The organism is Nonomuraea sp. C10, assembly GCF_008017515.1.
Classification (GTDB): Bacteria; Actinomycetota; Actinomycetes; order Streptosporangiales; family Streptosporangiaceae; genus Nonomuraea; species Nonomuraea ferruginea.
This window is the reverse complement of record NZ_VPFF01000001.1, coordinates 3,512,335-3,622,953: the sequence shown is the minus strand read 5'-3', so window position 1 is coordinate 3,622,953 and position 110,619 is coordinate 3,512,335. Positions and strand designations below refer to the sequence as shown.

General features: G+C 70.8%; 110 protein-coding genes and 6 pseudogenes (2 of these 116 cut by a window edge). 64 read left to right on the top strand and 52 right to left on the bottom strand.

Annotation, left to right across the window (positions count from 1 at the left end):
• Positions 1–556, top strand: partial view of an RNA polymerase sigma factor gene (locus tag FR742_RS16540; protein WP_148031771.1) — the end only. Its footprint begins 590 nt before the window's first position; 556 of the gene's 1,146 nt are visible here — the last part of the coding sequence; its start codon lies off the left edge, out of view; its stop codon occupies positions 554–556.
• 15 nt (positions 557–571) lie between these two features.
• Here the strand turns inward: FR742_RS16540 and FR742_RS16535 are convergent, their stop codons facing one another.
• Together FR742_RS16535 and FR742_RS16530 are read right to left on the bottom strand one after the other, a co-directional pair.
• Positions 572–1,228, bottom strand: a complete 657-nt coding sequence (locus tag FR742_RS16535) for an alpha/beta fold hydrolase (protein ID WP_148031770.1) — start codon at positions 1,226–1,228, stop codon at positions 572–574.
• Between the two features lie 39 nt (positions 1,229–1,267).
• On the bottom strand, positions 1,268–1,846 hold the full coding sequence (locus FR742_RS16530; RefSeq protein WP_148031769.1) for a helix-turn-helix domain-containing protein: 579 nt from the start codon (positions 1,844–1,846) through the stop codon (positions 1,268–1,270).
• Between the two features lie 96 nt (positions 1,847–1,942).
• On the opposite strand from FR742_RS16530, the gene FR742_RS16525 reads away from it, so the two are divergent.
• The 4 genes from FR742_RS16525 (at position 1,943) to FR742_RS16510 (ending at position 4,556) form a co-directional block, all read left to right on the top strand.
• The gene (locus FR742_RS16525; RefSeq protein WP_148031768.1) at positions 1,943–2,413 is read left to right on the top strand and encodes a DinB family protein; all 471 of its coding nucleotides are present in this window, start codon (positions 1,943–1,945) and stop codon (positions 2,411–2,413) included.
• A gap of 194 nt (positions 2,414–2,607) precedes the next feature.
• Complete coding sequence (locus FR742_RS16520) at positions 2,608–3,006, top strand: VOC family protein (RefSeq protein ID WP_187281173.1); 399 nt, start codon at positions 2,608–2,610, stop codon at positions 3,004–3,006.
• 12 nt (positions 3,007–3,018) lie between these two features.
• The gene (locus tag FR742_RS16515; protein ID WP_187281172.1) at positions 3,019–3,357 is read left to right on the top strand and encodes a YciI family protein; all 339 of its coding nucleotides are present in this window, start codon (positions 3,019–3,021) and stop codon (positions 3,355–3,357) included.
• Complete coding sequence (locus FR742_RS16510) at positions 3,354–4,556, top strand: RNA polymerase sigma factor (RefSeq protein WP_148031766.1); 1,203 nt, start codon at positions 3,354–3,356, stop codon at positions 4,554–4,556. The genes FR742_RS16515 and FR742_RS16510 overlap by 4 nt, the downstream gene beginning before the upstream one ends.
• 2 nt (positions 4,557–4,558) lie before the next feature.
• Here the strand turns inward: FR742_RS16510 and FR742_RS16505 are convergent, their stop codons facing one another.
• Positions 4,559–5,227 carry a hypothetical protein gene (locus FR742_RS16505; RefSeq protein ID WP_148031765.1) on the bottom strand — a complete coding sequence of 223 codons (669 nt, stop codon included), beginning with the start codon at positions 5,225–5,227 and terminating at the stop codon, positions 4,559–4,561.
• Between the two features lie 68 nt (positions 5,228–5,295).
• A complete protein-coding gene (locus FR742_RS16500) occupies positions 5,296–5,781 on the bottom strand; it encodes a MerR family transcriptional regulator (RefSeq protein WP_148031764.1) in 486 nt (161 codons plus the stop codon).
• 396 nt (positions 5,782–6,177) lie between these two features.
• Here FR742_RS16500 and FR742_RS16495 point away from each other — a divergent pair, with 396 nt between their 5' ends.
• Positions 6,178–7,644: a SulP family inorganic anion transporter gene (locus tag FR742_RS16495; protein WP_148031763.1), complete on the top strand. Its 1,467-nt coding sequence runs from the start codon at positions 6,178–6,180 to the stop codon at positions 7,642–7,644.
• Positions 7,645–7,985: 341 nt separating this feature from the next.
• Here the strand turns inward: FR742_RS16495 and FR742_RS16490 are convergent, their stop codons facing one another.
• Complete coding sequence (locus tag FR742_RS16490; protein WP_148031762.1) at positions 7,986–8,702, bottom strand: TetR/AcrR family transcriptional regulator; 717 nt, start codon at positions 8,700–8,702, stop codon at positions 7,986–7,988.
• A 202-nt stretch (positions 8,703–8,904) separates the two neighbouring features.
• Between FR742_RS16490 and FR742_RS16485 the strand changes: the two genes are divergently transcribed.
• From FR742_RS16485 to FR742_RS16460, 6 genes are all read left to right on the top strand, one after another.
• On the top strand, positions 8,905–9,648 hold the full coding sequence (locus FR742_RS16485; RefSeq protein WP_148031761.1) for a siderophore-interacting protein: 744 nt from the start codon (positions 8,905–8,907) through the stop codon (positions 9,646–9,648).
• Positions 9,649–9,667: 19 nt separating this feature from the next.
• Entirely contained in the window at positions 9,668–10,771 is a 1,104-nt protein-coding gene (locus tag FR742_RS16480; protein WP_148031760.1) for an FAD-dependent monooxygenase, read from the top strand.
• Entirely contained in the window at positions 10,771–11,208 is a 438-nt protein-coding gene (locus tag FR742_RS16475; RefSeq protein WP_148031759.1) for a DUF6640 family protein, read from the top strand. Before FR742_RS16480 ends, FR742_RS16475 begins: the two co-directional genes overlap by 1 nt.
• A 258-nt stretch (positions 11,209–11,466) precedes the next feature.
• The gene (locus FR742_RS16470) at positions 11,467–12,480 is read left to right on the top strand and encodes a DUF418 domain-containing protein (protein ID WP_148031758.1); all 1,014 of its coding nucleotides are present in this window, start codon (positions 11,467–11,469) and stop codon (positions 12,478–12,480) included.
• Between the two features lie 38 nt (positions 12,481–12,518).
• Positions 12,519–13,745, top strand: coding sequence for a sensor histidine kinase (locus tag FR742_RS16465; RefSeq protein ID WP_187281171.1), 1,227 nt, complete (start codon positions 12,519–12,521; stop codon positions 13,743–13,745).
• Positions 13,742–14,404, top strand: coding sequence for a response regulator transcription factor (locus FR742_RS16460; protein ID WP_148031756.1), 663 nt, complete (start codon positions 13,742–13,744; stop codon positions 14,402–14,404). Before FR742_RS16465 ends, FR742_RS16460 begins: the two co-directional genes overlap by 4 nt.
• A 6-nt stretch (positions 14,405–14,410) precedes the next feature.
• On the opposite strand, the gene FR742_RS16455 is transcribed toward FR742_RS16460, so the two are convergent.
• Positions 14,411–15,313: a sigma-70 family RNA polymerase sigma factor gene (locus FR742_RS16455; RefSeq protein WP_148031755.1), complete on the bottom strand. Its 903-nt coding sequence runs from the start codon at positions 15,311–15,313 to the stop codon at positions 14,411–14,413.
• A gap of 89 nt (positions 15,314–15,402) precedes the next feature.
• Between FR742_RS16455 and FR742_RS16450 the strand changes: the two genes are divergently transcribed.
• From FR742_RS16450 to trpB, 3 genes are all read left to right on the top strand, one after another.
• Complete coding sequence (locus tag FR742_RS16450) at positions 15,403–15,699, top strand: hypothetical protein (protein ID WP_148031754.1); 297 nt, start codon at positions 15,403–15,405, stop codon at positions 15,697–15,699.
• Entirely contained in the window at positions 15,696–16,064 is a 369-nt protein-coding gene (locus tag FR742_RS16445; RefSeq protein WP_148031753.1) for a DoxX family protein, read from the top strand. The genes FR742_RS16450 and FR742_RS16445 overlap by 4 nt, the downstream gene beginning before the upstream one ends.
• Before the next feature lie 407 nt (positions 16,065–16,471).
• Positions 16,472–17,677 carry a tryptophan synthase subunit beta gene (trpB, locus tag FR742_RS16440; protein WP_261808573.1) on the top strand — a complete coding sequence of 402 codons (1,206 nt, stop codon included), beginning with the start codon at positions 16,472–16,474 and terminating at the stop codon, positions 17,675–17,677.
• 209 nt (positions 17,678–17,886) lie between these two features.
• Here trpB and FR742_RS46560 read toward each other — a convergent pair.
• Positions 17,887–17,973, bottom strand: a pseudogene (locus tag FR742_RS46560) (helix-turn-helix domain-containing protein); the annotation flags it as partial.
• A gap of 110 nt (positions 17,974–18,083) precedes the next feature.
• Here FR742_RS46560 and trpA point away from each other — a divergent pair.
• On the top strand, positions 18,084–18,896 hold the full coding sequence (gene trpA, locus FR742_RS16430; protein ID WP_148031752.1) for a tryptophan synthase subunit alpha: 813 nt from the start codon (positions 18,084–18,086) through the stop codon (positions 18,894–18,896).
• Positions 18,893–19,648: a GntR family transcriptional regulator gene (locus tag FR742_RS16425; RefSeq protein WP_148031751.1), complete on the top strand. Its 756-nt coding sequence runs from the start codon at positions 18,893–18,895 to the stop codon at positions 19,646–19,648. The genes trpA and FR742_RS16425 overlap by 4 nt, the downstream gene beginning before the upstream one ends.
• Positions 19,649–19,657: 9 nt before the next feature.
• Here the strand turns inward: FR742_RS16425 and FR742_RS45220 are convergent, their stop codons facing one another.
• The 3 genes from FR742_RS45220 to FR742_RS16410 form a co-directional block, all read right to left on the bottom strand.
• Positions 19,658–19,972 carry a transcriptional regulator gene (locus FR742_RS45220; RefSeq protein WP_222708954.1) on the bottom strand — a complete coding sequence of 105 codons (315 nt, stop codon included), beginning with the start codon at positions 19,970–19,972 and terminating at the stop codon, positions 19,658–19,660.
• Between the two features lie 203 nt (positions 19,973–20,175).
• Positions 20,176–21,048 (bottom strand): aldo/keto reductase family oxidoreductase, encoded by an 873-nt coding sequence (locus FR742_RS16415; protein ID WP_148031749.1) that lies wholly within the window; start codon positions 21,046–21,048, stop codon positions 20,176–20,178.
• A gap of 85 nt (positions 21,049–21,133) precedes the next feature.
• On the bottom strand, positions 21,134–24,418 hold the full coding sequence (locus FR742_RS16410) for a BTAD domain-containing putative transcriptional regulator (RefSeq protein ID WP_148031748.1): 3,285 nt from the start codon (positions 24,416–24,418) through the stop codon (positions 21,134–21,136).
• Between the two features lie 100 nt (positions 24,419–24,518).
• On the opposite strand from FR742_RS16410, the gene FR742_RS16405 reads away from it, so the two are divergent.
• Positions 24,519–24,920, top strand: a complete 402-nt coding sequence (locus FR742_RS16405; RefSeq protein WP_148031747.1) for a DUF4267 domain-containing protein — start codon at positions 24,519–24,521, stop codon at positions 24,918–24,920.
• 21 nt (positions 24,921–24,941) lie between these two features.
• Here FR742_RS16405 and FR742_RS16400 read toward each other — a convergent pair whose 3' ends face one another.
• The 5 genes from FR742_RS16400 to FR742_RS16380 all read right to left on the bottom strand — a co-directional run bounded on the left by FR742_RS16400 (position 24,942) and on the right by FR742_RS16380 (position 31,875).
• Positions 24,942–26,171, bottom strand: a complete 1,230-nt coding sequence (locus tag FR742_RS16400; protein WP_148031746.1) for an aminotransferase class III-fold pyridoxal phosphate-dependent enzyme — start codon at positions 26,169–26,171, stop codon at positions 24,942–24,944.
• 79 nt (positions 26,172–26,250) lie between these two features.
• Complete coding sequence (locus tag FR742_RS16395) at positions 26,251–28,743, bottom strand: ATP-binding cassette domain-containing protein (RefSeq protein WP_148031745.1); 2,493 nt, start codon at positions 28,741–28,743, stop codon at positions 26,251–26,253.
• Between the two features lie 69 nt (positions 28,744–28,812).
• Entirely contained in the window at positions 28,813–29,982 is a 1,170-nt protein-coding gene (locus tag FR742_RS16390) for a substrate-binding domain-containing protein (protein ID WP_148031744.1), read from the bottom strand.
• Between the two features lie 45 nt (positions 29,983–30,027).
• The gene (locus FR742_RS16385; protein ID WP_148031743.1) at positions 30,028–31,074 is read right to left on the bottom strand and encodes an ABC transporter permease; all 1,047 of its coding nucleotides are present in this window, start codon (positions 31,072–31,074) and stop codon (positions 30,028–30,030) included.
• A gap of 45 nt (positions 31,075–31,119) precedes the next feature.
• Positions 31,120–31,875: an SDR family NAD(P)-dependent oxidoreductase gene (locus FR742_RS16380; protein ID WP_148031742.1), complete on the bottom strand. Its 756-nt coding sequence runs from the start codon at positions 31,873–31,875 to the stop codon at positions 31,120–31,122.
• Positions 31,876–32,018: 143 nt separating this feature from the next.
• Here FR742_RS16380 and FR742_RS16375 point away from each other — a divergent pair, with 143 nt between their 5' ends.
• The 4 genes from FR742_RS16375 (at position 32,019) to FR742_RS16360 (ending at position 36,449) form a co-directional block, all read left to right on the top strand.
• Positions 32,019–32,882: a carbon-nitrogen hydrolase family protein gene (locus tag FR742_RS16375; RefSeq protein ID WP_222708953.1), complete on the top strand. Its 864-nt coding sequence runs from the start codon at positions 32,019–32,021 to the stop codon at positions 32,880–32,882.
• A 29-nt stretch (positions 32,883–32,911) separates the two neighbouring features.
• The gene (locus FR742_RS16370) at positions 32,912–33,886 is read left to right on the top strand and encodes a cyclase family protein (RefSeq protein WP_148031740.1); all 975 of its coding nucleotides are present in this window, start codon (positions 32,912–32,914) and stop codon (positions 33,884–33,886) included.
• Between the two features lie 48 nt (positions 33,887–33,934).
• On the top strand, positions 33,935–35,629 hold the full coding sequence (locus FR742_RS16365; protein WP_148031739.1) for a dihydroxy-acid dehydratase: 1,695 nt from the start codon (positions 33,935–33,937) through the stop codon (positions 35,627–35,629).
• Between the two features lie 109 nt (positions 35,630–35,738).
• Positions 35,739–36,449, top strand: coding sequence for a GntR family transcriptional regulator (locus FR742_RS16360; protein WP_148031738.1), 711 nt, complete (start codon positions 35,739–35,741; stop codon positions 36,447–36,449).
• Between the two features lie 8 nt (positions 36,450–36,457).
• On the opposite strand, the gene FR742_RS16355 is transcribed toward FR742_RS16360, so the two are convergent.
• From FR742_RS16355 to FR742_RS16330, 6 genes are all read right to left on the bottom strand, one after another.
• Positions 36,458–37,078, bottom strand: coding sequence for a response regulator transcription factor (locus tag FR742_RS16355; protein ID WP_148031737.1), 621 nt, complete (start codon positions 37,076–37,078; stop codon positions 36,458–36,460).
• Complete coding sequence (locus tag FR742_RS16350; protein ID WP_148031736.1) at positions 37,075–38,283, bottom strand: sensor histidine kinase; 1,209 nt, start codon at positions 38,281–38,283, stop codon at positions 37,075–37,077. The genes FR742_RS16355 and FR742_RS16350 overlap by 4 nt, the downstream gene beginning before the upstream one ends.
• Before the next feature lie 37 nt (positions 38,284–38,320).
• Entirely contained in the window at positions 38,321–40,141 is a 1,821-nt protein-coding gene (locus tag FR742_RS16345) for a hypothetical protein (RefSeq protein WP_148031735.1), read from the bottom strand.
• Positions 40,126–40,893: an ABC transporter ATP-binding protein gene (locus FR742_RS16340; RefSeq protein ID WP_148031734.1), complete on the bottom strand. Its 768-nt coding sequence runs from the start codon at positions 40,891–40,893 to the stop codon at positions 40,126–40,128. The genes FR742_RS16345 and FR742_RS16340 overlap by 16 nt, the downstream gene beginning before the upstream one ends.
• 102 nt (positions 40,894–40,995) lie before the next feature.
• Positions 40,996–41,313, bottom strand: a complete 318-nt coding sequence (locus FR742_RS16335; RefSeq protein WP_222708952.1) for a hypothetical protein — start codon at positions 41,311–41,313, stop codon at positions 40,996–40,998.
• On the bottom strand, positions 41,310–42,287 hold the full coding sequence (locus FR742_RS16330; protein ID WP_148031733.1) for an alpha/beta hydrolase: 978 nt from the start codon (positions 42,285–42,287) through the stop codon (positions 41,310–41,312). Before FR742_RS16330 ends, FR742_RS16335 begins: the two co-directional genes overlap by 4 nt.
• Before the next feature lie 72 nt (positions 42,288–42,359).
• On the opposite strand from FR742_RS16330, the gene FR742_RS16325 reads away from it, so the two are divergent.
• Both FR742_RS16325 and FR742_RS16320 read left to right on the top strand, forming a co-directional pair.
• Entirely contained in the window at positions 42,360–42,917 is a 558-nt protein-coding gene (locus FR742_RS16325; protein WP_222708951.1) for a TetR/AcrR family transcriptional regulator, read from the top strand.
• 151 nt (positions 42,918–43,068) lie between these two features.
• The gene (locus FR742_RS16320) at positions 43,069–44,034 is read left to right on the top strand and encodes an S-4TM family putative pore-forming effector (protein ID WP_148031732.1); all 966 of its coding nucleotides are present in this window, start codon (positions 43,069–43,071) and stop codon (positions 44,032–44,034) included.
• A gap of 22 nt (positions 44,035–44,056) precedes the next feature.
• Here FR742_RS16320 and FR742_RS16315 read toward each other — a convergent pair whose 3' ends face one another.
• Positions 44,057–44,965, bottom strand: a complete 909-nt coding sequence (locus FR742_RS16315; protein ID WP_148031731.1) for a hypothetical protein — start codon at positions 44,963–44,965, stop codon at positions 44,057–44,059.
• 408 nt (positions 44,966–45,373) lie between these two features.
• Here FR742_RS16315 and FR742_RS16310 point away from each other — a divergent pair, with 408 nt between their 5' ends.
• Both FR742_RS16310 and FR742_RS16305 read left to right on the top strand, forming a co-directional pair.
• A complete protein-coding gene (locus FR742_RS16310; RefSeq protein WP_261808572.1) occupies positions 45,374–51,616 on the top strand; it encodes a non-ribosomal peptide synthetase in 6,243 nt (2,080 codons plus the stop codon).
• On the top strand, positions 51,607–54,684 hold the full coding sequence (locus FR742_RS16305) for a non-ribosomal peptide synthetase (RefSeq protein WP_148031729.1): 3,078 nt from the start codon (positions 51,607–51,609) through the stop codon (positions 54,682–54,684). The genes FR742_RS16310 and FR742_RS16305 overlap by 10 nt, the downstream gene beginning before the upstream one ends.
• 12 nt (positions 54,685–54,696) lie before the next feature.
• On the opposite strand, the gene FR742_RS16300 is transcribed toward FR742_RS16305, so the two are convergent.
• Entirely contained in the window at positions 54,697–55,176 is a 480-nt protein-coding gene (locus FR742_RS16300) for a GbsR/MarR family transcriptional regulator (RefSeq protein WP_148031728.1), read from the bottom strand.
• Between the two features lie 107 nt (positions 55,177–55,283).
• Between FR742_RS16300 and FR742_RS16295 the strand changes: the two genes are divergently transcribed.
• Both FR742_RS16295 and FR742_RS44570 read left to right on the top strand, forming a co-directional pair.
• Entirely contained in the window at positions 55,284–56,204 is a 921-nt protein-coding gene (locus FR742_RS16295; RefSeq protein WP_148031727.1) for a class I SAM-dependent methyltransferase, read from the top strand.
• 149 nt (positions 56,205–56,353) lie between these two features.
• Entirely contained in the window at positions 56,354–56,893 is a 540-nt protein-coding gene (locus FR742_RS44570; protein ID WP_187281169.1) for a DUF305 domain-containing protein, read from the top strand.
• A 124-nt stretch (positions 56,894–57,017) separates the two neighbouring features.
• Here the strand turns inward: FR742_RS44570 and FR742_RS16285 are convergent, their stop codons facing one another.
• On the bottom strand, positions 57,018–57,617 hold the full coding sequence (locus FR742_RS16285) for a hypothetical protein (RefSeq protein WP_148031726.1): 600 nt from the start codon (positions 57,615–57,617) through the stop codon (positions 57,018–57,020).
• Between the two features lie 158 nt (positions 57,618–57,775).
• Entirely contained in the window at positions 57,776–58,453 is a 678-nt protein-coding gene (locus tag FR742_RS16280; RefSeq protein ID WP_148031725.1) for a TetR/AcrR family transcriptional regulator, read from the bottom strand.
• Positions 58,454–58,669: 216 nt separating this feature from the next.
• On the opposite strand from FR742_RS16280, the gene FR742_RS16275 reads away from it, so the two are divergent.
• The 3 genes from FR742_RS16275 to FR742_RS16265 all read left to right on the top strand — a co-directional run bounded on the left by FR742_RS16275 (position 58,670) and on the right by FR742_RS16265 (position 60,867).
• A complete protein-coding gene (locus tag FR742_RS16275; RefSeq protein WP_222708950.1) occupies positions 58,670–59,131 on the top strand; it encodes an SDR family NAD(P)-dependent oxidoreductase in 462 nt (153 codons plus the stop codon).
• Between the two features lie 107 nt (positions 59,132–59,238).
• Positions 59,239–60,189, top strand: a complete 951-nt coding sequence (locus tag FR742_RS16270; protein ID WP_148031724.1) for an alpha/beta fold hydrolase — start codon at positions 59,239–59,241, stop codon at positions 60,187–60,189.
• A 165-nt stretch (positions 60,190–60,354) separates the two neighbouring features.
• Complete coding sequence (locus FR742_RS16265) at positions 60,355–60,867, top strand: GNAT family N-acetyltransferase (RefSeq protein ID WP_148031723.1); 513 nt, start codon at positions 60,355–60,357, stop codon at positions 60,865–60,867.
• 227 nt (positions 60,868–61,094) lie between these two features.
• On the opposite strand, the gene FR742_RS16260 is transcribed toward FR742_RS16265, so the two are convergent.
• The gene (locus tag FR742_RS16260) at positions 61,095–61,703 is read right to left on the bottom strand and encodes a TetR/AcrR family transcriptional regulator (RefSeq protein ID WP_148031722.1); all 609 of its coding nucleotides are present in this window, start codon (positions 61,701–61,703) and stop codon (positions 61,095–61,097) included.
• Between the two features lie 57 nt (positions 61,704–61,760).
• Here FR742_RS16260 and FR742_RS16255 point away from each other — a divergent pair, with 57 nt between their 5' ends.
• Together FR742_RS16255 and FR742_RS16250 are read left to right on the top strand one after the other, a co-directional pair.
• Complete coding sequence (locus tag FR742_RS16255) at positions 61,761–62,510, top strand: SDR family oxidoreductase (protein ID WP_148031721.1); 750 nt, start codon at positions 61,761–61,763, stop codon at positions 62,508–62,510.
• Between the two features lie 45 nt (positions 62,511–62,555).
• The gene (locus FR742_RS16250; RefSeq protein ID WP_148031720.1) at positions 62,556–63,209 is read left to right on the top strand and encodes an NADPH-dependent F420 reductase; all 654 of its coding nucleotides are present in this window, start codon (positions 62,556–62,558) and stop codon (positions 63,207–63,209) included.
• On the opposite strand, the gene FR742_RS45215 is transcribed toward FR742_RS16250, so the two are convergent.
• Entirely contained in the window at positions 63,122–63,436 is a 315-nt protein-coding gene (locus FR742_RS45215; RefSeq protein WP_261808571.1) for a LuxR C-terminal-related transcriptional regulator, read from the bottom strand. The two genes, FR742_RS16250 and FR742_RS45215, sit on opposite strands and share 88 nt — an antisense overlap.
• Between FR742_RS45215 and FR742_RS45845 the strand changes: the two genes are divergently transcribed.
• The 3 genes from FR742_RS45845 (at position 63,380) to FR742_RS16230 (ending at position 65,761) form a co-directional block, all read left to right on the top strand.
• A complete protein-coding gene (locus tag FR742_RS45845; protein ID WP_261808895.1) occupies positions 63,380–63,907 on the top strand; it encodes a hypothetical protein in 528 nt (175 codons plus the stop codon). The two genes, FR742_RS45215 and FR742_RS45845, sit on opposite strands and share 57 nt — an antisense overlap.
• A 71-nt stretch (positions 63,908–63,978) precedes the next feature.
• Complete coding sequence (locus FR742_RS16235) at positions 63,979–64,566, top strand: helix-turn-helix domain-containing protein (RefSeq protein ID WP_315970647.1); 588 nt, start codon at positions 63,979–63,981, stop codon at positions 64,564–64,566.
• Between the two features lies 1 nt (position 64,567).
• Positions 64,568–65,761 carry an FAD-dependent oxidoreductase gene (locus FR742_RS16230; protein ID WP_148031718.1) on the top strand — a complete coding sequence of 398 codons (1,194 nt, stop codon included), beginning with the start codon at positions 64,568–64,570 and terminating at the stop codon, positions 65,759–65,761.
• 207 nt (positions 65,762–65,968) lie between these two features.
• Here FR742_RS16230 and FR742_RS45840 read toward each other — a convergent pair.
• Positions 65,969–66,316 (bottom strand): annotated as a pseudogene (locus FR742_RS45840) (cyclase family protein); the annotation flags it as partial.
• A 376-nt stretch (positions 66,317–66,692) separates the two neighbouring features.
• Here FR742_RS45840 and FR742_RS16220 point away from each other — a divergent pair.
• Positions 66,693–67,583 (top strand): aminoglycoside phosphotransferase family protein, encoded by an 891-nt coding sequence (locus FR742_RS16220; protein ID WP_148031717.1) that lies wholly within the window; start codon positions 66,693–66,695, stop codon positions 67,581–67,583.
• 12 nt (positions 67,584–67,595) lie between these two features.
• On the opposite strand, the gene FR742_RS45835 is transcribed toward FR742_RS16220, so the two are convergent.
• Positions 67,596–67,727 carry a hypothetical protein gene (locus FR742_RS45835; RefSeq protein WP_261808569.1) on the bottom strand — a complete coding sequence of 44 codons (132 nt, stop codon included), beginning with the start codon at positions 67,725–67,727 and terminating at the stop codon, positions 67,596–67,598.
• A gap of 12 nt (positions 67,728–67,739) precedes the next feature.
• On the opposite strand from FR742_RS45835, the gene FR742_RS16215 reads away from it, so the two are divergent.
• Genes FR742_RS16215 through FR742_RS16205 form a run of 3 tightly spaced genes read left to right on the top strand, consistent with a single transcriptional unit; the run spans position 67,740 to position 70,313 of the window.
• Positions 67,740–68,123 carry a hypothetical protein gene (locus FR742_RS16215; RefSeq protein ID WP_222708949.1) on the top strand — a complete coding sequence of 128 codons (384 nt, stop codon included), beginning with the start codon at positions 67,740–67,742 and terminating at the stop codon, positions 68,121–68,123.
• A gap of 54 nt (positions 68,124–68,177) precedes the next feature.
• On the top strand, positions 68,178–69,704 hold the full coding sequence (locus FR742_RS16210) for an MFS transporter (protein WP_148031716.1): 1,527 nt from the start codon (positions 68,178–68,180) through the stop codon (positions 69,702–69,704).
• Between the two features lie 42 nt (positions 69,705–69,746).
• On the top strand, positions 69,747–70,313 hold the full coding sequence (locus FR742_RS16205) for a TetR/AcrR family transcriptional regulator (RefSeq protein WP_148031715.1): 567 nt from the start codon (positions 69,747–69,749) through the stop codon (positions 70,311–70,313).
• 16 nt (positions 70,314–70,329) lie between these two features.
• Here the strand turns inward: FR742_RS16205 and FR742_RS16200 are convergent, their stop codons facing one another.
• Genes FR742_RS16200 through FR742_RS16190 form a run of 3 tightly spaced genes read right to left on the bottom strand, consistent with a single transcriptional unit; the run spans position 70,330 to position 71,489 of the window.
• Positions 70,330–70,713 carry a VOC family protein gene (locus FR742_RS16200; protein ID WP_148031714.1) on the bottom strand — a complete coding sequence of 128 codons (384 nt, stop codon included), beginning with the start codon at positions 70,711–70,713 and terminating at the stop codon, positions 70,330–70,332.
• Entirely contained in the window at positions 70,700–71,068 is a 369-nt protein-coding gene (locus FR742_RS16195) for a helix-turn-helix transcriptional regulator (RefSeq protein WP_148031713.1), read from the bottom strand. The genes FR742_RS16200 and FR742_RS16195 overlap by 14 nt, the downstream gene beginning before the upstream one ends.
• Positions 71,055–71,489: an SRPBCC domain-containing protein gene (locus FR742_RS16190; RefSeq protein WP_148031712.1), complete on the bottom strand. Its 435-nt coding sequence runs from the start codon at positions 71,487–71,489 to the stop codon at positions 71,055–71,057. Before FR742_RS16190 ends, FR742_RS16195 begins: the two co-directional genes overlap by 14 nt.
• Positions 71,490–71,900: 411 nt before the next feature.
• On the opposite strand from FR742_RS16190, the gene FR742_RS45830 reads away from it, so the two are divergent.
• On the top strand, positions 71,901–72,170 hold the full coding sequence (locus FR742_RS45830; RefSeq protein ID WP_261808568.1) for a hypothetical protein: 270 nt from the start codon (positions 71,901–71,903) through the stop codon (positions 72,168–72,170).
• 19 nt (positions 72,171–72,189) lie between these two features.
• Here FR742_RS45830 and FR742_RS16180 read toward each other — a convergent pair whose 3' ends face one another.
• Positions 72,190–73,023, bottom strand: a complete 834-nt coding sequence (locus FR742_RS16180) for a PaaX family transcriptional regulator C-terminal domain-containing protein (protein WP_261808567.1) — start codon at positions 73,021–73,023, stop codon at positions 72,190–72,192.
• 104 nt (positions 73,024–73,127) lie between these two features.
• Between FR742_RS16180 and FR742_RS16175 the strand changes: the two genes are divergently transcribed.
• The 13 genes and pseudogenes from FR742_RS16175 (at position 73,128) to FR742_RS16110 (ending at position 85,463) form a co-directional block, all read left to right on the top strand.
• Positions 73,128–74,054: an SDR family NAD(P)-dependent oxidoreductase gene (locus FR742_RS16175; protein WP_187281167.1), complete on the top strand. Its 927-nt coding sequence runs from the start codon at positions 73,128–73,130 to the stop codon at positions 74,052–74,054.
• Between the two features lies 1 nt (position 74,055).
• Entirely contained in the window at positions 74,056–74,949 is an 894-nt protein-coding gene (locus tag FR742_RS16170) for an amidohydrolase family protein (protein ID WP_315970616.1), read from the top strand.
• Entirely contained in the window at positions 74,946–75,404 is a 459-nt protein-coding gene (locus tag FR742_RS16165; protein ID WP_148031709.1) for a MaoC family dehydratase, read from the top strand. Before FR742_RS16170 ends, FR742_RS16165 begins: the two co-directional genes overlap by 4 nt.
• A gap of 157 nt (positions 75,405–75,561) precedes the next feature.
• Complete coding sequence (locus tag FR742_RS16160) at positions 75,562–76,902, top strand: MFS transporter (RefSeq protein ID WP_148031708.1); 1,341 nt, start codon at positions 75,562–75,564, stop codon at positions 76,900–76,902.
• Positions 76,903–76,914: 12 nt separating this feature from the next.
• Positions 76,915–78,495 carry a long-chain fatty acid--CoA ligase gene (locus tag FR742_RS16155; protein ID WP_148031707.1) on the top strand — a complete coding sequence of 527 codons (1,581 nt, stop codon included), beginning with the start codon at positions 76,915–76,917 and terminating at the stop codon, positions 78,493–78,495.
• Between the two features lie 466 nt (positions 78,496–78,961).
• Positions 78,962–79,276: a GNAT family N-acetyltransferase gene (locus FR742_RS16145; protein ID WP_187281166.1), complete on the top strand. Its 315-nt coding sequence runs from the start codon at positions 78,962–78,964 to the stop codon at positions 79,274–79,276.
• Between the two features lie 256 nt (positions 79,277–79,532).
• Positions 79,533–79,655 (top strand): hypothetical protein, encoded by a 123-nt coding sequence (locus FR742_RS45820; protein WP_261808566.1) that lies wholly within the window; start codon positions 79,533–79,535, stop codon positions 79,653–79,655.
• A 583-nt stretch (positions 79,656–80,238) separates the two neighbouring features.
• Positions 80,239–81,411 (top strand): MFS transporter, encoded by a 1,173-nt coding sequence (locus FR742_RS16135; RefSeq protein ID WP_187281165.1) that lies wholly within the window; start codon positions 80,239–80,241, stop codon positions 81,409–81,411.
• A gap of 137 nt (positions 81,412–81,548) precedes the next feature.
• Positions 81,549–81,887, top strand: a complete 339-nt coding sequence (locus FR742_RS16130; RefSeq protein ID WP_148031705.1) for a YciI family protein — start codon at positions 81,549–81,551, stop codon at positions 81,885–81,887.
• Positions 81,888–81,889: 2 nt separating this feature from the next.
• A complete protein-coding gene (locus FR742_RS16125; RefSeq protein ID WP_261808565.1) occupies positions 81,890–83,044 on the top strand; it encodes an RNA polymerase sigma factor in 1,155 nt (384 codons plus the stop codon).
• Positions 83,045–83,087: 43 nt separating this feature from the next.
• Positions 83,088–83,375 (top strand): annotated as a pseudogene (locus FR742_RS16120) (DoxX family protein); the annotation flags it as partial.
• 304 nt (positions 83,376–83,679) lie between these two features.
• Positions 83,680–84,162 carry a nuclear transport factor 2 family protein gene (locus tag FR742_RS16115; protein ID WP_148031702.1) on the top strand — a complete coding sequence of 161 codons (483 nt, stop codon included), beginning with the start codon at positions 83,680–83,682 and terminating at the stop codon, positions 84,160–84,162.
• A 737-nt stretch (positions 84,163–84,899) separates the two neighbouring features.
• Positions 84,900–85,463: a dihydrofolate reductase family protein gene (locus FR742_RS16110; protein ID WP_148034601.1), complete on the top strand. Its 564-nt coding sequence runs from the start codon at positions 84,900–84,902 to the stop codon at positions 85,461–85,463.
• 58 nt (positions 85,464–85,521) lie between these two features.
• Here FR742_RS16110 and FR742_RS16105 read toward each other — a convergent pair whose 3' ends face one another.
• Positions 85,522–86,529 (bottom strand): RNA polymerase subunit sigma-70, encoded by a 1,008-nt coding sequence (locus tag FR742_RS16105; RefSeq protein ID WP_148031701.1) that lies wholly within the window; start codon positions 86,527–86,529, stop codon positions 85,522–85,524.
• A 246-nt stretch (positions 86,530–86,775) separates the two neighbouring features.
• Here FR742_RS16105 and FR742_RS16100 point away from each other — a divergent pair, with 246 nt between their 5' ends.
• The 4 genes from FR742_RS16100 (at position 86,776) to FR742_RS16080 (ending at position 89,740) form a co-directional block, all read left to right on the top strand.
• Complete coding sequence (locus tag FR742_RS16100) at positions 86,776–87,675, top strand: hypothetical protein (protein ID WP_148031700.1); 900 nt, start codon at positions 86,776–86,778, stop codon at positions 87,673–87,675.
• Complete coding sequence (locus tag FR742_RS16095; protein ID WP_148031699.1) at positions 87,672–88,055, top strand: GntR family transcriptional regulator; 384 nt, start codon at positions 87,672–87,674, stop codon at positions 88,053–88,055. The genes FR742_RS16100 and FR742_RS16095 overlap by 4 nt, the downstream gene beginning before the upstream one ends.
• A 542-nt stretch (positions 88,056–88,597) precedes the next feature.
• Positions 88,598–89,023: a VOC family protein gene (locus tag FR742_RS16085; protein ID WP_261808564.1), complete on the top strand. Its 426-nt coding sequence runs from the start codon at positions 88,598–88,600 to the stop codon at positions 89,021–89,023.
• Positions 89,024–89,329: 306 nt separating this feature from the next.
• Positions 89,330–89,740 carry a hypothetical protein gene (locus FR742_RS16080; protein ID WP_148031697.1) on the top strand — a complete coding sequence of 137 codons (411 nt, stop codon included), beginning with the start codon at positions 89,330–89,332 and terminating at the stop codon, positions 89,738–89,740.
• 140 nt (positions 89,741–89,880) lie between these two features.
• On the opposite strand, the gene FR742_RS16075 is transcribed toward FR742_RS16080, so the two are convergent.
• Genes FR742_RS16075 through FR742_RS45815 form a run of 4 tightly spaced genes read right to left on the bottom strand, consistent with a single transcriptional unit; the run spans position 89,881 to position 93,245 of the window.
• Complete coding sequence (locus tag FR742_RS16075; RefSeq protein ID WP_148031696.1) at positions 89,881–91,476, bottom strand: hypothetical protein; 1,596 nt, start codon at positions 91,474–91,476, stop codon at positions 89,881–89,883.
• Positions 91,473–92,228 carry an ABC transporter ATP-binding protein gene (locus tag FR742_RS16070; RefSeq protein WP_396989223.1) on the bottom strand — a complete coding sequence of 252 codons (756 nt, stop codon included), beginning with the start codon at positions 92,226–92,228 and terminating at the stop codon, positions 91,473–91,475. Before FR742_RS16070 ends, FR742_RS16075 begins: the two co-directional genes overlap by 4 nt.
• Before the next feature lie 9 nt (positions 92,229–92,237).
• A complete protein-coding gene (locus FR742_RS16065; RefSeq protein ID WP_148031694.1) occupies positions 92,238–93,116 on the bottom strand; it encodes an alpha/beta fold hydrolase in 879 nt (292 codons plus the stop codon).
• A 3-nt stretch (positions 93,117–93,119) separates the two neighbouring features.
• Positions 93,120–93,245: a hypothetical protein gene (locus FR742_RS45815; RefSeq protein ID WP_261808563.1), complete on the bottom strand. Its 126-nt coding sequence runs from the start codon at positions 93,243–93,245 to the stop codon at positions 93,120–93,122.
• A gap of 47 nt (positions 93,246–93,292) precedes the next feature.
• On the opposite strand from FR742_RS45815, the pseudogene FR742_RS16060 reads away from it, so the two are divergent.
• A pseudogene (locus tag FR742_RS16060) lies at positions 93,293–93,438 on the top strand (IS5/IS1182 family transposase); the annotation flags it as partial.
• A 28-nt stretch (positions 93,439–93,466) separates the two neighbouring features.
• On the opposite strand, the gene FR742_RS16055 reads toward FR742_RS16060, so the two are convergent.
• The 4 genes from FR742_RS16055 to FR742_RS16040 are packed head-to-tail and all read right to left on the bottom strand — an operon-like array spanning position 93,467 to position 97,207.
• Entirely contained in the window at positions 93,467–94,240 is a 774-nt protein-coding gene (locus tag FR742_RS16055; protein WP_187281164.1) for an ABC transporter ATP-binding protein, read from the bottom strand.
• Positions 94,237–95,208: an iron ABC transporter permease gene (locus FR742_RS16050; protein ID WP_148031692.1), complete on the bottom strand. Its 972-nt coding sequence runs from the start codon at positions 95,206–95,208 to the stop codon at positions 94,237–94,239. The genes FR742_RS16055 and FR742_RS16050 overlap by 4 nt, the downstream gene beginning before the upstream one ends.
• Positions 95,205–96,191 (bottom strand): iron ABC transporter permease, encoded by a 987-nt coding sequence (locus FR742_RS16045; protein WP_222708948.1) that lies wholly within the window; start codon positions 96,189–96,191, stop codon positions 95,205–95,207. The genes FR742_RS16050 and FR742_RS16045 overlap by 4 nt, the downstream gene beginning before the upstream one ends.
• Positions 96,188–97,207 carry an ABC transporter substrate-binding protein gene (locus FR742_RS16040; RefSeq protein ID WP_148031691.1) on the bottom strand — a complete coding sequence of 340 codons (1,020 nt, stop codon included), beginning with the start codon at positions 97,205–97,207 and terminating at the stop codon, positions 96,188–96,190. Before FR742_RS16040 ends, FR742_RS16045 begins: the two co-directional genes overlap by 4 nt.
• Positions 97,208–97,324: 117 nt before the next feature.
• Here FR742_RS16040 and FR742_RS16035 point away from each other — a divergent pair, with 117 nt between their 5' ends.
• The 3 genes from FR742_RS16035 (at position 97,325) to FR742_RS45210 (ending at position 102,217) form a co-directional block, all read left to right on the top strand.
• Entirely contained in the window at positions 97,325–98,953 is a 1,629-nt protein-coding gene (locus FR742_RS16035) for an ABC transporter ATP-binding protein/permease (protein ID WP_148031690.1), read from the top strand.
• Positions 98,950–100,608, top strand: coding sequence for an ABC transporter ATP-binding protein (locus FR742_RS16030; RefSeq protein ID WP_148031689.1), 1,659 nt, complete (start codon positions 98,950–98,952; stop codon positions 100,606–100,608). The genes FR742_RS16035 and FR742_RS16030 overlap by 4 nt, the downstream gene beginning before the upstream one ends.
• A 694-nt stretch (positions 100,609–101,302) precedes the next feature.
• Positions 101,303–102,217, top strand: coding sequence for an Ig domain-containing protein (locus FR742_RS45210; RefSeq protein WP_222708947.1), 915 nt, complete (start codon positions 101,303–101,305; stop codon positions 102,215–102,217).
• Between the two features lie 133 nt (positions 102,218–102,350).
• Here FR742_RS45210 and FR742_RS16020 read toward each other — a convergent pair whose 3' ends face one another.
• The 9 genes and pseudogenes from FR742_RS16020 to FR742_RS15985 all read right to left on the bottom strand — a co-directional run bounded on the left by FR742_RS16020 (position 102,351) and on the right by FR742_RS15985 (position 108,984).
• Complete coding sequence (locus tag FR742_RS16020) at positions 102,351–102,686, bottom strand: hypothetical protein (RefSeq protein WP_148031688.1); 336 nt, start codon at positions 102,684–102,686, stop codon at positions 102,351–102,353.
• Between the two features lie 121 nt (positions 102,687–102,807).
• Complete coding sequence (locus tag FR742_RS16015) at positions 102,808–103,641, bottom strand: aldo/keto reductase (RefSeq protein WP_148031687.1); 834 nt, start codon at positions 103,639–103,641, stop codon at positions 102,808–102,810.
• A gap of 32 nt (positions 103,642–103,673) precedes the next feature.
• Positions 103,674–104,822 (bottom strand): glutathione-independent formaldehyde dehydrogenase, encoded by a 1,149-nt coding sequence (locus tag FR742_RS16010; protein ID WP_148031686.1) that lies wholly within the window; start codon positions 104,820–104,822, stop codon positions 103,674–103,676.
• A gap of 829 nt (positions 104,823–105,651) precedes the next feature.
• The gene (locus FR742_RS16000) at positions 105,652–106,077 is read right to left on the bottom strand and encodes a hypothetical protein (RefSeq protein ID WP_148031685.1); all 426 of its coding nucleotides are present in this window, start codon (positions 106,075–106,077) and stop codon (positions 105,652–105,654) included.
• Positions 106,074–106,211, bottom strand: a complete 138-nt coding sequence (locus FR742_RS45205) for a hypothetical protein (protein WP_222708946.1) — start codon at positions 106,209–106,211, stop codon at positions 106,074–106,076. The genes FR742_RS16000 and FR742_RS45205 overlap by 4 nt, the downstream gene beginning before the upstream one ends.
• Before the next feature lie 140 nt (positions 106,212–106,351).
• Complete coding sequence (locus FR742_RS46555; protein WP_396990184.1) at positions 106,352–106,639, bottom strand: group II intron maturase-specific domain-containing protein; 288 nt, start codon at positions 106,637–106,639, stop codon at positions 106,352–106,354.
• A gap of 139 nt (positions 106,640–106,778) precedes the next feature.
• Positions 106,779–107,024 (bottom strand): annotated as a pseudogene (locus FR742_RS46550) (reverse transcriptase domain-containing protein); the annotation flags it as partial.
• Entirely contained in the window at positions 107,024–107,800 is a 777-nt protein-coding gene (locus tag FR742_RS46545) for a reverse transcriptase domain-containing protein (protein WP_222708944.1), read from the bottom strand. The pseudogene FR742_RS46550 and the gene FR742_RS46545, both read right to left, overlap by 1 nt.
• Before the next feature lie 248 nt (positions 107,801–108,048).
• Entirely contained in the window at positions 108,049–108,984 is a 936-nt protein-coding gene (locus tag FR742_RS15985) for a tyrosine-type recombinase/integrase (RefSeq protein WP_148031684.1), read from the bottom strand.
• A gap of 265 nt (positions 108,985–109,249) precedes the next feature.
• Between FR742_RS15985 and FR742_RS15980 the strand changes: the two are divergent.
• Both FR742_RS15980 and FR742_RS15975 read left to right on the top strand, forming a co-directional pair.
• Positions 109,250–109,740 (top strand): annotated as a pseudogene (locus FR742_RS15980) (DUF4158 domain-containing protein).
• 144 nt (positions 109,741–109,884) lie between these two features.
• Positions 109,885–110,193 carry a hypothetical protein gene (locus FR742_RS15975; protein WP_026213767.1) on the top strand — a complete coding sequence of 103 codons (309 nt, stop codon included), beginning with the start codon at positions 109,885–109,887 and terminating at the stop codon, positions 110,191–110,193.
• Positions 110,194–110,235: 42 nt separating this feature from the next.
• On the opposite strand, the gene FR742_RS15970 is transcribed toward FR742_RS15975, so the two are convergent.
• Positions 110,236–110,619: the 3' portion of a winged helix DNA-binding domain-containing protein gene (locus tag FR742_RS15970; protein ID WP_261808562.1), read on the bottom strand. 606 nt of this gene lie beyond the right edge of the window; only the last 384 of its 990 coding nucleotides appear in the window; its start codon lies beyond the right edge, outside the window — the gene reads right to left on this strand; its stop codon occupies positions 110,236–110,238.

The following is a 110,619-nucleotide window of genomic DNA, read 5'->3' as shown; positions in this document are numbered from 1 at the left end:
CCGCGAGGAGGTCGCGGGCCTGCTCGCGCTCATGCTGCTGCACCACGCCCGGCGCCCGGCGCGGACCGGCTCGGACGGCAGGCTCGTGCCGCTCGCCGAGCAGGACCGCGGCCTGTGGGACACCCGCCTGATCGCCGAGGGCGTCGACGTGCTGCAGGCGGCACTCGCCCGCGACCGCCTGGGCGAGTTCCAGGCCCAGGCCGCCGTCGCCGCGCTCCACGCCGACGCCCAGACGGCCGAGGAGACCGACTGGGTGCAGATCGTCGAGTGGTACGACGAGCTGGTGCGCCTCACCGGCAGCCCGGTGGCCCGGCTCAACCGGGCCGTCGCCGTCGGCGAGGCCGACGGCCCGCGGGCCGGCCTGGCCGCCCTGGCGGAGCTCGACCCCGGCCTGCCCCGCCACACCGCCGTCGCGGCGTACCTGCACGAGCGTGACGGCGACCTGGTCACCGCGGCACGGCTCTACGCCGAGGCCGCCCGGTCGGCGTCCAGCCTCCCCGAACGCGACCACCTCACGCGACAGGCCGCACGGCTCAACGCGCGGCTGCGCGCCTGACCCGGCCCGGGGCCGTCACGGCAGGAGCCCCACCAGGTAGCCGGCCAGCTCGCCCGGCCGCGACAGCATCACCATGTGGCCGCCGGGCATCTCGTCGGGGACGATGCCGAGCCGCTCCTTCACGTGGCGGCGCACGAATCCGGGGGTGAAGCAGCGGTCGTCGCGGCAGAGCAGGTATCTCGTGGGCACGTCCGGCCAGGCGGCCAGCGGCCAGGGCTCGCGACCGGCCCGGTCCATGCTCACGTCCCCGGCGAGCGCGGCGTCGTGGGCCAGCACCCGCTCGGCCAGCTCACGGGGCACGTCCTGCAGGTAGAGCTCGTACTCGTCGTCGATGCCGGACGGGGGCCGGCCGCTCCGTTCCCACCAGTCGTCCGGCGTCTCGCCGGGGCTTGGGATCATGGCGGTGACCAGCACGAGCGCGGCGGCCTCCACCCGCGCGCAGACGAGCGGGCCCACGAAGCCGCCCCACGAATGCGCGACCACGACGAGGTCGCGGCGCTCGCCGACCGCCCGGACGACGGCGTCGGCGTAGTCCCACAGCCCCGCCCTCGGATCGGACATGGGCAGGTCCACCGCGACCGTGTCATGCCCGCGGCCGCGCAGCTCGGCTTCGAGCAGGTGCCAGTCGAAGGCGCTCCCGCCGCCGCCGTGGATGAGCGCGAAGGTCGTCATGACGGTGATGACCGCCGGCGGCGCGGAAACTCATCGGGGTCATGGCGTGGAGACCGAGAGGTGGGCGCGTTCTCCCTGGGCGCCGAAGAGCATGAGCAGCTCCGCGGGCTTGTCGGCGGTGTTGCCGATCCAGTGCGGCAGCCTGGTGTCGAACTCGGCCGCCTCGCCGGGGCCGAGCCGCAGGTCGCGGTCGCCGACGACGAGCCGGACGTGCCCGGACATGACGTAGAACCACTCGTAGCCTTCGTGCCCCCGCGGGCTCGGCGTGAGGTCGGCGCCGGCGGGCGGATGAATCACCTTGAACGCCCGGATGCCGCCGGCGCGCCGGGTCAGCGGTATGAACGTCAGCCCGTACCGATGCACGGGCGGCATGTGGACGCGAGGGTCGCCGGTGGGCGGCGCGTCGACCAGTTCGTCGAGGGTCACGCCGTGCGTCCGGGCCAGCGGGAGCAACTGCTCCAGGGTCGGGCGGAGCCGCCCGTTCTCCAGGCGCGAGAGCGTGCTCGGCGTCAGGCCGGTCAGCTCCGCCAGCTCGGCCAGGGTCGCCCCGCGCGCCCGGCGCAGCGCCTTCAGCCGCGGCCCGACACCGGCCGGCACGTCGCTCCGAGGTTCGGCCATGCCCCGATTTTGCGGATCCGCAACGTCCTTTGCAAATCCCGCATGGCCGCGCTGATCCTTGCTTGCTCCCGGACCTTTCCAGACAGAGGAGAACAGATGATGTCCGCCGCCGCCCTGCGCGCCCAACTGGACGCCTTCCTGGACGAGTACCGCTCCCGGTTGCACGACAGCCTCGAAGGGCTCACCGAGGACGAGGCCCAGAGGCGTCTCGTACCGTCGAGGACGACCCCGCTGGGGCTCGTCAAGCATGTCACCTACGTCGAAGGCGTCTGGTTCGACCAGGCGATCACCGGCCGTTCGTACGAGGAGATCGGGATCGCCTCCACGCCGGATCGTTCCTTCGTCCTGGAGCGGGACGACACGATCGCGTCCGTCCGGGCCGCCTACCGGGACATCTGTGAGACGTCCCGCAGGAACACGGCCTCCCTGGATCTTGACGCCGTCGTCACGGGACGCGGCGAGCGCTTCCTGTGGCAGATCCACCTGCACATGCTGCGCGAGCTCGCCCAGCACCTCGGCCATGCCGACATCCTCCGGGAACAGCTCCTCGCGGCTCGTCTCGGTTGAAAATCTACATTGTAAAGGCGTCCGGTCGATGAGGTGATCAAGCGGCACCTGTCGTATCGGAGCCTCACCCGATCGTCTGTGAGATAAGAGCCAGGCTGTCAGCGGGGATGTCGGCTCGCGGACACGTGACGCGAGCGTGGGGCATCGCGCGGACAGCCGGGAAACCTCGCCGACCCAGCCCGAAGGAGCGCATCATGAATCCCACGCTGAACACGATCGACATCGTGGTGTCCGACCTGGACGCCTCGATCGCCTTCTATGCCCGGCTCGGGCTGGAGTTCAAGGTGGACGAGCACTCGCCAGGACACGCCGGCTGCGACCTGCCGAACGGGCTGCATGTGATGCTGGACACCGAGGGTTTCCGCACGCCGTTCCTGCCCGGCTGGAGCGCGCCGACCGGCGGGCCGCGTACTCTGCTGTGTTTCGAGTTCGAGACCCCGGCCGGCGTGGACGCCAGGTACGCCGAGCTCGTCGAGGCGGGCCACCGGGGGATCGCCGAGCCGTTCGACGCGTTCTGGGGGATGCGCTACGCCACGGTGGCCGACCCGGACGGGAACGGTGTCGACCTGTACGCCGCCCTCCCGGCGAGCTGAAGGGGAGTCGTCATGAAGTACGTGCTGATGTTCATCGAGACCGAGGAGTTCGCCCACCAGCTGGAGGCGATGGGGGAGCTGGAGCGCGAAGCCGCCTACGCGGCGGTGGGGCAGTGGTTCGCCGACCACGCTGACAAGATCACTCACCATGCGCATCTGGCGCCGGTGCACACCGCCACCACGGTGCGCCTGGATCAGGGCGAGCCGGTCGTCACCGACGGGCCGTTCGTGGAGGGCAAGGAGGTGGTCAGCGGGTTCGCCGAGCTCGAGGTGGCCGACCTGGACGAGGCGTTGAAGGTCGCCCGCTCGTGGCCGGCCTGCCCGATCGTGGAGATCCGCCCCCTTTCATGAGCGGGCCGGTGCACGAGGAGGTGCTGGCCGGGGTGGTGCGCGAGCACGCGGGCCGGCTGGCCGCGTCCCTGGTGTCGTTGCTGGGCGACTTCTCCGCCGCCGAGGACCTGGTGCAGGACGCCGTCGAGACCGCGCTGCGGCGCTGGCCGGTCGAGGGGGTGCCGGAGCGGCCCGACGCGTGGTTGTTCACCGTGGCCCGGCGGCGCGGCCTGGACGTGCTGCGCAGGGAGTCGAACTACCGGGCCAAGCTCGCCGGGCTCACCAGGCCGGACCCCGCCCCGCGCGACGACCGGCTGCGGCTGGTCTTCACCTGCTGCCATCCGGCGCTGTCACGCGCCGCGCAGATCGCGCTCACGTTGCGGGCGGTGTGCGGGCTGTCGGTGGCGCAGATCGCCGCGGCCTTCGTCGTGCCGGAGGCCACTGTGGCGCAGCGGATCACCCGCGCCAAACGAAAGATCGGCGAGGCCGGCATCCCGTACCGCATCCCCGCCGAGGAGGAGCTGCCGCGGCGCGTCGGCGAGGTGCTGGCGGTCGTCTACCTGCTGTTCAACGAGGGCTACCTGTCGAGCACGGCCGAACGGGCGCAGGCGCGTGACCTGGTGGAGGAGGCCGAGTGGCTGGCCGCGCTGCTGGTGAACCTGATGCCGAAGGAGCCGGAGGCGGCCGGGCTGCTGGCGCTGATCCGGCTGCACCGGGCCCGGGGCGCGGCCCGCTTCGACCCGGCCGGGCGGCTGGTGCTGCTGGCCGACCAGGACCGCGGCCTCTGGGACCGGCAGGCCATCGAGCAGGCCACGGCGCTGCTGACGCGGACCGCCCGCGCCCACCGCCGGCCGGGGCCGTACCAGGTCCAGGCGGCGATCGTGGCCTGCCACGCGGAGGCCGGGACCTTCGCCGACACGGACTGGGCGCAGATCCTGGTCTTGTACGACATGCTGCTGCACCTGGCGCCCTCGCCCGTCACCCGGCTGCACCGGGCCGTCGCCCTGCGCCATGTCAAAGGCCCCGAGGCGGCGCTGGCCGAGCTGGAGCCACTCGGCCGGGTGCTGGAGCGTTACCCGCTCTTCCACGCCACCCGGGCTGAGTTGCTGCGTGAGCTGGACCGCCGTGGGCAGGCGCGGCAGGCCGACGAGCGGGCGCTGGAGCTGACCGCCAACCCGGCCCAGCAGGCCCTGCTGGCCGATCGGCTGAGGTGGACGTGACCTCATGCGGCTGTTCCCCCTGGGCGGCGTCTGCTTCCTTCCGGTGTGAACGTGAAGGTGTCCGCGAACGCTCCCCTTCCGAATCGGATGGCCAAGAGAACGGGTTCGTCGTGGATGGGATGCCAGGTCGTTTCCCTCGACCCGGAGGTCCCGTTCCAGAGGTTTAGGAAGATGATCGGTTCGGTCGCCTGTGCGGTCATGTAGGCGAGCGTCTTGCCGTAGAAGGGGTTGGTGCCGCCGAGAAGAACGGAAGGCGGGCCGAGCGCTTCCTGCACTTCGGTGAGTGTTCGGTCGTGAGCGGTCCAAGCGATGAGCTCCCGGCGCAGGGAGCCGTATTCTCCGGCGGTCAGGGTTCTGTCGGCCAGTAGCCATCCGCGATCGTGGGCCAGTTCGGCATAGACCGAGGCGACGCCGTCCTCGCCGGCATCAGGCAGGACGGTTCTGAACGCTCCCTTCACGCCGAGCGAGTTGAAGGCGCCCCGCGATTCCAGGGTCCGCATCGCTTGCGCCCACTCCTGTTCCCGGTGTTCCGCGTAGACCAGATGGTCGAACAGGAGGCGCAGGGCCGTCTCGCCGCCGAACATGCCGGGCCGGCGAAGCGCCTGGTTGAGCCGGTCTTTGAGGTAGGCGCGGATCTCCGTCGAAGAGCGCGGCCTGGGAGAGGTCGTCATGATGCTCCTTCGACGTCGCCTTCACCCGCGCACGCCACGGGCCTGATGCGTCGGGGCGATGCCACTGGTCAGGTGGGGCCGGCGGTCAGTCGGTCGGCGTGCCGCCGCAGGTCGGTGGCGAACTCCTCGGCTCGGCTCAGCTGGGTGCGGAGCGCCTCGCAGCGTTCGCGGGTGGCCTGCTCGAACCAGCTCAGTTTCGCCAGGAACTGCTCACGCTCGGCCGTCTCCAGCTCCGCCGCCGCACCGGGGTCGTCGAGCCGGTCGGTGATGGCCAGCAGTTCGCCCATCTCCGCCAGGGTGAAGCCGAGCGGCTTCATCCTGCGGATCACCATCAGACGGGCCACGTCGGCCTCGGTATAGAGGCGGAAGCCGCCCTGGCTGCGCGCCGAGGGCCGGACCAGGCCGACCTCGTCATAGTGCCGGATGGTCCGCAGTGACAGCTCCGTGCGCGCGGCCACCTGCCCGATGTGCAGGTGACCTGTGCTGTGATCTCCGCCACTGCCCGCCGGAGCCGGGGCCTCGCCCGCGGGGGTGGAAGGCGCTGATCTGTCCATCTTCTGTAGAACCTCACTGGTCAGCCGGTGGGGCGTCCGCATCGAGCCCTGGCGGATCTCTACCCTAACGTTAAGGTAGAGTTGCCGCTGGCCAGACCGCGTCGGGGCGTCGCCGTACCGACCGGACATCCCGCCACCCACGCACCGGGCCGCCGAGCGCCGCCCTCACCCGAGGTAAGGAACACCGACGCGCGCATGCCTTTGATCACCGCCGCCTGCTGCCCGCCGTGACCTGCCCGCGGTAGCGCCGTCCGGCCTGCCGCCTTTCCGCGCCCGCGAGCGTGCCCCTGCCTCCGGCCGGTGCGACGCTGCCCTCCGGGGCTGTTCCATCCTTAAGGACTCCTGTTGCCCAGCTCATCCGTGCCTGCCCGCCCGACTCTGACCCTGCCTGCTCGCATGCGGCCCGGCCGCCCCGAATGGCTGAAGCCCTCGGTGGCCCGTACCGAGATCCTGTCCGGCTTGGTCGTCGGGCTCGCCCTGATCCCTGAGGCGATCTCGTTCTCCATCATCGCCGGGGTCGATCCCAGCGTCGGTCTGTTCGCCTCCTTCACCATGGCCGTGGTCATCGCCATCGCCGGCGGCCGCCCCGCCATGATCTCCGCCGCGACCGGAGCCATCGCTCTGGTCGTCGCCCCGCTGGCCCGCGAGCACGGCCTCGGCTACCTGGTCGCGACCGTCATTCTCGGCGGCCTCATCCAGGTCGCGCTCGGCGCGCTCGGCGTGGCGAAGCTGATGCGCTTCGTGCCTCGCGGTGTCATGGTGGGCTTCGTCAACGCCCTGGCCATCTTGATCTTCATGGCGCAGGTGCCCGAGCTCGTGGACGTGCCCTGGGTCGTCTACCCGCTGGTCGGCAGCGCGCTGGCGCTGATGGTGTTCCTGCCCCGCCTGACCAAGGTGGTCCCGGCCCCGCTGATCTCCATCGCCGCGCTCACCGCCCTCACGATCGGCGCCGGCCTGGCGGTGCCCACGGTCGGCGATCGTGGCACGCTGCCGTCCTCGCTGCCCGTGCCCGGTCTGCCCGACGTGGCTTTCACGCTGGACACCCTCACCCTCATCGCACCGTACGCGGTCGGCTTCGCCCTCGTCGGGCTGATGGAGTCGCTGATGACCGCCAAGCTGGTCGACGACCTCACCGACACCCGCTCCTCCAAGACGCGCGAGTCCATCGGCCAGGGCGTCGCCAACATCGTCACCGGCTTCTTCGGCGGCATGGGCGGTTGCGCCATGATCGGCCAGACCATGATCAACGTCAAGAACGGCGCCCGCACCCGGCTGTCCACCTTCACCGCCGGTGTCCTGCTCATGGTCCTGTGCATCGTCTTCGGTCCGCTGGTCTCCCAGATTCCGATGGCCGCGCTGGTCGCCGTGATGATCCTGGTTTCGGTCGGCACCTTCGACTGGCACTCCATCGCCCCGGCCACGCTCAGGCGCATGCCCGCCGGTGAGATCGGCGTCATGGTCATCACGGTCGCGGTCGTGGTCGTCACGCACAACCTGGCCATCGGCGTCGTCGTCGGGTCGCTGACCGGGCTGGTCATCTTCGCCCGCCGGGTGGCGCACCTGGCCGAGGTCTCCGCGGTCATCGATCCCGACGGCGGCCAGGTGGTCTACGCCGTGACCGGCGAGCTGTTCTTCGCCTCCAGCGACGACCTGGTCTCCCAGTTCGACTATGCCGCCGACCCTGACGACGTGGTCATCGACCTGACCGACGCCCACATCTGGGACGCCTCATCCGTCGCCGCCCTGGACGCTGTCGAGGCCAAGTACGCCGCCCGCGGCAAGACCGTACGGATCATCGGGCTGAACCAGCCCAGCGCCCGCATGCACGCCACCTTGTCGGGGGAGCTGTCCGGCAGCCGGTGACGGCGGCCTGCGGGCGTGCGTGCGGACCTGAAGTGGGGGAGTGGCCCGTACTCGGTCGGCTCGGCATCCGGGAGAGGGGAGGACCGATCGTGGTCCGCGCAACCGAGAGGCCGGACTGGGTGAGGTCCGCCTGTCATCCCTGGTCCCAGATCTGGCCTCGACTGAACTAGTAATCTACATTGTAAAGGCGCTGGCTTGTTAAAGATCAATAACAACTGACAACCAACCCACTACAAGCAGCAAGGTACTGGTGGAGAACTATCGGTTCTCGATCACGGTGGTCAACGCGTTCCGCCAGCTCGCCCCATGACGGGAGTGAGATCAGCAGCCGGTGTCGGGCTTCATGCCGGCGTGTGGCTGTCGAGGCCGAGGGTGGCGGCCAGGTCGCGCAGACACTGTTCGTAGACGGGCTCCATGTCGGTGTAGGCGAAGTCCAGTTGGTGCAGGACTTCCATGCACAGAAGCCCGTACAGCCTGGTCCAGCACGACAGGAAGACGTGGGCGGCCTCGGGCGGGAGCCGTCCGTCGAGGGTGGCGGAGTAGGCGGTCAGTTGCTCGCGCAGGGACGCGGGCAGGTCGGCCAGGTCGGGCACCGGGAACGGTCGTGTCCGCCACAGCTCGACCATCAGGTCGAGGAGGACCTGCTCGAATCGCAGGGCGGCCTGGTGGCGCACCGAGTCCGGCCGCCGGTTGTGCGGGGTGATCGGGCTCGCGAATATCCAGCCGAACTCGGCCGGGTGGGCGGTGCTCCAGGCGCGCATGGCGCGGCAGACGGCCAGTATCCGCTCGCCGAGCGACGCGTCGGCGTGGCCGTCGCGGGCCTGTTCCATCGCGGCGGCCAGTTCGCGGAAGAAGTCGGCGGTCACTGCGCCGACCAGTTCGTCGTGGCTGGCGTAGTAGTGGTAGAGGGCCGGGCCGCTCATGCCGACCTGCCGGGCGACCGCGTTGATGGTGACCGCGGCCGATCCCTGCTCGACCAGCAGCTTGCGCGCGGCCGTGTGGATCTCCTCCAGGGTGGCCTGGCGCAACCTCTGCCGTCGGCTGGTGTGTGCGGACATCGTCACCTCTCGCGTCGTTTCCTCGGTCGGCGTTGACATCTTAGGGCAAGTATGTTTCCTTAGTGCCTCTAAGAAATCTAGAAGCACTAGGGAGTAGTTGTGGAGCTTCTGTGGATCCTTCTCGCGGCGCTGGTGTTCGTGGCGGCCGTGTGGTGGCGGATGTCCAGATCCGCCCACGTCCGGCGGCGCAAGGAGTCCTGACATGGCCCGGACGCTGCGCGACCGTTTGTTCGGCAAGTACGCCATGGAGGCGACCATCACCGTCGCCGAACAGGTCAACCCGGCCATGCGCCGGATCCGGCTGGAAACCGACCAGCCCGTCGCCTTCCCGTACACCCCCGGCCAGCACATCAGGATCGAGTTGAAGGATCCGCTGTCGGTGTCGGGCATCCTGCGTCCGTCCGAGACGCTGCGCACGTACACGATCTGGGGCCTCGACGCCGGCAGGACGGCGATCGAACTGCGCGTCCACCTGTATGCGGGCGACGGCATCGGCCTGAGGTGGGCGCGGGCGGCCCGGCCCGGAGAACGGGTGACCTTCTGGTGGCCGCAAGGCGACTTCTTCACCCGCGAGGCGGCCTATCACGTGTTCATCGGGGAGGAGACCGCCAGCGCCGCGTTCGGCCCGATGATCGGAGCGTTGGGAGCCTCGGCCGAGGTGTTCGGCGTCCTGGAGAGCGAGACCCCCGAGCACGACCTGCCCCTGCCCGGGACGCCGCCGCTGCGCCGTGTCCACCGGCACGGCACCTCCGCCGTCGCCTCCCGGGTGCTGCTCGCGGCCGTGGCCGAACTCGATCTGCCGGGCAACGCGGGAGCCGCTTATGTGGCCGGCGAGGCCAGAACCTGCCAGATGGTGCGCGACTTCCTGGTGCGTGAGCGCAACTGGGCACGGGCCTCGATCAAGACCAAGCCGTTCTGGGCCCCGGGCAAGCGTGGCCTGCACTGACCGTCAAGGAGATTCGGACATGAAAGTGATCATCGTGGGAGGCGGCATCGGCGGACTCGCCGCGGCCGTCGCCTTCCACCAGCGTGGCCTGCAGGTGGAGGTCTTCGAACGCGCTGCTGAGTTCACCGAGGTGGGCGCCGGGCTGACCATCCAGCCCAACGGTCTGCGCGCGCTGGACGCCCTCGGCCTGGGCGAGCGTCTGCGCGCCGGCGGGCTGGCCGACCCGCTCGCGGGGATCCGCAGCAGCCGGGGGGACTGGCTGGTCCGCAACGACGTCGACAGCCTCAAGCGTCGTTTCGGCCCGTGGGTGACCGTGCACCGAGCCGCACTGGTCGACCTGCTGAGAGCAGCCGTGCCGCCCGAGGCTCTGCGGCCCGGCATCGACGTACAGCACGTGCAGCCCGACGGCACGGTCCGCCATAGCGGCGGCACCTCCACCGCGGATCTCGTGGTGGGCGCCGACGGCGTGCACAGCGTGACCCGGCGCTCCCTCTGGCCTGGCCTCCCTGGGCCGCGCTACGTCGGCTATACCACCTGGCGCCTCATCGTCCCCCCTCAGCCCGTCGAGGGGAGCGCGGAAACGTGGGGCAGGGGCGAACGGTTCGGGCACGTGCCGATGCCCGACGGCCGCATCTACTGCTACGTCATGGCCAACGCCCCGGCGGGCTCCCACGTCGGCCTGGATGAGCTGCGCGAACGCTTCGCACGCTGGCACCGGCCCATCCCCGCGCTGCTCGACTCCGCGCAAGAGGAGGCGGTGCTGCAACACGACACGTACGAACTGTCGAGGCTGCCCACGTACGTTTCCGGAAACGTCGCCGTCCTCGGTGACGCGGCCCACGCCATGACCCCCAACCTGGGGCAGGGCGCCTGCCAGGCGCTCGAGGACGCGGTCACGCTCGCGCACGCGGTGGGCACCCTCGGCGTGCGCGCGGGCCTGGAAGCCTATGACCGCGCCCGCAGGCCGCGCACCCAGCTGATCGTCCGCCGTTCCCGCCAGGCCGGAGCCGCCGCGCACTGGACCTCCACGCCGATGACCACTCTGCGAGACGCCGTTCTTCCTCTCCTCCCGAACGTGCTCTTCGACCGCTCACTCACCCCCGCCTATACCTGGACGATCTGATGTCCCTCCCACGAATCCTGATCATTGCCGTCGCAGCGATCACAACGGTCGGCGCCGTGCTCGCCGACCTCGTCATCCCCGACCTGGCGGCACAGCACGCCTACAACCCGGCCTGGCCACCCCACGCCAAGTTCCACGACGCCCAGTACATGGTGATGACCGTGCTCCTCGGCCTCACCGCCCTGGCCCTCGCGCTACGGTCAGGGCGGAACACGCTGCTGCACGCCGCCGCCATCCTGGCCACCCCGTGGCTCGGCATGATCGGTGCGCTCCTGTTCCCGGGCACTGCCACCTACGACCCGGAGTTCGCCGATCGGACTGTCTTCGTCCTCGGCCTGCACGGGCAGGTCTTCATGGCGATCGTCCTGCTCCTGGCGCTGCTGGTCGCGACAGCGGCGACACTGCGCATGCCCGTGGACTCCACCACCCGGTGTTGAGCCCGGCCCTTGCTTGTTCAAGGCGCTATACCACCAAAGCCAAGTCCGGTGCCGCGAGCCTGAGTATCCAGGAACGCGCTCGCGGAAGGGGAAGCCCTCAGGCGGGACGGTGCTCCGGCACGGGAGGGCCGGCCCGCTGCGTCAGATGATCGCCGCTCCGCGGGGTCCTGAGGAGGAAGCGGGATCGGCCACGGGAACGAGAAGGAAATGGCCACGCGCCCGAAGCGGACGCGGTCCCCCGCTCGTCATCCTGGTCGCATGCTTCCACTTGGCCCGGATCGCCCGCTCAGGCGGATCGCCGCCCTCGACGCGCTGCGCGGCTTCGCCCTGTGCGGCATCATCTTCATCAACATTCCCCAGACCATGGAGATGTTCGCGTACGCGGGCGAGCTGCCCACCCCGCTCCTTCTGCTGTTCTACGGCCGCTTCTACCCCATCTTCTACCTGCTGTTCGGTGTGGGGTTCGGCATCTTCCTCGCCTCGGCCGCCAGACGCACGAGCCGTCCGAGGGTGTTGCTCGTGCGGAGGCTCGTCGCGCTGGGCGTCCTGGGTGGAGTGCTCCACCTTCTCCAACCCGGCGAGGTGCTGCTGCCGTTCGCCGTCACCGGTCTGCTGGTGCTCCTGCCACTCAGCCGCCTCCCGCGCCGGGCGCTCCTCGCCGTGGCCGTCACGCTGACCGCGGCGGGGATCTTGGCAGGGGTGGGCGGGCTGGGGATGCTGCCCGGGCTGTTCGCGCTCGGGTTCGCCGCGGCGGAGTGGCGAGTGCACGAGTCCCTCGGGGACCGTCCAGGCCGTCTGGTGGTCATGGGCGTCGCTGCCGTGGCCGTGTGGGGGCTGGGGGTCTGGCTCGTCACCCTGCCCTTGCCCGAGCTTGCGCAGATCCGGGTGGGGTTGACGGTGTCGCTGGCGACCGCTTGCTGCTACATCGCGGTGTTCCTGCTCCTGCTGCGTACGCCGGTGGGCGCCGTGCTGTCGTGGGTGCTGGCCCCGATGGGCAGGATGGCGCTGACGAACTACTTCAGCGCCGCTCTGATCTTCGTTCCTGTGGGCACGACGATGGGCCTGCCCGGTTCGGAGCGGTGGTCGGCCTCGGCGCTCCTCGGCGTCGGCATCCTGCTCGTCCAGGCCGTGGTGAGTAACCTGTGGTTGCGCCGCTTCGGTTACGGCCCGTTGGAGTGGGCGTGGCGGTGTGCGACGTACTGGCGGCGGCTGCCGATCCGTGGTGGCGCGAGCCGGGCTCGCGCTACGGGACAGGTCGGCGAAGCGGAATGACGGGAAGGGCCGGCGAAGCGAGGGTGAGCAGGAAGGGCATGGCGACGGAGCGGCCCGGGGCCGGTCTGCCCGAGGGCTGGGACGTCCTGGTGGCGGCGGTGCTGGCCGTCGTCGTCACGGCGCGGCTGGCGTTCGTCCTCGACGATGCCCGGATGGCCGGGCTGCCGGGCTGGGCGTTCGGTGTCAGTCATCTGCTGGCCCTCGCCGACCTCGCCACCATAGCCTTCCGGCGCAGCCATGCCGTGCCCGCTCTCGTGGCCGCCACCGTGATCCCGCTGGTGAGCATGCTGCTGCCGACCCGCTCCGCGCTGATCGGGGTAGGTGTGCTGATCTGCTCCTACACGGTGGCGAGCCGCCTGCCGCAGGTCAGGGCCACCGTCGTGGTCTCCGCCTGCGCGGCGGGCCACATGCTCGGCGGTCTGCTCCTGAGCGTCGCCGGCGCCGACCACGGCGGGCTGCTCACGTTCTGGGGAGTGGCGCGGGGCGACGTGCCGGGCATGGCCGCGGCCGTGACCGTGGCTTACCTGCTGCCGGCCACCTTGGGGTTCTCCGTTCGGTCCAGGCGCGCCGCGAAGGTCAGGGAGGCCGAGCGCATCGCGGGCGAGCAGGAGGAACGCGCGAGGGCCGCCGTCGCGGAGGAGCGCGCCAGAATCGCCAGGGAGCTGCACGATATCGCGGCCCACGATCTGTCGGCGATCGTCGTCCAGGCAGGTGCGGCCGACCGTCTGCTCGATCGCGACCCGGCCGCGGCCAGGGCCACGCTGCGCGCGATCAGGGCGCAGGGGCGTGACACGCTGGTGTCGATGCGTGCTCTGGTGGGGATCATGCGCGAGAGCGAGACCGGGACGGACCTCGACTCCGCCGGTGGCAGGGCGCCGACCTTGGCGGGTCTGGAGGAGACCGTCCGCCGTTCCCGTACCACAGGCATGGACGTCGAGTTGCGTGCCAAGGGCGAGCCTCGCCCGCTGCCCGTCACCGTCGATCTGGCCGCTTCGCGCCTCGTGCGCGAGGCGCTGGTCAACGCCAGGCGGCACTCCCCGGGAGCATCGGTCAGCGTGACCACGGCCTTCGGCGACGCCGAGTTCGTAGTCGCGGTACGCAACTCGAGCCCCGCCCGCACCCCGCCTCCCGCGGAGCCGAACGGCGGACACGGCCTGCTCGGCATGCGCGAGCGCGTGAACCACGCGGGTGGTGAGCTCACCATCGGACCACAACCCGACGGCGGCTGGCTGGTCAGCGCCACATTTCCCCTGGAGCGCCCATGACCGTCGACATCGTGATCGCCGACGACCAAGCGGTCGTGCGCACCGGCTTCCGCGCAATCCTGGAGTCGGAGCCCGATCTCCGGATCGTGGGGGAGGCCGCCGACGGGGAAGAGGCCGTCCGCCTCGCCAGGCGGCTGCGGCCTGACCTGGTGCTCATGGACGTCCGGATGCCCGTGCTCGATGGGCTGGCCGCCACCGAGCGACTTGCGGGGCCAGGGGTCGAGCAGCCCGTCGCCGTGCTCGTCGTGACGACGTTCGACCTCGACGAGTACGTCTTCGCCGCCTTGCGTGGCGGAGCGCGCGGCTTCCTGCTGAAGGATGTCGAACCCGACGACCTGGTGGAGGCGGTCCGGGTGGTCGCCTCGGGCCAGGGCCTGGTCGCGCCGGGTGTCACACGGCGGCTGATCGCGGAGTTCGCCCGTACCTCGAAACGGCCTCGGACCGTGGAGCCGCTGCCGGAGCTGACGGCGCGAGAGCGCGACACGCTGGAGCTCATCGCCAGAGGCCGGTCCAACATGGAGATCGCCGAAGCCTTGACGGTCAGCGTCTCGACGGTCAAGACCCATGTGGCCAACCTTCTGCCCAAGATCGGCTGCCGTGACCGTGTGCAGGCGGTCATCTACGCGTACGAGCACGGGGTCGTCGAGCCCGGCACATGACCGAAGTCATGCCGATGGTGATCGCGGCCCCGTACTGCTCTGGCCGGTAAGGACGGAATCTCGTGGCTGGTCGCGCAGCGACATCGTGCCGGTCGCGTACGGAGTGATCTCGATCTTCGTGATGAGACCGGCGTCGATGTGGAAGCGGATGAGCGCGTACGCGTGGCCGCCGGGCGCGATGACCGCGCCGGGCCGCCCTGCGATGAGGACCGGAGCCGCGACGGCGATGCGGTCGGCGAAGATCCTCGTCTCTTCCGCGACCGCCGCTGCCCCCCGGACTTCCGTTGCGGAGCCTGCCGGGAGCAGGGAAGGGTCAGCGGTACGGACAACGTCGGGAGCCATCAGGGTGACGAGTCGTGCGATGTCGCCGCCGTGTGCGGCTGCCAGGAACGCCTCGATGATCTCGTTTTCTTCCGCGTCGTGGCGACGTATGACAGGTCGTACGTCGCGCAGCCGTGCGCGCGCACGGCTGGCCAGCTTCTTCGCCGAGACCGCGTTCGTGCCGAGCGTCGCGGCGACCTGATCGAACGGGATGGCGAAGAGGTCGTGCATCACGTACGCCACCCGCTGCCTGGGCGAGAGTTCGTCGAGGAGCACCAGCAGGGCTCTGGACACTTCTTCACGGCGAAGGAACGTCTCGTCGGCGCCGATCCTTGCGCCGGCGATGTCATCGGAGTGCAGAGGGAGTTCGCCACGTCGCTCACGTGCCCGTAGCAGGTCCAGGCACAGACGCGCGGTCACCGTGGTGAACCAGCCGTCCAGGTTGGCGATGTCGGCCGCCCCGGCCGCCTGGACCCTCGTCCAGGCGGTCTGGACCGCGTCCTCGGCGTCGTGATATGAGCCCACGATCCGGTGGGCCAGCGACATCAGCCGGGGGCGAGACGCCTCGAAGTGTTCGACGAGTTTCATGGGTGAGGTCACCTTTCGAGTGTGCGCAACGTCAGGAGGGGTGAGAGAAACCGGCTACCTGACGAGCACACCTCGTTGAGGAGACACATATGAGCGTACAGATTGTCCGATTCAACACCACATCCGAGCAGGCTCCGGAAGCGGAAGCGGCCATCAAGACGTTGTTCGCCGCGATCGAGGAAGCAGCGCCGACCGGCCTTGACTACACAGCCGTGCGGGTGGCGGACGGCACGGAGTTCCTGCTGATCCTCCACCTTGCCGACGCGGACCTCAATCCGCTCCTGAACATTCAGGAGGCCCTCGCGTTCAGGGCCAAGGTCGCGGAGTGGGCCGGCGCGCCGGTACCTCCGCGACCAGTGACGCTGCTGGGGCGGTATGCCCGTTGACCGCGGCACTCGACGTCGGGCTGTTCATCGCGACTCTCGCCTGCATCCTGGCCAACGCCTTCGAGGTGATCGCGAAGGCGGTCTCGGCTCGGTTCGTGGTGCGTAACTCTGCCGAGGTCGGCCTCGATCCGCGGTGGATCCCCTACCTCGCGGTCGTTGAGGGCTCCGGGGTCGTAGGGCTCGTGCTCGGGCTGCTCGGCCGGCCTCTCTTCGGCCTGGCCGCTGCCTTGGGGCTCGTGCTGTTCTTCGTCGGAGCCGTCCTCGCCCATGTCCGTGCGCGCGTGTTTCACAACCTCGGTTTCCCGGTGGCCTTCCTCCTCCTGGCGGTGGCGGCCGGCGGGTACTTCGGTCGGTCGCTCGCCTGATCGCACGGGAAGGAGCTCTCGGGACAAAGGGGAGGATCAGGACTGATACGGGGGCTTTCGGAGTGCGGGCCGGTGACTGGGTCACGGTGCGTGCCGGGGATCGGTGGGCCCGGTTGCGGGTCGCTGTTGGTACGGGCCCGGTGGGGGTGGTCGCGCCGGAGACGCCGGCGACTCGGTGGTGGCGGCTGTCCTCGGCACGGTGATCGGTGTCGGGTTCGCCTGGGTGGGGCTGCGAGACGTTCGTGGAGCGGGCTCTCGGTGGCGCCGCCCGGGTGGCTCCGGTCGCGGGGCTGTCACTCGACTGATGCGGTCGGCTGTGCCCGGGGGTGGTGGCGTGTCCGTGCTGCCTGTGCCACACTCACTGTTATAGAACTCTCTGAAGAGTTATAGAACGATGGGAGGGTGGCATGCGAGACGTGCTGCCGTGGCGTGAGGCGGTCGCGCCGGACGGGACGATGGGCGAGCCCCGGGCGCGGGGCCGGTTCGGCGGGTACGGGGGGCGGTACGCGCCGGAGTCGCTGGTGGAGGCGTGCCGCGAGGTGGAGGAGGCGTTCCGGGAGGCGTGGGCGGATCCGGGGTTCCGCGGCGCGCTGGCGCGGCTGCTGGCCGTGCACGCCGGGCGGCCGACGCCGCTCACGCCGGCCCGCCGGTTGTCGGAGGCGCTGGGTGTGGAGCTGTATCTCAAGCGGGAGGATCTCACCCACACCGGATCCCACAAGATCAACAATGTGCTGGGCCAGGCTCTGCTGGCCATCCGGATGGGGCGGCGCAGGCTGATCGCCGAGACGGGGGCGGGCCAGCACGGGGTGGCCACCGCGACCGCCGCCGCGCTGCTCGGGCTGGAGGCCACCGTGTTCATGGGCGAGCGAGACATCGAGCGGCAGGCGCTGAACGTCTTCCGGATGCGCATGCTGGGCGCCGAGGTGGTCCCGGTGACCACGGGCAGCCGTACGCTCAAGGACGCGACCAGCGAGGCCATGCGGCACTGGGTGGGCGCGACCGGCGACTCCCACTACTGCGTCGGCTCGGTCGTCGGGCCGGATCCGTACCCGTGGATGGTGAGGGAGTTCCAGCGGGTGATCGGCGACGAGGCGCGCGGGCAGTGCGCCGCCGAGCTGCGGACGGGCGTCCCGGACCACGTGGTCGCGTGCGTCGGCGGCGGCTCGAACGCGGCCGGCACGTTCGCCGGGTTCGCCGACACCCCGGCGCGTCTGGTCGGTGTGGAGGCGGACGGCGGCGCGGGGGCGGCCCGCGGCCGGCTGGGTGTCCTGCACGGCTGCCGTTCGCTGTTCCTGCAGGACGACGACGGCCAGATCATCCAGGCGCACTCCATCGCGGCCGGGCTCGACTACCCGGGCGTCGGCCCGGAGCACGCCCATCTGCGCGACCTGGGCCGGGCCCGGTACGTCACGGTGACCGACGGCGAGGCGGTCGGCGCGGCGCTGCGGCTGGCGCGCACCGAGGGGATCGTCCCGGCGCTCGAGTCGGCGCACGCCCTCGCCTGGGTGATCCGCGCGGCGGGCGACGGCGACCTGCCCGCGGGGTCGACGGTGCTGATGACGTTGTCCGGCCGGGGCGACAAGGACGTCTCGACCCTGAAGGAGCTGCTTTGACATCCTCCCCGTGCTGAAGCACGGGGATTCCAACCGCAACTACCCCACGAGGAGGAGGTCGCGTTGAGGTTCGCGACTGCTGGACGATGATCGACCCCGCCCCGCAGCCACGCGAACTCCGCCCGCGCCTCGGTCAACTGACGGCACTGCTCGGCGAACCCCGGCGCGGACTTACGTCCCGGCTTCCAGCAAGCGTGCTGCTCAACCGCGAGATTCCACACATACCGGGCGTGCCCGCAATGCTCCAGCAACGCCTGCTCCTGGGCAGGCGAAGGCTGGAGCCGGTAACGGGACACGCCGATCAAACTACCGACCACCACCGACAAAACCGGGAGACCACAGTGTCCAGCCGTTCCGGCTTTCCTCCCCGCCCTGAAGGACGGGGCCTCCAGCCTGTAGGTATCCGGTGACGAACTCCCTGACCGCCGGCGCGGTCGAACGCCACCTGCGTGCCCGCCGGGACGCCGGCCGCGGCCTGCTCATGCCGTACGTGACCGGGGGGATCACGCCCGGCTGGACGGACTACCTGCGGGCGTTCGCCGCCGCCGGGGCGGACGCGATCGAGGTCGGGCTGCCCTTCTCCGATCCCACGCTGGACGGCGTCACCATCCAGCAGGCCAGTGACACGGCGCTGGCCCGGGGGGCGAGCACCCGCCGGATCCTCGCCGACCTGGCCGAGGTCGGTGACCTGGGCGTGCCGCTGGTCGTCAGCACCTACTACAACCTGGTGCTGAACGACGGCCCGGAGGCGTTCTGCGCCGCGCTGCGCCGGACCGGCGTGGGCGGCCTGATCGTGCCCGACCTGCCGGTGCACGAGGCGGACGAGCTGACGGACGCGGCCGAAGCCGCCGGGATCGAGCCGGCCCTGCTGGCCTCGCCGGCGACGCCGCAGCCGCGGCTGGCGGAGATCGCGGGCCGCAGCCGTGGGTTCGTGTACGCGGTGTCGCTGATGGGCACCACCGGCGAGCGGACCGCCCTCGCCGCTTCGGCGGCGGAACTCACCGGGAGGATCAGGCGCGTCACCGACCGGCCGGTCTTGCTAGGATTTGGCATTTCCACCCCGGACCAGGCACGCGAAGCCCGCCGGCACGCCGACGGCGTGGTGGTCGGCGCCGCGGTCATGCGGCGGGTGCTCGACGGGGCCGGGCCGGACGACCTGCGGGCCTTCCTGGCGACCCTGCGCCTGGCCCTCGACCAGGAGTGTGACCGACCACGATGACCTCCGACGCCGGGCACGAGGCGAGATACCGCGCCATCGCCGCCGACCTCGCCGCGAAGATCCGGTCGGGGCGCTACGCCCCCGGTGAGGCGCTGCCGCCGCAGCGGGAGCTGAGCGCCTCCTACGGGGTGACGCTCATGACGCTGCGCCAGGCGTTGCGGGAGCTCAGCGACGAGAGGCTGATCGTGCAGCGGCCCGGCAGGGGCACGTTCGTCGCCCCGCCGCACCTGGCGTACCAGCTCGACTCGCTCCGCAGCCTGGCCGACGACCTGCGTGAACAGGGCCACGACGTGCGGACCGCGGTGGCCGGGCGGGCGGTGCGCCGGGCCCCGGCGCGGATCGCCGCGGAGCTGCGGCTGCGTCCCGGCGACACCGCCCTGCGGCTGGAGCGGGTCCGTGAGTTCGCCGGGCGTCCCGCCGTGCACCAGGTGTCCTGGGTCCGGCGGCCGGTGGCCGACCAGATCCGCGACCGCGACTTCACCGCAGTCTCCCTCTACACGGCTCTGGCCGACGCGGGGGTGACGGTCTCCCGGGCGGCGGAGGTGGTCCGGCCCGGTCTGCTCGACGCCGCCGCCGCCCGTCACCTGCACGAGCCGCAGGGCAGCCCGGTGCTCGTCAGCTCCCGGATCACCTACGCGCTCGACGCCACGCCGGTGGTGTCCGACCATGCCACGATCCTCGGCAGCATGATGGAGATCCGCACCGAACGCGCCGCCACCGGCCTCTCCCTCACCTGGGGGGCCACCAGCTGAGCCGGTCCGTCACCGGTGCGTACGGTCGCCGTGGCGGCGGATGAGCTCCTGGAGTGCGGCGAGTTCGGCAGACAGGGCGGCCCGGCCTTCGCCGGTGATGACGACCCAGGTCTTCGGGCGCCGCCCGTCGTACCCCTTCTCCAGCACGATCAGGCCGGCTTCTTCCAGGACGGAGAGGTGCCGGTTGAGGTTTCCCCGGGGCAGTTCGAGCACCTGGTGGAGGTAGGTGAACTCCACCCTGGCCGCCTCGTCGGCGATGGCGAGGATGCCGAGGCGGTGGCGCTGGTGGACGACGTCGCTCAGGCGTCCGGTGGGGTGGGTCACGGACGGGTCCTTCGCAGGGCGCGCAGGCCGGCGTAGCGCCACACGGTCAGGCCCGTCCCGGCGATCAGCCCGGACATCCACGCCATGTCCGCGAACTCCCTCGGGAGCAGGTGGGCGAGGTCTCCTCCCGGCGGGAAACGCAGGGCGTGGTCGACGGTCTGGAGGACCGCCGAGCCCTTGATCCATACCGATCGCGGGCCTGCCTAGGGGCCGATCTTGTCCAGTTCGGCGAGGTCCTCGCCGGAGAGCGGCAGGCCGGCGCCGGCGGCGTTCTCGCGCAGGTGCGCCACCGACGAGGTGCCGGGAATGAGCAGGATGTTCGGCGACCGGCGCAGCAACCAGGCCAGGGCGACGGACATCGGCGTCGCCTCCAGCCGGGCGGCCACCGCCGAGAGCGCCGAGGACTGGAGCGGGCTGAAGCCGCCGAGCGGGAAGAAGGGCACGTAGGCGATGCCCTCCCGGGCGAGCTCGTCGATCAGTTCGTCGTCGTGCCGGTGGGCGAGGTTGTACATGTTCTGCACGCACACGATGGGCGCGATGGTCCGCGCCTCGGCGACCTGTTCCGGCGTCGCGTTGCTCACGCCGAGGTGCCGGATCAGCCCCTGCCGCTGGAGTTCGGCGAGAGCCTCGTACGGTTCGGCGAGTGAGCCGGGCCGAGGTCCGCTGGCGTCGCCGAGCCGGAGGTTGACCAGGTCGAGCACCTCGAGACCGAGGGCTTCGAGGTTGTCGTGGACGGCGCGGCGCACGTCTCCCGCCCGGCGCGCCGGGGGCCAGCCGCCCTGCTCGTCGCGGGTCGCGCCGACCTTGGTCACGATGTGCAGCGCTTCGGGGTACGGGTGCAGCGCCTCGCGGATCAGCTGGTTGGTGACGCGCGGTCCGTAGGCGTCGCTGGTGTCGATATGGGTGATCCCGAGGTCGGCGACCTCGCGGAGGACGGCGAGTGCGCTGTCGCGGTCGGCCGGCGGACCCATCACCCCGGGACCGGCGAGCTGCATGGCACCGTAGCCGAACCGGGTGACGGTCAGGTCGCCCAGGGTCCAGGTGCCGCCGGGAAGCGAAGCGGGGAACGTCGTCATGCCTCTGCCTTTCAAGGGTGAGCAAGAGTCTTTCGGAAACTTGCTCCAGTCTGGTGAGGTAACTCCCCATGGGGAAGCAGGCACTTCAAGGTGCGTAGGACACCCGCGGGTTCGCTTTCGTGGCGGCCATGTCCCGGCGTGACCGGGCCTCGGCGGCCCAGTGGGGCGCGTTCCACCGGTCGGCGATGACGGCGGCCCGGGCGAAGTGGGCGGCGGCCTCCTGATCGCGGCCGAGGAAGACGGCCAGCTCGCCGAGGGTGTGGGCGACCGGGCGCAGCGCCACCGCCAGGCTCGTGACGCCCGCCGGGGGGCCGTCGCGGTGAGGGAGCAGCGCCGCGTAGATCTCCTCGGCCGCGGCGCGGTCGTCCAGGGCGATGACGGCCATCGCGCGGGCGGTGGTGAGGAAGGTGAAGAAGTAGTCGGGCCGGATCGGGTCCGATGCGCGCACCCGGCGGGCCTCGGCGGTCAGGCCGTTGGCGTGCAGGGCGAGGGCCAGCAGGTCGGCGGCGATCGGGCCGGTCGCCTCGTGGAGGGCGCGCACGTCGTCCAGGTGCTCGCCGAGGGTGCCGTCGTTCACCCAGGTCGCGGCCAGCGCGAGGCCGAGGAAGCCGGGGGCGTGCAGCGATCCGGCGCGCCGCATGCCGCCGGCGGCCTCGGTGTAGAGCCGTTCCGCGTCGGCGAACCGGCCCTCGATGAGGGCCAGGGTCGCCAGCGTCACCTCGGCGACGCCGATCGCCTCGGGCATCCGGTAGGTACGCGCGAGGTCGAGGGCCTCGGCGGTCACCCGGCGCATGGTGGCCGGGTCGCCGGCCCCGGCGGCGACGGCGGCGTGGTTGAGCAGCCCGGTGACGCGGTAGACGGGCAGGTCGTGCTCGGTGCCGAGCGCCACCAGCTCGCGGCAGAGCTCGTCGCTGCCGATCGATCCGGTGTGGCCGCGGGTCAGGATCCGGAGCGCCGCCGCCCGCAGGCGGGGCCCGGTGGCCAGGCCGAGCGCCTCGCGGGCCGCCGCCGTGACGGTGGGGTCGTCCTCGCCGGCCAGCTCCTCGGCGTAGGAGACGAGGAGGCGGCCGCGTACCTCGGGAGTCAGGCCGGTGCGTGCGAGCAGGCGGCTCAGCCGGTCGACGACGGGCCGGTCCACCGTGCCGTACGGGCGGGACTGCCAGGGCGTCGGCTCGGTCCAGGCGGTGAAGGCGGCGATCATCAGGTCGTCGCGTCCCAGGGACTCCGCGTACTCGACGGCCTGCCGGCGGGTCGTCCGGGCGGCGGCCACGGCGCCGGCCCGGATCTGCGCGCGGAGCAGCCTGCCGTGCAGGGCGACGCGTTCCTCCGGACTGGTCGAGTTGGCGACGGCGTCGGCGAGGAGATCGGCCGCGACGTCGTGGGCGTAGCGGGCCTCGGCCAGTTCGGCGGCCCGGACGCAGTAGCCGACGGCCTTGGGGGATCCGGCACGGGCGTAGTGGTGTGCGAGCGCCGTGATGTCGCCGGTGGGTTCCAGGGCGGCGGCGACGCGGGCGTGCATGCGGGCCGCCCGCAGGCGGCTGACGTCGGCCAGGAGGGTGTCGCGGACGAGGGCGTGGACGAACCGGACCCGTCCGGGCGCGGGCTCGCTCAGCAGTCCGGCGATCACGCCCGCGTCCAGCGCGTCCAGCACGCTGCCGGCGTCGCTGTCGGCGGCGTCGACCAGCACGTCCACGGAGCTTTCCCGGCCCGCGACCGCGGCCAGCCGCAGCACGGCCACGCCCTGCCCGGGCAGCCGTGCCAGGCGGCGCCGCAGCACGTCCCGTACGCCCTGCGGGACCTCCGAGAGGGCGACCAGCGCGCCTTCTCCGTTCAGCAGCCGTGCGCTCTCGCGCACGTAGAACGGGTTGCCGCCGGTGCGCTCGGCGATTCCGGCGACGGTCTCGTCGTCGGCCTCGCACTCGTTCCGTACGAGCTGGGCCACGGCCACGTCGTCCAGGCCGGGCAGGGCGAGCCGCAGGGGTGCGGCGCGGGCGAGGGCGGCCAGCGTGTCGGTGAGGTGGCCGCTCTCCTCCGCCCGGTAGGCCGCGACGACCAGGATGGGGGCCCGCGTGCCGAGGCCGCCGCCGAGCAGCTCCAGCGTGGCGGCGTCCGCCCAGTGCAGGTCGTCCAGCACGACGGCGACCGGGCGGCTAGCGGCGACCGCCGCGAGCCATCGCCACACGGCCCGGCGCAGGCGGAACCGGCCGGCGGTGGCGTCGGCGTCCACCGGCGCGGTGTCGGTGAGCAGCGGCGCGAGGTCGTCCGCGTGCTCGCCCGGTGAGGTGGCCGCGGCGACGGCTCCCAGCGCCTCGGTCCAGGCCCACGCGGGCGGCGCGCCGGCGGCCTCGGGGCAGTGGCCGGCGGCGACCAGCCATCCGGTACGTTCCAGCCGCCTGCCGAGGTGTTCCAGGAGCGTCGACTTGCCGAGCCCGGCCTCACCAGTGACGAGGACGACGCGGGCTCCGTCGGCGGCGGCCTGTTCGGCGGCCGTGACCAGCGCTGACAGCTCCGCCTCACGCCCGACGAACGGCGCCTCGGCGACCGGGACCGTCCCGGGGAGGGTAACCGTCGGCGGAAGCGGAGGCGTCTGCTGTGGCAGGGGTACGGTCGCGCGGAGGACGTCGGTGCGTCCGGCGAGGATGGCCTCCTCCAGTGCCGTCAGGTCCGGGCCGGGGTCGAGTCCGAGCTCCTCGGCGAACAGGCCGCGGGCGCGGCGGAGGGTGGCCAGGGCGTCGGCCTGGCGGCCGCTGCTCCACAGGGCCAGGGCGTGCAGCCGCCAGCCCTCCTCGCGCAGGGGCTCGTCGCGGGTGAGCCGCTCGGCCTCGGGCACCACCGTCGCGGGGTCTCCGGTCCGCAGGCCCGCCGCGACGTGCAGTTCGGCGGCGACCAGGCGCAGCTCGTCCAGCCTGGCCGTCTCGGCGGCGGCCCACGGCTCGTCGGCGACCTCGGCGAACGCCGGTCCCCGCCACAGCTCCAGCGCTTCGGCGAGCCGTGCCCGGGCGGCGCGCGGGTCGGTGACCGTGCGGGCCTGGCCGAGCAGGTCCTCGAACCGCCACGCGTCCACCGAGTCCGGCGGCAGCCGCAGCGCGTAGCCGGGCGGCGCGCTCACCAGCAGCCGGGCCGGCGCGCGCGGCGGGCGCCCCGGCTCCAGCAGCCGGCGCAGGTTGGACACGTACGCCTGCAAGGACATCAGCGCCCGCGCGGGCGGCTCGCCGCGCCACAGGTCCTCGATCATCCGGTCGACCGGCACGACCTGCCCGCGCGCCGCCACCAGCAGCGCCAGCACGCCCCGCTGCCGCGGCCCGCCGGGGTGGACGGGCTCACCGTTCACCTCGGTCGCGAACTCGCCCAGCACCCGAATGAACACCATGATCCGTACATCGTACGAGGAGGCTTCCAAACCGGCTCCAAGCACCCTCCAAACACCCGGGAGCAGCCTGGACGCGTCGGCACGTCAAAGGAGAAGAACCATGTCGCTGAAGAACGTCAACACCGTCCTGGCCGCCGCCGGTGCCCTGTTCATCCTCTACATCGGGGTGTCCTACGTCCTGACCCCCGAGACGTCCGCCCCGACCTTCGGCCTGCCGGACTGGCCTTCGGGCGACGGCGGCGGCTTCCTGATCCTGAAGGGCATCCGCGACATCGGGTCGGGCCTGGTCCTGGGCGTCCTGCTGGTGACGGGCCAGCGCCGGGCCCTGGGCTGGGTCCTGCTGACGATGGCCGTCATCCCGTTCGGCGACATGGCCAACGTCCTGGCCCACCACGGCTCCGTGGCCGCCGCGTTCGGCATCCACGGCCTGACCTCGGCGCTGGTGGCCGTCACCGGCCTGCTGATGCTCCGCGAGACGGGCAAGGCGGGCCGGCCCGCCTGACGCCCGCGAGCCCCGGAGGGCTCACCCGTCGCCGAACCGGTCGCGGACCGCGCGGAAGGCGGCCTCGGTGCCGGAGAGCGCCCGGGCCACCATCTCGTCGGTGTGCGACACGCTGACGAACCAGTTGTGCCTCGGGTGGATGTAGACGCCGTTGTCAAGGGCGACGCGGGAGAAGTGCATCATCCGTTCGAAGTCCTGATCGGCCAGGAACCGGAAGTAGGGCATCTGCGCGGGCCCGGTGTAGGAGATGGCGAGGTCGTGGGCCTTGGCCTGCTCCACGATGCCGCTTCTGAGCAGTTCGCCCGCGCGTTCCATCCTGGCGATGCCGTCCTCGTCGCGGATGGCGTTGATCGTGGCGATGGCGGCGGCCATGGGCACCGCCGCGAACCAGTAGGTGCCCGTGCTGAAGATGCTGGTGGCGGCGTCGCGCAGGGTTTCGACGCCGAGGACCGCCGAGACGGTGTAGCCGTTGCTGACCGCCTTGCCCCAGGCGCTGAGGTCGGGGTGGATCCCCAGTGACTCCCAGCTGCCGCCGAAGTTCAGCCGGAATCCGCAGCGGACGTCGTCCAGGATGAGCACCGCGTTCCTGGAGTCGCACACCTGGCGGAGTTCGCGGGCGAACGCCGGGTCGGCCAGTTCCTGGTCTTCGCCGTCGTTGTGCTTGAAGGGGGTGACGATGATGCCGGCCAGGTCGTCGCCGGCCTCGGCCACGGCGGCCCGCAGGCTCGCGTGGTCGTTGTACTCGAAGTACCGCAGGGCGGCGCGGTCCGACGGGAGCACCCCGGCCAGTCCGGGGGTGCACCAGGGGGCGGCTCCGTGGTAGCTGCCCCGGGCGACCAGGATGACGGATCTGCCGGTGGCGGCCCGGGCGATGGTCAGGCAGGTGGTGGTCGCGTCGGTGCCGTTCTTGGCCAGGTAGGCCCAGTCGGCGTGGTCGACGACGTCCACCAGCAGTTCGGCCAGTTCCACCATTCTGGCCGAGGGGGCGTTCTGGCAGTCGGCCCGCCGCCGCTGGGCCGCGGCGGCGGCTTCGACCCCGGCGTGCTGGTAGCCCAGGACGATGGGCCCGTATCCGCAGAGCAGGTCGACGAACTCACGGCCGTCGACGTCGCGGATCAGGGCCCCTTCGCCGTGGGAGAGGTACTGCGGGAAGTTCTCCGGGAACAGGCCCGCCCGCTGATGTCCGTACATCCCGCCTGGGATGACCCGGCGCGCCCGTTCGCGGAGCGCGGCGTCCGAAGTCCCAGCCATGATCACACTCGTCCTTTCAGAGGTCACACGAGAAGCAGGTCAGCAAGCCCCCTGAAGGGGGAGAACGGGACGATCCTCCTTACGCCCGGGCGGCTCGGACCTGGGAGTAGATGGCCGTGGCGGCCAGCGCCATGAGGCCGAGCATCCAGTACTGCCATGCCTGCGACAGGCCGAGGAACACGGTGGTGTTCTGGATGACCTGCAGGAGTACGACGCCGAACAGGACGCCGATGAAGCTGCCCCGGCCGCCGAAGATGGAGGCTCCGCCGAGGACGACGGCGGTGATGCTGGCCATCGTGTAGCTGACGCCGGCGGTGGGGTCGCCCACGCCGATCTGCGCCATCAGCAGCAGGGCGCCGAGCATGGTGAGCAGCGCGCTGGCGACGTAGACGACGAGGTGGACGCGGGTCACCGGGATTCCCCGGTTGCGCGCGGCGTGCTCCGACGAGCCGGCGCCCCGCAGGCGCAGGCCCATCATCGAACGCCGGGACATCACTTCCAGCGCGATGAGGACGGCCGCGCCGACGATGACCGCGTAGGGGATCGGGCCGATGCGCGCGCCGAGCGCCTCGGTGACGGTGCTGGAGATCGATCCGCCGGGCGAGTCGCGCATGACCAGGGAGAATCCCTGGAGCGCGGTGTAGGTGACCAAGGTGGCGACCACCGGGGTCACCCGGGCGTATCTGACCATCATCCCGTTGCCCAGTCCCACGGCGGCCGCCGCGAGGAACATCAGCACGAATCCGAGGATCCACCACCCGGCTCCGTACCCGTCGAGGACGTAGAACGAGGCGATGACCACGAGGGTCCCGCTCAGGGGGCCGACCGACAGGTCGATTCCTCCGGTGAGCATGACGATGAGCTGCCCGGCGGCGAGGAAGAGCACGGGCGCCGCCAGGCCGAGCATGCTGGCGATGTTGAACTCGGACAGGAAGCGCTCGCTCCTGGTGGCGCTCACCAGGGCCAGCAGGACGATCGCGGCCGCCAGGAACAGGCTGGGCGCCTGCTCGCTGGAGAGCAGGCGGCGGAACCTGTCGAGCGGGCCCTTGCGCCGGGCCGGTCCGGCGGCCTCCTCGCTCTGGGCCGAGGTCGCCGCCGTGAGGGACGCCTCGGTGATGGCGTGCTCGGAGATCTCGTCGCCGGTCAGCTCGCGGACGACCCGCCCTCGGGAGAACACGAGCACGCGGTCGCACAGCCCGGCGAGTTCGACGTTGTCGGAGCTGAGCACGACGACCGGCGTCCCCGACTCGGCGGTGGAGCGGAGCCGGTGGTAGATGTCGGACCGTACGCCGACGTCGATCCCCTGGGTGGGTTCGTCGCACAGCAGCACTTTGGGGTCCGACAGCAGGGAGCGGCCGAGCACCACCTTCTGCTGGTTCCCGCCCGACAGGTGCTCCACGGCGGAGTCGGGCGAGGCCACCTTGATGCCGAGCTGGCGGATCTCCTCGGCCACCAGCGCGTTCTCGGCCGATCCCTTGACGACCCCGGCTGAGGCGGTCTGGTTCGTGGCGGCGACGCCGAGGTTCTCCTTGACCGACAGGACGGTCGCGACGCCTTCGACGTGCCGTTCCTGGGGCATGAGGACCACGCCGGCCCGGCGGGCGCGGCGGGGGCTGCCGAGCTCCACGGGCCGGCCGGCGACGGTGACGCGGCCGCCGGTGACGGGGTCGGCTCCGCCGAGCGCGCGGATGAACTCGCGCTGGCCGTTGCCTTCCACGCCGGCCAGGCCGAGGACCTCGTTGCGGGCGAGGGTGGTGGTGATCCCGCGGAGCCGGTCCGAGCGCAGATCGCGTACTTCCATGACGACGTCGCCGACGGAGGAGGGCCGCGGCGGGAACAGCGCGTCGATCTCCCGGCCCGCGATGCGGGTGATGATCTCCTCCTCGGTCACCTCCGAGGCGAGGAAGGTGCCGCGGATCTGGCCGTCGCGCAGCACGGTGAGACGGTCGGACAGGGCCATCACGTCGGGCAGCCGGTGGCTGATGTAGACGACGGCCATGCCGCCGGCGGCGGCCTTGCGCACCTGCTCGAACAGCCTGTCGATCTCGGCCACCATGAACGGCTCGGTGGGCTCGTCGAGGATCAGGACGCTGGGCTCGCAGGCCAGGGCCCCGCAGATCTCCAGCGCCTGCTTCTCGGCCAGGGTCAACCGGCCGGCCACGGCGGCCGGGTCGATGTCCATGCCCATGGGGAGCAGCCGTTCCCTGGCCCAGTCCTGGGCGTCGCCGAACGACGGCCGCAGCCGTTCGGGCACGCTCAGCAGGAGGTTCTCGGTGACGGTGAGGTCGGGGAGAAGCGCCGGGTGCTGGAAGGCGATGGCCAGGCCCTGCTCCCGGGCGGCGATCGGGGACAGGTGCCGCATCGGCTCGCCCGCGATCTCGATGGTGCCCGCGTCGGGTGCCAGCGCTCCGGACGCCACCGCCATGAGGGTGGACTTCCCGGCGCCGTTACCTCCCACCAGGGCGTGTATCTCGCCGGGGCGCACCTCGAAGTCGACCGCGTCGAGCGCGACGACGCCGGGGAAGCGTTTGGTCACCCCGCGGAGGACCAGTCCGGCTGTCGAATCGACCATGTGAAGGATCACTCCTCACTCGGCTCATCGCTTCCGCCGGGCGGGTGCCCGGCGGAAGGCGACAAGTGATCAGCTGTAGGCCTGCTTGAGCTGCTCCGGCGTGAGCTCGGAGGACAGGACAGCGCTGGCGGGAAGGTCGGGGTCACACTTCGGGGGCTTCGTCTCGTCGAGCGTGTCCTCGAAGATCGGGATGTTGATGATCTCCGGCTCGTCGTTCTCGATCCCCTGGTGCGCGGCGACGGCCTTGCGCAGCGCGAGACGGATGATCCAGGTACGCGCCGACACGGTCACGCTCTGGAAGGTCGGGTGCTTGTCGGCGTTCTCCTCCCAGGCGCAGGCGAAGCCGTTGTTGTCGTTGGCGGTCCACTTCGGCAGCGGCCGGCCGGCCTGGAGGAAGGCGCGGATGCCGCCCAGGGAGGCGTCGCCCGAGTCGGTGATCACGCCGTCGATGGTCGGGTACTTGGTGAGCAGCCCGGCCACGACCTTCTGCATCTGGGCGGGGTTCCAGTTGGTGTCGACCGGCTTGCCCGGCTCGTTCAGCAGCTTGACGTTCCCGCAGGCGGAGTTCTCCTTGAGCTCCTTCTCGATGCCGATCATCTCGGTGATGCTCTGCGTGTTGCCCGGGGTGCCGCCGAGGAAGACGACGTTGCCGCCCTTGTCGCCGAGCGCGTCGCACATCCAGCGGGTCCAGGTCACGCCGTCGTTGACCGTGTTGTGGCCGACGAACGTGGTGTAGTCCACGCCCGGCTTGCCGCCGGGGTTCGCCGTCCAGGGCACCACCTGCACGCCGGCCTTGTACGCCTCACGCAGGGTCGGCAGCAGCGCCTCGCCGGCGTCGGGGAAGACCACGAGGGCTTCGACGCCCTGGGCGACCAGGGCCTTGATGTCGCTGATCGCCTTCTGCGGGTTGTTCTGGCCGTCGGCGTAGGGCAGCACGGTGATGTTGGGGCACTTGGCGGCCTCGTCCTCGAACTCGGCGCGGGCCGTCTTGCGGAAGGCGTTGTCGCCGGTGCCGTCCGCGAGCGCGACCTTGACCGGCTTGGTGCCGCAGAAGTCGGACATGGGGCGCAGCAGGGAGACGTCGCCGATCTTGGCCGCGTTGTCGTAGACGGCCTCGACGCCGCCCTCGGTGGCGTTGTCCGAGGCGCCCGGCCCGCCGGCGCAGGCCGACACGCCGAGGGCGAGGGCCAGGACGGCGGCCGAGCCGCGGGCCCGGAAGCGGGCTCTGGTGGAGGTCATGGGGTTCTCCTGTCTGGGGGACACTGGTGAGGGGTGCCTGGTCGGCTAGCGCGATGGCAGCGTGGAGGCGGGGTCGGGGGCGCGGGTGGTCAGCCGCGCGCGGACGGCGCTCCACGGCACGCCGCGGGCCACCACGCTCAGCGCGAGTACGGCGGCCTGGACGAGGAGCTGGGTGGCGGTGGACGCGCCGGCGGCGAGCACCACCTGGTCCAGCTGGGTGAGGAAGAGCGCGGCGACGGCGGTGGCGGCCAGGTTGGTGATGCCGCCGGACAGCAGGCTTCCGCCGAGGACGACGGCCGCGATGGTGGGGAGCAGGTAGGTGTTGCCGAGCAGGATGTCCGGCGTGCGCAGGTAGCCGGCGAGCAGGACTCCGGCCAGCGAGTAGCAGATTCCCGCCGCCACGTACGCGCCCATCTCGTATGAGCCGGTGGGCAGGCCGAGCAGCCGGGCCGCGGGCCGTCCGGCGCCGACGGCGATGAAGCGCCGGCCGAGCACCGTGTGGCGGATGATCCAGTGCGCGAGCCCGACCACGACGACCGCGACCAGCAGCAGGTTCGGGATGCCGGCGACCGATCCGACGGCGAACGCGCTGAGGGCGGCGCTGGCGGAGGCGGGGAAGCCGCTGGAGACCTGCAGGACCACGCCGATGAGGATGGAGTTGACCGCCAGGGACGCCACGAACGCCGCGATGGACAGCCGGACCACGGCGAAACCGATGATCAGCCCGCCCAGTGCGCCCGCGACCAGGGCGAGCCCGACGGCCGCCCAGACGGGGACTCCGGACGCGGCGGGGAGTTTGGTGGCGAGCACCGCGGCCAGCGCCATCCCGCCGGGCACCGACAGGTCGATGCCGCCGTGGGCGACGACGAGGGTCTGCCCGAGCGCGGCGATCGCCATCACCGCCGCGAACGGCAGCATGGACAGCACCGCGGATCCGGACAGGCTGCCGGGTGAGATGAGCGGGCTGGCGGCGAAGAGCAGCAGCGTGATCAGCCAGATGGAGGAGAAGCGACCGGCCCTGAGGCGACGCAGATCGATCAGTCCACCAGGTCCGGCGCGCTTGGCCGGCGGCGAGGTCGTACGCCGAGACATTTACGAGTACCTCTCTGGAAATCTGCAGGGACCGCGGGTCCGTGCTCAGATGGCGGTGTAGCCGCCGTCTACGGCCACGTCCGCGCCGGTCACGAAGCTGGCGGCGGAGCTCAGCAGGAAGGTGACCACCTTGGCCACCTCGTGGGGGTCCGCCAGGCGGGCGATCGGGTGGCCGGCGATGAGCCGCTGCCGTGCGGAGTCGGGGTCGGGCTGGGAGCCGAGGTAGGTGGCCAGCTGCTCGGTGGCGACCGATCCGGGGCTGACGACGTTGCAGCGGATCCCGGCGGCGGCGTAGTCGACGGCGATCTGGCGCGACAGCTGCAGCACCGCTCCCTTGGAGGCGCAGTAGGCGGCCTGGCCGGGCAGGCCGACCGTGCCGGAGATCGAGGAGAGGTTGACGATCGACCCGGGGGTCCCCTGGGCGAGCATCGCGGCCACCGCGTGCCTGGACAGCAGGAAGGTGCCGGTCGCGTTGACCGTCATGACCCGGTTCCAGTCGTCGAGGGTGGTGTCGACCAGGGGTTTGGCCACGATCGTGGCGGCGCAGTTGACCATGCCGTCGAGGCGTCCCCACCGGTCGGTGGCGATCTTGACGGCTTCGGCGACCGCGTCCTCGTCGGTGACGTCCAGCCCGTGTGCCAGGGCGTCGTGTCCGCTGGAACGGAGTTCGGCGGCGAGCCGTTCCACGGGTTCGACGCGTTGATCCGTCAGGAGAACGGACGCGCCGGCCGCCGCGCACTCGCGCGCTGTGGCGGCGCCGATGCCGCCTCCGGCACCGCTGACGATCACTACTTCTGGCACAACTCAGCCCCTCTCCCGCGGAATGTCCGATTCGTCGGGTCACCATTGCATGCAGCGTGCAGCATGTCAACGACTTGACGTGCTGCATGCTGCATGCCACTCTGCCGGGTATTCACTCACCACCGGACCCGAGGGATGGCACGTTGACCGGCTCACCTACCGCAAGCGGCGTCCAGGTCGGGGTCGCCCAGATCAGCGTCGACCGGACAGACGTGGCCGCCAACGTCGAGCGGGTCATCGAGACCCTGCGGGCCGCCGCGGCGGGCGGGCACCAGCTCGTGGTCTTCCCCGAGTGCGTGCTCACCGGCTACCTGTTCGACTCCCGCGCCGAGACGCGCGCCGCCGCGATCGGCGCCGCCGACCCCAGGATCGCCCGCATCGTGCAGGCCTGCGCGGAGACCTCCGTGCACGCGGTGGTGGGCCTGCTGGAGGAGGCGGACGGGCGGGTCTACAACTCGGCCCTGGTGCTCGGACCCTCCGGGATCATCGGCCGCTACCGCAAGCAGCACCTGCCCTACCTCGGCGCGGACCGGTTCGTCGACCCGGGCGCCGACGCCGCGCCCCGGGTGGCCGACACCCCCTTCGGCCGGGTCGGCGTGATGATCTGCTTCGACCTGCGCTTCCCCGAATCGGCCCGCGAGCTCGCGCTCCAGGGCGCCGACCTCATCGCGATGCCCACCAACTGGCCCACGGGGTCGGACATGCTCGCCGACCACATGACGCGGGTGCGCGCGCTGGAGAACCTCGTCTATCTCGCGGTCGCCGACCGCGCCGACGCCGAGGCCGGCACCCGCTTCATGGGCAGAAGCCAGATCGTCGCCCCCTCCGGAGAGGTGCTGGCCGACGCGGGCCAGGACGAAGGGCTGTTCGGGGCGTCGATCGACGTCCGGGCCGCCCGTACGAAACGGCTGATCAAGAAGCCGGGCGAGTTCGAGCTGCCGGTGTTCGCCGGGCGCCGCCCCGAGATGTACGGCGAGCTCACCCGCCCGATGGCCGCGGGCCAGTAACCGGATCGAACAGGAAGGCCGACATCCCCATGTGTGGACCAGCGCTCATCAGCGAAGCGACCAGGAACAAGATCGCGGCGTACTGTGCGGAGTTCCGCGAGGTCACCCGCAGCCCTTTCGGTCCCGACGACGAGATCGGCATGCTCAACCTGATCACCCCCGAGGCGTCGCGTGAGGTGCTGAGCCGGGCGGACGGCGGCAGCGTCATCGACCTGTCGGTGGACTACTTCGTCGGGATGCCCTCGTGGACGAAGGCCGGCGACCCGAACTTCCAGCAGTGGATGACGCACACCCCCGCAGGCACGGTCCTCGACGACATCACCGGAGTGGGCCGCGAGCAGAACGAGCTGGTCTCCTACTCGGGCGACGCCATCTCGATGTACACCCACTGCGGGACGCACATCGACACCCTGAACCACTTCGGCTACAACGGCAAGATCTGGAACGGGTTCTCCGCCGAGGAGCACATCAGCTCCCGGCACTGGACCAAGTGCGGCGCGGAGAAGATCCCTCCGATCATCGCCCGCGGGGTGCTGTTCGACATCGCCGCCCTGTACGACACCGACATCCTGCCCGACAACCACGGGATCGGCGCGGACGACCTGCGCGAGGCCATGCGCCGGCAGGACGTCGAGTTCCGTCCGGGCGACGTGGCGCTGATCCGCACCGGCCGGATGCGCGCCTGGCCCGCGATCGACGCCTACATCGACAACAGCCCAGGCCTGAACCTGGAAGGGGCCGAGTTCCTCGCCCGGATGGGCGCCTCCGTCATCGGCGGCGACACCCTCGCCCTGGAGCAGATGCCCGGCGCGGACGAGGAGAACTGGCAGGTCGTCCACACCTATCTCCTGGGGGAGGCGGGCGTCCCCATCATGGAGGTCGTCGACTGCGAGCAGATCTCGGCCGAACGGCTCTACGAGTTCGCCTTCGTCGCCGCCGCCATGAAGCTGCGCGGCGCGACCGGCGCCCCGATGCGCCCGCTCGCCATGCCGCTGCGCCCGTGACCCTGCCGGCCCCCTTCTCCCGAACCTGCCAGACCCCCGGAGGTCCCCATGCCCGCCCGACCGACTGAGTCGGCCATCGACCGGAGCCGTACGTCCTACGGCGACGACGGTTTCAGCACCTATCTACGGCGTGCTTTCCTGGCCTCCAGCGGGTACGACGACGAGGCGCTCGACCGGCCGATCATCGGCATCGCGGTGACCAAGTCCGACTACAACACCTGCCATCGCGACATGCCGGCCCTGCTGGAGGCCGTCAGACGCGGCGTCCTGGAGGCCGGCGGCCTGCCCATGGACTTCCCGACCATCTCCCTCGGGGAGATCCTCACCTCCCCGACGACGATGCTGTTCCGCAACCTGCTCGCGATGGACACCGAGGAGATGATCCGCGCCCTGCCGATGGACGCCGCGGTCCTCCTCGGCGGGTGCGACAAGACGGTGCCGGCCCAGCTCATGGCCGCCGCCTCCTCCGACAAGCCGGTCCTGCTCGAAGTGGTCGGGCCGATGATGACCGGCAGCTGGCAGGGCGAGCGGCTCGGCGCCTGCACCGACTGCCGCCGCTTCTGGGGCCGGCACCGGGGCGGCGAGCTCGACGAGTCCGAGATCACCGGCGTCCGCAACGAGCTCGTGTCGACCGCGGGCACGTGCGCGGTCATGGGCACCGCGTCCACCATGGCCTGCCTCACCGAGACCCTCGGCATGATGCTGCCCGGCGGCGCCACCCCTCCGGCCGCCACCGGTGCCCGCCTGCGGCACGGCGCCGAGACCGGCCGCCGGGCCGTCGAACTGGCCCGGTCGGGAGGCCCCGTCCCCCGGGAGATCCTCACCCCGGCCGCCTTCCGCAACGCCGTCCGGGTGCTCTCGGCGATGAGCGGGTCGACGAACGCGCTGGTCCACCTGATCGCCGTGGCGCGGCGGGCCGGAGTGGACCTCACGCTCAAGGACTTCGACGTGATCGGCGCCGACGTGCCGTTCCTGGTCGACTGCAAGCCCGCCGGATCGGGATACCTGGAGGACTTCCACCGGTCGGGCGGCCTGCCGGCCCTGCTCAAGGTCCTCGAACCGCTGCTCGAACGGGAGACCGTCGGCGTCTCCGGCAAGCCGCTCGGCTCGCTGATCGACGAGAGCCCCGCGCGCGAGGACTGGCAGACGACGATCCGCCCGCTGGAGGACCCGCTCGGCGCGGCGGGCAGCCTGGCGGTGCTCCAGGGCACGCTCGCGCCGAGGGGAGCGGTCATCAAGTCGGCGGCCGCGAGCCCGCACCTGATGAACCACACCGGGCCGGCCCTGGTCATCGACTCGGCGCAGGACGCCCAGCGGATCCTGGACGACCCGGACCTGGACGTCACCCCGGACCACGTCCTGGTGCTGCGCAACGCGGGGCCGATCGCGGCGGGCATGCCCGAGGCGGGCGCCCTGCCCATCCCCGCCAAGCTGGCCCAGGCCGGGATCAGGGACATGGTGCGGGTCTCCGACGCGCGGATGAGCGGCACCTCCTACGGCACCGTGGTGCTGCACTGCGACCCGGAGAGCGCCGCCGGGGGACCGATCGCGCTCGTCCGCGACGGCGACCTCATCAGGCTGGACGTCGCGGCGCGGCGGCTCGACCTCCTCGTGGACGAGGACGAGCTGGAGCGCCGGCGCGCGGACTTCGTCCCGCCCGAGCTGCCCGCACGGGGGTGGCGCAGGCTGTACGCGCAGACGGTCCTGCCGGCCAGCGAGGGAGCGGACCTGTCGTTCCTCTGACCGGCGGCGTTGCATGCCGCATGCCACATCTTCGTCCTGAGTGATATCGTCTCGGCCGACCAAGGCGTTCTGGCGCTGCGCGGACCGACTGACCGGGAGCCATGTCCATATGGAGCAGATCTCGACGGACCAGACGTCGCTGGCGGCCCAGACCTTCGAAGCGGTCCGCCGGGCCATCGTCACGGGTGAGCTGGCACCTGGCACGCTGCACTCCGTCGTGGAGATCGCCGCCCAGCTGGGGGTCTCGCGGACGCCCGTCCGTGAGGCCCTGCTGCAGCTCGCCACGCACGGCGTGGTCCGGTTCGAGCGGAGCCGGGGGGTGCGGATCCTCCAGATAGACACGCGCGACATCGAAGAGATCTACACGCTGCGCTACCTGCTCGAAGTCCCCTCGGCCTACCGCGCCGCGACCATGATGACCGACGACCAGATGGCGTCCTTCTCCAAGGCGCTCGAGCGGATGCGGCAGGCCTGCGAGAGCGGGGACGAGCGGCTCTTCCAGGAAGAGGACGTGGCCTTCCACGAGATGATCCTGGAGGCCGCAGGCAACACGCGGGTGACCCAGTCCGTCGCGACGATGCGGGCGCAGATGGCCGCGCGCGGCCTGTCCACGACCAAGACGCGGACCCTGTGGGACATCTGGCGGGTCCACGAGCGCATTCTCGAGCGCATCCAGGACCGGGACGAGCAGGGGGCGGCCCAGGCCATGCGCGATCACCTCCTGGGGACGACGCGGCTGCTGCTGACCCAGTCGACCGGTGACCCGGAGGCCGGCGCCCGCTACGCCCCGCCCGTGCTTCCCGTCTTCACCGACGACTGAGCCCGCCGCTAACTGAGCAGACCTCGCCGGTACCCCTCGCCGACGGCGGCCGCGCGGTCGCGGACGCCGAGTTTGTCGTAGATGTGCAGCAGGTGGGTCTTGATGCTCGCCTCGCTGATGAAGAGCTTGGCGGCCGCCTGGCGATTGGAGGCGCCGTCGGCGACGAGGGCGAGGACCTGGAGTTCGCGGTCGGAAAGGGCGGCCTTGACCGGTCTGCGCACCTGGCCCATCAGACGGCCCGCGACGGAGGGCGACAGGACCGGCTCGCCGGCGGCCGTGGCGCGGACCGCGCGCAGGAGCTCGTCGGTGGGGGCGTCCTTGAGGAGATAGCCGGTGGCGCCGGCTTCGATGGCGGGCAGGACGTCGGAGTCGCCGTCGAACGTCGTCAGGACCAGGGTCTTGATGTGCGGGTGGGAACGGCGCAGGGCGGTGATGGCGGTGACGCCGTCCATCTCGGGCATGCGCAGGTCCATGAGGACGATGTCGACCCCGAGCGCGGCGGCGCGGTCGATGCCTTCGCGGCCGTTGGCGGCCTCGCCGGCCACCTCGATGTCGGGCTCGGCTTCGAAGGCGGCGCGCAGGCCGTCGCGGACGATGGGGTGGTCGTCGACGATGAGAAGGCGGATCACAGCACGTTTCCTTGGAGCGCGGGGACGGTGGCGCTGACGGCGGTGCCCTCGCCGGGCGTGCTCTCGATCTCGAGGGAGCCGCCGACGCCGCGCAGGCGCTGACGCATGCTGCTGAGACCGAATCCTCTGCTGCCGGGGTCGTGGATGCCGGTGCCGTCATCGCGGATGTCGAGCAGGACGACCGGGCCGGTGTAGGAGAGGGTGAGGCCGGCGCGGGTGGCGCCCGCGTGTTTGGCCACGTTGGCGAGGGCTTCCTGGGCGACGCGGAAGAGGGTGACCTCGATGGCGGGGCTGAGGGGGACGCGGTCGCCGGTCACCTCGACGTGCAGGTCGACGCCGGTGGTCTGGGTCCAGTTGCGGGCCAGGGTCGTCATGGCCTCGGGGAGGTGGGCTTCCTCCAGCTGGCGGGGCTGGAGGGCGGCGACGGAGCGGCGGGCTTCGGTGAGACTGTCCTGGGCGAGGTCGAGCGCGAGTTCGAGGTGGGTGTCGGAGTCCTTCACGCGCTGGGCGGCGCGCAGCTGGGTGATGATGCCGGTCAGTCCTTGGGCCAGGGTGTCGTGGATCTCGCGTGCCATGCGCTGGCGTTCGTCGAGGATGCCGGCCTGGTGGGCCTGGGTGAGGAGCTGGGCGTGCAGGTCGGCGTTCTCCTCCAGGGCGGTCTGAAGGTCGCTGACTGCTTTGCGGTATTTACGCTGCCGGTCCTCGATCCTGATGCCGAGGATGTGGCCGCCGCCGATGGCGACGGTCTGCACGGCGACGATCGCCACGTGGAAGGCGATGAGCTGGACGGTGGCCTGGGTCCAGTCGAGCGTCGAACCGTACAGGACGACGGAGGTGGCGGCGACGGCGGCGAAGGTCCACTTCGAGGGGGCGAAGTTGGCCGCCAGGAAGAAGCCGGAGATGCAGTAGATGACGAAGATCGGGTCGTGGAAGGCCAGCAGCGCGGCCGTGGACAGGACGCCGGCGAAGTGAACGGTGACGGCCACCCTCCGTCCGCGCACGGCGGCGGGAAGGAGGGTGCGGACGCCGAGAATCCAGGCGAGGGCCAGGGCGGTGAGCGCGAAGGTGCGGGGGATCCCGCCTTCGGGCTGGTCGGGTGAGGCCAGGCTGATGACGAGGGAAACGGCGAGGGTGACGTAGGGGATGACCTCGACGGCGCGCTCGAAGCGCCGCTCCCAGGTGGAGGGCGGGAAGGGGTCGTTCATCCGGGGCGATGCCCTCCTCTCGCGTACGGGGTGCGGCTCAGCCGCTGGTGGCCGACGAGGACGAGCTTAGGCGCAAGGGGATGAGGATGGCGTAGCCGTACATGAGCAGCCCCAGGGCGATCATGAAGATAATCACGGGCCATTGCCAGATCGGCGGGAGATGCAGCGCCAGGAACCATACGGGGTTGTCGATGCCGAAGATCTTCATGACCATCGGCACGAGTCCCTGGGGGAACAGGGGGAGCCAGCCGATGGTGTAGCAGATCATGACCCCGATGCGGTGCTGGATGGGGAGGTCCGCGGTGGTGGGTTTGTCGGCCTGGGGCGCCGGGCCGTGCTTCATGAGGTTGAGCAGGTCGATCCCATGGTTCTCAAGTCTGCGGTAGGCGATCCTGCCGAGTCCCCAGGCGCCGAGTGCTCCGGTCAGCACACCGGTGGCGACGCCGGCCCAGGGGTTGAGGAGGATGGCGCCGGCCGCGGGAAGGGCGGTCGCGGGGACCGCGCAGAGCACGAGCCAGGCGAGGCTGGTCTCGGCGGTCTCGTCGGCGCCGGTGCTGAGCGGGTTGCCGCCGCGCTTGTGCGGGTCGGTGCCGGGAACGAGCGAGGTGACGGCGAGCAGGACGATGATCCCGGCGCCGCCGCCGAGGAGGGCGGGAAGCAGGCCCAGCACCCACGGCCACGCCCACGTCTCGCCGCTGACGAGGGTTCCGGCCAGGGAGAGGGCGACGGCGGCCGGGCCGACGATGAGCAGCCAGGCCAGCTGGCGGCCGCGTACGTCGGCGCGTTCCGCGCCGGGGGTCATGAGGGTGAGCCACAGGGCCGTCCCGTCGGCGCCGTAGAGGTTGGCCGAGGACGCGGCCGCCATCACGATCGCGATGAGCCCCGCGAAGGGGACCATGACCCAGACGTCGATGGTGATGAGCAGGAGAGGGGTGACGATGGCGTAGGAGAAGGCGGTGGCGAGGAGCTGGATGCGGACGAGGTCGCGCCACCAGGCGCGCAGCTCCTTGGCGGCGACGGCACGGGCGCCGCTGGTGGCCGGGAAGGGGCGGGGCGTGCCGCGGCGGGGCGGCACACCGCCGCGTGCGGCCGAGACGACGCGCCGCGACAGCAGGCCCGCCCAGGCGGCCAGGAGGAGGGCGATCACGCCCGCGTTGGCGACCAGGATGGCGATGGCGAGGGGCCAGGAGGCCTCGATGGCGGCCACGCCCCATCCGGAGGGCAGGACGCGGACGAACACCTCGGACCAGGCGTCGGTGTCGGTGACGCCCATGGCTACGACGGGTGCCCAGCCGTTGCTGCACAGGGCGATGGCGGTGCCGGTCACGATGCCGACGGCGGCCGCGGTGGCACGGGATCTGACGAACAGGCCGATGAGCGCCACGACGACGCGGGAGATCATCACCATCGTGACGAGCGTGGTGACGGCCGCCACCAGGCCGACGAGCACTCCGGCCGGGCCGAAGCGCCACCCGTACACGGGCAGCGACAGCAGGGCGATGAGATTGACCGCGGGCACGGGGCCCGCGAAAGCGCCGGCGAGCAGGGCGGCGGCGATCCGGCCCGGCTTGGCCGGGAGCATGGAGAAGTACTCGGGGCGCAGGGCCTCGTTGCCGCCCCCGATGAGAATGGGGCCGAAGATCCAGCCGGAGAGCCACACGGCCAGGGCGAGGGGCAGGTAGGCGGGCCACAGCACGGCGACGGCGATCGTGCCGAGGGCCAGGAGCAGCCCGAACGAGACGCCGGCGTACAGGTTGGTGGCGTCGTCGCCGCGCAGGGAGTTGCGCATGAGCGCCAGCCGCATGCGGATCATGTGCTGCGCCATGGCGGCCGGGCCGGGGGTCAGGAGGTGAGCCATGCCAGCCCCTCCGTTCCTCCGGTGCGGGCGCCGACGAGGCCGACGAAGGCGTCTTCCAGGGTCGCGGCGCCGCGCACGTCGGCCAGCGGCCCGGCGGCGACGACCCGGCCGTCGGAGATGACGCCCACGTGGTCGCAGATCTGCTCGACGAGAGCCATCACGTGGCTGGAGATGATCACTGAGCCGCCGTTGCCCGCGAACCTGCGCAGAATGGTCCTGATCGTGGCCGCGGAGATGGGGTCGACGGCCTCGAAGGGCTCGTCCAGGACGAGCAGGCGGGGAGCGTGCAGCAGGGCCACGGCCAGGCCGATCTTCTTGCGCATGCCGGTCGAGTACTCGATGATCAGCGTCCGCTCGGCGGAGTCGAGTTCGAGGACCTGGAGGAGTTCGTCGGTGCGCTCGGCGACCACGGCGGGGGGCAGGCCGCGCAGCAGGCCGAGGTAGGTGAGGGCTTCGCGGCCGGTGAGCCGTTCCGGCATGGCGTTCCCGTCGGGCAGCACGCCGATCAGCGCCTTGGCCTGGACGGTGTCACGCCACACGTCCACGCCGAAGATCTCGGCGCTGCCGGCGTCGGGACGGAGCAGGCCGACGGCCATGGCCAGGGTGGTGGTCTTGCCCGCGCCGTTGGGGCCGACCAGGCCGTAGAAGGAGCCGGCCGGGACGGTGAGGTCGATGTCGTCGACCGCCACGTGGTCGCCGAAGACTTTGCGGAGTCCGGCGGTGCGGAGTGCGGGCTCCTGGTGTGTTGGCATGCATCGAGAATCGCGCGGCGGCCGGGGCGACGGATCGTCCGGGCGGGAAGCGAGATGGTGGATTCCGGCATCAACCGATCGGTTGATGCCGGGACCCCCGTCCTACGTCGCCGTCCGCTCCGAGGGTGTCGGTTCGGTGTGGCACGCACCGGAGGCTCGGAAGGGTTCGGCGAACTGGCCGGAGGCGAAGCGGCGGGCGGGGTCGTAGGAGAAGGTGCCGAGCAAGTGGTCCCAGACCAGGGTGAACAGCCCCAAATTGACGTCGCCGACACCGGCCCCTTTGAGGTGGTGGAAGCGGTGGCCCTCGTTGAGGGCGAGTTGGAGGGCGGCGTGCGCGTGCGGTTCGGTGGTTCCGACGTCGCCGGTGAAGGCCAGCCGGCCCGGCTCCAGCGTGGCCGTCCTCTGCCAAGTGCCGGTCATCGGACGAGGGAGTCCCGGAGGAACCCGGCGATCTCCGCCCGTGCGGCCTTGGCCTGCGGCACCACGCCCGGCATGCTGAGGAACGCGTGTGTCGCCCCGGGATGTTCGGTGAGCCGCACGGGTGTCCCAGCGGCTCGCAGTCTTTCGGCGTAAGCGCGGCCGTGATCGGCCAGTGGGTCAAGGGTCGGCACCACCACGAGCGCTGGGGCCAGTCCGCCCAGATCATCGGCGTACAGCGGCGACAGCGCACGAGGATCGGTTCCCGGCGGAACGGCGAACCGGTGGAGCAACCGCAGTTGCGGCAGGCTGAGGGTCGGGCTGTGGGCATGCCGGGTGATCGAGGCGTGGTCGAACATGGTCGAGGTCAGGTCGACAGCGGGGTTGACCAGCACTTGCGCCCTCAGGACGAGCCCGGACTCCCGGGCCCGGATCGCGCCCAGGGCGGCGACCATCGCGCCGGTGCTCTCCCCGAAGACGGCGGTCCGCGCCGGGTCGACCCCCCATCGGGCGGCGTGCTCCAGCACGTGCCGGAGCACGTCCCAGCCGTCGTCGACGGCTGCCGACAGCGGTGTCCGCGGGTCGAGAAGGCGGTGCTCGACCGAGACGACGATCGCGGGCAGGCGCGCGGCAAGGTGGCTGTTCACCCAGTCGCACTGCGCCGCCGTGCCCACGAACCCGCCTCCGTGCACGTGGAGCGCCAGGGGCAGGTCGGCCCGGTCGGCGCCCACCGGCCGGTAGATCCGGACCGGGACGTCACGACCGGGCAGCGCCACCTCCTGCCACCGGATGCCGGCACCACGGTCGGGAAAGCCGGTGATCACCCGTGCCAGGCGGGATGCCCGCTTGCGGTTCTCCGCCTCGCGGTAGGCGACCAGTTCCTCGTCCGTGATGGCCGGCCAGTCCGGCTCCCTCCCCAGCGCACGCAGCAACCGGATGCCCAGCGGCGGCCGCTCCGTATCGGTGATCTCGCTCAATGTCAGCTCCTTGGCGTTTCGCTACCTGAAGTATCGATACTAACAGTAGCGCAAATGGCTATCCTGGGAGCCATGACCGCCAGACCGCCCGGTCGCCCACGCTCCGGCGTCCACGCCGTGGTCTTCGCCGCCACGCTGAGCACCGTCCACGAACTCGGCTACGCGCGGGCCACCGTCGACCGCATCGCCGCCGCGGCCGGAATCGCCAAGACGACCATCTACCGTCGCTGGCCGACCAAGGGCGCGCTGATCGTGGACTGCCTCCTTGACGCGTTCGGCCCGATTCCACTGGAAGGCGCCGGTCGCGCCGAGCTCATGTCCTCGGCCATCCGCTGGATCGCTGCGAAGATCGCCGAACCCGGCGTGGGCGACGCGTTCGCCGGCGTCTTCAGCGACGCTGTCAGCGATCCGGCCCTGCGCGCAATCCTGTCCACCCGACTGCAGGACCCCTACAGGATCGCCCTCCAAGAGGCGCTCGGCGAGCCGGAGAACCGGGTCCTTTTCTTCATCGACGTCGTCGTCGGAACCCTGCTCCACAGGATGGGCATGACCGGCGAGCCGATGGCCGACGACGACGTCACCACACTGACCGAGCTGGTCCTGCCGCACTTCACCGGATCGCCTCCCTGAGCGATGGACGGGGCGACGCCACGGGCGGCCGGAACGGCTGCGCACCGACGAGAGCGGCCATGCCCTCGTCACTTGGAAGCGTCTCGCCGGTTGCCGACAATGGGCGCATGCCTGCTCCACACCGCGGCGGCTCCGGCGATCGGACGATCGAATGACGCGCTCTTCCGCCAGCCCCCAGAACCCGCCGCGGGGAGTGCCTGCGCGGGCGATCGACCAGCGCCAGCTCGACCAGGACATGTTGCGCCTACAGCGCGCGGCCGCGGCCAGCCACCAGCGCGGGCAGTTGGCTGAGGCGCTGCGCGCGGTGATGGCGGCCGCCATGGCGGCCGGAGGGGTGGTCACCACGCTGACGGGGATCGGCCGTACCCCTGTGGCGATCGTCGGATTCCTGTGGTTTCTCATTTCCGTCATCCCGCTGCGGCTGGTGGTGGCCTCGCTTGCCAACCAGGGGGCGTTGCTGCAGGAGATGTTCGACACCGCCCTGTTCCACCTGCCCTGGCGCGGCGCGGTCGCCGGCGAGCCGATCGCGGATCCCGACGTCTCGCGCCTGGCCCGCAAGCTCAAACCGGGCAGCACGAAGGATCGGCGGGTCACCGATGGCTGGTACGACCCCACGGATCGCGTGCACCATCCGTATGACGTGTTGATCGCCCAGGAGCAGAACCTCGCCTGGGACGCGCGGCTGCGCCGCCGCTACGGCCGCCTCGTGCTCGCGGCGGCGATCGTGTGGTGCGTCATCGGCGTCCTGGCCGGGATCGTCGCCGGGGTCACGATGACGGACGTGGTCGTCAGCTATTTCGTCCCCTCCCTGGCCGCTTACCAACTGGTCCTGGAAACCTGGTACAGCCAGGAACGCCTGGCCACCGAGCGCGAGCGGCTGCTCAAGCTCGTCACCGCGGAACTGCGGAAAGCACGTCCCGGGAAGATCGACGAGGCCGAATGGCGGAGGCTGCGTGAACTGGCCCGCGACATCCAGGACGGGATCCTGCGCACCCGGCAGGACATCAGCCGCGTCCCCGAGTGGTTCTACCGGCACTACCGCGGCAACGACGAACGGGACTTCGCGGATACGGCCGAAGGACATCGGCGCCGCCTGGCCGAACCGGCGAGCCCTTAGCGGGGGATCATCGGCGTGACGCTCACCCGGAACGACCGGGCTCGTCCCCGGAAGCGGAGACGCCACCCTGCCGGAGCAGTTCTCTCCATGCGGACAGCGCGGCCGCCTGGTCGCCACGGTCTGCCGCGGCACGCGCCCGGTGCGCCAGCGTGGCGGCGGCCTCGAACGATTCCGCCGCGCTCACCGCGTGGGTCGCGTCGCAGGCTTCGACGGTCCCTTCCCGCTCCGGGGTGGTCAGGTCGATCATCCGCAGCTGACGGCCCTGCGCGGCCGCACGGCCCAACTGGCCGGCGAGCGCGGACAGCAGCGCCGGGATGTCGTCGATCAGGTGGCCCACCGGAAGTCTGGTGTGCCAGCCGAGGTCGGCCTGCTCGACGATCTGGCTGACGCTCTCGGCGTCGAACGCGTGCGATCCTTCCAGCCACCTCAGCGCGAACAGCTCAAGGAAGTAGGACAGGACGGGGATCGACCGCCGGTACTTGATCAGCTTGATGATGCGGATGGCCTCCCTGCAGGTGTAGTCGACGCCGCCGGGACTGGCGTCGAGTGTGCGCTCGTGCAGTGCCGGTGAGGTGCCCAGCCAGCGATCCTCCGTGGCCGGGAACGCCACCTCGACCAGGCCGGAGCTGGGCGCGGTCACCGGAGAGTCCCACAGGAAGTCGGCCTCGCAACCAGGGACCAGTTCCATGGACGGCTCAGCGGTGAGCGAAGGGAAGTGGACCGCGGGGAAGGCGCGTCTCAGCGGGCCGAAGCCGGACATCGGGCCCATGGCCTCCAGGCGGTCGGCGAACAGGTCGTAGGCTTTCCGCGGCCTGATGGGCCCTGGCGGCGGCCGGTCCGCCGCCATGGCCTCCAGGAGCTGTTCGATCGAGTACGGCAGGACCGTGTCGGCCGCGCCGTGACGGATCGGATCAGCGAAGACGGCGAGCATGTCGACGTCGCTGAAGCCCGCGACGCTGGTCGCGCAACTGGCCGAGCCGACAGGCGCCCACCTCGACGTGCCGAGAGCCTTCAGCTGACGCTGAGCCGCCGCGAGCAACCGCTCCCCGCATGGCCCTGGGCGGGGCGGATCGGACACGGCCTCATCGACGTCTCGGAGAAAGGCTCGCACGGCCATGCGGCTCCCGGCAGCACCCATGGCCGGGATTCTGCCAACCGGACGACGCGGCGGCGACCTTTCTGGCGTCGTACAGCTCATGGCGTCACCCGCTTGACCTCACCGGCGCGGTGTGAGCAAATCCCGTTAATGTGACGTTCACCACTGAAAGTGAGGCGGTCGTTGGCGACCTCGACGGAGCCGGCCTCAGGCGGAGCCCACCTCTCAGACACCAAGCGAGCTTTGCTGGAGCAACGCCTGCGCCGCAGGTCGAACGGCAAGCCGACCGCGATCCCACGCCGCCCCGCCGGCGCGGACATCCCCCTGACCCACGCCCAGGAGGGCCTGTGGTTCATGGAGCAGTTCGCCCCCGGCACGGCCGCCTACACCATCCCCCTCGTGGTGCGCCTGCGCGGGGACCTCGACGCCGCACGGCTGCGCCGAGCACTCGAAGCGGTCGTGGACCGGCACGAGATCCTGCGTACCCGATTCTGCGCCGACCCCGACGGCCGCCCTCGCGTCGAGGTGGCCGGCACCGGGCAGGTGGAGCTGCGCCGCGTGAGCGCCCCGGACGAGGCGGCGGCCCGTGAGCTCCTGAGCGCCGAGCTGGCCAGGCCCTTCGATCTCGCCGCAGAACCGCCCGTGCGCGCCCTGCTCGTGCGGCTGGCCGGCGACGACCACGTCCTGCTGGTGGCCCTGCACCACATCGCCGGTGACGGCTGGTCGCTGGAGATCCTGGCGGGGGAGCTCCGTGCTCTGTACGCGGGGGAGGAGCCGCCCGCGCTCGCCCTGCAGTACGGCGACTTCGCCGTGTGGCAGCGCGGCCGCCCGGCGGACGAGGCGGACCTGGCCTACTGGCGCGAGCGGCTGGCCGGAGTGCCGCCCATCGAGCTGCCCCTGGACGGCAGGCGCGGCGCGGTGGCCACCTTCGAGGGCGACTCCCACACCTTCAGGCTCGGCCCCGACGTGCTGGCCGCGGCCAGCAGGCTGGCCCGCGAGCACGACGCGACGCTCTTCATGGTCGTCCTCGCCGTCTACCAGGTGCTGCTCGCCCGCCACAGCGGCCGGTCCGACTTCGCGATCGGCACGCCGGTGGGCGGGCGCCCGCGCAGCGAGCTCGAACCGCTCATCGGCATGTTCGTCAACATGCTGGCCATGCGCGCCGACCTGGAGGGCGACCCCACCTTCGCCGAACTGCTCGCCCGGGTCAGGCGGAGCACGCTGGACGCCTTCGCGCACCAGCGGCTGCCCTTCGAGCAGCTCGTCGGCGAACTCGGCCTGGCCAGGGACGTCTCGCGTACCGCGGTGTTCCAGGTCGCGCTGGCGCTGCGCAGCTACGAGGAGGACACCGCCGCCTGGCCGGGCCTCACGGCGGAGCCGTACCCGCTGACGGCCGGGGCCGCCCCCTTCGAGCTGGAGCTGTTCCTGACCGAACGCGGCGGCGGGCTCGACGGGCTGTTCGTCTACAACCGGAACCTGCTGGCCAAGGCCACGGTCGAGGAGCTCGGCGCCCGGTTCGGGACGCTCCTGCGCGCCGCGCTCGCCGGGCCGGACCGGCGGGTGTCGGACCTGGAACTGCTGACCGGTCCGGAGCGCGAGCGCGTGCTGGCCCTCTCGGCCGGGCCGAGCGTGCCGTACCCGGCGGACCGGACGCTGGGAGAGCTGTTCGAGGAGCAGGCCGCCCGCACGCCCGGCGCCGTCGCCCTGGAGTTCGGCGGGCGGCGGCTCACCTACGCCGAGCTGGAGCGGCGCTCCGGCGAGCTGGCCCGGCGATTACGCGACCTGGGCGCGCGGCCGGGCGTCAGGGTCGCGGTCGCCATGGAGCGCTCCCTCGACCTGGTCGTGAGCCTGCTGGCGGTGGTCCGGTCCGGCGCCGCGTACGTGCCGCTCGACCCCGACTATCCGCGCGAACGCCTGGACTTCATGCTGCGGGACGCGCGAGCCGCGATCCTGCTGCCCGAGGAGACCGTACTCCAGCGCGAGGACGTGCCGGACACGCCGCTGACCCCCGCCTGTCCCGCGTACATGATCTACACCTCCGGCTCGACCGGACGCCCGAAGGGCGTGCCGAACTCCCACGCCGCCATCGTCAACCGCCTGGACTGGATGCAGCGCCGCTTCGGCCTGACCGGCGCCGACGCGGTGATGCAGAAGACGCCCGCCGGGTTCGACGTGTCGGTCTGGGAGTTCTTCTGGCCCATCATCACCGGCGCCCGCCTGGTCGTCGCCGCGCCCGGCGGCCACCGCGACACCGCCTACCTGCGCGACCTGATCGTCTCCTCCGGCGTGACGACCATGCACTTCGTGCCGTCGATGCTCGCCGCCTTCCTGGAAGAAGAGGACGTCGAGCGCTGCGTGTCGCTGAAGAGGGTGGTCTGCAGCGGGGAGGAGCTGCCGGTCGCCGTCGCCGCCCGGTTCTTCGAACGGCTGCCGGAGGTGGAGCTGCACAACCTCTACGGGCCGACCGAGGCCGCCGTCGACGTGACGGCCTGGCGCTGCGTGCCGGGCGCGAGCCGGATCCCGATCGGCCATCCGGTGCAGAACACCCGCGTCCACGTCCTCGACGCGCGGCTGCGGCCGGTGCCGCCCGGCGTGACCGGCGAGCTGTACATCGGCGGCGTCCAGGTCGCCCTGGGCTACCACGACCGGCCCGGCCTGACCGCCGAACGTTTCCTGGCCGACCCGTACGGGCCCGCGGGTTCACGTCTTTACCGCACCGGCGACCTGGCGCGGACGCACCGCGACGGCGCCGTGGAGTTCCTCGGCCGGGCCGACGACCAGATCAAGATCCGCGGCCAGCGGGTCGAGCCGGGCGAGGTCGAGGCCGTGCTCCGCGAGCAACCGGGCGTGCGTGACGCGCTGGTCGTGGCGGACGCGGACGGCCTGGTGGCCTACGTCGTCACCGATGCCGAAGCGGCCGGGTTGCGCGCCCGGCTCAAGGAACTGCTGCCCGACCACATGGTCCCCACCGCCTACGTGCGGCTGGACGCCATGCCCCTCAGCCCCAACGGCAAGGTGGACCGGTCCGCGCTGCCCGCCCCCACCCGGTCGAGCGGCGACGGGGCCCTGCCGGTCACCCCCGCCGAGATCGCCGTCGCCGGCATCTGGAGCGAGCTGCTGGGCGTGCCCGGCATCCGGGCCGACGACGACTTCTTCGACCTCGGCGGGCACTCGCTGGTCGCCATCCAGGTGGTGGCCCGGATCCGCAAGCTGCTGGCCCCGGCAGAAGGCCGCTCGGTGGGCGTCATGGACCTGTTCCAGCACCCCACGGTGCGCGGCCTGGCCCAGCTCATCGAAGGGCCGGCCCCGGCCGAGGACAGGCCGCGCGCGCTGCTGCACCGCCTCACCCGCTCACGCGTCACCCCCGCGCTCACCCTCGTCTGCTTCCCGTACGGCGGCGGCAACGCCCTGGTCTACCAGCCGCTGGCCGACGCCCTGCCCGAGGAGTGCGCGCTGTACTCGATGGCCTTCCCCGGCCACGACCCCGGCCGCCCCGACGAGCCGGTGATGCCGCTGGAGGAGGTCATCGAGCAGGCCGTACGCGAGATCCTCGACGGCATCGACGGCCCCATCGCCCTGTACGGTCACTGCGGCATCGGCGGCGCCGTCACCGCAGAGGTCGCCCGCCGGCTGGAGGCCCGGGGCCGCGAACCGGCCGCGGTCTACATCGGCGCGATCTTCCCGTTCGCCCGTCCGGAAGGGCGGATCGCCGGGCCGCTGGGCAGGCTGCTGCGCACCGACCGCCTGCGGGGCGACCGCTCGTACGAGAACCGCATGAAGGCCATGGGCAACGACATCTCCGGCCTGGACGAGGAGCAGGTCAAGTTCATGGTCCGCAACCAGCGGCGGGACACGCTGATCGCGGAGGAGGCCTTCACCCGCATGCTGGCGGAGCGGGCCGAGCCCTTGCGCGCCCCGGTCATCGCGGTCGTGGGGGAGCAGGATCCGGCCACCGACTACTACCGCGAGCGCTACCGGGAGTGGCACTTCCTGTCCGAGACCACGGCGCTGGTCGTCCTCGACGAGGCCGGCCACTACTACCTGAAGTACCGCGCCGACGACCTGGCCCAGGTCCTCACCAACACGCACATCGCCATGGAGTACGGCTCGGCCGCCGAGCTGAGCCGCCAGGCCCGCGGCCCCGCCGCCGGATGGTGGGTCGAGGAGACGTCGGCCCCGGACGGTCAGGAGGCTCCGCAGGCCAGGAAGCGGGCGCCCGAGCCCGGCATGCGCCGGTTCCTCGCCGTCTCGGCGTTCCAGCTCCTGTCCATGGTCGGCACCGCGGTGACCGACTTCGCCATCCCGATCTGGGTCTACACCACCACCGGCTCCCTGCTGAACTTCGCCCTGCTGGTCGCGCTCGCGATCATGCCGGGCGTGCTGGCCGCCCCGCTGATCGGCGCGCTCGTCGACCGGCACGGCAAGAGAGCCATGATGGCGCTGGGCAACTGCCTGGCAGGCGGCGTGCAGCTGGTGTTCGGCGTGCTGCTGTGGACCGGCGACCTGGCCACCTGGCACATCTATCCGCTGGTCACCCTGCTCTCGATCACGCTGGTCTTCCAGCGGCTCGCCTACACCGCGGCGCTGCCGCAACTGGTGCCGAAGCGGTATCTGGGGCACGCCGCCGGCGTGGTGCAACTGCTCGCCGGCACCTCCCAGTTCGTCGCCCCGCTGCTGGCCGTCGCGCTGCTGGCCGGGATCGGCCTCGGCGGCATCCTGGTGATCGACGTGATCAGCTTCGCCGTGGTGCTGGCCGCGCTGGCGCTCATCCGCTTCCCCGCCACGATGGCGCTGGAGCGGCGCGAGACGCTGGCCGCCGAGCTGGCCGGCGGGTTCCGCATGTCGCTGGGCAACCGCCACCTGCGGGCCGCGCTGCTCTACTTCGCGGTGCTGAACGTCATGCTGGCCGCGGTGCTGATGTCGATCTCGCCGCTGGTGCTGTCGTTCGCCGACCTGGACACCGCCGGCCGCATCTCGTTCGTCGGGGGCCTGGGCGCCACGTTCGGCGGCGTGATCGTCGCGCTGTGGGGCGGGCCGCGCCGCCGCCGGATGCGCGCCGTGCTGCTCGGCACCCTGCTGCTCAGCCTCTTCGCCGTCGTCACCGGGGCGTACGCCTCGCCGCTGACCGTGGGCCTGGGCGCTTTCGGGCTGTGGTGCAGCCTGTCCGTGGTCAACGGCGTCTTCATGACGATCATCCACGTGAAGGTGCCGCAGCGGTTCCACGGCCGGGTGATGGCGTTCAACCAGATGATCTCCTGGTCGACGCTGCCGGTCGGCATGGCCGTGGTCGCCCCGCTCGGGGAACGCCTGCTGGAGCCGCTGCTCCTGCCCGGCGGCGCGCTGGCCGACACCGTCGGCGTGGTGATCGGCGTGGGCCAGGGGCGCGGCATCGCGTTCATGTACGTCCTGCTGGGCCTGGGCATCGCCGTCCTGGCGCTGGTGGCCATGCGGATCCCGGTGCTGGCCGGGTTCGACGAGGCGGTGCCGGAGGCGGACCCGGACGACCTGGTCGGCGCGCGGGCGCTGCGGGACCGGGCGGGCAACGTCGTCAGCCTCGCCTGGAGTGCTCCCGCCTTCGCCAAGGCGCTCACCATGCCGCTCAGCGCGGCCAAGGCGGCTGAGCTGCTCGGGGAGCCGGTCGAGAAGGTGCTGCTGCGCACCGGCGGCGAGATCAGCGCCGTCTACGAGGTCAGGACCCGCGACCGTGAGCTGATCTTCAAGCTCTACCCGGGGTTGTTCACCGAACGCATGCGCAAGGAGCTGCACGTCTACGAACTGCTCGGCCGAACCGGCGCGGCCGCGCCCACCGTGATCCGGGCCGACGACTCCAGGCGCGACCTGCCCCAGGCGTACCTGGTCATGACCAAGGTGGCGGGCCGGCCGCTGTCCCAGGTCTCCGCCGGAATGGACCGGACGACCGTCGAGCGGCTCTACCGCGACATGGGCCGCCTGCTGCGCACCGTGCACGGCGTCACGGTGCCCGCCTTCGGCCCGCTCGACGGCGTACAGGAACCCACCAACGACGCCTACGTAGGCGGCCAGTTCGAGCTCAAGGCCGCCCACTTCGCCGAGTTCGGCGGCGACCCCGGCCTGCACGCGGCGCTGCTCGCCCGCCTGCGCGCCGACCGCCACCTGCTGGCCCGCCGCACCACGCCGGTGCTGCTGCACCACGACTTCCACGAACGCAACGTCATGGTCGCCGAACGCGCCGGCCGGTGGGAGCTGACCGGCCTCATCGACGTCGAGAACGCGCTCGGCGGCGACCCGCTCATGGACCTGGCCCGCACCGACTACTTCGCCGTCCGCGACGACCCGCTCCGCCGCCGCGCCCTCTACGAGGGGTACGGCGACCTGCCCGCCGACTGGGCCGAGCGGCTGGCGTTCTACCGGCTCTACCACGCCCTCGACCAGTGGCACTGGCTGGCCACGATCGGCGAGGTCAGCACGCTGGAGCCGATCACCCGGGAGATACGCGCATGCCTGTGACCGAAGACGCCTTCGCCGCCTCGTACGCGCAGGAACGCGTCTGGTTCCTCACCAGCCTGCTGCCTGACGTGCCGCTCTACAACATCGCCGGCGTCTCCCGGCTGGAACGGCTCGGCGAGGTCGAGCCCGGCCTGGTCGAGCGGGCGCTGCGGATGCTGGCCGAACGGCACGAGCCGCTGCGGACCCGCCTGGAGCCGCGCGGCGAGGAGGTCGTGCAGCTGATCGCCCCCGAGGCGACGGTGCGGCTGGCCTGTACCGACCTGTCCGGCCGCCCCGAGCGGGACCGTCCCGGTGACCTCGCCGCCCTGGCGGCGGCCGACGCCGCCGAGCTGTTCGCCCTCGACGACGCGCCCCTGTGGCGGGCCCGGCTGGTGCGGCTCGGCGGCGGGCAGTGGCGGCTCGTGCTCGTCGCCCACCACGCCGTCTTCGACGCCTGGTCGATGCGGATCTTCACCGAGGACCTCGCCGAGGCGTACCACGCGCTGCGCGAGAACCGGGCGCCCCGGTACGCCGAGCTGGCCGTGCAGTACGCCGACTACGCCGTCTGGCAGCGCGAGCAGGGCTTCGAGGCGTCCCTGGCCTACTGGCGCGAGCGCCTGGCCGGATCGGTGCCGCTGGAACTGCCCACCGACCGGCCGCGGCCGGTCGAGCTCGGCTACGCGGGCGCCAACCACCCGTTCACCGTCCCCGCCGCGCTGACCGAGCGGGTGACCGCCCTGGCCAGAAGCACCGGCAGCACCTCCTTCATGGTGCTGCTCACCGCGTTCGCCGCCCTGCTCGCCCGCTGGAGCGGTCAGACCGACGTGGTGATCGGCTCGCCCGTCGCCGGACGCGACCAGCCCGAGCTCGGCCCGCTCATCGGCATGTTCGTCAACACCCTCCCGCTCCGCACCGACCTGAGCGGCGACCCGTCCTTCGCCGAGGCGCTGGAACGGGTGCGGACCACCGTCGTGGACGCCCTCGACCACCAGGACGTCCCCTTCGCCCGCATCGTCAGCGAACTCAACCCACCCCGCGACCCCTCCCGCACCCCGCTCTACCAGGTCGCCTTCAACCAACTGCCGTACGACGTGCGCGGCCAGATCGGCACCGGCACCACCAAGACCGACCTGACCTTGGAGATCCAGAACGCCGAGGGCGATCTGAGCGGCTGGCTGGAGTACGCCACCGACCTGTACGACCCCGCCACGATCGCGCGGCTGGCCGAGGGGTTCCTCGCCCTGCTCGACGCCGCGACCGGAGACCCCGCCCTCCCGCTGTCGCGGCTGCCGCTGATGCCCGCCTGGAGGCGGGAGGAGACGGTGACCCCCTGGCACGGGCCGCGGCTGCCGTACCCCTCCATGCCGTTGCACGAGCTCGTGGCCGGGCACGCGGCCGCCACGCCGGGCGCGCCCGCCGTCGTCGTCCCGCACGAGGGCCGCACGCTCACCTACGGCGAGCTCGACGAGCGGGCCGCGGCGCTGGCCCGGGTGCTCGTCGCGCGCGGCGTCCGGGTGGAGTCGCCGGTGGCGGTCTGCCTTCCGCCCGGCGGCGACCTGGTGGTCGCGCTGCTCGCGGTGCTCAAGGCGGGCGCCTGCTACGTGCCGCTCGACCCGCGCTACCCCGCCGAGCGGCTGCGCTTCATGCTGGCGGACTCGGGGGCCGCGCTCGTACTGACCACGCCGGAGCTGGCCGGACGGCTGCCCGGCGTGCCCGCGCTCACCGACCTGGCCCAGAGCCCGCCGGACGACCGGCCGCTGCCCCGGGTCTCGCCCGGCCATCTGGCGTACGTCATCTACACCTCCGGCTCCACCGGGGTGCCCAAGGGCGTCATGGTGCCGCATCGGGGCGTGGTCAACCTGGTCACGAGCCTGGCCTTCACCGCGGCCGAACGCATGCTCCTGCTCACCCCCATGTCCTTCGACATCGCCGCGCTCGAACTCTTCGGACCGCTGCTGTCGGGCGGCACCGTGGTGGTGGCGCCGCCCGACAGCAAACTGGGCGCGGTCCTGGCCGAGGCGGACGTGCGCACCGTGCAGGCGCCGCCGTCCGTGCTGGAGGAGCTCGCCGAGGAGCTGCCGGTCGGCCTGCCCCGGGTGCTGAGCGGCGGCGAACCGCTCGGCCCCGCGTTCGCCCGGCGGCTGCGTGAGGTGGCCGGCGAGGTGCACAACATGTACGGCCCGACGGAGACCACCATCTGGTCGCTCACCCACCTGACACGGCCGGGGGAGCAGACCGTCCCCATCGGCCGCCCGGTCGCCAACACCACCGCACACGTGCTGAGCGAGGCCCTGGAGCCGGTGCCGCCCGGCGTGGTGGGAGAGCTCTGGCTCGGCGGCGACGGGCTGGCCCGCGGCTACCACCGGCGGCCGTCCCTGACCGCCGAACGGTTCGTCCCCGACCCCTTCGGCCCGCCCGGTGCCCGCCTCTACCGGACCGGCGACCTGGTGCGGCGCCTGGCCGACGGCGCCGTGGAGTTCGTCGGCCGGGTGGACGACCAGGTGAAGGTGCGCGGCGTGCGCCTGGAGCTCGGCGAGGTCGAGGCCGCCCTGACCGCGCATCCGGGGGTCACCCGCGCCGTCGCCGCCGTCCGCGACGACGCGCCGGGCGGCCGCGCCCTGGTGGCGTACGTGGACGAGCACGCGCCCGTGGCCGAGCTGCGCGCCTACCTGCAGGACCGGCTGCCCTCCACCATGGTCCCCAGCCTCTACCTGGCCGTCGGCTCCTTCCCCAGGCTGCCCAACGGCAAGCTCGACCGCTCCGCCCTGCCCGCCCCCGTCCCCGCGCCCGCCACCGAAGCCCTCCCGCCGCGGACGGCCGCGGAGGAGCTGGTGTACGAGATCTGGAGCGAGGTGCTGCACCTTGACGGGTTCGGCGTGGAGGAGGACTTCTTCGACCTGGGCGGGCACTCCATGCTCGGCACCCGGGTCGTCGCCAGGATCTGCTCGGAGGTGGAGATCGAGCTGCCGCTCAACATCCTCTTCCTGACCCGTACCGTCCGTAGGCTGGCGGCGGCGGTGGAGGAGCGGCTGGCGGCCGAGATCGACGCGCTGTCGGACGAGGAGGCCGCGGCCCTGATGGAGACCTGACGCCGGGGCCGTTCAGCCGTCCTCGGGCTCGCCTGTCTGCCGCCGCCACTTGGCCATCGACCGCTCGATCTCCTCGCGCATGAACGCGAAGAACCGGCGGGTCTCGTCCAGCCGCTGCCCGGCCGTGGAGTCGAGGCCCAGCAGCGTGGCGCCCTGCTCGGCGCCGGTCTGCACCTGGACCAGCACCGGGACGGACTGGCTGATGAAGTGGCTCCAGGTGTGCTCGTGGACGCGGCAGAAGTCGTGCCGGCTGCCGGGCTCGCGCCCACGCTCGACCAGCCGCACCCGCACCAGGTACTTGACCGCCCCGGAGATCGCCGAGGCGCCGACGCCCAGCTGCCCGGCCAGCTCGGCCGCCGACAGCTTGCCGGAGTCGGTGACCAGCAGCGCGGCGTACACGCGTGCGGCCATCCGCGGCATGCCGGACTCGACCAGGATCTGCGCGAACCGTTCCCGGAAGTCCGCGATGGCGCCCTCGCCTGCTCGCGTCACCGCAGCAGCTCCTTCCTCCGTCGTGACGTTACCGTCGTCGTGTCGTCATATTTTAGTACATTTCAGAAACTTCACGAATTTTGTGGAACAAGAGTAGCGTTGTCGTCGTGACGGACACCGGACTCCTCGGAGTGCAGAAGACCCTCACTCCTGTTCTCAAGGCCAAGGCACTGGACAACCTGCTGCCGGCCCCGATCCTCGGCGACGCCTACGCCGAGCGGGTGATGCGCCGCCTCGACCCCGGCTATGACCGGCGCGGATTCGGCAGGAGCCAGATGGGCCTGGCCGCCGTGGTCCGCTCCCTCGCCCACGACGACTGGGCCCGGAGCTTCCTCTCCGATCATCCCGACACGGTGGTCCTGCACCTGGGCTGCGGCCTCGACGCCCGGGTCCACCGGATCGACCCGCCCGCCACCGTCGACTGGTACGACGTGGACTACCCCGCCGTCATCGAGCTGCGGCGGCGATTCCTGCCGCCGCGCGACCACTGCACGCTCGTCGGCGCCGACGTCACCGACCTGACCTGGCTGGACCGCGTCCCTCGCGGCAGGCCGGTGCTGATGATCGCCGAGGGGCTGGTGCCGTACCTGACCGAGAAGGACGTCCACCGGCTGCTGACGGGCGTCGTCGACGCCTTCCCCACAGGGCAGATCCAGATCGACACGGTGCCGGTCTGGGCCTGGCGCACCTCGAAGTGGGACCCGACGCTGCGCAAGTACGACGCTCGGTTCCACTGCGGCTTCGACGTCCCCGCCGCGCTGGCCGCGTGGCACCCACGACTGGAGTACGTCGACGAGGCGCCGATGTACGACGCGCCGATCCTGAGGGCCAAGGCCCCCGCGCGCATCCGCTGTCTGTACCGCGTGATGAACCTGGTGCCGGGCATGAAACGGTCCACCCGCATCGTCCGCTTCCGCTTCCGGGAGACGCCGGCCCGACCCCGGCCGCGAACACCGGCGGAGCGCCATGGTCAGGGCGGTGACGTTACAGTGGGTGGAGGTGTCGAATCGGCGTGGGGGGACGCATGAAGCGACGCGCTGTGAGGACCGCTGCCGCCGCCGGGGCACTCCTGGCCGCCGTCACCACGGGTTTCGGGACCGCCGCTGCGGCCGTACCGACAGCGCCCCCGAGTCCTTCTCCTGCGGATCCGCGGCCGACGTGCCCGGGTCTGGGGCCGATGTACCCCATCACCAGCGAATACGACTACCTGGCGCAGATGGTGCCCCACCACGAGGAGGCCGTCACCGCTGCGCGGCAACTGCAGCGGTCCGAGCGGCCCGACATGCGGCGGCTCGGGCAGTCGATCGTCACGACGCAGACTGCCGAGATCGGCAGGATGAGAGGGTGGCTGGAGCAGTGGTACCCGCGGAGTCCGGCGCCGAGCCCCAGCGTGACCACGATGCCCGACCTGTCGGGGCTTTCGGGAGATCAGCTCGACAGGACGTTCCTGCAGTACATGATCCCGCACCACATGATGGCGATCATGATGTCGCAGCAGGTGCTCATGCACGGTGAGGCTGAGCATGCCGAGGTCGCCGGCTTCGCCCGAACGGTACGCGACGACCAGTGGGCCGAGGTGCGCCTGATGCGGCGATACCTGGTCCAGTGGTTCGGACAGCAGGGCACGCCCTGCTTCCCGGAAGCGCCCGGCATGCCCGGCATGCCGCCAGGGCGGCATCCGGGAGCACCCGGCCAGCCGACGGCCGAGCCCTCATAGCTGCCCCGGATGAAGAGCATCGGCGCGATCGAGCTGTACAGCCCCGAGGCCGCCCAGACCGCTTGGCGGGCAAGATTCTCGAAGCGCCCGATCACTGGGGGAGGGGTGCTGTTCCGTTCGTGCGCTATTCCTCGGTTCGGAGGGTCGCTCGCGGTGGCTCCGTGAGCAGCGCGGCCGTCCAGAGAAATACCTTGGGATCGCCGAGGCCTGAGTCGGTGAGCCATTGAGCGGCCCGACGCGCGTCTTGCTCGTCCTGGATCAGCCCATTGAGGTCCGGCTGGATGCCGGTGGCTTGGTGAACGTCGGTGACGAGGTCCCCCATGCAGGTCCAGGTATGCCAGTTTCCGATGTCGAAGCCGACCAGTTCGAAACCCAGCCGCCGCTCGCCGGGGCCAGGGAACTGCTCATGCCGGATCAGTCGCTCCTGGAGGCTGCCGTCGCAGCCATCGTCGGCCATATCAGCCTGCAGCCCCCGAACATCGGCGGCAGCGAATCCGACTCCGAGCACGTGCAACCCCGAGTCTCCGGCCTGATTCCGAGCGATCTCAGCCTCCTGGGGACTGGCGAACCAGTGATCCCAACCACTGGAATCCACTGGCACCAAGTCCACCACGCAGTCGCTCAGCGACAGCAGACTAGGGCCAGGCAGGCCGGCCTCCTGCCAATCTTGCCGATCAGTGCGTGTAGCCACCCGATAGCCGGCAAGGACGTAATCCAGTTCCATGGCACTTCCCTCTCACTTGTCGCTGCATCACTCGAGGTGCGGCACACCAGTCGGCGTGTACGGCAGGCTGCAGTGCTGAGGCGCCCGACAAGCGATCTGATTGATCGGCCCACGCTCAGGCCGCCAGGGTCGGGGGCCATGGCAGGCGCGGCCCTGGTTCAGGGAGCCGCGGCTTCTTCCTGGCGGGCCAGCACCCCGGAGATGGTCACCTTCACCGTGCGGCGCATCACGTCGGTGAAGTCGAGGCGCATGGCGGCCAGCTCCGGGTCGGAGGCGTAGGCGGCCAGCATGGCCTCCGAGGGCCGGTCGCAGGGCCAGGCCGCGGTGGCCATCAGCAGGGTGACCTCCACCACCCGGGCCGCGCCCTGGTCGCCGAGTTCGGGCACATGCCGCAGCACCAGCCGGACCAGGGTCTGCATGGAGTGCTTGGCGGCGTGCTTGTGCCGGACGGCGACCTCGGTGGAGATGTTGTGCTCCAGCACGGCGGTCTGGGCGCTGAGCAGGTCGCACAGTACCGGCCGCCGCGTCAGTGAGGTGGCCAGGATCTCCGCCAGCCGGTCGCCGCGCTGCCGGAGTGTGCCCTCACCGGGCCGGTGGGAGTGTTCCAGGCCGGCGAGCCAGTCCTGGATCTCGGTGTCCAGCAGGTCGAGCAGGACGGCCTCGCGGGAGTCGAAATAGCGCAGCACGTTGGACTTGGCCAGGCCGATGCGGCGACTCAGCTCGTTGAGGCTGAGCTTGGCGACCGGCATCTCGGTGAGCATCGCGGCCGCGGTCCGCAAGATCTGGCGTCGTCGTTCGGTCCGCTGCTCCTCGGTGCGGGCGCGCTTGAAGTCCATGTTCCCATAATACGTACCGTCGGTCTCTTATTAAGAGCCCCTCGGTCTTTTACGGTTGGAGGGGTTGCAGACCAGCAGTCTTTTAGGGAGATCCGTCATGTACCAAGTACCCGACCAGAGCGGCAAGCTCGCCGTGGTGACCGGCGCGAACAGCGGCACCGGCCAGGCTGCCGCGACCAAGCTCGCCGCCTCCGGCGCACGGGGGTGATCCTGGCGGTGCGCACCGTCGCCAAGAGCGAGCAGGCGCGGGCGGAGATCCTCAGGGCCCATCCGGCGCCGCTGGTGGAGGTACGGCGGATCGACCTGGCCGACCTGGCCTCGGTCCAGGAGTTCGCCGACGCACTCATCGCCGGCGGGCGGCCGCTCGACATGCTGCTCAACAACGCCGGGGTGATGTTCCCGCCGGTGCGGCACGAGACCGTCGACGGGTTCGAGCTGCAGCTGGGCGGCAACTTCCTCGGCCCGTTCGCGCTGACCGTGCGGCTGCTGCCGCTGCCGCTGCAGGCGCCCGCCGCGCGTGTGGTGACCATGAGCAGCGGCATGGCCGCCCGCGGCACGATCGACTTCGACGACCTGAACTGGCAGCGCGGTTATGACCCGACCGGTGCGTACGGCCGGTCGAAGCTGGCGGACCTGCTGCTGAGCCGGTCGACGAAGAGGCCCCGGCGAGCGAGGTGATCGTCTCGGCGTCGGCGAGTTGCCGACCCGGCAACGAATCTTGGGCCGCCGGAAGCCGCCGACCTATGGTCGACGCGATCACGAGGTCGCAGGTCGGGGAGGGCGCGATGACGGTCCAGCACAGGATCCTGGAAGCGGGCGCGGTACGCATCCACACGGTGGAGCAGGGCAGCGGGCCGCTGGTGCTGCTGGTGCACGGGTTCCCCGAGTCCTGGTATTCGTGGCGGCGGCAGATGCCCGTCCTGGCACAGGCGGGCTACCGGGCCGTCGCACTTGACGTGCGGGGATACGGACGCTCGTCCAAGCCGCGGGACCCGGCCGCCTACCGGATGCTCGACCTGGTCCAGGACAACGTCGCCGTCGTGCGGGCGCTCGGGGAGACCTCGGCGGCGATCGTCGGCCACGACTGGGGGGCGACGATCGCCGCGCACTCCGCGCTGGTCGCGCCCGAGGTGTTCCACGCGGTCGGCATCTTGAGCGTGCCCTACACGCCGCCGGGCGGACCCCGGCCGAGCGAGGTGTTCGCGCAGATGGGCGGGGAGGAGGAGTTCTACGTGTCCTACTTCCAGGAGCCCGGACGGGCCGAATCCGAGATCGAGCCCGACGTGCGCGGCTGGCTCGCCGGCTTCTACCGCGCTCTGTCCGGCGACACCATGGCCGGACCCGACCCGCACTTCGTCACCCGCGACGGCGGCACCCTGCGCGAGCGGTTCCCCGCCGGGGCCCTGCCGTCCTGGCTGACGGAGGAGGAGCTCGGCTTCTACGCCGCGGAGTTCGAGCGGACCGGCCTGACCGGAGCGCTCAACCGCTACCGCAACATGGACCGCGACTGGGAAGACCTGGCCTCCTACGCCGGGGCCCCGATCAAGCAGCCGTCCCTGTTCATCGGCGGCAGGCGCGACGCCTCCACCATGTGGCTGTCCGACGCCGTCGACGCCTACCCCCACACCCTCCCCGGCCTGACCGGCAGCCACCTTCTGGACTGCGGTCACTGGATCCAGCAGGAACGCCCCGACGACGTCAACCGACTCCTCCTGGAATTCCTCGGCAGCCTCTGACACCGTGCCCATTCGGCCTGGTGCCGGCCACGTCCGCCGCGCCGCACCCACCAACGGGGCCGCTGCGCTGTCGTCACCGAATGCGCGAGGCGGTCGCCGCTACCCTGCAAGAGATCACCATGCGCCGCCGGCCACCCGCGAAAGGACGAGGAGACGCACCCGACCATGACCCCTTCCTGGACCACCCGTCCCGAGAGCGCCGGCGACGTCGCCGCCATCCGCGACGTCAACCTTGCCGCCTTCCCCACTCCGCACGAGGCCGACCTCGTCGAGGCGCTGCGGGCCGATGCGCAGGCGTGGCTGCCCGGCCTGTCCTGGCTGGCCGAGGCGCCCGGCGGCGATCTCATCGGATACGCCCTGCTCACCCGCTGTCACGTCGGCGACTCACCCGCACTCGCCCTGGGCCCGTGCGCCGTCAAGCCCGGACACCAGCGGCGGGGCGCCGGTTCCGCCGCGATCCGCGCCGCCCTGCGCGCCGCCCGCGAGCAGGGCGAGAACCTGGTGGTCGTGCTCGGTCACGCCGAGTACTACCCGCGCTTCGGCTTCACCCCGGCCTCCGGGTACGGCATCCGCCCGCCCTTCGACGTCGAGGACAAGTACATGATGGCGCTCGCCCTCGCCCCTGAACGACCGGTCCCCAGCGGCGTCATCCGCTACCCGGCGGCGTTCGGCGTCTGACCTGCTTCGGCCCCGCCGGCAGCGGGCGGGCGCGGATCACCAGATCCGTGCCTTACTTGGGCGTGACCCGGCCGTCGCGGTCCCCCTCGGCAACCTCGCGGCCGTGGGGCGCGGACGACCAGGTGATCAGGCCGGCCGTCCGCGCGGATCCCTGCGGCGGGTCTCTTCGACGAGTTCCGAGGGGACGGAAGCCCCAGGGCCGCGTGGACGAGGGATGAGCGCGGTTCTCAGGGGAGCGGCCAGTTGCGCAGGGCGGCGTCGGCCATCTCCTGGAGTTCGTCGCGGCCGACGCCGCTCGCGGCCTGCACCGTGATGCCGAAGGCCAAGGTGGTGACATAGCGGGCCAGTAGCCCCGGATCGGCGTCCGGAGGCAGGTCGCCGTCGTCGACGGCTCGCTGGAATCGCTCTCGTACGCGGGAGCAGCCGTCGTTGCGCCAGGCGGCGAGAAGGTCGCGGACGCCACGCCCGGAGTCGCTGGCGGCCAGGGCGCCCTGGACGCCCAGGCACCCGTGGGGGTGGGCCGGGCGGGTGGTGGTCCGTACGGTGCCGGCCAGGATCGCGGTGGCGACGCCGAGGGCGGTCGGCTCCTCCAGGGCCCGGGCCAGGTATGCGCTGGGGCCTTCGGTGTAGCGCTCCAGGGCCTTGCGGAACAGCTCCTCCTTGTTGCCGAACGCCGCGTACATGCTGGTGGTGGAGATGCCCATCGCATCGGTCAGGCCGGCCAGGCTGGCTCCCTCGTAGCCGTGCTCCCAGAAGACCAGCATGGCGCGCTCGAGAGCTTCGTCGGGGTCGAATCCTCGCGGCCGGCCGATGGGGCCGCTCTGTTTGGTCCGCACGTCCGCAGCCTACCTCTTCCGCATCGATCGATACAGAAATCTGAGGAGGTTGTCCCCATGGGGCTACTCGAAGGCAAGACCGCTCTCGTCACCGGCGGCAGCACCGGAATCGGCCTGGCCAGTGCCGTACGACTGGCGGCCGAGGGCGCGCACGTGTTCATCACCGGCCGGCGCAGGACCGAACTCGACGCGGCCGTCGGAGCGATCGGTTCAGCGGCCACCGCGGTGATCGGCGACATCTCGAACCTGGCCGACCTGGACAGGCTCTACGAGACGATCCGCAGCAGGGGACAGGGTCTGGACGTACTGTTCGCGAACGCCTCGGTCGCCGAGTTCGTGCCGCTTGAGCAGATCTCCGAGGAGCACTTCGACACCCTCTTCGGCATCAACGTCCGGGGCACGCTGTTCACCGTGCAGAAGGCGCTGCCCCTGCTCAACGACGGTGCCTCGGTGATCCTGAACGGCTCCACCAACGCGGACGCCGGCGATGGGGCGTTCGGCGTGTACGCGGCGACGAAGGCCGCCACCCGATCGTTCGCGCGGACCTGGGCCAACGAACTCAAGGGACGCGGCATCCGGGTCAACACCATCACGCCCGGCCCGACCGACACCCCCGGTCTGTCAGGGCTCGCTCCCGACCAGGAGCAGGCCGCCGGCTTCAGGCGGCAACTGGCCGCGCACGTGCCGCTGGGCCGGCTCGGACGCCCGGAGGAGATCGCCGCCGCCGTGGCCTTCCTCGCCTCCGGGCAGAGCAGCTTCATCACCGGTTCGAGCCTGTACGTCGACGGCGGCCTGAACCAGATCTGAGTGCGAAACCCCCGGCAGTCTTACTAGAGGTTGAGGTCAAAGACCATGACAGTAATCGGCATCATCGGCGCGGGCGAGGTCGGCAGCCAGATCGCGCGTGCGGCGATCGCGAACGGCTACGACGTCGTCATCGCCAACTCACGAGGACCCGAGACCTTGCGGGACCTCATCGACGAGCTCGGCCCGTCGGCGCGTGCCGCGACCGCCGCCGGTGCCGCCGCCGCCGGTGACTTCGCGGTCGTGGCGGTCCCTCTCAAGGTGGTCAACGACATGCGCGAGGAGGAACTGGCAGGCAAGATCGTGCTCGACACGAACAACTACATGGTCTGGCGCGACGGCCATATCCCGGTGGTCGACTCGGGTGAGAAGACCGTTCACGAGCTGCGCCAGGAGCACCTTCCGCGATCCAAGGTCGTCAAGGCCTTCACCCACATCCAGGCCCCCCGCATCACCACCGCGGGCACGGCGGCGGGCACTCCCGGCCGTCTGGCGCTGTCGGCCTCGAGCGACTTTCCCGAAGCCGTGGAACTCGTGACGCGACTGTACGACCAGTTCGGGTTCGACACCGTGGACAACAGCCCGCTCAGCGAGTCGTGGCGCAGTGGTCCCGGTCAACCCGCGTGGGCCGCGCACGAGCACCAGACCCGTGCCCAACTGATCGCCAACCTCGCCGGGGCGCGACGGATCGTCTTGAGGTGATTCTGCCCCTGGCGGCGACGCCGCGGCGTGCGAACCCGGGCAGGGTGCACGACCGGCCACTGATGGTGGCGCCTACGGCCGGCAGGGTCCGGCGAACAGGTGCGCGACGAGCTCACCGCGGCTGGAGACCCCGCCTTGCCGAAGACGGCCTTGAGGTGACCGCGAACGGTGTGGGGAGAGATGAACAGGGCCGTGGCGATCTCGGCGGTGGACAGGCCCCGTGCCACGAACTGGGCGACCTCGAACTCCCGGGGCGTCAGCCCGTACGCCTGGGCGACGATGACCGCCAGGTCGCCGGTCTGGCTTCGCCCATGGTGCCGGTGAACGCCGCCGCGCTGCTGCGGCTGTTCGAGGCCGGGCAGCTCACCATGGTGGCAGGCGTACGCAAGATCGAGGCGGCGGAGGGCGGGTTCCGGGTCCGGGGCGACGGCGGCGACCTGAACGCCGACGTCGTCGTCAACGCCGTGAACCCGCCGCCCCAGGCGGTGCCCCGCGCCGCCGAGCCGCTGGTCACGTCCCTGCTCACCGACGGGCTGGCCGTGCTGCACCCGTCGGGCGGGCTGGTCCCCGCCGATCCGCGCCTGCATGTGGTGGGCGACCTGGCCGGCGGCGGTTCGTTCATCACCTCGGGTATCCCCGGGGTCGCCGCGGCGGCCGCCCGTTCCACCCGCGGACTGCTGGCCACGCTTACGGGCTGATCAGTCGCGGGGGGCCGCGCCCGAGATGGTGACCTCGTTCAGCACCGTGCAACCTGGACCATGTGCGTGCTATGTTGAATAAACATTTACTCAACGAGGTGGGTATGTCCAGGACGCGAAGTGCGCAGGCGGCATGGCGCCGGGAGCAACTACTGGACGCGGCCTTGCGCGTGTTCGCCGACAAGGGCGTGGACGGGGCCACGGTCAAGGACGTGGCTCAGGCCGCCGAGGTGACCCCCGGCCTGCTGTATCGCTACTTCGAAAGCAAGGAGGCGATGGTGGAGACGCTCCTGTCGGAGCGGGGCTTCCTTCCCCGCCTGCGGGAGCTACGGACACAGCACCACGACACCCGGCCGGCTGCCGTGGTGCTGACCGAGTTGCTGGAGGCGTTCGACCGGCTGTTGGCCGACAACGCCGAACTGATGGCCGTGTTCTTCAGCGCCGCCCAGGCCCGCGTGCCGCTGGCGACCCTGGCGGGTGAGGGCCGGCGACTCATCGGCGACTTCCTGCTCGAACGCATCGATGCCGGCGAGCTGCGCCCGCACGACACGGTCACGGCCGCGAGGACCCTGTTCGCCACTGTCGCCGTCAACCGGCGGCTGGGCACCCCGATTGACATCGCAGCCCTGGTCGGGCTGCTGTTTCCGGAAGAAGGATGAGATGCGCGCACAGTGCTGTGTCGTCGGGGGCGGCCCCGCGGGCATGATGGCCGGGCTGCTCCTGGCCCGTCAGGGCGTGGAGGTGATCGTGCTGGAGAAACACGCGGACTTCCTGCGCGACTTCCGCGGCGACACCGTCCACCCCTCCACCCTGCAACTGATCGCCGAACTGGGCTGGATCGAAGAGTTCCTGGATCTTCCGCACACCAAGATGCCGCAGGTGACGGTCAACATGGGCGGCCGGGACGTCACCTTCGCCGACTTCAGCCGGTTGAACGTGCGTTGCCCCTACATCGCGTTCATGCCGCAATGGGACGTGCTGGACTTCCTGGCCGGCAAGGCCGCGGCCTACCCCTCCTTCCGCCTCCTGCGTCGCGCCCAGGTCACGCAACTGCTCACCGATCAGGGACGGGTGACCGGCGTCCTGGCCGACACCGCCGACGGCCCCGTGGAGGTGCGGGCCGACCTGGTGATCGGCGCCGACGGCCGCCACTCCACCGTACGGGCCCGCGCCGGCCTCGCCCCGGTGAGCACCTCGCCCCCCATGGACGTGCTGTGGTTCCGCCTGCCCCGCCGCCCGCAGGACCAGGTGCCCTTCTTCCAGGGCGGCAAGGGGGCACTGATCTCCATCGACCGCGGGGACTTCTGGCAGATCGCCTACACCATCCCGGCGGCCGCTTTCGAGGAGCTCAAGACCGCCGGGCTGCCGGCGTTCCGGGACCGGGTGGCGCACCTGGCGCCCGCGCTGCGCGACCGCGTGGAGGAGATCCACGACTGGGAGGCGGTGCACCATCTGAGCGTCCGGGTGGACCGGCTGCCACGCTGGCACCGGTCAGGACTGCTGTGCATCGGTGACGCCGCCCACGCCATGTCGCCCGCGGGCGGCGTGGGCATCAACCTGGCCGTGCAGGACGCAGTGGCCACCGCCAACCTGGTGGGCCCGCTTCTCGCCAGAGGCGGCACACCACAAGACGCCGACCTGGACCGGGTGCAGTCACGCAGAGACCGCGCCGCGAGGATCACCCAGGCCTTCCAGCTCCGCATCCTGCGCGACCTCTATCCCAAGGACCTGGGCGACGACACGACCCGGCACGTGCCCCCGATCTTCACAGCGTTCCGTACGCTGCCGCCGCTGCGCCACCTCCTGGGTCGTTTCATCGGCATGGGCGTCCGTCCAGAGCACATCGCCGCATGACCGACCATCCCCTTCCGGCGCCGTGCGGGACACCACCGCCCGGCAGGGGTGGAAGTCCCACTGGCCGAGCTCGGCAGCCGTCGTCGCGCACGCCTCCAGGTCGCAGTTGTCGAGCATCCACAGACCCATCGCGACGAGGCTCACGGCGTGGACCGGCATCAGCACGCCTTCGTACCCCGATGGCAGAACGTCCTGCGGGGTGTCGGCGCCGATCAGCGCGACCTCCCGTTCGTGCAGCCACGGCAGGCAGGAGGCGTGCCACCCGGCCTGGGTGAAACCGCTGACCGCACCGGTCTCGTGGCGGACGCGGCCGTAGCCGGTCCGCAGGAGCACCGCATCGCCGGATCGCACCCGCACACCCTGGCGACGCTCGGCCTCCTCCAGATCGTCGGGGAACACCCCCTGCCCCGGTTCCAGCCACGGCACATCCCGCGCGCTCGCGACGTCCAGCAGGACACCGCGCGTGACGATCCCGTTCGCCGCCGCCGTGACGGCCGCCCACGCCGAGCCCGTCGCGGCGTCGGCGCACGGGCAGGTCGTCGTCGACCGCTCCATGTCCTCCGGTACGGCGACCTCCCATGCGCATGACACGCTCCTGCCGTGGCGCACGGCCCGCGCCGCCGCCAGCCGGACGTCGTCGGTGATGTGGTTCAGCGTGCCGAGCTCGTCGTCGCCCCACCGTCCCCAGTTCGACAGCGTGTCGAAGTATCCGAGCACGTCGTCCTGCGTGGGCACCGGTCGCCCTGCCGTCATCCCGGCATCGACTCCTCCGGTCACGCGGTCGAGGCACCGAAGGCAAGGTATCGCGCCCTCTCCTTCGACATGCCAAGGTCCGCTTAGCCGGCGTGCTACCTGGGTCGGCCGCAGTGCTCCGGCCTTCAGGCCGGGGTGGAGAGCCGCTCCGCCCCACGCCTCAGTACCGTGACTTCGCATGACCGAGATCGAGATCACCGCAGACCTGGTACGCGACCTGCTGCAGGAGCAACATCCGGACCTTGCGGGGCTGGCGGTCCGCGAGGTGGCGGGCGGCTGGGGCAACCAGATGTGGCGCCTCGGGGACGAGCTGGCCGTGCGCATGCAGCGCATGGACCCCACCCCGGAGCTCCAGCTCAAGGAGCGGCGGTGGCTCCCTGTGCTGGCTCCGCGCCTGCCGCTTCCGGTGCCGACCCCGGTGCGGTCCGGCGAACCGTCCGAGCGCTTCCCCAAGCACTGGACCGTGATGACGTGGGTTCCCGGCGAGCCGCTGGACCACGGCTCGATCAGCCGCGGCGCCCACGCGGCCGACACGCTGGCGGGCTTCCTCAGGGCGCTGCATGTGGAGGCGCCCGCCGAGGCCCCGGCCAGTTCGGACCTCGGCGCTCACCCCAAGGGGTGCACGGGCGGCTTCGAGCAGTTCTTGCAGGCCGTCGACGCCGTCGGCGATGTCCGCGCCGTCCGGGCCGTCTGGGACGACGCCGTCGCGGCTCCCGAGTGGGAGGGCCCGCCGGTGTGGGTGCACGGCGACCTCCATCCCGCGAATGTCGTCGTCACGGACGGGACGATCTCGGGCGTCATCGATTTCGGTGCCTTGTTCGCCGGCGATCCCGCGTGGGACCTCGCCGCCGCGTGGGTGCTGCTCCCCACGGGCACCGCCGCACGGTTCTTCGACACGTACGGGCATGCGGACGAGGCGACGATCCGGCGCGCCCGCGGGCTGGCCGCCATGAAGAGCCTCTTCCTGATGCTCATGGGCCAGAACGGAGACCGGGGCCTTCCCGGCGGCAAGCCGAACTGGGGACCGGCGGGCCGGGCCGCACTTGATCGCGTTCTGAAGGGCTCTTAATCGTCCCGGTTCTCAATTCTGATCACCAAGGGAACCGGCGGCGATGCCGTCGACGGTCAGGTCCGTCAGCGCCGCGATGGCCGCGGCGGCGGTGGCACGCCCCCGGTTCAGCTCCGCGGCGATCGCCTCGGCCGCGCCCAGCACGCCGTCGCGGAGGTGGAGGTCACCGGCGTCGACGGCGCCGTGCTGCCCGGCCGGATCGTCCCCATCCTCGACGTGCCGAGCCTGGCCCTCGCGACGGGCGCGCCCAACGTCCGCTTCGCGTTCGCGATCAGCGAATCGGCGGGCAGGCGGCGCGGCGGGCCCCCGTCCGCGGAGGTCAGGATCGACCTCGAAGGCGTGGACCGCGCGGGCGCGCCGCTCAGGACGAGCCGCTACCTCTTCCACCCGGAGGGGCAGCGCCCGCTGACGGCGCTCGGTGTCGCCCTCGGCGTCGAGCGACTGCTCGGCCTGCGTGGCGCCCCCGTGCCGCCCGGCCTCCACACCCCCGAGGCGCTGATCGGCCCCGGCTACGCGTCACGCCCGATCCTATTATCTTGAACGATCGTACTAATTGTACTAACGTTCAAACATGATGAGAGCGAAAGGGACGTGATGACGCGCCAACAGTTCACGCGGGCAGGGGCGCGCCAGTGGGCGGGCCTGGGCCTGCTGGCCATGCCGACGGTGCTGCTGGGACTGGACGTGACCGTCCTGTACCTGGTGGCGCCGAGCATGGCGGCCGACCTGTCCCCGTCGGCCACCCAGCTGCTGTGGATCATGGACGCGTACGGGTTCCTCGTCGCCGGGTTCCTCGTGACCATGGGCACGCTGGGCGACCGGATCGGGCGGCGCAGGTTGCTGGAGATCGGGATGATCGCCTTCGCGGCGGCCTCGGTGTTCGCCGCGTTCGCCCCCACGGCCGAGCTGTTGATCCTCGCGCGAGCCCTGCTGGGAGTGGCCGGGGCGACGCTCATGCCCTCCACGCTGTCGCTGATCTCGAACATGTTCCCCGACGCGCGTCAGCGCGCGGTCGCCATCGGGGTCTGGGCCACGATGTTCGCGCTCGGGATGGCCGCCGGGCCGATCGTGGGCGGAGCCATGGTGGACTCCTTCTGGTGGGGAGCGCCGTTCCTGACGGCGGTGCCCATCGCCCTCGCCGTCCTGGCCGGGGCACGCGCACTGCTTCCGGAGTACGCGGCCCCGTCCACCGGCCGGCTGGACCTGATCAGCGTGGGCCTGTCCCTGGCGGCGATCCTCCCGGTCGTCTACGCCGTCAAGCGCATCGCCTCCGACGGCCCCGGCGGCGCAACCCTCGTCTACGCCCTGGCGGGCGTTCTGGCCGGGATCGTGTTCGTACGCCGCCAACGCCGCCTCCCCGACCCGCTGCTGGACGTGACGCTGTTCGGCGACCGGGCCTTCACCGTGGCCTTGAGCGTGCTGCTCATCGGCCTGGTCGGAGTCGGGGGTTCGATGTACCTGGTCACGCAGTACCTCCAGCTCGTCCAAGGGCTCACGCCCTTCGACGCGGGGCTCTGGATGGGACCACCGGCGCTGGCGATGTTCGCCGCCGCCATCGGCGCTCCTCTGGTCGCCCGGCGTTTCCGCCCCGGCTCGGTCATGGGCGCCGCACTCGGGGCGTCCCTCGCCGGCTACGCGCTGCTCGCCACTGCGGGACTCGACGACGAGGTCCCCGTGGCTGTCGGCTTCACGTTCGTCTATCTCGGGCTGGGCGCCCTCGCCGCCCTGGGCACCGACATGGTGGTGGGCGCGGTGCCGGCAGCGCGATCCGGGTCGGCGGCGTCGATCTCCGAGACGGTCCAGGAACTCGGCATCGCCGTCGGCGTCGCCCTGCTCGGCAGTCTCACCACCGCCGTCTACCGCACTCGGGTGACGGTGCCCGGAGATCTGACGTCCGAGACCTCCGGCGCCCTCACCGACAGCCTGAACGCGACCCTGGCGATCAGCGACAGCCTTCCGCCCGGGACCGTCGAGGCGGCCCAGCAGGCCTTCACCAGCGGACTCAACGTCGCTTCCCTGGTCGCGGGGATCGCCATCGCCGTTGCCGCGGTGCTGTGCCTGGGGATGCTGCGTCACGTGCCCACACTCGGGGAGGCGCGGAGCCGCGACACCGACGTTTGAACGATGGTCCGACTATCCTTTCGGGTCGGACCGAGGAGCGGCATGGGCGACACCACCGACGACAGCGAGCACATCGACGGCCGCCGCGCGCGTGGCGAGAGACGACGCGCGGAGATCATCGAGGCCACCCTCGCCGTGGTCACGCGCGACGGCGCGGCAGGCGTCACCCATCGCACGGTCGCCAAGCAGGCCGGCACCACGACGTCCCTGAGCACCTACTACTTCGCGACCCTCGACGACCTGCTCGTCGCCGCCCTCACGAGTGTCGCCGACGCCTACACCGCCCGCATCCGCGACATCATCGACAGCCCCGGCGACAAGCTCACCGGCCTGGCCCACCTCATCGCCGAGTCCGGCGGTCCCGGACGTGAACGCGCCCTGGCCGAACGCGAGCTGGCGACCCTGGCCGCCCGCCGCCCCGCACTACGACCCGTGGCACGACGCTGGCGGGAGAACATCGCCGAACTCGCCACCACGCTGACCGACGACCCTGCGGCGATCGCCGCCCTCGTCGCGGCCTCCGACGGACTGTGCACCGCGATCCTCCTCGACAACGCCCCCGCCGACCCTGATCACATCCAGGCCGTCCTGCGACGAGCCGTCCGGTGACGGTACGGCCGCGGGATCAGCGGGACTCCGCGAGCAGGTGCACGACACCGGCCGGGTTCTTGATCCAGTGGGTCCTGGAGTCGAGGCCCTCCAGGGGCTCGACCTCGTCACACGGGTGGATGCCACTGCCGGCCAGTCTGGCCGCTGCCGCGTCCAGGTCATCGGTGTGCAACTGCAGCCACAGGTCGGGCCGGCTGTAGTTGTCGACGCAGTCGAGCCACAGCGTATTGGGGCCGAACCGTACCGAATGAGTTCTCGAGACGGTCGGAGCGTACGAGACGTCATCCTCTTTGACCTCGAAGCCCAGGGTGTCGCGGTAGAAGGCCACGGTGGCCTCGTACTGCGCCTTGGGGATCTTCATGGCGATGTTCAGGCCGGCGGTGAATTCAGGCTTGTTCATTGTCGCTCGACTCCTTCGTGTCGGTGGCGTCCAGTGCGAGCTCCAGCGCGGTCAGCCGGTCGTCCCACCTGTTGGCGAGCATGGCCAGCCACACCTGCGCCGTGCGAATGGGGGCTGATTCCAGCCGGTAGGGATGGCGACGGCCGGCCGGTTCTCCTGGGCTGATCAGGCCCGCTTCGGCGAGCTGGCCGAGGTGCTTGGCGATCGCCTGGCGGCTGATCGGCAGCCGTCGCGCCAGGTCCGTGACGGTCGCGGGCCCGGCGCGGGCGAGCTCCTCCAGCAGTGCGCGCCGCGTCGGATCGGTGAGCGCCGCGAACACCGCGACGGCCTGCCGTTCCGCATCAGGCGGCCGCATCGAGGTAGGTCTCCAGGTCGGCGAGCTCGGCGTCCCATCCCTGACTGTTGGCCTGGTGGGCGGAGCGGGCCACGTCGACGGCGGCCTGGGCGAACCCGCTCTCCACCAGGCGCAACCGGGTGCCGTCCGGTATCGGTTCCAGGGTGAAGTCCACAAGCGTCCGGGGTGTGTCGTCCTCCGGCAGGCCCTCGATCGCCCACCTGAACGCGAAACGGCGTGGTGGGTCGACCACCACGATGGTGGCGACGGATTCGTCGCCGAGATCGTCCCAGCGGAAGAACGCGCGCCCACCGGGCCGCAGATCTATCTCCGCCACCGAGCCGAACCACCGCGAGAGCCCTTCCGCGGTGGTCAGCGCGGCCCACACCCGCTCGACGGGGTGCCGCAGCACCACCACACGTTCGATCGCGTCCGAATCCATGCCACCCTGTTTCGCAACTTGTAGGTTGCCATCAATGGCAACCTACAAGTTGCGATCGTCACCTACAAGCCCCGGCGCGGAGGGCGACTTACTGTGCACCCACCTGCGATAGACAGGCTCCACATGGAATTCTTCCGTTACCACCGTGACCGGCCCGGCTCCGCAGCGCTGCGTGAGAAGCCCGCCGAGGAGCACTGGTCCTACGTGACTCCTCCACTTCCTGAAGGAAGCGGCTTCTCGCTTTCCCCCTGCTGAGGTAGGCGACGGACAAGCCCTGCCCGTTTCGAACAAAGAAACCATAACAGGGAAGCGATTCCCCTGCCGGGTGAACCCGGCAGTCCCCTCGCTAGATCTGATGGACCGCTACGATGCGCTGCTGATCGCCCGCGGCCCCACCTCCTGGGCCGCACCATGTGGGACTTCCCCGGTGGCCGCGAAGGCGGCAGCCGCTATCTCGTTCTCGGCCTCGGCACGGGCCAGGCCGCCGACCTCCTTCCACCGCCCGACCGGCAGGACGACCTGATCGCCTACGGGTCGCTGCTGTCCGACGACGGCGCCACCTGGCTGGGCACGGCGGCCTTGATCCGGGCGGGGGATCGGGACACGGCCCGTACCGTCCTGACCTCGGACCGCTATGCCGACATCGAAGTCCACCACTGGGAGTTCGGCGGACGACGATGATCGACGGCGGTGCCGGCCGTCACACGGGAAGCTCGTCCAGGATGGCGGCGGCCTGCTCGGCAGCGCGTCTTTCGTACTCCCGCGCGAGCACCTGGAAGAGCTGTTCGGCCCGGATGGCCGGCCAGTCCGGGGGCAGGTGCTCGGCCGGCAGGTGGGGATCCTGGCGGACGAGTTGCAGCCAGTCGGTGTGCAGCAGCAACTGGCGGGCGAGGTCGTCCGGCGCGCCGGGGAGCGGCCGGGGGACGTCCCACTGGGTGAGAAACGCTCGGTAGCGTCCGGCGATCCGCTCGATGTCGAAGGCCTTCCTGACGAGGTCGGCGGCCTCGGTCGGGTTGAAGGCGCGGGCGGTCAGCACGGTGACGTGGTCGCCCAGCTCCAGCGAGGCGATGATGTCCGTGACGTCCTTCTCGCCCGGCGCTATCCACAGCCCGTTCTGCAGCAGGCCGAAGCCGTTCCAGATCAGCTGAGAACGCAGGTCGTTCCGGGTGCTGCGCCGGCTGTCCGGTAGTGAGAACCCGACGACCGTCCAGGTGCCGTCCCAGTCGCGGTTCACCGCGCCGGTCTCCCACACCCGTCTGCGCCCATCCTTCAGCACCTCCGCGGCGTGCGGGGCGAGCCCGAAGTACACCTTTCGTCCCCGTCGGTGCCGGATCAGCAGGTTGCGCTTGACCATGCGCGCGAGCGTCGACCGTACGGCCTCCTCGGAGACGTTGAGGCGGGCGAACACGTCTATGACGCTGCCGGAGTAGACGGCCACGCCGCGGTCCAGCACGTAGATGCCGAGAAAGCTGAACATCAGGGACTGCGGGCGCCGGAACTGCGCTGTCAGGTCGTCTTCGCCACCGAAGGTCACAGCCAAAGGGTAGACGGTTCTCAACGTCAGGCAAATCTTTGACGGCAGTCACATAAGTGCCATAGATTCGGCGATGTCAGGCTTCCCGGCGAAAGGTGAGGTGCATGGATCTGTCGGGCAAGGTGGCCGTCGTCACGGGCGCGGGTCGTGGCCTCGGGCGGGCCTACGCCGAGGCGCTGGCGGCGGCCGGGGCGGCGGTCATCGTGAACGACCTGGACGGCGACTCGGCGGCCGGAGTCGCCGGCGGGATCATCGCGGCGGGGGGCAGGGCCGCGGCCGTCGTCGCCCCGGTCGGCTCCGCCGAGGCCGCCGAGCGGCTGGTCGCCACGGCCGTCAAGGAGTTCGGCCGGCTGGACGTGATGGTCACGAACGCGGGCATTCTGCGGGACCGGGTCCTGTGGAAGATGTCCGACGAGGACTTCGACGCGGTGATCGACGTGCACCTGCGGGGCACGTTCACCTGCGCCCGGGCGGCGGCGGTGCGGATGCGCGAGCAGGGGACGGGCGGACGGCTGATCCTCGTCTCGTCGCCCGCCGGTCAGCGCGGGAACTTCGGCCAGACCAACTACGCCGCCGCCAAGGCGGGCATCGTCGCCATGGCCCGGACCTGGGCGATGGAGCTGGCCAGGGCGAACATCACGGTGAACGCGATCGTCCCGGTCGCGGCGACGGAGATGACCAAGACGATCCCGGCCTTCGCCCCGGTCATCGAGGAGTCGGAGCGGACCGGGCGGCCGTTCCCGGAATGGCTGCGCAGGGGCGAGGGCCTGGGCGCGGTCGGGGACGTCGCCCCGCTCGTCGTCTTCCTCGCGTCCGACGCCTCCGCGGAGGTGACGGGCCAGGCCATCGGCATCGGCGGCGACCGGCTGGCGCTCTGGTCCCACCCCGGCGAGAAGGCGGTGGCCTACGCCGACGGCGGCTGGACGGCCGACGCGATCGCCGCCTCATGGCGGACGGGCGTCGGCGCCGATCCCGAGACGTACGGCGTGCCCGCGCCCAAGGTCCCCGAACAGAAGACGGCGGAGAGCTGAGATGTCGCGGATGAACGTCGGCGAACTGGTCGCGATCGACGTGCACACGCACGCCGAGGTCTCCGCCGGCGGGCACGTCTCGCTGAGCGCGGAGCTGTTCGGCGCCTCGGAGAAGTACTTCAAGGAGCACCCCAGGCCGACCATCCCCGAGATGGCCGCCTACTACCGAGAGCGCAAGATGGCCGCGGTGGTGTTCACCGTCGACGCGGAGCACGCCACCGGCCACCCTCGCATCTCGAACGAGGAGGTCGCCGAGAGCTGTGCCGAGCATGCCGACGTGCTGATCCCGTTCGCCAGTGTCGATCCGTGGAAGGGCCGGGCGGGCGTCCGAGAGGCGCGCCGGCTAGTCGAGGAGCACGGCGTGCGCGGTTTCAAGTTTCACCCCAGCATCCAGGGCTTCGCGCCCGACGACCGCATGGCCTATCCCCTCTACGAGGTGATCCAGGAGTCCGGCGCGATCGCCCTGTTCCACACGGGCCAGACGGGTATCGGCGCGGGCGTGCCGGGCGGGGGCGGGATCCGGTTGAAGTACTCCAACCCCATGCTGGTGGACGACGTCGCCGTGGACTTCCCCGACCTGAAGATCGTGCTGGCCCATCCGTCGTTCCCCTGGCAGGACGAGGCGCTGGCCGTCGCCACGCACAAGCCCCAGGTCTACATCGACCTGTCCGGGTGGTCGCCCAAGTACTTCCCGCCGCAGCTCGTCCGGTACGCGAACACGCTGCTGAAGGACAAGGTGCTCTTCGGATCCGACTATCCGGTGATCACCCCGGACCGCTGGCTCGCCGACTTCGGCAAGCTCGAGATCAAGCCGGAGGTCCGCTCCCGCATCCTCAAGGACAATGCCGCGCGCCTGCTCGGGCTGGGTGCGCAGGAAGGGACGACACGGTCATGACCACGACGGTGCACGGACTCGGCGAGATCAAGGCGCTCGCCGGGGCGGACCTCGGCCACAGCGAATGGCTGGAGATCACCCAGGAGCGGGTGAACACCTTCGCCGACGCCACCGACGACCACCAGTGGATCCACGTCGATCCCGAGCGGGCGAAGGAGGGGCCGTTCGGCGGTCCGATCGCCCACGGCTATCTGACCCTGTCCCTGGTCATCCCGCTTTTCACCGAGTTGCTCGACATCCGGGGCGTGACGATGAGCGTCAACTACGGACTGGAGAAGGCCCGCTTCCCCAGTCCCGTCAAGGTCGGTGCCAAGATCCGCCTCGCCGCCGCCGTGGCGTCGGTGGACGACGTCCCCGGTGACGGCGTCCAGATGCTCCTCGACTTCACCGTAGAGATCGACGGCTCCGCCAAGCCCGCCTGCGTCGCGCGCGTGATCTACCGTCACTACGCCTGACCGGGCGAAACGTACGGCCCGCGCCCGGCGCGGCGAGCGCGGCGCACCCCACCCCCCGCCCATATTGGGCAAAGTATTGACGTCCGTTACGGATCTGCCTAACCTCCGGGACAAGCAAGCGAGAGTCTTAGCTCGCTCCCGGACGAGGAGCTCGGTCATGCCGAACCTGCCAGTCACATCCCCCAACCGGATCCAACTCCGACGCGCGGTCGCCTCAAGCTTCCTGGGCAGCGTCATCGAGTACTACGACTTCCTGCTGTACGCCACCGCCTCGGCCGTGGTCTTCAGCAAGGTCTTCTTCTCCTCTCTCGACCCGCTCACGGCGACGGTCGCCAGCTTCGGCACCTTCGCCACGGGCTACCTCGCCAGGCCGCTCGGCGGAGCGATCTTCGGCCACTTCGGCGACCGGCTGGGCCGCAAGCGCATGCTGGTGCTGAGCATGACCCTGATGGGCGTCGCCAGCTTCCTCATCGGCCTGCTCCCCACCTACGCGCAGATCGGCGTCCTCGCGCCCATCGCACTCGTCGTACTCCGGATCCTGCAGGGCGTCGCGGTCGGCGGTGAATGGGGCGGAGCCGTGCTGATGTCCGCCGAGCACGCGACCAGCCGTCGCGGACTGTGGGCGAGCTTCACCAACGCCGGAGCCCCCTTCGGCATGGTGCTGTCCACCGCGGCGCTCGGCGGCACGGCCGCCGTCCTGGGCGAGGAGGAGTTCCTCAGCTGGGGCTGGCGGGTGCCGTTCCTGATCAGCGTCGTCCTGCTGGCGGTCGGCCTGTTCGTCCGGCTGCGGGTCGAGGAGACCCCGGTGTTCAAGGCCGCCGCGGACCATGGCTCCCGAGCGCCGCTGCTGGACGTGCTCCGCCATCACCCGAGGACTCTCCTGCTCGGTGTGGGCGTCGGTCTGTCCGCCTTCGTGGCCCAGGGCACGCTGACCACCTATCTCATCGCCTACGGCGTGCGGGCCGGCTTCCCCCGGCCGGACGTGCTGAACGGGCTCACGCTCTCCTCGGCGCTGGCCGTCCTGAGCATCATCGGGTGGTCGGCGCTGTCGGACAGGGTGGGACGCCGCCCGGTCGTGCTGGCCGGCGCACTGCTCATGGCCGTGTTCGGCTTCGTCCTCTTCCCGATGGTGGACGCCGGCAGCGTCGCCGTCCTCACCGTCGCGCTCGTGCTGGGCCAGGCGGTCATCCACCCGATGATGTACGGCCCGCTCGCGGCGCTGTACACCGAAGTCTTCGCCACCAGGAGCCGCTACACCGGAGCCTCGATGGGCTACCAGCTCGCCGGGCTCGGCGCCGGCCTGGCCCCGCTGCTGTTCGCCCAGCTCGACGCGTCCACCGGCGGGGGAGGGACGATGATGATCTCGGTGATCATCGCCGCCTCCTGCCTGCTGACGGTGGTCTGCCTCCTGGCCCTGGGCGAGACCAGCCGCCGCGACCTGACCGCCGTCGCCCCGGCGGCGCGCGCGACCGACCCGGCCGAACCGTCCTCCACCTGACAGGAGTCGCCGATGCGTAACGCCGGACTGGGCGGCTGGCCGGCCCGCCGGGCGCGGATGAGTCCGAACCGCACCGCCTTCGTCTTCGACGGCCGGGCGCTCACCTACGCCTGGGTGCACGAGCGGACGACAAGGCTCGCATCGAGTCTGCGCGGCGCCGGGGTTCGGACCGGGGACCGGGTCGCCTACCTCGGCCCCAACCACGTCGCCTTCGCCGAGACCATGTTCGCCACGCACCTGCTCGGAGGGATCTTCGTCCCGCTGAACTTCCGGCTGACCGCATCGGAGATCGCCTACATGGTGGAGGACTCCGGCGCCTCCGTCCTCGTCTACGCGCCGGAGTGCGCCACGGTCGTACGCGATCTTCCGGGACTCCCGGGACTGCGCACGGCCGTGGCGCTGGAGTCGCCGGCACCGGGGGAGCGGGAGTACGAGACCTTTCTGTCGGGAGGCGATGCCACGCCGATCGACACCCCGGTCGCACTCGACGACATCGCTCTCATCCTCTACACCTCGGGCACGACCGGGCGTCCCAAGGGGGCGATGCTCAGTCACGCCAACCTGGTGTGGAACTGCTTCAACATCATGGTCGGGGTCGACGTGGCGAGCACCGAGGTGACGCTGATCAGTGCGCCGCTCTTCCACGTCGCGGCGCTGAACCAGACGTTGCTGCCGACCTTCCTCAAGGGCGGCACCTCGCTGATCATGCCGTTCTGGGACGTGGACTCCTGCTACGACCTCGTCGAGAAGCACCGCGTCACCTGGATGTTCGGGGTCACCGCGATGTTCGCCGCCCTCGCGCGGTCGCCGCGGTGGGCCGACGCCGACCTGTCCTCGCTGCGGACCCTGATGTCAGGGGGAGCGGCGATCCCGGTCGCGTTGATCCGCACATACCAGCAGCGGGGCTTGGTCTTCTGCCAGGGCTACGGACTGACGGAGACCTCGCCGGGCGCCACCTTCCTTGAGGCGGGTGAAAGCGTGCGCAAGGTGGGGTCGGCCGGCGTGCCGGTGTTCTTCGCCAACATACGCGTGGTCCGGCCCGACGGCACGGAGGCCGAGGCCGGCGAGGCGGGCGAAGTGCGCATCCAGGGGCCCAACGTCACCCCCGGCTACTGGCGGAACCCGGAGGCGACCGCCGCCGCGCTGACCGAAGGAGGCTGGTTCCGCTCCGGGGACATCGCCACCCTCGACGACGAGGGGCACCTTCACATCGTCGACCGGCTGAAGGACATGTACATCTCCGGCGGGGAGAATGTCTATCCGGCCGAGGTGGAGGGTGTGCTCTTCGGGCATCCGGCCGTGGCGGAGGCCGCCGTGGTGGGGGTGCCCGACGAGAAATGGGGCGAGGTCGGCCGGGCCTTCGTCGTCCCCCGTGACGGCGCCGCCCTCACCGCGGCAGAGCTGGCGGACTTCCTCCGTTCCCGGCTCGCAAAGTACAAGATCCCCGTCTATTTCGACATCGTGGACACACTGCCGAGAACCGGCTCAGGCAAGATCCTCAAACCGGAGCTTCGAACACGGCTCCTGCCGCCCGGCGCGGCACCGCCCCGATCGCCGGCCTCCGCGTCCCCCGACCGCCAGGAGCACAGGTGATCAGAGGCGGCTATCCGCCCGAGGGCAGCGCGCCGCCCGCGAGTTGCGCGCCACCGGTGAGCATCCCCGCAGACGGACCGCCCGGCCGACCGACTCCCTGACCGCCCACGAGCCGCACATCGCACGGCTGGTGGCCACCGCAGCGACCTCCCGGGAGGTCGCTGCGCACCTGTTCCTCAGCCCACGCACGGTTGAAGCCCGCCTCCGCTGGGCATCGCCTCCCGCCGGCAGCTCAGAGAACTGCCGCTTCCCTGACCAGACAGGCAGACCACGGTCAGGCACCGGGTTCGGGTCGACCGGGTTAGGCAATTCTCCCTGATGCGAAGTAGCGTCTGCTGCGCGAATCCGACCTTCCACGCGGCGAGCGGGGAGCGCTACCGATCTGATTCGTCTGGCCGCCGGTCAACCCCCGGTGGACCCGAGATGACGACCTGTCACAGCACCGAAACAGGAGGCTCAACGAACAATGTCCATCGACGTCAACGTGACCAGGAATCCGGACCGGCGGCGCTACGAAGCCTCCGTCGGCGAGACGACGGTCGCCGGGTTCATCGACTACCAGGAGACCAGCGAGATGATCGTCCTGGCTCACACCGAGGTCGACCCGACCTTCGAGGGTCGAGGAATCGGCGGCGCCCTGGCCCGCGCCGCGCTCGACGACATCCGCGGACGAGGACTGAAAGCGCTGGTGATCTGCCCCTTCATCCTCAGTTGGCTGCGCAATCACCCCGAGTACCGCGACCTGCTCTACAACTCGGCACCGTCCAGGGCCGGCGACTAGGTGGCATGACCGACCTGACCCTCGACCCGGTGACCGTGCCGCCGGGATTCGACGGCCGGCAGCGAAGCTCCTCGATCGTGCCGGCGTCAACCCCCGTCTCGTCGTGAGTACGACCGGGAGTTCGTACGCCGCGGCCGCACGGGCGATGGTGCAGTCCAGGCCGCGATCGCGTCGTCGCAGGCCCGCGGGTGGATCGACTGACCACAGTTCGCCGAGCTGTACCGGCGGCCGGCCGGCCTCGCTGGCTTGCCGGCGGTTGAGCTGCACCGCCGTGGCGGTCGTCCAGGCTTGCGACCCCGGCGCGGCGCTACGCGTCGTGGACCACCTCGACCTGGACGGTTACCTCTACTTCCCCGCCTCCCGCGGCGGCGGTTCCTGACCCACTGGCTCGAACAGCTCTGAATTCCCTGAGGTCCGAGGTGTCCCCCGGGAGGCCGCCTGTTCGTCGCCTGGATATGAGCGACAACTACTCCGGCCTTCCGCGCGGCATCGACGTCGGTCTCCAGATCGACAGCCGAGGGTGAGGCACCCAGGGCACATCCGCCGCAAGGAGCCGTCCGGGCTGCTGGTCACCGTCATCCTCTTCGCGCTCGCCGCGCTCGTCGCCTGGGGCCGGTTCGGCCCCTACGCCGGGTGACCGCCCTCGGCAGGCATGGGCGTCCGGTACTTGGGTGACCGCTCCAACGCGCGCGGACGTACGAGCCGGGATCTGTGCCTTCCGTAACCGGCGGACGGCGTCCTGTCCTGAAAGGAGGTGCGGCCGATGCGACGCGACCCCATCTGGACCTGACGAGGTGATCCCGCAGTGGAGTGGTGATGTCTGCGACGAAACAGGCGGGTCACCACCCACCGCGGTGAGCCGGCGCCTGCCCGCGCGGTTGCCGGAACATGGCAGGACCTGCCGCAGTGCTGGTTCGTCGAGGACAGCCGAGGAGGACCGGACGGAATCGTCGTACGCCAAAGTGCTCGCGATAGGCGAGTTTCGCGGTTTATGGCTGGGCGGGTTACTGTCGCGAGCGGGCAGCCAGCTGGCGCGCGTCGCGCTGGCCGTCCTCACCTACGAGCGCAGCGGCTCGGCCGCCGTCACCACGCTCGTCTACGCGATGACGTTCGTGCCCGCGCTGATCGGAGGGCCCGCGCTGGGCTGGCTGGCCGACCGCTACCCGCGACGCGGGGTCGTGATCGCCTGCGATGCGATCAGGACCGTCCTCATCGGATTCATCGCACTGCCCGGCCTCCCGCTGCCCGCGTTGTGCGCCCTGGTCTTCGCCTCCCAACTGCTCGACTCGCCGAGCAGGGCGGCACGCGTCTCGCTGACGCCCGAAGTGGTGCCCCGCGAGCTCTACCAGACCGGAGTGGCGGTCCACCAGCTCAGCGACCAGGTCGTGACGCTGCTCGGCTTCGCCGGCGGCGGCATCGTGGTGGCGCTGGTCGGCGCGGAAACGGCCATCCTCGTCAACGCGGCCACGTTCGCCGCCGCCGCGTCACTCACTCTGGCCACAGTGCGCCGGCGCCCGGCGGCCGCGGGAAAGCAGCCGGTCTCCCTCCTCGGCGGGCTGCGGCTGGTGGCCGGGCATCGCGCGTTGCGCAGCCTGCTCGGCCTGGCCATGTTGTCGGGCTTCCACGTCATCCCCGAGGCGATCGCGGTGCCGTACGCCGCCTCGTTGGGCCTGGGCACCACGCAAGCCGGGCTCCTCATGGCCGCCCTGTCCGCGGGCAACGTCATCGGCGTGTTCGTGCTGTCCCGATTCCTCACCGAATCGCGGCGGATGGCGCTGATGGCCCCCATGGCGGTGCTGGCCGGCGTGCCGCTGGTGGCCAGCGCGGCGGACCCCGGCTACGTGCCCCTGCTGCTCCTGTGGACGGTGTGCGGGGTGCTCACCGGCTACCACGTGGCGGCCAACGCGGAGTACGTGAGGATCGCTCCGCCGGAGAGCAGGGGACAGGCGGTCGGCCTGGCCTCCTCCGGCATGGTCGCCGCCCAGGGGCTGGGCATCCTGCTCGGCGGCCTTCTCGTCGAAACGGCCGGACCGCAGTACGGCCTTGCGATAGCCGGCGCCGCTGGACTGATCGCGGGAGTGCCGGTACTGCTGGCCTGGAACAGGGCCGTCAGGGCCTCGCCCCCGTCCACCTGATCACGATGCTGGGGCCGCAAGCGCGACCGAGTCAGGGGGCGGGCGGGAAATCGTTACCTTGGCAAAATACGGGTGGTGTCCCCTGCGCGGCCGCTCGTTCGTCGTACTGATGAGAGCCCACTGCCTTGGAGGTCGCGATGCAGTACGCCCTGCTGATCTATGCCGAGCCCGGCTACCTGGAGACGTCGTCGGATGAGGAGCGTGAGGCGGCCTACGCCGAGTATTTCGCGATGGCCGGCGACGACCGCTACGTCAGTGCCGCGCAGTTGCAGCCCGCGGAGACGGCGACCTGCGTGCGGCTGTCCGGCGGCCGGACGCTGATGACCGACGGCCCGTTCGCCGACACCAAGGAGGTGCTGGGTGGCTTCTGCCTGATAGAGGCCGCCGACCTGGACGAAGCGCTCGAATGGGCGGCGCGCGTCCCGGCCTTACGGTTCGGCGGCACCGTGGAGGTCAGGCCGGTGGTGCGGCTCTGAGCGTGCTGGAGGAGGTGTTCCGCGAGCAGTGGGGCCGGGTGCTGGCCTCGCTGGTCGGGTTCCTCGGTGACTTCGACCGGGCTGAGGAGGCGGCGCAGGAGGCCTTCGCCATCGCGGCGGAGCGCTGGCCGGCTTCAGGCGTGCCGGCCGCTCCGGGCGCGTGGCTGGTGACGACGGCCAGGAACCGGGCGATCGACCGGATCCGCCGGGAGCGCACCCTGGCCCAGAAGATCCTGCTGGCGGCGCCGGAGGCCATCATGGACGAATTCGACGACACGCTGATCAAGGACGAGCGGCTTGAGCTGATCTTCACCTGCTGTCATCCGGCGCTGCCGCTGGAGGGGCAGGTGGCGCTCACGCTGCGTGCACTCGGCGGCCTACAGACCGCGGAGATCGCCCGAGCGTTCGTGGTCTCGGAGGAGACCATGAAGCGGCGCCTGACCCGCGCGAAGGCCAAGATCAAGGCGACCGGGATCCCGTTCGCGGTCCCGGGCGCGCATCTGCTGCCCGAACGGCTCGACGCGGTGCTGGCGGTCATCTACCTGATCTACAACGAGGGCTACAGCGGCCGGGTCGATTTCGGCGCCGAGGCCATCCGGCTGGGGCGGGTGCTGGCCGGGCTGATGCCGCGAGAGCCAGAGGCACACGGGCTGCTGGCGCTGATGATGATCCACCACGCGCGGCGGCGGGCCCGGTTCTCCGGTGACGATCTCGTACTGCTCGACGATCAGGATCGGTCGTTGTGGGACCTGCGACAGATCGCGGCGGGCCGGGCGGCGCTGGATCGGGCGATGGCGCTGGGCGGGCGCGGCCCGTACGTCGTGCAGGCCGCCATCGCCTCGCTCCAGGCGCGTGAGCGGATCGACTGGCCGCAGGTCGCCGAGCTGTACCGGCGGCTGGCCGACCTGACCGGCTCGGCGGTGGTCGAGCTCAACCGTGCCGTGGCGGTCGCCCAGGCAGGCGATCCCGCCGTGGCGTTGCGTGCCGTCGATGGCCTCGACCTGGACGGCTACCTGTATTTCCACTCGACGCGCGGGGAGTTGCTGCGGCGTCTGGGCCGTGACGCCGAGGCCAGGACGGCCTACGGGCGCGCCCTTGAGCTGGCCGACTCGACCCCTGAGCGGCGGTTTCTGACCCGGCGCCTCGAACAGCTCTGAGCCGGCCGGTCCCCCCGAGGTCGGGTGGGTCTCGGCAGCCGCCCTCGCCAACCTCATCGGCTATGACTACCCCAAGAAGCAGGCGGACCAGCTTCGCGTGCCGCGTTCCTGGACGCTCCCGCTGGGCTTGATGCTGGCGGCGGGCTCGCTGGGACTGCTGGCCGGGTTCGCCGTTCCGGCGCTGGGCCTGCTCGCCGCCGCCGGCCTCGTGTTGTACTTCCTCGGCGCGTTCTGCGTTCATCTGCGGGCTCGTGACCACCACTTCGGCGCCTGGTCCGTGTTCTTCGCACTGGCGGCGGCCGCCTTGGTCGTGAACGTGGCCTACTACTGAGGTTCCGGCCCCAACCGAGATCAGTTCGTACGCGACGGCTCGAGTTTTGGACGGCTTGAGAATGTCCCCATCTGGCTCATCAGGGTTGCGGAGCGGAGCTGCCGCGGAGTGGGTGTTGGTCAGGTGTGGCAAAGAGGACATGCCGCTGCGCCGATTCGCCACTGCAGTGTGAGCCCCATCACGTTCGCCGGCCGTCCCGACGCGCCGGACTCATTCGTCAATGATCCGTACCCGCCACCGCGGCAAGAAGTTTCATATACAGCCCTCAGACCTAGCCATCACGTTCGCAGGAGAGAGGAAACCGATGAAAGATCTGCAGACTGTCGCCGACCGCGTCGAGATCGAGGCGCTGCGGGGCGAACACGTCGACGCGGCGATGAACGGCGACTACGACCGTTTCGCGTCGCTGTTCACCAGGGACGCGGTGTGGCGGATCCCTCCCGCCGGCGTCGAGTTCACCGGGCGGAAGGAGATCCGCGCCGGTATCGAACGGCTGCAGGATGCGTGGGAGTTCTGGGTGCAGACCGTGCACCCGGGCACGATCCAACTCGATGGCGACACCGCGACCGGCCGGGAATCCGTCTTCGAGATCGGTCGCCAGCGCGACGGCAGGTCGGTCGTCATGTACGGCCTGTTCCACGACCGTTACCAGCGCACTCCGGATGGCTGGAAGTTCACCGAGCGCGTCCTCGAACCTAAATACCTCGACACCACTGCGCTGACGGGCTCGCCTCACGTGACCTGGGACTCCGCCGACCTAGAGGCCGTGAACGCCTCCTCTGCGTAAGAAGCCCGATAACCGCGCGACCATCCGAACGCCGTATGTGCTGGGCGGATCTGCAGGGAGCAGCGCGCAGGGGTCGGCCGCAGGTGTGGGTGCGGTCGGGGAGGTCGTCCGCCTGCGCCCGATGCGGCGGCCGAAGTTGGGCCACAACGCGAGTCATGTGCAGGGTGGGGGAGCGGGACCGTATTGCTGCTGCACGACGAGGGGCAGGGGAGCGATGCAAGGTGCTGGCTTACGCGGATTGTGCACTGGGTGTCGAGGACAACAGCACGTGATCATCGATGTGGTTGTGGAGCGGAGCTAGCTTAGAAATCTACATTGTAAAGGGCCTGGGCTGGTGAAAATCCTGCTCTCATACCTGACAACCACAACAACAAAATCGCACCAGATAGCGAGCTCGCCGCGGATCAGTGAGAACGCCACTGTTACCGGGCCAGGCAACAGTAGTGGTGCTCGCTCCTCATTGCGCCGACCCGGTTTTCCGGCGATACGGCGGTTCGCGGCATCGGGCACCGCCGGGAATTGCTTGGCGATCTCCAGCGCGGTGACAGGGCCCGGCGCTGTAGCTGTGTGACCGGGCGTTTGTGAGGGTGGAATCGAGATCTGGTCGGTAGCGCCCGAGTGCGCCGTGCTGAGTTCGGAACGCCAAGGGCTCCCTGTGGACGCGGATCGCGCACCGATTAGGTTTCCGCGTCGTGCCCGTCTGTACGTGTGAGATCGACTCACGGAAGGCTGACATGATGCGGAAACTGACCTACGGCATGAACCTGAGCCTGGACGGCTACGTCGCCGCGCCCGGTGATGACCTCGGCTGGAGCGTGCCGAGCGACGAGCTGTTCCAGTGGTGGTCCGACCGGGTGGAGGCGACCGGCCTGGCGCTGTACGGGCGCAAACTGTGGGAGGCGATGAGCTCCCACTGGCCGACCGCCGACCAGCAGCCCGGCGCCACACCAGCGCACATCGAGTACGCCCGCCGCTGGCGGGACATGCCCAAGGTGGTGTTCTCGTCGACGATCGACAAGGTCGACTGGAACACCCGTCTGGTCACCGGCGACGCGGTCACTGAGATCACCCGGCTCAAGGCCGAGGACGGCGGCCCGATGGACATCGTTGGCGCCACACTTGCCGCAGCGGCCATGCGGGCCGGGCTGATCGACGAGTATGTGCTGGTCACCGCACCGGTCTTGCTGGGCGGTGGCACGCCGTTCTTCACGGCCCTGGACAGTTGGGTGAACCTGAGCCTGGTGGAGACGCGGACGTTTTCCGGCGGCCTGGTGTTGACCCGATACGAGACGAGGCGATGAGCACGGGCCGCCCCGCCGGCAACGTCGGCGGGGCGGCCCGTGCGCTGGACTCGTCTGATCACAGTGTCGGGGGCAGGTCCAGCCATGGTTTGTCGGTGGCGTCGAATCCGGTGAGCTCGGCGATCTTCCCGTCGACGATGTGCAGGACCGCGATGTTGAACAGCCGGTATTCCGGGTCGTCGGGGGTGCGGAGGTACAGCGCGGCGGCGGGCATGTGGTTGACCGTGGTGGCGGCGCAGCGCCAGTCGTCGTAGCCGCGCTGGAAGAGCCCACTGGAGACCCAGCCGTCCACCGCGTCCTTGGCTGTGACGACCAGGGTGCCCGGATCGGGCAGCATCGTGAAGCGCAGGTCGTCGCGCAGCAGGGCCATCAGCCTGTCGAGGTCGTTGCGTTCATGGGCGTCCATGTACGACTTCACCACGCCGCGCTCGTCATCCGACAGCTCGTGGGTGGCGGGGCTTCGCCAGTCGAGGCGGCGGTCGGGCAGTTGCTCGCGCATCGTCACACGGGCCCGCTGCAGTGCGCTGGTCACCGATGCGACGGTCAGTTCGAGGGCGTCGGCTGCTTTCGACGCCGGCCAGCCGAGGACGTCGCGCAGGATGAACGCCGCCCGTTGCCGCGGCGGCAGGTGCTGGACGGCGACGATGAACGCCAGCTCGATCGTCTCCCGCGCCACCACCGATTCCTGTGGGTCCTCGGGGAGCATCTGGTCGGGGTACGGCTGCAGGTACAGCATCTCGGAGCCGGGGTCCGGCAGCTTGGATGGCACGGGTGTGCGGTCGTTGCGCTTCTCCAGGAAGTCGAGGCAGGCGTTCGTCGCGATCCGGTACAGCCAGGTCCGCAGGGCCGCGTGGCCCTTGAACGACTCTCGCTTGTTCCATGCTCGCAGGAACGTCTCCTGCGTCATGTCCTGGGCGTCCTCGTAGTTCGCGAGCATCCGGTAGCAGTGCACCTGCAACTCACGCCGGTGGCGCTCCGTGATGAGTGCGAACCGCGCCGTGTCGCCTGAGCGGGCCGCCGCGATGAACGTGGCCTCGTCGGCGCCTTGCAGTGTGGCGTCGGTCATGGTCGTCAATCCTTCCACCGGTACGAGAGGGCTTACAGAACTGACGACGTGGCGGAGGATTTCTGATCGGTGAAGCCGCTTACACCGGGCCTGGATCCAGGACACGGGTTCATCTTCGCCGACCGTGTGAACGGCGGGCGCCGATTCTCCGGGTCTGCAACGCAACACCGAAGTCACCGTTCAGGCAACCCCGAGGTTCCGAGTTGCGTGCTAATGTGCTGCGTCATTAGTACATTTGGGGTGGCCATGGTCGGCTGGAGTCTGTGGATCGCGATCTTCCTGGCCATCGTGGTGCTGCTGCTGTACCGGGCTTTCCGTCCCCACCGCCGCGCCCAAGTGGTCGAGTGGGCCGCCGGCCATGGCCTGCCCGCCACCGGCCTTGACTGGGACGAGGCGAGCCGTTACCTCGACCGCAGCCGGTGTCTGCGCACTGTCGGGTTCGTCATCCCGCTGTTCTTGGGAGGTACGACGAGCATCGTCTGGGCGCTGGTCTACGCCCAGCCGTCCCCGCCCTTCCCGTTCGACTTGCTGGGGTCGCCGTCCTGGCTGGTGGGGTACCTGCTCGGGGCGGTCCTGGCCGAGGTGACCTGGACCCGTCCACGTACCCAGAAGGCGGCCGCCCTCGTGCCCAGGCGGGTGGCCGACTACATCGGGCGCCCGGCGCTGGTCCTCATCCGTGTCGTGGGCCTGGCCACCATCGCCGTGGGCGTGATCGGTCATTGGTTCCTCGCCGGCCACCTCCGCGCCGGGTTCGGGTTCGGGCCCGTACCGGCGGTGACGGCGGCGGTCGTGCTGGTGTTGATGGAGGCATCGCTCTGGTTCATCGTGCACCGGCGTCAGCCCGTGGGATCCGAGTCACAGATGAGGCTGGACGATGCCCTGCGCTCCACGACGATCCACCGGATGGCCGGTGCCGGTCTCGGCATGATGTTCCTGTTCCTCGGATACGAGCTCTTCTCCATCGGGGGCGGCATCGAGGGCCAGGCCCTGCGGATCATCCTGCCGTGGGCAGGGGTGGCGTGCGTGTTCGTGGGCGTCCCTCTGAGCTGGCAGCGCGTCGGGCATCCGCGCGTGTGGCCGGTCAGGCGCCACACGTCAGGTGAGGCGGCCTCGCCGATGGACACAGTCGACCGGACGGCGACATGATCCTCCATCTCGACCCCGCCTCACCGCTTCCTCCGTACGAGCAGTTGCGGGCGCAGATCGCCACTATGGCCGCCACCGGCGTGCTGCCGCCGCTGACCCGCCTGCCCAGCATCCGGCAGCTCGCCCGGGACCTGGGACTGGCCACGGCGACGGTCGCGCGAGCCTTCCGCGAGCTCGAGCGTGACGGCGTCATCGAGACCCGCGGGCGGCACGGGACCTACGTCCGCGAAACTCCCGGTTCCGCCCTCGGCGTGGACGCTGAGCAGCGCCTGGCGGAGGCGGCGCAGGTGTTCGCCGTCCAGGCGCGGCAGCTTGGCGTCGACGCCGCCCGCGCGTTGCAGCAGGCCAAGTCGGCCCTGGATGCGGTCACGGGCCGCTGAAGGATCATTGATTCGGGCTTGTCTCCACGTTGTGGTCGCCGGGCATTCCCAAGGTAGGGAGGCGATGTCGAAGGCCGACACCTGCAGTGCGGCTTGGGAGAGGATGTCCCACACGCACACCTCGCCGCCGGCGCGGCGTCCAGCGGCTCGCGGGTCAGCGGCGGGCTGCACTCCAAAAGCTCCAGCGGTTCCACACGCCCTCTATATCGATGCTTCTCTATATTGACATACATCAAAATCATGAGGGTAGGGGGAGGGCGGGAACGCAGGGACGTGGGGGCGGCCGCAGATGTTCCCGGCCGGCGGGCCTGAGCGGCGGCGGCTCAGATTCCGGTCACGGCGCTGCGGCGCTCGACCATCAGCACGTCCCGCCAGACGCCGTGGTGATCCAATCCCGGCGCCCTGGAGGGAGGCGTCACAAGCGCGATCAAGGACAGCCGCTCTTGATCAGACCCGACCCTCGCGTGGTCCCTCCGATCATCTGAGTGGGTGATCGCGGGACGTATGGCAACCCATGGGAGGATTGGTCCGTGGGAGCATCAGTGAGGCAGATTCAAGTCACCTTCGACTGCGCATCACCTGAGCGCGTTGCTCGTTTCTGGTGTGAGGTGCTGGGGTACGTCCCGCCGCCGCCACCGGAGGGGTTCGCCAGTTGGGACGACTTCAATCGCACGCTGCCGCCTGAGCAGCGGGATTCATGGTTCGCATGCAGTGACCCCTCGGGCGCGGGTCCGCGGCTGTACTTTCAGCGCGTTCCCGAAGGGAAGGTCGTCAAGAATCGGCTGCACCTTGACGTGCGGGTCGGCACCGGGCTGGTGGGGGAGGAGCGCCTGGCGGCCCTTGAGGCCGAATGCGCTCGGCTGATCCCGCTCGGCGCGGTACGCGTACGGCTCCTGCCTGCCGATGAGGAGAACGAGTCGTGCCTGGTCATGCAAGACGTCGAGGGCAACGAGTTCTGCCTCGGCTGAGTGGCAGGCAGGAGGAAGAGTCCGGCCGGCTATACCCATTCCCTTCTGGTGGTGGTGTCGTGCTGCCGGACGGCCCCTCGATGTCGATCTGATCAGCTGCGCGTCGGGTGTGCTGGTCGCGCAGGAGCGCCTGCGCGACGACGGTCGATGCGATAGCCGTCGCCGAGCAGAGCGGGACTTCATGCGAGAGGGGGAACGGGGTACGCGATCATGTGATCCATGTCGATCCCCCCGGACCCGCCCGCACCCGTACCACCGCAAGAGTCCAGACGGTCACGAACGGCCCGCCGAATCGGCTGCCTGGCCGTGGCGTTAGTGCCGCTCCTGCTGCTCGCGGCGATCGTCAAGGCGCCGGCATGGATCGATGACCACCGGCTGGCGCGCATGGTGGACCGGATCCAGGAGTATCCTCCGCCGGCGGGAGCGGACCTCGGGTACTTCGACCGGCACGTCGAGGTGAGCGGCGACTCCGGCGACTGCTGGTACACCATCCGTTTCGAGCTCTCCACCGACCGGCCCATCCAGGAGGTGCTGAACCACTACCGCCAGGCGAAGATCGAGGACCCCGACGGAGACCTCGGCGACTACGAGCTGGTCGCCTACACACCATTCGACGAGTCCGGCACCCCTGTGGATGGCACCTCCGCCACGAACTCCATGATTCTCCACCTGGACGGCATGTACGACGGCACCTGGTTGGACATGCGTTGCTATTGACGCCGCAGCGCCGCTCAGTGCTGACGACTGTCTCGAACTCAACGGCCGGTTCCAGCTGGACATGGAAACCCGGCTCGACCTCTCCGTGGCCTGAGCGGACGCCGGTGACCGGTGAAGGGATCATGGAGCGGCCGGGTAGGTCAGCTCTTCGTGCGGGCGGCTGCGCGCACGAGCCCGGTGTCGCGGGTGGTCATCGCCTCCAGCAGGCCCGTGCCGCGCCGCTGGAGCAGGCGCACGGTGAGCGCGGGTGTCGCGCCCAGAACGGTGGACACCAGGACGGCGACCAGGACGCTCCCCCACCACGAACCGCCGATGACGCCGGGCAGGATGGCGGCCAGCAGGACCACGGGGAAGATCGTCATTTGTCCGCCCGTCGGATCGCCCGCTCGCTGTCCCGGGTAGATGCGGTCGCGGGCGTCGGTGCCCACGGCCGGCATCACGAGCGCGAGCAACGGCGCCCCGGCGCAACCCGCCGCGGCCGCGGTGATGGCGCCGCCGAGGGCGGCACCTCCCAAGGGTGAGCCGGTCGCGGCCCACAGCACGGCCGCCAGCGCGATGGCCGGCAGGCCGAACAGCAGCGCCCACGCCGCCATCCGTCCGTGCACGTCGGCCTTGAGGGCGCCCGGTGTGGTGAGGAGCTGCCACAGGGCCGTGCCGTCCAGGGCATAGGTGTTGATCGCGACCATCGCGCCGAACACGGCGGCTGCTGTGCCTACCAGGGGCAGCGCCCAGCTCCAGTCGGTGAAGGCGATGATGAGCGCCATCAGCAGCGGTGTCAGCCAGGCGCTGCGCAGCTCGACGCCGCGCGCCGGGTCACGTAGCCAGGTGACCAGCTCTCGCGAGACGACCGCGGCCACCCGCGGTGTCGCGAACGGCAAGGACAGCCCACGCGCCAGTACGGCCGGCCGCCGCGAGCTCGCCCGGTGAGGCGGCCGGCGCAGGGCGCGAGCCGTCAGCGCGATCCAGCACAGGTGCAACAGGGCGCCCGAGGTCAGCAGCGCCGCCAGTGGCAGCAGGACCGCTCCCGTCCCGGCGTCGTCGCGGGCGGCGAGCGCCGCGCTATACCCCCAGCCGGTGGGCAAGGTGGCGAGTACGTCGATCACCGGCTCGGGCAGTTTCCCGGCCGTGGGGGTGACCAGGGCGGTGTCCCCCTCGCCGAGACGCGGCAGCAGCCAGGCCGCGACCGGCACCCATCCGGCGAACGACAGCGCGAGCATGATCGCGGTCTGTACGGCGGCCAGCGTCATCCCGGCCCGGGTCTGCAGCAGCCAGGACGCCAGCGCCGCCACCGTCTTGCCCGCCCAGGTGAGGAGATACAGCTGGGTCGCGACCGCGGCGATGGCGGTCGCGGCCGCCGCCGTGCCACCCGGCGCGGCCAGTACCGCCAGCGACGACAGGCACGCCACCGTGATCAGCGGGCCGACGCCCAGCAGTTCGGTCCACGACAGGGCCCGCGCCAGCCGCCACGACCGCAGCGGATAACCGCGCAACCACTCGCGGGAGATGACCGACGGATCATGGCGAGGCTGGGCCAGCGGCCCGAACAGCCACATGCCGCCCCATACCGTGAGCGCCACGGCGATCCAGCCCTCGTGGATCACGCCATCGGCGGTCGATGACGCGCCCGCGATCACCAGGGCGGCCAGGACGAGCCCGGCGACCAGGCTGAAGGCGCGCTCGTTGTGCGGGCCGTTGCGCAGCAGGCGCAGCTTGAGCGCGAGCAAGGCCCGGGTCATGACAGCCACTCCAGCGGCCGCACCGGATCGGCGCCCACCAGGTCGACGAACCGTTCGTTCAGCGTCGAGCCCGCGGCCACCTCCGCCACCGGCCCTTCAACCAGCACCCGGCCGCCGGCCACCACCGCCACCCGACGGCAGTTACGCTCGACGAAGTCCATGATGTGGCTCGACAGGACCACCGTGCCGCCGGCGTCGACGTACTGCTTGAGCACCTGCTCGATGGAGCGGGCCGAGACCGGGTCGATCGCCTCGAACGGCTCGTCCAGCACGAGCACCCGGGGCCGGTGCAGCAGCGCCAGCGCAAGATTGATCTTCTTGCGCATGCCGGTGGAGTACTCCACGATCAGGGTGCGCGGAACCGCGTCGAGTCCGAGGATCTCCAGCAGATCGCCGGCCCGTGCCCGCCAGCCGTCGTCCAGGCCGCGCAGTCCGGCGCTGTAGCGCAGGACCTCGGCGGCGGTCAGCCGCTCGGGCAGGGACAATCCGTCCATCATGACGCCGAGCTGCGCGAGCGCGGCCTCCCGCGCGGTGCGCAGGTCATGACCGGCGACCCGGATCGTGCCCGCGGTCGGCTCCCGCAACCCGCACATGGCCGTCAACGTGGTGGTCTTGCCGGCCCCGTTGGGGCCCACGATGCCGTAGAACATCCCCGCCGGGATGCTGAGGCTGAGCCGGTAGACGGCGAGCACGGTGCCGAAGCGCTGAGTCAGGTCCAGTACTTCGATAGCGGGGGCGCAGGGATCGTTCAACAGACTTCCTCACTCGGCCGTGTGGGCGAGGATCGCGTCGGCCAGCTCCTGGTGGGTCTCCGGTGGCAGCGTGTGCCCCATGCCCGCAACGATCATCAGCCGTGCCCCTGGGATCCGCTCGGCGATGATCGCGCCGTGACCCGGCTTGACCGGCTCGTGGCTGCCCTCGATGACCAGCGTGGGCGTCTTCACCTGGTCCAGTACGCCCACCGGCTCGAAGCCGGGGTCGGCCGCCGCGGCCAGCCGGTGGTTGGCCACAGCCGACAGGTCGCGAGCCCGGTCGTGGACGCGCTCCTGCAACCGGCGGGCCTCGTCCTCGTCGAACGGCAGTCCGGTGCCGTGCAGGACCCGCTGCTCGGCGATCATGCCGTCGATGAGCGTCCGGCGGTCCTGCGCCGGTGGGGCGGCCACCAGGGCGCGGAAGAAGTCCACGAACTCCGGCGCCGGCTCCGGCAGGCTGCCCTCGGGCTGCGGCTGTCCCGTCAGTGCCCGCACGAGCACCTGGCCCTCGCCGCCGCCGAGCGGCGAGGAGGCGATGACGGTCAGCGAACGGACCCGCTCGGGCCGTTCCACGGCGATGAGCTGGCCGAGCAGGCCGCCGGCCGAGTGCCCGACCAGGTGCGCGCTCTCCAAGCCGTGGGCGTCCATCACGCGGTAGACGTCGCTCTTGATGTCGTCCCACGTGTACGGCTCGGCGGCGAAGTCGACCGTGCCGGACATGCCGGTGTCGCGGTGGTCGTACCGGATCACCCGGCGGCCGCCGGCGGTCAGGCGACCGACGAACTCGTCCGGCCACAGGACGCCCTGCGACATCGAACCCATGATCAGCAGGATCGGCGTGTCCGTCGCGGCGCCGAACTCTTCACTCCAGATGTCCACGTTCTGCATGTCTCAGAGCATGCCGTCCCCGGCTACGGGCGCCTTCTGTAGAACTACTGGCCGCGCCAGATCCGTACGGGAGCCGATGCCCGGCTCCGGAGAGATCTTGTCCAGCTGGGCCAGGGACGGCACGTTCACCGCCGATGCCGCATGCGGTGCAGGCCCGGGCCGATGCGCACGGTGCCCTCGATTGGCTGGTGGCGGTGGACTCGACCATCGTGCGTGCGCACCAGCACGCCGCCGGTGCCCGTAAAGGAGGCTCGTCACAGGCTCGCCGGCAGATAACGCCCTCGGCCGATCCCGCGGCGGGCTGACCAGCAAGATCCACCTGGTCTGCGAATACGCGGTCTCGGCAGCGGCTACAGGGCGGCGTCGAGCAGGCAGCGGGGTGACCCGTGCAGTTCGTCCGTGACCACCCGTCCGGCCACGCCGAACACGTCAGCCAGGAGTTCCGGCGTGATCACGTGCTTCGGTGCGCCGTCGGCCCAGACCCGTCCCTCGTGGAGAGCGACGATGCGTTCGGCGAAGCGAGCCGCATGGTCCAGCTCGTGCAGGACGGTCACGACCGTGAGTCCGCGGATCTCACGCAGGGCGCGCACCAGTTCCAGGACCTCGAGCTGATGGCGGATGTCCAGATGGGCGGTCGGCTCGTCCAGGAGCAGGATGCCGGTGTTCTGGGCCACGGCGAGCGCCAGCCGGACGCGCTGACGCTCACCGCCGGACAGCGTGTCGAGGACGCGGTCGGCGAGATGGGCGACCCCGGCCAGCTCCAGCGCCTCGTCCATGGAGTCCGACTCCCGCAGCAGGCCGAACGGTCCCTGGTGGGGATAGCGGCCCTGGCGGACGAGTTGGCGCACGGTCATCGCGGGGACGGGGGGCAGGCTCTGGTGCAGGACCGCCAGCCGCCGCGCCACCTGCCGCCGCGACAGCGACGTCAGCTCCGCCCCGCCGAGCAGGATCCTGCCGGACGACGGTCTGAGCAGGCCGGCGATGAGGCGCAGCAGCGTGCTTTTGCCGCAGCCGTTGACGCCGACCAGGGCCACGAACTCGCCCGGCTCGAGGGTGAGGTCGATGCCGGTCAGGACCGGGCGGGTGGTGTACGAGAAGTGCAGGTCCTCGACCTTGACGCTCATTGTGATCTTCCCAGTTTGATGAGGACGGCGGCGCCGGCCAGTGCGGTGATCACGCCGGTCGGGATGCCGAGCCGGTGCGTGCCGTCGAGGAGTTGCCCGGCGAGCTGGGCGAGGCTGTCAGCGCCCGCGAGCGCGATGGCGCCCACGACGGCGACGGTGAGGACGCGGCCGCCCAGTCTGCGCGCGACATGCGGGGCGGCCAGGCCGACGAAGGCGATCGCCCCCGCCAGGCTGGCCGCGCCGGCGGTAAGCATGATCGCCACAGTCAGTGCGACGGCCCGTCCGAGGCCGGGGTGCACACCGAGAGAGGCGGCGTGGTCGTCGCTGGGCGACAGGACGGCCAGCATGCCCGAGCACGCCCAGGCCACGGCGATGCCGCCGGCGATCCACCAGGAGGTGAGGGCCAGGTGCTCCCACACCCTTCCCTCCACCGAGCCGATCAGCCAGCGCAGCGCGTTGCCGAACCTGCTCGGCTGGTAGGCGAGCAGCATCGTGGTCAGCCCGGCCAGCAGCGCGCTGCCGAGCAGGCCGTGCACCACCAGGCCGGCCGGGTCACGGCCCGCCGACAGCAGCCAGGTGAGCCCGCCGCCCAGCGCGCCCCCGGCGAGGGCGGCGAGCAGCGCCCCCGCCGCGGAGTCGGCGGGGAACAGGCCGAGGGTGAGCCCGCCGAGGATGCCGAGCACCGCGCCGGGGTTCACGCCGGAGAACTCGGGCGCGGCCAGCGTGTTGCGCAGCGTGGCCTGCAGCACGTATCCGGCGACGCCCAGGGCGGCGCCGGTGCCCAGGGCGGTGAGCAGCCTCGGCACGCTCAGCTCCCACACGATCTTCTCCGCCTGGCCGTCCGCGGCGCCGTCGAGCAGGCCGGTGATCGCGCCGAGCGGCTGACCGGAGGCGAGCAGGTGCACAGCCGCGACCGCCAGGAGCAGGGCCGCCGCCGCGACACCCCGAGCGGGCCTCGCCGACGTCATGAGGTCGCCCGCCGGCGCAGCAGTACGGCCCCCACCAGCACGCCGGCCAGCGCCGTCCACGCCCCGAGAGGCGTCTCCACCGGATCGAAGGCCAGCCGGGCGGCCAGGTCGGCCGTCACAGTGACCAGAGCCCCGAGCGCGGCCGACCATGGAAGCCAGCCCCGGGCTCCCGCGTGCGGGCGCAACCGCCTGGCCAGCACCGGCGCCAGGAAACCCACCCACGCGATCGGGCCGCACGGCCCGGTCACGGCGCCGATCAGCAGGGTGGCCACCGCGAGCACCCCGAGACGGGCGAGGTTCACCCGGCTGCCGAGCGAGGCGGCCGCGTCGTCACCGAGGCGCAGCAGGCTGAGCGCGGGGACGCACAGCACGACGAGGGGGAGCGCGACGGCGAACCACGGCAGTGTCTCCGAGGCCTGCTCCCACATCAGACCGGACAGGCTGCCGACGAGATAGCGGAAGAGCATGTCGTACTGGAGGCGGTCGGCGGTAGCCATCACGGCCAGCAGCAGCGCCTGGATGCCGGTCGAGACGGCGGCGCCGATCAGCAGGACGCCTCCGGCGCTGCGGCCCGAACGGGCCGCAGCCAGCGTGACGAGCCCGCCGAGGGCGGCGCCGGACAGGCCCGCCAGCGGGTAGAGCGAGGGCGGCACGGGCAGCGTCCAGATCACGCATACGCTCACCGCTAGCGCGGCCCCGGTCGAGACGCCGAGCATTTCAGGCACGGCCAGCCGATTCCTGAGGGACTCCTGCAGCAGGAGCCCGGCCGTGCCGATCGCCGCGCCGCCCGCCAGGCCGATCAGCACGCGGGGCACGCGCAGTTCCCACACCACGAGGTGCGCGATCGACTCGGGAGCCATCGCGAGGAGGTCCTGCGGGGCCACGAACGGCGTGCCGAGGCAGAGGCCGGCCAGTGCCGCGACGGCGAGGCCGAGGCCGGTCGCCCAAGGCGCGACCGGACGCGCGCCGAGCGCAGCGCTCACCCGGCGGCCTTGGCGAGCGCTTCGTCCAGGATGATGCCGAACGCCCTGGTGCCCCGGCCGGACGCCCACAGTTCGGTCGGCACCTCGAACACCTTGCCGGCCGATACGGCGGGAACGCGCTTCCACACCGGGTTGTCCTTGTAGTGGTCGCTGACCTTGGTGCCGAAAGACTGGATGAAGATGATCTGAGGGGCCTTGGCCAGGATCTCCTCGATGCTGTAGGCCTGCGCGGTCTCGAAGCCGCCGCCCTTGCTGGGCCAGGGGTAGGCGAAGAACTGCGACATGAAGTGCCCCAGCACGTCTTCGGTCGTGTTGACGCCCACGGAGGTACCCCCGTACATCGCCAGGACCGGCGTCTTGTCCAGCCCGGCCGCCTTGGACCGGGTCGTTCCGTCGGCGAGCTTGGCGCGGAAGCGGGTCTCGGCCTCGGCCTGCTGTTGCCCGCGGTCGGTGAGCTGGGCGAGCGCGCGCAGGTACCCGATGGAGTCGTCGTACGACTTGACCTGGACCACCCACAGCGGCGCGAACTTCTCCACGGCGGTCCTGAGCTGGTCGTGCACACCGGCGAGGCCGATCACCAGGTCCGGTTTCGCCTCGGCGATCCTGGCGACGTCCTCGCCGCCGAAACTGCCGGGGATGACCGGGACGTCGGAGCCCTTCGCGCCCAGGTAGGCGGAGTGGGAGAGCAGGCCGGGCGTGGTCGTGGCCACAGGGGTCAGGCCCAGCTCGACGAGGGCGTCGTCGCACAGGCCGGTCAGGCAGACGACGCGTTCGGGCTTCTTCTTCAGTGTGAACGTCTTGCCGTGCGGGTCGGTGATGGTCAAGGCCGCGCGGACCGGGGAGACCGGGGCAGCGGTCGCGGTGGCGGCCGGTGGAGGTGCCGTGGCCGTGGTGCCGGCTTGGGGGGCGCTCTGACCACAGGACGCCACCAGGACGAGCGGTATCAGGGCGAGGAGGCATCGCCTCAGCGCAGGCCGGGCGTGGTATCCGCCGATGGAGAAAGCGCCGTAGCGCATGGGGCCTCCAGTAGTGAAAATCATCGTCGAAATGGACAATGAAAATAGTTATCATTTACTCTCGCTTCGCATCAAGTCGGCACATCGTGTGCTTCAGGGACTCGGAAGGACAGCGCGTTGATCATTCATCGCCGGCTGCTGCAGCTGGCCGGGAGCGTGCGGGGGCCGATCGCGGCCTGTGTGGCGCTTGGCCTGGCGGTCAGCGCCGCGTACGTCACCCAGGCGGTCCTGCTCACCGCGGCCCTGGCAGCCCTGATCCGCGGTGACACCCCGGCCGCGGTGCGCCTGCTGGCCTGGGGATTCGCGGTGATCGCGGTGCGGGCGGCGCTCTTGTGGACCAGAGAGGCGGTGACCGTGTGGGCGGGCGGGCTGATCAAAGCCAGATTGCGCGACCGGCTGATCGTCCACCTGGGACGGCTGGGCCCCGCCCACCTGACCGGCACCCGCACGGGCAATGTGCAGACCACGCTGGTGGATGGCGTGGAAGGGCTCGACCCGTACTTCAGCCGCTACCTTCCGCAGGTCGTGGTCACCTTCTGCGTGCCGGTGGCGCTGGTCGGCTGGCTGTTCACGGTCAACGCGGCCGCGGCCGCCGTCCTGGCCGTCGCCGTGGCCGGTGTCCTGATCATCCCCAGGTTCTGGGACGCGACCCTGCTGCGGCGGGGACGGGGCCGCTGGGCCGCGTTCGCCGCGCTGGCCTCGGACTACCTGGAGGCGATGCAGGGCATGGCGACGCTGCGGGCCTTCGGCGCGGTCGGCACCCTGGGGACGCGGCTGGCCGGGCGAGCCCATGATCTCTACCTGACCACGATGCGTCAGCTCAGGGTCTCCCTTGTCGAGACCGGGGTCAGCGCGTTCTTCGTGCAGGCGGGCACTGCCGGGGCCGTTCTCGCCGCGACGACCTCGGGCAGCGCGTGGGAGGTGTTCGCGGTCCTGGTGATCGCCGTCGAGTGCTTCCGCCCCGTGAAGAATCTCTCCGACGCCTGGCATGCCGGATATCTCGGGATAACGGCGGTCGATGGCATCGAGGTCCTGCTGGCGGCGTCCCCTGCTGTCGCGGATCGGGGAACGCGGCACGACTTCCCCACGCCACCTGCCATCACGTTCGAGGGCGTCACCTTCGCCTATCCGGGCTCCGAGCGGCCCGCCGTCCGCGAGGTCAGCTTCACCGTCGAGCCGGGCCGCACCGTCGCCCTGGTCGGCCCGTCGGGCGCGGGCAAGAGCACGCTGGCAGCTCTCCTGCAACGTCACCACGACCCCGACGAGGGGCGGGTCAGCATCGGCGGCGTCGACGTACGCGACCTTTCCCTGGACGCCCTGCGCGGCGGCGTCGCGATCGTCGCCCAGGACACCTACCTCTTCCACGGCACCGTGGCCGAGAACCTGCGCCTGGCCAGGCCGGACGCCGGCGACGAGCAACTGATCGCCGCCGCCCGCCTGGCCGCCGCCCACGACTTCATCACCGAGTTGCCCGGCGGCTACGACACGCCACTGGGGGAGCGCGGCGCGACGCTTTCGGGCGGGCAGCGGCAGCGCCTGGCCATCGCGCGGGCGCTGCTGGCAGACGCGCCCGTCCTGGTGCTCGACGAGGCCACCTCGCACGTGGACCCGCGCACCGAGCAGGCCCTGTCCCAGGTGCGGCGGGGCCGTACCTGCCTGATGATCGCCCACCGCCCCGACACCATTCGGCAGGCCGACCACGTGGTGACCCTGGAGAACGGAACCGTCCTGGAGGCAGTGGCATGAACCCGTCCATCCGCTGGCTCGCGGGAGCCGTCGGCGCGCATCGCCGGGCCTTCGTCTCCACCCTGGCCGCGAACCTGCTCGGCCAGCTGGCCGCGCTCGGGGCGGCCGTGACCGGCGCCTGGCTGGCCGGCCGGGCGATCGCCGGCCACGTCGCGCCCCTCGACCTGGCCGGCGCCTTGCTCGGCTCGCTGGTCGTGGTGGCCACGCTGGCCGCCTGGTGGGAGACCTACGTCGCGCACGACCTGGCGTACCTGGTGCTGGCCGGACTCAGGGGACAGGTGTACGACGCGGTCGCCAGGATCACCCCGGCCCGCCTGCTGGGCCGCCGCAGCGGCGACCTGTCGGCGGCCGCGCTGTCGGACATCGAAACCCTGGAATGGCTGTTCGCGCACACCCTTGCACAGCTCATCACGGCGGGCACGGTGCTGACGGCCGGGAGCGTGGCCGCGGCGATGATCGACCCCCTGTTGCTGACCGTCTCGCTCCCGCTGGCCGCATGTGTGCTGGCCGTTCCCCTGTGGCTGCGCAAGGCGTCGCGGCGGCACGGTGACGAACTGCGTGCCGCCACCGCCGAACTGACCGCCGACGTGGTCGACACCGTCCAGGGCATGCGCGAGCTCGCCGCCTTCCGCGCGCTCGAACGCCGGCGGGACCTGCTCGCGCGCAAGACCCGCAGGCTGGCCCGCGCCCACGCGGCGAACGCCGCCCGCGGCGGGCTGGAGGCGGCCCTCACCGACCTGCTTCTCGCCGTCGCGGCGGCGGGGACGTTGCTCCTGGTCGTCACGGTCATCCGGACCCCTGCCGACGCCCCCGTGGCCATGGTGCTGGCCGCCGGCTCACTTGGCCCGGCGGCCCAGGTGGCGCTGCTGCTCAAGGAGTACGGCACACTGCGCGCCGCCGCCGACCGGGTGCGCACGCTGGTCACCGCGCCCGCGAACGTGCCCCCGCCACGAGACGCCCGCGAGGTGGCCACCCAGCCGGACGTGATCTTCGAGGATGTACGTTTCCGCTACACGCGGGACGGGCCGGACGTGCTGCGCGGGGTGTCCTTCCGCATCCCGTACGGCAGGACCGTCGCCCTGGTCGGCGCCTCAGGAGCGGGCAAGTCCACCTGCGTGTCACTGCTGCTGCGCCACTGGGATCCGGATGACGGCCGCATCCTGGTGGGCGGCGTGCCACTGCCGAACATCGCCGAGCCGCACCGGCACGTCACCGTGGTGCCACAGGACGTACACCTGTTCGCCGGCACGATCGGGCAGAACGTACGACTCGGCGCGCCCGACGCTGACGTGGCCGGTGCCCTACGTGCCGCCCAGCTCACCATCGACCCGGAGCTTCCCGTCGGGGAACGAGGCGTCACCCTGTCCGGCGGCCAGCGCGCCAGGGTGGCAGTCGCCCGGGCGCTGGCCACGCGGGCGCCGGTGCTCGTCCTGGACGAGGCGGTGGCCAACCTCGACCCCGACAACGAGGCCCGCCTCACCGAGGAGCTCCAGCGAGCAGCCGCGGGCCGGGCCACGCTGGTCATCGCGCACCGGCTGTCCACCATCCGGCAGGCCGACCACATCGTGCTGCTGGAGGAGGGACGCGTCGCCGCCGAAGGCCCTTACGACCAGCTCAGCGAGAGGTTGTCGCAGCTGTTCGCAGCGCAATCGTGAATGATGCTGTCCCTTCTCAATTGAGTTGGCGTGCGCGACAAGGTGTGACCTGGTGGACGCCAAGTCGACTGAGACATCCGGAGTCATGGCGGTCCCAGAATCATGGCGTGGCAGGTCGAATGTCTCAGATCACCTGGCACATGATCATGGAAGGCTGCGGTGCCTGACGCGGTTGTTGGCGGTGGCCGGAGCACCGTCCGGTCCTGTCTGGAGCACCAGGCGGTGAACGCGGCCATGTCCGCCACGTATGCGCGCCAGGTCGAGGCTGGCACCGCCTCGGTCAGCGTGGTCAGCGTCGCGGCACTCAGCGCAAAGTCCGCAGCGGTGTGCGCGGCCGCCACAGGAGCCGCGCCGGGCGCGCCGGGTCTGAGGGCGAGGGCAGTCACCGGGACTCCCTCCTGATCATGGATTGTCACTCCTGAGAAGGATTATCAGGAGCAATCTTCGGCGTCCCCTCCGCGACACCCCATCCTGGCCGGGATCCGTGGCACTGCCCTCGGTCCCGCAGTACTCCCGGGGCCGAGAGCGTCGGTACGTCGCGACACGGAAATGCCAGTAGGTCGGTCCCGCCGGGGATCTCCCACCCCGCCGCAGTTGTGCGTGAGCAGGTTGTCTTCGAGTGCACGCCCCGGCCCACCTCCCGGTCCCGGGCTCACCCATTGTCGACGCTGATGTCCCGTGAGAACATCCAGCGATGCGTGTGAATCTGTGGTATCGCAATTTATCCCGCATCCTCCTGGCCCTGGTCGCAGCTGCCTTCTCCATCGCATCCCTGGGCCTGGCCACCCCGGCATCCGCCACCGTTCCCGACGGCCACAACTGCTGGTGGGTCTCGCCGGGCAGCCCACCGAGCAAGACCGACAACAAGACCGTCAACTACAGCGCGACGGTCCAGTGCGACGGTCCAGCGCGCCGCATCGACGCCACCCCGGCATCCGCCGACCTTCCCGACGGCCACGTCTGCTGGTGGGTCTCGCCGGGCAGCCCACCGAGCAAGACCGACGCCAAGACCGTCAACTACAGCGCGACGGTCCAGTGCGACGGCCCAGTGCGCCGCATCGACCTCACCGTGGAGCTGCTCTACCACGGGCTGGTCGCCGGCCCCGGCGTAACCGTGAACGGCCGCACCGACGTTTGGCAGTACACCACCCTGGTCCCCCTGTTCGGCCTCGGCGCCCCCACCCCGGGCGAGTTGTGCGAATCCGGCTATTACTCGGGCCGGGCGACCGCCACGGTCCAATACCTGTCGGGGTCTCCGGAGTTCATCACCGGATCGACGGGGTCTGATCCGGTATGGCTCGACTGCCCGCCGCCGGATATCCCCACGCCCCCGCCGGCGATGACGGTCGTCAACCCGGGCACCCAGAGCACGCGCCTCCCGGCGGACAGCGTGATGCTGCAGATGCAGGCCACCGGCGGGAGCGGGTCCTACACCTGGTCGGCGACCGATCTGCCGCCCGGGCTGACCATCGACACGACGACCGGCTTGATCACCGGCACGCCCTCGATAGGAATCTACAACGTCACGGTCACGGCCGTCGGCGGCGGCCAGGCAAGCACCACCTTCACCTGGCGCGTCCGGCGCGAGGCCATCTGCCCCAGATGCTGATCTTCTGCCCCCAACGGAAACTCTGTCGGAAAGGCGACGGCGCGTATTGTCTGCGCTCCCGGCTCGGTCCTCCTCTCCGATCCCGCTCGGTGCGGGTAAGAGAGGAGCAACCCGTGACACACGCCCCTCTCTGTCAGACTGCCGCCTGCGACAGCTTCCTGGCGACCTGCAGCGTGTACAGGGCTCTGGCCAGGTCCACCTCGTAGCGGTGCCAAGCGCGCTCATCCAGCGCGGGCCGCAGGTCGTCGCTGCGGAGCCGAAGAGCATTGGCGAGGCCTTGCCGGAGCTTGTCGGCGTGTCTCGGCCCGATTCTGTCGAAGCGCGTCAGGTGCTGCCGATGGCGCTGGATGTCGGCCGCGGTGTGCAGTCCGGTGGCCTGCAGGACCCCCGCCGGGACTTTGGGACCGTCATAGTCCAGCTTCCCGACCGGAAGCAGGCCGAGCCGGGTCCCGACCTTGTCATCACGCATCGCGCGCCGGTAGCGATGCACCTCGGCGGTGGCGTCCTGGAGGCGGAGTCGTTGTCCGCTTTTCGGCAGAGGAGGGCGACAGGCGGGTCCAGCCTCCTGCAAGACGGGCTCGGCAGGGCGATCACAGCATGTCGAGCGGCACCTTGTGGTCGGGCGCGGGGAAGGCGCGGTCCAGCGTCGCGAGGTCGTCGGCCGTCAGCCGCAGGTCCAGGGCCGCCGCGTTCTCCCGGACGTGGTCACGGGTGGCGGCTTTGGGTATGGCGATCATCGGGTCGTCGCGCAGGACCCAGGCGAGCGCCACCTGCGCGGGCGTCGCGCGGTGTGCGGCCGCGACCTCGCGCAGTACGGTGGAGCCGAGCAGGCGTCCCTGCTCGATGGGCGAGTACGCCATGACGGGCATCGAGCGCCGCCGGCACTCGGGCAGCAGATCCACCTCGGGCCCGCGGCGGCTGAGGTTGTAGAGGATCTGATCAGTTTGGGGGGTCGTCCCGGCGGGAAGTGCGGCCAGGTCGCCGACGTCGAAGTTGCTGACTCCCCACGAGCCGATCGCGCCGTCGCTTACGAGGGAGTCGAATCCCCCTATGGTCTCGGCCAGCGGCACACTTCCCGGCCAGTGCAGCAGGTAGAGGTCGATGTGGTCGGTGCCGAGCCGGCGCAGGCTCTCATGGCAGGCGGCCCGCACCCCGTCATGGTCGGCGTGGCTCGGCAACACCTTGCTGATCAGGAAGACCTCGTCACGGCGACCCGAGATCGCCGCGCCGACCAGGCTTTCGGCGCCGCCGTCGCCGTACATCTCGGCGGTGTCGATCAGGGTCAGGCCGAAGTCCAGGCCGGCGCGCAGCGCGTCCATCTCCTCGCTACGCCGGGCCGGATCCTCGCCCATATGCCAGGTTCCCTGGCCGAGTGCCGGAACCAGGACGCCCGACGGCAGTGCGACAGTGTGGGTGGCTGTCATGTGACCTCTCTTCCCCCCCGGCTCGGCGGGTGTCAGCGCCTGTGGCCGTTGGGGTGCAGGACGACCTTGGTCCAGCCCTCCTCGCGGGCGTCGAAGTTCCGGTAGCCTTCCGGGGCCTGCTCCAGCGGCAACTTGTGTGAGACGACGAACGACGGCGTGGCGCGACCGGTGTGGATGAGGTTGCGCAGCTGCCGATTGTAGGCTTTGACGTTGGCCTGGCCGGTGCCGATCTTCTGGCCTTTGAACCAGAACAGTCCCATGTCGAAGGGGATCTCGCCCTTCTTGGCCATGTCGTCGGGGGCGCCGGGGTCATGGGGCAGGAACAGGCCGACCACGCCGATGCCGCCGGTCGGCCGTACCGACTTGACCAGGTTGTTCATCGTCATGTTGGGGTGCTCGGTGCCCTGCGGGTCGTGTGCCTGGTAGCCCACGCACTCACAACCCCGGTCGGCACCTTCGCCACGGGTCTGTTCCAGCACCTGGTCGACGGGCGAGCCCTTGGAGTCGTCGATCGCGATCGCGCCGATCGACTCCGCGAGCCGGAGCCGGTCGGGGTGGCGGTCGACGACGAAGACCTGGCTGGCGCCCTTGATCATCGCCGAGTAGGCGGCCATCTGGCCGACCGGGCCGGCGCCGTAGACGACGACCGACTCGCCCGGCCGCATGCCGGAAAGTTCGGTGCAGTGCCAGCCGGTGGGGAAGATGTCCGACAGCATCACGTAGTCGGTTTCCTTCTCCCGGGCGTCCTCCGGCAGCCGCAGGCAGTTGAAGTCGCCGTAGGGCACGCGCAGTAGTTCGGCCTGGCCGCCGTTGTAGGGCCCCATGCCGGCGAATCCGTACGCGGCGCCGACCGCGTCAGGGTTGAGGGTAAGGCAGAAGGCGGTCAGCCCGGCCTCGCAGTTCTTGCAGTGCCCGCAGGAGATGTTGAACGGCAGGCAGACCATGTCGCCGACCTTGATCCGGTCGACCGCCGACCCGACCTCGACGACCTCGCCGAGGTTCTCGTGGCCGAGCACCCGGCCGGGCTCCAGGTCGGTGCGCCCTTCGTACATGTGCAGGTCGGAGCCGCAGATGTTGGTCGTGGTGACGTGGACCAGGACGTCGGTCGGCCGTTCGATGCGGGCGTCCGGCACGTCCTTGACCACCACGTCGCGGACCCCGTTGTAGACCAGTGCTTTCATGCTGTTCCCCCTTGATTGGTTTGCCAGGTGCCCGCGGGCTGGCGTGCACTCATGTGCGGCGGGCGGTGCAGTGGATACGTTGGTCGGCGGCAGTGCGGACCCAGTGCCGGTAAGCGAGGCGAACCCAGCTCAACTCATTCCCTCGAATTCCAGGGCATAGGTTCGTATCTGGTCAGATGTCTCCATTGATACGCCCAGCTCGAGGCACGCCGATCCGGAGGAGCTCGATGTGAAAACAGGCCGAGAACGAAGAAACGGCAGAGGAAGCGCCGGTGACAGACCTCACGCGGGGCGTGGCGTTCAGCCGCGCGCTCTTCGCGACCGTCATCACGCAGCTGGTGCTTTACTGAAGGCGCCGCGCTCCGCTGGGCGAGCTGCTGAAGGAGCGGCCGACTTACCTGGCCAACCTCACCTCCTATCAGCACAGCGGTGCTGATAGGAGACCCGCTGTCCGGTATGCGGTCTCCTACTGGCTACCCACCGGCTGAGCCATCCTCGGCCAGCTCCTGCCCCCCCGGTGCCTCCAGCAGCTTGGCCCGTGCCGACAGCTTCTTCGACCGCGCCGGAGCCGGTGCCCCCGCCCTGGCTGCCTAGGGTCTTGGCCGACCTGCTGCTCATCCTCATCGCCGACCGCCGCACCACCCGCACCTCGCAACACGCGACGCTCGCCAGTCCCGCTCCAGCTCATCATAGGCAAGACCCGGCACAAGAACCCCCGCACCGCCATGCGCTACGTCAAACCCGGAGCTGAGAGGGCGGTTCGATAGTTGATGCCCCTTTCGCCGTTGCGATTGGGTGAGGCGGGCTGGTCAAGTGACTCGTAGCGGAGCTACGGACGCGGCTGAGCGAACAACCCCGGCTCGGATTCGACGAGGACGCCCTTGCTGACCAGACGCTTGAGCTTGGACCGGACGTTCTCGATGTTCTTGGCCACGATGGGCAGGTCCAGCGCCAGGCAGAGATCACGGGCCCGCATGGGCTGGGCGACATCGGCGAAGATGGCGAGAATCTGCTGGTAGACGGGATGGCCAGGCAGTTCGGCAGGCGGTGCGGCCGTCGTGGCGTCCGGCTCGTCTGCGAGGGACAGCAGGGTCTTGCGGGTGATCCGCAGATGATCGAGAGCTTCATCGAGTTCGCGGAGGCGCGCGGTGAGGTCGTTGATCAAGCTGCGGGTCTGCTCGGCCTCGCCGGTCAGGGCCGCCTCGCGCGCGTCGATCCTGCTGAGCAGCCACGCGCCGGGGTCCGGGGCGCTCACGTGGTTCGCCAGGCGGGAGTGGAAGGGCCGGTCAGCCGGCGGCTCATCACGTCGGTCATCGCCCAGTACACCCGTGACTCGGAGCTGGCCTGATCGTGTTCGTAGTCGCGTACCAGGCGCCGGTGCAGGGACATCGTGCCGTAGGTGTCGAGTCGGCTTGAGGCGCGGTGTTCAGATTTCTCTGACCCCGTTTCCTCAAGCCGCTCGCCGAACCGGACGTGCGACTCTCACCGCATCCGGCTCTCCACGGGTTGCTGCCGCTGGATCGATGATCTTATGCAGCCCAGGGTGTCGAGATGTTCAGCCCGCGCCAGCGGTAGCGGGTGACCGCCACTGCGGCGATGTTGAACAACTCGACTCCGTCCAGAGCGATCTGCCGCCAGCCCTGAGGGCCTTTGAACTGTCGACGCAAGGCCGTCCACGTCATGCGCCGCCGATAGGTGATCATGTTGACCACTCGCCACCACACGAACGAACGCAAGGCGTTGAACGTGTGCTTGGCGACGGCGTGCTTGAAGTAGTTGGCCCAGCCGCGCAGGATCTGGTTGATCCTCGACAGCACGGCGGCGAACGGGACCTGACCTCCTGTGGGTCAGTGCTCTGATCTTTCGTTTCAGCTCGCGGACCGGCTTGTCTGCGATGAAGGTGTAGACGTAGCACTTGTCCGTTCCTCGTTTGAGCATCCACTTGATGTGGAAGCCGAGGAAGTCGAACCCGTCGGCCATATGCACCACGCGTGTCTTGGACGGCGACAAGCGCAGCCCGAGCGGGGCAAGAACCTCGTTGATCTCCGTCCGCAACGCCTCGACATGGTGGCGTTCACCCCTGACCAGCACGACGAAGTCGTCCGCGTAGCGCACGATCCGCCAGTTGGGCAGGTTCTTGGCCACCCGCGTGAAGCGTCGGGAGTCGCTGGACATCGTCCCGCCCGGCTTCCACGGTCCCATCATGTGCTCGTCGAGCACGGACAGAGCGATGTTAGCCAGCAGCGGGAAAGGATTCCGCCTTGCGGGGTGCCGGTCGCGGACGGCTCCATCAGTCCGGTCTCCCGCAAGATCCCGGCCTTCAGGAACGCCTTGACCAGGGCAAGCACGCGGTTGTCCTTGACCCGTGCGCGCACCCGGGCCATCAGGGCCCTGTGGTCGATCGAGTCGAAGCACGCCTCGATATCCGCGTCCAGGACCTGGCGGTAGCCTTGAGTGCCCCAGAAGTGGATCTCGGCGATCGCGTCGTGTGCCCTCCGGCCAGGCCGAAACCCGTAGGAGACAGACTCGAAGTCAGCCTCGAAGATGGGTTCCAGCACCAGTTTCAGCGCTGCTTGGACCACGCGGTCGGCCACGGTCGGGATGCCGAGACTCCTCAGCTTCCCGCCGTGCTTGGGAATCGTCCGCTCGCGCACCGGCAGCGGACGGAACCTCTGCTGCCGCAACTGCTCACGCATCTCGTCCAGGAACGCATCCACGCCCACCTGCTCGGCGATGGAGCGGACCGTAGCCCGGTCCATCCCGGCAGTGCGGGCACCGGTGTTGCCGGCGACCCGGTCCCACGCCATCGCGAGGAACCTGCGGTCGCATACCAGGTGGTATAGATCATCGAAGCGGTAGCCGGGATCGGCCACCGCCCAGCGGTGCAGATTGGTCTGCATCTCCCGTACCCGCAGCGGACGCACCAGCGGCGCGTCGCACTGCGCGGCCGGGATCTCCACCCCGGCGTCTTCGAGCATTGCAGTCCCCTTCTACTCGTAACCCGCTGCCGCCCTTCGCCATGTGCGCGGCTTTCCCGCGCTCGGACTACTACGGCGGCTCCGCCCCGTCCCGGCCCGGTCGGCCGACGGTGGGCCCAGCCCGAATCTCCGCGCCGGATGCGCGGCCCGTGGCGGAACCCGGGGTTGAGGAACCGGTGGACAGCCGTTGGCGCTGAGAACGATCTTGACTGCAGGGAGCTGAGGCTGTTCTTGGTTGCGAAGCTTCCCTAACGTGTTGCCTGGTCCCGGCGGCGGCGGGCGGCGCGGATCTCGGCGTCGGCGACCTTGTCGTCGAGCAGCGCGTACAACTGGGTCGTCTCGGTGGAGGCGTGTCCGAGGCGGCGGCGGACGGCCTCGATGGAGACGCCGGCGTTGATGAGCTCGGTGGCGTGGGCGTGGCGCAGCTGGTGGATGTCGATCTCCACCCCGGCCGCTTGGCAGTAGTTCTGCCAGCGGTGGTGGGCGGCGTCGTAGGACAGAGGTCCGCCGCGGCCGTTGATAGAGGCGCGAAACAGCGGCCCGGCGCTGTAGCCGGCGCGGGCGAGGTAGAGCTTGAGCAGGGTGACGTAGCCGCGGTCGTCGAGCAGGACGGTGCGGACGCTGCCGCCCTTGCCGTGGATGCGCACGTGTTCGTCGTCTAGGCGCAGATCGAGATCCTCCACATAGAGACCGCAGACTTCCGAGGCTCGGGTGCCGCAGACGTAGACGGTCTCGAACAGTACCCGGTCGCGTAGCCGGTCCAGCGGCAGGTCCTTGCGCGGCCGCCGCGAGCAGATCACCGCCAGCAGCTTGGCCACGTCGGCGGCCGCGGCCGGGCGGGGCAGGTTCTTGGGCACTTTGACGGTGTCGATGCGGTCCATCGGGTTGGCGTCCAGGAGGTCGTGGCGGACGGCCCACTTGGTGAAGGAGGCGACGGCGGCGCGCTTGCGCTTGCGGCTGGCCGGCGACAGCTCGGCGAGCTCGGCCAGGAACGCGCGGACCGGCGCGGCGGTCAACTCGGCGAGTTCTTCGCCGTGGTGGGCGGCGAACGCGATCAGGTCGCCGCGGTAGGCGCGCCGGGTGTGCGCCGACTTCCCGGCGTTGGCCAGGTCGGTGAGGAAGTCGTCCAGATGCCGGGCGAGCGGGTGGGAGCGGCCGAGCTGCTCGGCGATGACCGGATCCACCGTGCCGACCTCCACCATCCCCCAGGTTGCCAGATAACCGGGAAACGAAGCATCCGCGCCGGACGACGGTTGCCCAGCTCGGGCCCGGCCCGCAGCGGCCATCTTGCCAGATAACAACAGCTATCCCGTAACCATTGATCTCCATCCTGCTGATTCGCACCGCAAGGCCATCGTGCTGCTCAGAGGGTCGTCGAAGCCGTTTCCCCGTAACAGTTCGATTTTGCACCTGGCCCGCGCTGATGGATGAGTCCTACCTTCGGGGCTCATGCCAGTTGAGTTCTTGAGCGATGAAGAGGCGGCCGCGTACGGCCGCTACGTAGGGGCACCGACGCGGGCCGAGCTGGAGAAGATGTTCTTCCTCGACGACGCGGACCGGAAGCTGATCGGGCGCCGCCGCGGCGATCAGCACCGGCTCGGGTTCGCCCTGCAACTCACCACGGCCCGGTACGTGGGCCGGTTCCTGCCGGACCCGCTGGAGGTCCCGGCCGAGGTGATCGACTACCTGGCCGACCAGCTCGGCGTGGCGGACGTCTCGCAATCAAACAGTACACCGAGCGGCGCCAGACGCAGTTCGGCCACCAGGACGAGATCAAGAAGGCGTACGGGCTGCGGGAGTTCTCCGCGGTCGAGGCGGAGTTCACCGCGTGGGTGGATGCGCGGGCGTGGAACACCGGGGACGGCAAGAAGAGCATCTTCATCGACGGCGTGAGCTGGCTGCGCTCCAACAAGGTGCTGCTGCCGGGGGGACCACGCTGACCCGGCTGATCGCCCGGGTGCGCGATGAGGCGACCGAGCGGCTGCACGACACGCTGTACGGGATCTTGTCGCCGCGGCAACAGGCGATCCTGGCCCGGTTGCTGGAGGTGCAGGAGGGGCGCGATCGTCGGATCTGGAGCGCTGGTGCAAGGGCCCGTCGGTGCCCTCGGGCCGGAACATGGAAAGGCGCTGGAGCGCGCCGGGGAGATCCTCAGCGTCGGCCTGGGTGCGATGGAGCTGCCGCCGGGGGTGCCGCACCGGCGGATGGTGGACCTGGCCCGGTACGGGATGACCGCCACGGCGACCACGCTGCGCCGGCACGGCCCCTCACGTCAGCTGGCCACGTTGCTGGCCACCGTCATCTACCTGGAGGGCAAGTCGGTCGACGACAATCCCGTTCCGATCCTCCTCGCGGGCCCGTTCGCGACTTCGTCGCGGCGCGGGGCGAGGTGATGAACCTCGACCGGTTCGCCCTGGCCCGAGTCCCGATCGGGCTTACTCCAGTGTGAACGACGGTTCGGTGTTGTCCGGGGCGACGAACGCGAGCAGGCGGGCGGCCTCGTCTCGTACCGCTGCTTTTTCGGATCCCGACAGTGGCCGGAACGGTGCGATGTGCAGGTGGCCGTTCGTGAGCGTCCAGCTGCCTTCCGCAAAGCCGTCGACGAGGAACAATGGCACGCCCCCGGAGGCCCTGGGCGCGATCCGCCGGCGATTCTCCTCGCTGATCACGCGGGTCCGGTCCCGGTACCCGAGGACGGCGTTGTCGAAGGCGGGCAGGAACCGGACCGGCGCTGGTCGGTCCGGTTCGCCCAGCGGTGCGTCGGGCAGGTCGAGCAGTTCGCCTCCCTGCTCGTCCCGGAAGGCGCGCAGTTTCGGCCG

What these genes read in the sequence shown, in the direction of transcription:
- FR742_RS16495 (WP_148031763.1), top strand. Translation starts at nt 6,178, where the DNA reads ATGCGGCCCGGCCGCCCCGAATGGCTGAAGCCCTCGGTGGCCCGTACC.
- FR742_RS16280 (WP_148031725.1), bottom strand. Translation starts at nt 58,453, where the DNA reads ATGGACTTCAAGCGCGCCCGCACCGAGGAGCAGCGGACCGAACGACGA.
- FR742_RS16340 (WP_148031734.1), bottom strand. Translation starts at nt 40,893, where the DNA reads ATGCCAACACACCAGGAGCCCGCACTCCGCACCGCCGGACTCCGCAAA.
- FR742_RS16155 (WP_148031707.1), top strand. Translation starts at nt 76,915, where the DNA reads ATGCGTAACGCCGGACTGGGCGGCTGGCCGGCCCGCCGGGCGCGGATG.
- FR742_RS16015 (WP_148031687.1), bottom strand. Translation starts at nt 103,641, where the DNA reads ATGACAGCCACCCACACTGTCGCACTGCCGTCGGGCGTCCTGGTTCCG.
- FR742_RS16210 (WP_148031716.1), top strand. Translation starts at nt 68,178, where the DNA reads ATGACGCGCCAACAGTTCACGCGGGCAGGGGCGCGCCAGTGGGCGGGC.
- FR742_RS16050 (WP_148031692.1), bottom strand. Translation starts at nt 95,208, where the DNA reads ATGACGTCGGCGAGGCCCGCTCGGGGTGTCGCGGCGGCGGCCCTGCTC.
- FR742_RS16315 (WP_148031731.1), bottom strand. Translation starts at nt 44,965, where the DNA reads ATGCTCGCCGTCTTCGCTGATCCGATCCGTCACGGCGCGGCCGACACG.
- FR742_RS16400 (WP_148031746.1), bottom strand. Translation starts at nt 26,171, where the DNA reads ATGGCTGGGACTTCGGACGCCGCGCTCCGCGAACGGGCGCGCCGGGTC.
- FR742_RS16195 (WP_148031713.1), bottom strand. Translation starts at nt 71,068, where the DNA reads ATGCGGCCGCCTGATGCGGAACGGCAGGCCGTCGCGGTGTTCGCGGCG.
- FR742_RS16105 (WP_148031701.1), bottom strand. Translation starts at nt 86,529, where the DNA reads ATGACCGACGCCACACTGCAAGGCGCCGACGAGGCCACGTTCATCGCG.
- FR742_RS16205 (WP_148031715.1), top strand. Translation starts at nt 69,747, where the DNA reads ATGGGCGACACCACCGACGACAGCGAGCACATCGACGGCCGCCGCGCG.
- FR742_RS16055 (WP_187281164.1), bottom strand. Translation starts at nt 94,240, where the DNA reads ATGAGCGTCAAGGTCGAGGACCTGCACTTCTCGTACACCACCCGCCCG.
- FR742_RS16230 (WP_148031718.1), top strand. Translation starts at nt 64,568, where the DNA reads ATGCGCGCACAGTGCTGTGTCGTCGGGGGCGGCCCCGCGGGCATGATG.
- FR742_RS16415 (WP_148031749.1), bottom strand. Translation starts at nt 21,048, where the DNA reads ATGACGACGTTCCCCGCTTCGCTTCCCGGCGGCACCTGGACCCTGGGC.
- FR742_RS44570 (WP_187281169.1), top strand. Translation starts at nt 56,354, where the DNA reads ATGTACCCCATCACCAGCGAATACGACTACCTGGCGCAGATGGTGCCC.
- FR742_RS16405 (WP_148031747.1), top strand. Translation starts at nt 24,519, where the DNA reads ATGTCGCTGAAGAACGTCAACACCGTCCTGGCCGCCGCCGGTGCCCTG.
- FR742_RS45205 (WP_222708946.1), bottom strand. Translation starts at nt 106,211, where the DNA reads ATGTCCCTGCACCGGCGCCTGGTACGCGACTACGAACACGATCAGGCC.
- FR742_RS16460 (WP_148031756.1), top strand. Translation starts at nt 13,742, where the DNA reads ATGACCGTCGACATCGTGATCGCCGACGACCAAGCGGTCGTGCGCACC.
- FR742_RS16040 (WP_148031691.1), bottom strand. Translation starts at nt 97,207, where the DNA reads ATGCGCTACGGCGCTTTCTCCATCGGCGGATACCACGCCCGGCCTGCG.
- FR742_RS16200 (WP_148031714.1), bottom strand. Translation starts at nt 70,713, where the DNA reads ATGAACAAGCCTGAATTCACCGCCGGCCTGAACATCGCCATGAAGATC.
- FR742_RS16265 (WP_148031723.1), top strand. Translation starts at nt 60,355, where the DNA reads ATGACCCCTTCCTGGACCACCCGTCCCGAGAGCGCCGGCGACGTCGCC.
- FR742_RS16170 (WP_315970616.1), top strand. Translation starts at nt 74,056, where the DNA reads ATGTCGCGGATGAACGTCGGCGAACTGGTCGCGATCGACGTGCACACG.
- FR742_RS16470 (WP_148031758.1), top strand. Translation starts at nt 11,467, where the DNA reads ATGCTTCCACTTGGCCCGGATCGCCCGCTCAGGCGGATCGCCGCCCTC.
- FR742_RS16235 (WP_315970647.1), top strand. Translation starts at nt 63,979, where the DNA reads ATGTTGAATAAACATTTACTCAACGAGGTGGGTATGTCCAGGACGCGA.
- FR742_RS16425 (WP_148031751.1), top strand. Translation starts at nt 18,893, where the DNA reads ATGACCTCCGACGCCGGGCACGAGGCGAGATACCGCGCCATCGCCGCC.
- FR742_RS16325 (WP_222708951.1), top strand. Translation starts at nt 42,360, where the DNA reads ATGACCGCCAGACCGCCCGGTCGCCCACGCTCCGGCGTCCACGCCGTG.
- FR742_RS16130 (WP_148031705.1), top strand. Translation starts at nt 81,549, where the DNA reads ATGCAGTACGCCCTGCTGATCTATGCCGAGCCCGGCTACCTGGAGACG.
- FR742_RS16115 (WP_148031702.1), top strand. Translation starts at nt 83,680, where the DNA reads ATGAAAGATCTGCAGACTGTCGCCGACCGCGTCGAGATCGAGGCGCTG.
- FR742_RS16095 (WP_148031699.1), top strand. Translation starts at nt 87,672, where the DNA reads ATGATCCTCCATCTCGACCCCGCCTCACCGCTTCCTCCGTACGAGCAG.
- FR742_RS16270 (WP_148031724.1), top strand. Translation starts at nt 59,239, where the DNA reads ATGACGGTCCAGCACAGGATCCTGGAAGCGGGCGCGGTACGCATCCAC.
- FR742_RS16100 (WP_148031700.1), top strand. Translation starts at nt 86,776, where the DNA reads ATGGTCGGCTGGAGTCTGTGGATCGCGATCTTCCTGGCCATCGTGGTG.
- FR742_RS16190 (WP_148031712.1), bottom strand. Translation starts at nt 71,489, where the DNA reads ATGGATTCGGACGCGATCGAACGTGTGGTGGTGCTGCGGCACCCCGTC.
- FR742_RS16385 (WP_148031743.1), bottom strand. Translation starts at nt 31,074, where the DNA reads ATGTCTCGGCGTACGACCTCGCCGCCGGCCAAGCGCGCCGGACCTGGT.
- FR742_RS16475 (WP_148031759.1), top strand. Translation starts at nt 10,771, where the DNA reads ATGTCCCTCCCACGAATCCTGATCATTGCCGTCGCAGCGATCACAACG.
- FR742_RS16320 (WP_148031732.1), top strand. Translation starts at nt 43,069, where the DNA reads ATGACGCGCTCTTCCGCCAGCCCCCAGAACCCGCCGCGGGGAGTGCCT.
- FR742_RS16075 (WP_148031696.1), bottom strand. Translation starts at nt 91,476, where the DNA reads ATGACCCGGGCCTTGCTCGCGCTCAAGCTGCGCCTGCTGCGCAACGGC.
- FR742_RS16515 (WP_187281172.1), top strand. Translation starts at nt 3,019, where the DNA reads ATGAAGTACGTGCTGATGTTCATCGAGACCGAGGAGTTCGCCCACCAG.
- FR742_RS16510 (WP_148031766.1), top strand. Translation starts at nt 3,354, where the DNA reads ATGAGCGGGCCGGTGCACGAGGAGGTGCTGGCCGGGGTGGTGCGCGAG.
- FR742_RS16110 (WP_148034601.1), top strand. Translation starts at nt 84,900, where the DNA reads ATGCGGAAACTGACCTACGGCATGAACCTGAGCCTGGACGGCTACGTC.
- FR742_RS16485 (WP_148031761.1), top strand. Translation starts at nt 8,905, where the DNA reads ATGGCCCGGACGCTGCGCGACCGTTTGTTCGGCAAGTACGCCATGGAG.
- FR742_RS45210 (WP_222708947.1), top strand. Translation starts at nt 101,303, where the DNA reads ATGCGTGTGAATCTGTGGTATCGCAATTTATCCCGCATCCTCCTGGCC.
- FR742_RS16350 (WP_148031736.1), bottom strand. Translation starts at nt 38,283, where the DNA reads ATGAACGACCCCTTCCCGCCCTCCACCTGGGAGCGGCGCTTCGAGCGC.
- FR742_RS16255 (WP_148031721.1), top strand. Translation starts at nt 61,761, where the DNA reads ATGGGGCTACTCGAAGGCAAGACCGCTCTCGTCACCGGCGGCAGCACC.
- FR742_RS16535 (WP_148031770.1), bottom strand. Translation starts at nt 1,228, where the DNA reads ATGACGACCTTCGCGCTCATCCACGGCGGCGGCGGGAGCGCCTTCGAC.
- FR742_RS16505 (WP_148031765.1), bottom strand. Translation starts at nt 5,227, where the DNA reads ATGACGACCTCTCCCAGGCCGCGCTCTTCGACGGAGATCCGCGCCTAC.
- FR742_RS16365 (WP_148031739.1), top strand. Translation starts at nt 33,935, where the DNA reads ATGCCCGCCCGACCGACTGAGTCGGCCATCGACCGGAGCCGTACGTCC.
- FR742_RS16165 (WP_148031709.1), top strand. Translation starts at nt 74,946, where the DNA reads ATGACCACGACGGTGCACGGACTCGGCGAGATCAAGGCGCTCGCCGGG.
- FR742_RS16465 (WP_187281171.1), top strand. Translation starts at nt 12,519, where the DNA reads ATGGCGACGGAGCGGCCCGGGGCCGGTCTGCCCGAGGGCTGGGACGTC.
- FR742_RS16410 (WP_148031748.1), bottom strand. Translation starts at nt 24,418, where the DNA reads ATGGTGTTCATTCGGGTGCTGGGCGAGTTCGCGACCGAGGTGAACGGT.
- FR742_RS16250 (WP_148031720.1), top strand. Translation starts at nt 62,556, where the DNA reads ATGACAGTAATCGGCATCATCGGCGCGGGCGAGGTCGGCAGCCAGATC.
- FR742_RS16305 (WP_148031729.1), top strand. Translation starts at nt 51,607, where the DNA reads ATGCCTGTGACCGAAGACGCCTTCGCCGCCTCGTACGCGCAGGAACGC.
- FR742_RS16520 (WP_187281173.1), top strand. Translation starts at nt 2,608, where the DNA reads ATGAATCCCACGCTGAACACGATCGACATCGTGGTGTCCGACCTGGAC.
- FR742_RS16175 (WP_187281167.1), top strand. Translation starts at nt 73,128, where the DNA reads ATGGATCTGTCGGGCAAGGTGGCCGTCGTCACGGGCGCGGGTCGTGGC.
- FR742_RS16360 (WP_148031738.1), top strand. Translation starts at nt 35,739, where the DNA reads ATGGAGCAGATCTCGACGGACCAGACGTCGCTGGCGGCCCAGACCTTC.
- FR742_RS16160 (WP_148031708.1), top strand. Translation starts at nt 75,562, where the DNA reads ATGCCGAACCTGCCAGTCACATCCCCCAACCGGATCCAACTCCGACGC.
- FR742_RS16490 (WP_148031762.1), bottom strand. Translation starts at nt 8,702, where the DNA reads ATGTCCGCACACACCAGCCGACGGCAGAGGTTGCGCCAGGCCACCCTG.
- FR742_RS16220 (WP_148031717.1), top strand. Translation starts at nt 66,693, where the DNA reads ATGACCGAGATCGAGATCACCGCAGACCTGGTACGCGACCTGCTGCAG.
- FR742_RS16345 (WP_148031735.1), bottom strand. Translation starts at nt 40,141, where the DNA reads ATGGCTCACCTCCTGACCCCCGGCCCGGCCGCCATGGCGCAGCACATG.
- FR742_RS16480 (WP_148031760.1), top strand. Translation starts at nt 9,668, where the DNA reads ATGAAAGTGATCATCGTGGGAGGCGGCATCGGCGGACTCGCCGCGGCC.
- trpB (WP_261808573.1), top strand. Translation starts at nt 16,472, where the DNA reads ATGCGAGACGTGCTGCCGTGGCGTGAGGCGGTCGCGCCGGACGGGACG.
- FR742_RS16065 (WP_148031694.1), bottom strand. Translation starts at nt 93,116, where the DNA reads ATGCAGAACGTGGACATCTGGAGTGAAGAGTTCGGCGCCGCGACGGAC.
- FR742_RS16525 (WP_148031768.1), top strand. Translation starts at nt 1,943, where the DNA reads ATGATGTCCGCCGCCGCCCTGCGCGCCCAACTGGACGCCTTCCTGGAC.
- FR742_RS16030 (WP_148031689.1), top strand. Translation starts at nt 98,950, where the DNA reads ATGAACCCGTCCATCCGCTGGCTCGCGGGAGCCGTCGGCGCGCATCGC.
- FR742_RS16500 (WP_148031764.1), bottom strand. Translation starts at nt 5,781, where the DNA reads ATGGACAGATCAGCGCCTTCCACCCCCGCGGGCGAGGCCCCGGCTCCG.
- FR742_RS16020 (WP_148031688.1), bottom strand. Translation starts at nt 102,686, where the DNA reads ATGCGTGATGACAAGGTCGGGACCCGGCTCGGCCTGCTTCCGGTCGGG.
- FR742_RS16395 (WP_148031745.1), bottom strand. Translation starts at nt 28,743, where the DNA reads ATGGTCGATTCGACAGCCGGACTGGTCCTCCGCGGGGTGACCAAACGC.
- FR742_RS45830 (WP_261808568.1), top strand. Translation starts at nt 71,901, where the DNA reads ATGTGGGACTTCCCCGGTGGCCGCGAAGGCGGCAGCCGCTATCTCGTT.
- FR742_RS16450 (WP_148031754.1), top strand. Translation starts at nt 15,403, where the DNA reads ATGAGCGTACAGATTGTCCGATTCAACACCACATCCGAGCAGGCTCCG.
- FR742_RS16455 (WP_148031755.1), bottom strand. Translation starts at nt 15,313, where the DNA reads ATGAAACTCGTCGAACACTTCGAGGCGTCTCGCCCCCGGCTGATGTCG.
- FR742_RS16530 (WP_148031769.1), bottom strand. Translation starts at nt 1,846, where the DNA reads ATGGCCGAACCTCGGAGCGACGTGCCGGCCGGTGTCGGGCCGCGGCTG.
- FR742_RS16335 (WP_222708952.1), bottom strand. Translation starts at nt 41,313, where the DNA reads ATGACCGGCACTTGGCAGAGGACGGCCACGCTGGAGCCGGGCCGGCTG.
- FR742_RS16390 (WP_148031744.1), bottom strand. Translation starts at nt 29,982, where the DNA reads ATGACCTCCACCAGAGCCCGCTTCCGGGCCCGCGGCTCGGCCGCCGTC.
- FR742_RS16285 (WP_148031726.1), bottom strand. Translation starts at nt 57,617, where the DNA reads ATGGAACTGGATTACGTCCTTGCCGGCTATCGGGTGGCTACACGCACT.
- FR742_RS16370 (WP_148031740.1), top strand. Translation starts at nt 32,912, where the DNA reads ATGTGTGGACCAGCGCTCATCAGCGAAGCGACCAGGAACAAGATCGCG.
- FR742_RS46545 (WP_222708944.1), bottom strand. Translation starts at nt 107,800, where the DNA reads ATGCTCGAAGACGCCGGGGTGGAGATCCCGGCCGCGCAGTGCGACGCG.
- FR742_RS16010 (WP_148031686.1), bottom strand. Translation starts at nt 104,822, where the DNA reads ATGAAAGCACTGGTCTACAACGGGGTCCGCGACGTGGTGGTCAAGGAC.
- FR742_RS16145 (WP_187281166.1), top strand. Translation starts at nt 78,962, where the DNA reads ATGTCCATCGACGTCAACGTGACCAGGAATCCGGACCGGCGGCGCTAC.